The sequence below is a fragment of the Streptomyces sp. YIM S03343 genome, assembly GCF_054729195.1.
The window spans coordinates 511,681-624,635 of the sequence record NZ_JBPUKX010000002.1 but is presented as its reverse complement, the minus strand read 5'-3'; the positions used below and the strand labels follow the sequence as shown (position 1 = coordinate 624,635).

General features: G+C 72.3%; 101 protein-coding genes, 1 pseudogene and 1 riboswitch (2 of these 103 only partly in view). Of the genes and pseudogenes, 62 read left to right on the top strand and 40 right to left on the bottom strand.

Features of this window, described 5'->3' with window-relative positions:
- The 15 genes from ACSYGN_RS38570 to hypE all read left to right on the top strand — a co-directional run.
- A protein-coding gene (locus tag ACSYGN_RS38570) for an enoyl-CoA hydratase-related protein (protein ID WP_460405041.1) crosses the window boundary here: on the top strand, positions 1-236 show its final stretch. 1,528 nt of this gene lie to the left of the window's left edge; only the last 236 of its 1,764 coding nucleotides appear in the window; its start codon lies beyond the left edge, outside the window; the stop codon is at positions 234-236.
- 109 nt (positions 237-345) lie between these two features.
- Positions 346-1,437, top strand: coding sequence for an NADH-quinone oxidoreductase subunit B family protein (locus ACSYGN_RS38565; protein WP_460405039.1), 1,092 nt, complete (start codon positions 346-348; stop codon positions 1,435-1,437).
- Positions 1,438-1,560: 123 nt separating this feature from the next.
- Positions 1,561-3,345, top strand: a complete 1,785-nt coding sequence (locus tag ACSYGN_RS38560) for a nickel-dependent hydrogenase large subunit (protein WP_460405037.1) — start codon at positions 1,561-1,563, stop codon at positions 3,343-3,345.
- Entirely contained in the window at positions 3,342-3,878 is a 537-nt protein-coding gene (locus tag ACSYGN_RS38555; RefSeq protein WP_460405035.1) for a hypothetical protein, read from the top strand. The genes ACSYGN_RS38560 and ACSYGN_RS38555 overlap by 4 nt, the downstream gene beginning before the upstream one ends.
- Positions 3,875-4,537, top strand: a complete 663-nt coding sequence (locus ACSYGN_RS38550) for a DUF5947 family protein (RefSeq protein ID WP_460405033.1) — start codon at positions 3,875-3,877, stop codon at positions 4,535-4,537. Before ACSYGN_RS38555 ends, ACSYGN_RS38550 begins: the two co-directional genes overlap by 4 nt.
- On the top strand, positions 4,534-5,217 hold the full coding sequence (locus tag ACSYGN_RS38545; protein ID WP_460405031.1) for a DUF6084 family protein: 684 nt from the start codon (positions 4,534-4,536) through the stop codon (positions 5,215-5,217). Before ACSYGN_RS38550 ends, ACSYGN_RS38545 begins: the two co-directional genes overlap by 4 nt.
- Positions 5,214-6,635, top strand: coding sequence for a hypothetical protein (locus tag ACSYGN_RS38540; protein ID WP_460405029.1), 1,422 nt, complete (start codon positions 5,214-5,216; stop codon positions 6,633-6,635). The genes ACSYGN_RS38545 and ACSYGN_RS38540 overlap by 4 nt, the downstream gene beginning before the upstream one ends.
- The gene (locus ACSYGN_RS38535) at positions 6,632-7,195 is read left to right on the top strand and encodes a hydrogenase maturation protease (RefSeq protein WP_460405027.1); all 564 of its coding nucleotides are present in this window, start codon (positions 6,632-6,634) and stop codon (positions 7,193-7,195) included. The genes ACSYGN_RS38540 and ACSYGN_RS38535 overlap by 4 nt, the downstream gene beginning before the upstream one ends.
- Positions 7,192-7,293, top strand: a complete 102-nt coding sequence (locus tag ACSYGN_RS38530; RefSeq protein ID WP_460405025.1) for a DUF6893 family small protein — start codon at positions 7,192-7,194, stop codon at positions 7,291-7,293. Before ACSYGN_RS38535 ends, ACSYGN_RS38530 begins: the two co-directional genes overlap by 4 nt.
- Before the next feature lie 191 nt (positions 7,294-7,484).
- Entirely contained in the window at positions 7,485-7,880 is a 396-nt protein-coding gene (locus ACSYGN_RS38525; RefSeq protein ID WP_460405023.1) for a hydrogenase maturation nickel metallochaperone HypA/HybF, read from the top strand.
- Positions 7,881-7,883: 3 nt separating this feature from the next.
- Positions 7,884-8,672, top strand: coding sequence for a hydrogenase nickel incorporation protein HypB (gene hypB / locus ACSYGN_RS38520; protein ID WP_460405021.1), 789 nt, complete (start codon positions 7,884-7,886; stop codon positions 8,670-8,672).
- Entirely contained in the window at positions 8,669-11,038 is a 2,370-nt protein-coding gene (hypF, locus tag ACSYGN_RS38515) for a carbamoyltransferase HypF (RefSeq protein WP_460405019.1), read from the top strand. Before hypB ends, hypF begins: the two co-directional genes overlap by 4 nt.
- A 44-nt stretch (positions 11,039-11,082) precedes the next feature.
- A complete protein-coding gene (locus ACSYGN_RS38510; protein ID WP_460405017.1) occupies positions 11,083-11,451 on the top strand; it encodes a HypC/HybG/HupF family hydrogenase formation chaperone in 369 nt (122 codons plus the stop codon).
- Positions 11,448-12,572, top strand: coding sequence for a hydrogenase formation protein HypD (gene hypD / locus ACSYGN_RS38505; RefSeq protein WP_460405015.1), 1,125 nt, complete (start codon positions 11,448-11,450; stop codon positions 12,570-12,572). The genes ACSYGN_RS38510 and hypD overlap by 4 nt, the downstream gene beginning before the upstream one ends.
- Entirely contained in the window at positions 12,565-13,635 is a 1,071-nt protein-coding gene (hypE, locus tag ACSYGN_RS38500; protein WP_460405013.1) for a hydrogenase expression/formation protein HypE, read from the top strand. The genes hypD and hypE overlap by 8 nt, the downstream gene beginning before the upstream one ends.
- Positions 13,636-13,684: 49 nt before the next feature.
- On the opposite strand, the gene ACSYGN_RS38495 is transcribed toward hypE, so the two are convergent.
- Positions 13,685-14,152: a hypothetical protein gene (locus tag ACSYGN_RS38495; protein WP_460405011.1), complete on the bottom strand. Its 468-nt coding sequence runs from the start codon at positions 14,150-14,152 to the stop codon at positions 13,685-13,687.
- A 492-nt stretch (positions 14,153-14,644) separates the two neighbouring features.
- Between ACSYGN_RS38495 and ACSYGN_RS38490 the strand changes: the two genes are divergently transcribed.
- Positions 14,645-16,930, top strand: coding sequence for an MMPL family transporter (locus ACSYGN_RS38490; RefSeq protein WP_460405009.1), 2,286 nt, complete (start codon positions 14,645-14,647; stop codon positions 16,928-16,930).
- 42 nt (positions 16,931-16,972) lie between these two features.
- Here ACSYGN_RS38490 and ACSYGN_RS38485 read toward each other — a convergent pair whose 3' ends face one another.
- The 3 genes from ACSYGN_RS38485 to tgmA all read right to left on the bottom strand — a co-directional run bounded on the left by ACSYGN_RS38485 (position 16,973) and on the right by tgmA (position 19,293).
- Positions 16,973-17,947 carry a Gfo/Idh/MocA family protein gene (locus tag ACSYGN_RS38485; protein WP_460405007.1) on the bottom strand — a complete coding sequence of 325 codons (975 nt, stop codon included), beginning with the start codon at positions 17,945-17,947 and terminating at the stop codon, positions 16,973-16,975.
- A 147-nt stretch (positions 17,948-18,094) separates the two neighbouring features.
- Positions 18,095-19,087 (bottom strand): ATP-grasp ribosomal peptide maturase, encoded by a 993-nt coding sequence (tgmB, locus tag ACSYGN_RS38480; protein WP_460405005.1) that lies wholly within the window; start codon positions 19,085-19,087, stop codon positions 18,095-18,097.
- Between the two features lie 14 nt (positions 19,088-19,101).
- A complete protein-coding gene (gene tgmA / locus ACSYGN_RS38475) occupies positions 19,102-19,293 on the bottom strand; it encodes a putative ATP-grasp-modified RiPP (protein ID WP_360967108.1) in 192 nt (63 codons plus the stop codon).
- Positions 19,294-19,604: 311 nt separating this feature from the next.
- Here tgmA and tap point away from each other — a divergent pair, with 311 nt between their 5' ends.
- Entirely contained in the window at positions 19,605-21,998 is a 2,394-nt protein-coding gene (gene tap / locus ACSYGN_RS38470) for a telomere-associated protein Tap (protein ID WP_460405002.1), read from the top strand.
- Between the two features lie 9 nt (positions 21,999-22,007).
- Complete coding sequence (gene tpg / locus ACSYGN_RS38465; RefSeq protein WP_460405000.1) at positions 22,008-22,562, top strand: telomere-protecting terminal protein Tpg; 555 nt, start codon at positions 22,008-22,010, stop codon at positions 22,560-22,562.
- A gap of 34 nt (positions 22,563-22,596) precedes the next feature.
- Here tpg and ACSYGN_RS38460 read toward each other — a convergent pair whose 3' ends face one another.
- The 3 genes from ACSYGN_RS38460 to ACSYGN_RS38450 all read right to left on the bottom strand — a co-directional run bounded on the left by ACSYGN_RS38460 (position 22,597) and on the right by ACSYGN_RS38450 (position 25,991).
- Positions 22,597-23,652: an NAD-dependent epimerase/dehydratase family protein gene (locus tag ACSYGN_RS38460; protein WP_460404998.1), complete on the bottom strand. Its 1,056-nt coding sequence runs from the start codon at positions 23,650-23,652 to the stop codon at positions 22,597-22,599.
- 209 nt (positions 23,653-23,861) lie between these two features.
- Positions 23,862-24,338, bottom strand: coding sequence for a hypothetical protein (locus tag ACSYGN_RS38455; RefSeq protein ID WP_460404996.1), 477 nt, complete (start codon positions 24,336-24,338; stop codon positions 23,862-23,864).
- Positions 24,339-24,578: 240 nt separating this feature from the next.
- Complete coding sequence (locus tag ACSYGN_RS38450) at positions 24,579-25,991, bottom strand: C40 family peptidase (protein WP_460404994.1); 1,413 nt, start codon at positions 25,989-25,991, stop codon at positions 24,579-24,581.
- A gap of 56 nt (positions 25,992-26,047) precedes the next feature.
- Positions 26,048-26,208: riboswitch (cyclic di-AMP (ydaO/yuaA leader) on the bottom strand.
- Between the two features lie 327 nt (positions 26,209-26,535).
- Here ACSYGN_RS38450 and ACSYGN_RS38445 point away from each other — a divergent pair.
- On the top strand, positions 26,536-28,047 hold the full coding sequence (locus ACSYGN_RS38445) for a hypothetical protein (protein WP_460404993.1): 1,512 nt from the start codon (positions 26,536-26,538) through the stop codon (positions 28,045-28,047).
- On the opposite strand, the gene ACSYGN_RS38440 is transcribed toward ACSYGN_RS38445, so the two are convergent.
- Together ACSYGN_RS38440 and ACSYGN_RS38435 are read right to left on the bottom strand one after the other, a co-directional pair.
- Positions 28,014-29,627: a glycerol-3-phosphate dehydrogenase/oxidase gene (locus ACSYGN_RS38440; protein ID WP_460404991.1), complete on the bottom strand. Its 1,614-nt coding sequence runs from the start codon at positions 29,625-29,627 to the stop codon at positions 28,014-28,016. The two genes, ACSYGN_RS38445 and ACSYGN_RS38440, sit on opposite strands and share 34 nt — an antisense overlap.
- A complete protein-coding gene (locus ACSYGN_RS38435) occupies positions 29,624-30,232 on the bottom strand; it encodes a TetR/AcrR family transcriptional regulator (protein WP_460404989.1) in 609 nt (202 codons plus the stop codon). The genes ACSYGN_RS38440 and ACSYGN_RS38435 overlap by 4 nt, the downstream gene beginning before the upstream one ends.
- 147 nt (positions 30,233-30,379) lie before the next feature.
- On the opposite strand from ACSYGN_RS38435, the gene ACSYGN_RS38430 reads away from it, so the two are divergent.
- The 5 genes from ACSYGN_RS38430 to ACSYGN_RS38410 all read left to right on the top strand — a co-directional run bounded on the left by ACSYGN_RS38430 (position 30,380) and on the right by ACSYGN_RS38410 (position 35,756).
- Positions 30,380-31,978: an FAD-binding oxidoreductase gene (locus ACSYGN_RS38430; RefSeq protein ID WP_460404987.1), complete on the top strand. Its 1,599-nt coding sequence runs from the start codon at positions 30,380-30,382 to the stop codon at positions 31,976-31,978.
- A 208-nt stretch (positions 31,979-32,186) separates the two neighbouring features.
- The gene (locus ACSYGN_RS38425; RefSeq protein ID WP_460404985.1) at positions 32,187-33,068 is read left to right on the top strand and encodes a YegS/Rv2252/BmrU family lipid kinase; all 882 of its coding nucleotides are present in this window, start codon (positions 32,187-32,189) and stop codon (positions 33,066-33,068) included.
- Positions 33,069-33,226: 158 nt separating this feature from the next.
- Positions 33,227-33,679 carry a flavodoxin family protein gene (locus tag ACSYGN_RS38420; RefSeq protein WP_460404983.1) on the top strand — a complete coding sequence of 151 codons (453 nt, stop codon included), beginning with the start codon at positions 33,227-33,229 and terminating at the stop codon, positions 33,677-33,679.
- A gap of 176 nt (positions 33,680-33,855) precedes the next feature.
- Entirely contained in the window at positions 33,856-34,014 is a 159-nt protein-coding gene (locus tag ACSYGN_RS38415; protein ID WP_460404981.1) for a hypothetical protein, read from the top strand.
- A 416-nt stretch (positions 34,015-34,430) separates the two neighbouring features.
- Positions 34,431-35,756, top strand: a complete 1,326-nt coding sequence (locus tag ACSYGN_RS38410; protein ID WP_460404979.1) for a lipase family protein — start codon at positions 34,431-34,433, stop codon at positions 35,754-35,756.
- A gap of 163 nt (positions 35,757-35,919) precedes the next feature.
- Here the strand turns inward: ACSYGN_RS38410 and ACSYGN_RS38405 are convergent, their stop codons facing one another.
- Together ACSYGN_RS38405 and ACSYGN_RS38400 are read right to left on the bottom strand one after the other, a co-directional pair.
- Positions 35,920-36,696: a chitosanase gene (locus tag ACSYGN_RS38405; RefSeq protein ID WP_460405774.1), complete on the bottom strand. Its 777-nt coding sequence runs from the start codon at positions 36,694-36,696 to the stop codon at positions 35,920-35,922.
- Between the two features lie 223 nt (positions 36,697-36,919).
- On the bottom strand, positions 36,920-37,231 hold the full coding sequence (locus tag ACSYGN_RS38400; RefSeq protein ID WP_460404977.1) for a universal stress protein: 312 nt from the start codon (positions 37,229-37,231) through the stop codon (positions 36,920-36,922).
- Positions 37,232-37,562: 331 nt separating this feature from the next.
- Here ACSYGN_RS38400 and ACSYGN_RS38395 point away from each other — a divergent pair, with 331 nt between their 5' ends.
- Entirely contained in the window at positions 37,563-38,462 is a 900-nt protein-coding gene (locus ACSYGN_RS38395) for a CBS domain-containing protein (protein WP_460404975.1), read from the top strand.
- 301 nt (positions 38,463-38,763) lie between these two features.
- The gene (locus ACSYGN_RS38390; RefSeq protein ID WP_460404973.1) at positions 38,764-40,488 is read left to right on the top strand and encodes a serine/threonine-protein kinase; all 1,725 of its coding nucleotides are present in this window, start codon (positions 38,764-38,766) and stop codon (positions 40,486-40,488) included.
- A gap of 91 nt (positions 40,489-40,579) precedes the next feature.
- On the opposite strand, the gene ACSYGN_RS38385 is transcribed toward ACSYGN_RS38390, so the two are convergent.
- Positions 40,580-41,077 (bottom strand): peptidylprolyl isomerase, encoded by a 498-nt coding sequence (locus ACSYGN_RS38385; protein ID WP_460404971.1) that lies wholly within the window; start codon positions 41,075-41,077, stop codon positions 40,580-40,582.
- A 149-nt stretch (positions 41,078-41,226) separates the two neighbouring features.
- On the opposite strand from ACSYGN_RS38385, the gene ACSYGN_RS38380 reads away from it, so the two are divergent.
- Positions 41,227-41,940 carry a hypothetical protein gene (locus tag ACSYGN_RS38380; RefSeq protein WP_460404969.1) on the top strand — a complete coding sequence of 238 codons (714 nt, stop codon included), beginning with the start codon at positions 41,227-41,229 and terminating at the stop codon, positions 41,938-41,940.
- A gap of 133 nt (positions 41,941-42,073) precedes the next feature.
- Entirely contained in the window at positions 42,074-43,450 is a 1,377-nt protein-coding gene (locus tag ACSYGN_RS38375; RefSeq protein ID WP_460404967.1) for a diacylglycerol/lipid kinase family protein, read from the top strand.
- 27 nt (positions 43,451-43,477) lie between these two features.
- Here ACSYGN_RS38375 and ACSYGN_RS38370 read toward each other — a convergent pair whose 3' ends face one another.
- Positions 43,478-44,152 carry a hypothetical protein gene (locus tag ACSYGN_RS38370; protein ID WP_460404965.1) on the bottom strand — a complete coding sequence of 225 codons (675 nt, stop codon included), beginning with the start codon at positions 44,150-44,152 and terminating at the stop codon, positions 43,478-43,480.
- A 161-nt stretch (positions 44,153-44,313) separates the two neighbouring features.
- Between ACSYGN_RS38370 and ACSYGN_RS38365 the strand changes: the two genes are divergently transcribed.
- On the top strand, positions 44,314-46,524 hold the full coding sequence (locus ACSYGN_RS38365; RefSeq protein ID WP_460404963.1) for a SpoIIE family protein phosphatase: 2,211 nt from the start codon (positions 44,314-44,316) through the stop codon (positions 46,522-46,524).
- 28 nt (positions 46,525-46,552) lie between these two features.
- Here ACSYGN_RS38365 and ACSYGN_RS38360 read toward each other — a convergent pair whose 3' ends face one another.
- On the bottom strand, positions 46,553-46,876 hold the full coding sequence (locus ACSYGN_RS38360) for a putative quinol monooxygenase (protein ID WP_460404961.1): 324 nt from the start codon (positions 46,874-46,876) through the stop codon (positions 46,553-46,555).
- Positions 46,877-47,116: 240 nt separating this feature from the next.
- Here ACSYGN_RS38360 and ACSYGN_RS38355 point away from each other — a divergent pair, with 240 nt between their 5' ends.
- The 4 genes from ACSYGN_RS38355 (at position 47,117) to ACSYGN_RS38340 (ending at position 52,279) form a co-directional block, all read left to right on the top strand.
- Positions 47,117-48,196 carry a GNAT family N-acetyltransferase gene (locus tag ACSYGN_RS38355; protein WP_460404959.1) on the top strand — a complete coding sequence of 360 codons (1,080 nt, stop codon included), beginning with the start codon at positions 47,117-47,119 and terminating at the stop codon, positions 48,194-48,196.
- A gap of 393 nt (positions 48,197-48,589) precedes the next feature.
- Positions 48,590-49,456 (top strand): PP2C family protein-serine/threonine phosphatase, encoded by an 867-nt coding sequence (locus ACSYGN_RS38350; protein ID WP_460404957.1) that lies wholly within the window; start codon positions 48,590-48,592, stop codon positions 49,454-49,456.
- 133 nt (positions 49,457-49,589) lie between these two features.
- The gene (locus tag ACSYGN_RS38345) at positions 49,590-50,609 is read left to right on the top strand and encodes an MASE1 domain-containing protein (RefSeq protein WP_460404955.1); all 1,020 of its coding nucleotides are present in this window, start codon (positions 49,590-49,592) and stop codon (positions 50,607-50,609) included.
- 191 nt (positions 50,610-50,800) lie between these two features.
- Positions 50,801-52,279 carry an MFS transporter gene (locus ACSYGN_RS38340; RefSeq protein ID WP_460405772.1) on the top strand — a complete coding sequence of 493 codons (1,479 nt, stop codon included), beginning with the start codon at positions 50,801-50,803 and terminating at the stop codon, positions 52,277-52,279.
- A 9-nt stretch (positions 52,280-52,288) separates the two neighbouring features.
- Here ACSYGN_RS38340 and ACSYGN_RS38335 read toward each other — a convergent pair whose 3' ends face one another.
- Both ACSYGN_RS38335 and ACSYGN_RS38330 read right to left on the bottom strand, forming a co-directional pair.
- Positions 52,289-54,121 (bottom strand): protein kinase domain-containing protein, encoded by a 1,833-nt coding sequence (locus ACSYGN_RS38335; RefSeq protein ID WP_460404953.1) that lies wholly within the window; start codon positions 54,119-54,121, stop codon positions 52,289-52,291.
- Between the two features lie 96 nt (positions 54,122-54,217).
- Positions 54,218-55,432, bottom strand: coding sequence for a DEAD/DEAH box helicase family protein (locus tag ACSYGN_RS38330; protein WP_460405770.1), 1,215 nt, complete (start codon positions 55,430-55,432; stop codon positions 54,218-54,220).
- 322 nt (positions 55,433-55,754) lie between these two features.
- Here ACSYGN_RS38330 and ACSYGN_RS38325 point away from each other — a divergent pair, with 322 nt between their 5' ends.
- Complete coding sequence (locus tag ACSYGN_RS38325) at positions 55,755-56,660, top strand: hypothetical protein (RefSeq protein ID WP_460404951.1); 906 nt, start codon at positions 55,755-55,757, stop codon at positions 56,658-56,660.
- A gap of 88 nt (positions 56,661-56,748) precedes the next feature.
- Here ACSYGN_RS38325 and ACSYGN_RS38320 read toward each other — a convergent pair whose 3' ends face one another.
- Positions 56,749-57,903 carry an acyltransferase family protein gene (locus ACSYGN_RS38320; protein WP_460404949.1) on the bottom strand — a complete coding sequence of 385 codons (1,155 nt, stop codon included), beginning with the start codon at positions 57,901-57,903 and terminating at the stop codon, positions 56,749-56,751.
- 166 nt (positions 57,904-58,069) lie between these two features.
- The gene (locus ACSYGN_RS38315) at positions 58,070-59,116 is read right to left on the bottom strand and encodes an SGNH/GDSL hydrolase family protein (RefSeq protein WP_460404947.1); all 1,047 of its coding nucleotides are present in this window, start codon (positions 59,114-59,116) and stop codon (positions 58,070-58,072) included.
- Positions 59,117-59,297: 181 nt separating this feature from the next.
- On the opposite strand from ACSYGN_RS38315, the gene ACSYGN_RS38310 reads away from it, so the two are divergent.
- Both ACSYGN_RS38310 and katG read left to right on the top strand, forming a co-directional pair.
- A complete protein-coding gene (locus ACSYGN_RS38310) occupies positions 59,298-59,735 on the top strand; it encodes a Fur family transcriptional regulator (RefSeq protein WP_460404944.1) in 438 nt (145 codons plus the stop codon).
- Positions 59,736-59,946: 211 nt separating this feature from the next.
- Positions 59,947-62,169 carry a catalase/peroxidase HPI gene (gene katG / locus ACSYGN_RS38305; RefSeq protein WP_460404942.1) on the top strand — a complete coding sequence of 741 codons (2,223 nt, stop codon included), beginning with the start codon at positions 59,947-59,949 and terminating at the stop codon, positions 62,167-62,169.
- A 135-nt stretch (positions 62,170-62,304) separates the two neighbouring features.
- On the opposite strand, the gene ACSYGN_RS38300 is transcribed toward katG, so the two are convergent.
- Positions 62,305-63,138, bottom strand: a complete 834-nt coding sequence (locus tag ACSYGN_RS38300; RefSeq protein WP_460404940.1) for an alpha/beta hydrolase — start codon at positions 63,136-63,138, stop codon at positions 62,305-62,307.
- Positions 63,139-63,244: 106 nt separating this feature from the next.
- Here ACSYGN_RS38300 and ACSYGN_RS38295 point away from each other — a divergent pair, with 106 nt between their 5' ends.
- The gene (locus ACSYGN_RS38295; RefSeq protein ID WP_460404938.1) at positions 63,245-63,670 is read left to right on the top strand and encodes a hypothetical protein; all 426 of its coding nucleotides are present in this window, start codon (positions 63,245-63,247) and stop codon (positions 63,668-63,670) included.
- Positions 63,671-63,686: 16 nt separating this feature from the next.
- Here ACSYGN_RS38295 and ACSYGN_RS38290 read toward each other — a convergent pair whose 3' ends face one another.
- Entirely contained in the window at positions 63,687-64,661 is a 975-nt protein-coding gene (locus tag ACSYGN_RS38290; protein WP_460404935.1) for a hypothetical protein, read from the bottom strand.
- A gap of 138 nt (positions 64,662-64,799) precedes the next feature.
- Positions 64,800-65,546, bottom strand: coding sequence for a YqjF family protein (locus tag ACSYGN_RS38285; RefSeq protein ID WP_460404933.1), 747 nt, complete (start codon positions 65,544-65,546; stop codon positions 64,800-64,802).
- An 88-nt stretch (positions 65,547-65,634) separates the two neighbouring features.
- Here ACSYGN_RS38285 and ACSYGN_RS38280 point away from each other — a divergent pair, with 88 nt between their 5' ends.
- Both ACSYGN_RS38280 and ACSYGN_RS38275 read left to right on the top strand, forming a co-directional pair.
- Complete coding sequence (locus ACSYGN_RS38280; RefSeq protein WP_460404931.1) at positions 65,635-66,402, top strand: hypothetical protein; 768 nt, start codon at positions 65,635-65,637, stop codon at positions 66,400-66,402.
- 228 nt (positions 66,403-66,630) lie between these two features.
- The gene (locus tag ACSYGN_RS38275; RefSeq protein WP_460404929.1) at positions 66,631-68,505 is read left to right on the top strand and encodes a M1 family metallopeptidase; all 1,875 of its coding nucleotides are present in this window, start codon (positions 66,631-66,633) and stop codon (positions 68,503-68,505) included.
- Here the strand turns inward: ACSYGN_RS38275 and ACSYGN_RS38270 are convergent.
- Positions 68,388-68,873, bottom strand: a complete 486-nt coding sequence (locus ACSYGN_RS38270) for a WS/DGAT domain-containing protein (protein ID WP_460404927.1) — start codon at positions 68,871-68,873, stop codon at positions 68,388-68,390. The genes ACSYGN_RS38275 and ACSYGN_RS38270 overlap by 118 nt on opposite strands.
- A 411-nt stretch (positions 68,874-69,284) precedes the next feature.
- A complete protein-coding gene (locus ACSYGN_RS38265) occupies positions 69,285-69,866 on the bottom strand; it encodes a TetR/AcrR family transcriptional regulator (RefSeq protein ID WP_460404925.1) in 582 nt (193 codons plus the stop codon).
- A gap of 319 nt (positions 69,867-70,185) precedes the next feature.
- Between ACSYGN_RS38265 and ACSYGN_RS38260 the strand changes: the two genes are divergently transcribed.
- The 5 genes from ACSYGN_RS38260 (at position 70,186) to ACSYGN_RS38240 (ending at position 76,390) form a co-directional block, all read left to right on the top strand.
- Positions 70,186-70,761: a 2Fe-2S iron-sulfur cluster-binding protein gene (locus ACSYGN_RS38260; RefSeq protein ID WP_460404923.1), complete on the top strand. Its 576-nt coding sequence runs from the start codon at positions 70,186-70,188 to the stop codon at positions 70,759-70,761.
- The gene (locus ACSYGN_RS38255) at positions 70,758-71,759 is read left to right on the top strand and encodes an FAD binding domain-containing protein (RefSeq protein WP_460404921.1); all 1,002 of its coding nucleotides are present in this window, start codon (positions 70,758-70,760) and stop codon (positions 71,757-71,759) included. The genes ACSYGN_RS38260 and ACSYGN_RS38255 overlap by 4 nt, the downstream gene beginning before the upstream one ends.
- Entirely contained in the window at positions 71,756-73,879 is a 2,124-nt protein-coding gene (locus ACSYGN_RS38250; RefSeq protein WP_460404919.1) for a xanthine dehydrogenase family protein molybdopterin-binding subunit, read from the top strand. Before ACSYGN_RS38255 ends, ACSYGN_RS38250 begins: the two co-directional genes overlap by 4 nt.
- Positions 73,872-75,038 (top strand): XdhC family protein, encoded by a 1,167-nt coding sequence (locus ACSYGN_RS38245; protein WP_460404917.1) that lies wholly within the window; start codon positions 73,872-73,874, stop codon positions 75,036-75,038. Before ACSYGN_RS38250 ends, ACSYGN_RS38245 begins: the two co-directional genes overlap by 8 nt.
- Before the next feature lie 245 nt (positions 75,039-75,283).
- Positions 75,284-76,390 carry an NAD(P)/FAD-dependent oxidoreductase gene (locus ACSYGN_RS38240; RefSeq protein ID WP_460404915.1) on the top strand — a complete coding sequence of 369 codons (1,107 nt, stop codon included), beginning with the start codon at positions 75,284-75,286 and terminating at the stop codon, positions 76,388-76,390.
- A gap of 36 nt (positions 76,391-76,426) precedes the next feature.
- On the opposite strand, the gene ACSYGN_RS38235 is transcribed toward ACSYGN_RS38240, so the two are convergent.
- Positions 76,427-76,981 (bottom strand): hypothetical protein, encoded by a 555-nt coding sequence (locus ACSYGN_RS38235; protein ID WP_460404913.1) that lies wholly within the window; start codon positions 76,979-76,981, stop codon positions 76,427-76,429.
- An 87-nt stretch (positions 76,982-77,068) separates the two neighbouring features.
- Between ACSYGN_RS38235 and ACSYGN_RS38230 the strand changes: the two genes are divergently transcribed.
- Positions 77,069-79,591 (top strand): SpoIIE family protein phosphatase, encoded by a 2,523-nt coding sequence (locus tag ACSYGN_RS38230; RefSeq protein ID WP_460404911.1) that lies wholly within the window; start codon positions 77,069-77,071, stop codon positions 79,589-79,591.
- A 203-nt stretch (positions 79,592-79,794) separates the two neighbouring features.
- Here the strand turns inward: ACSYGN_RS38230 and ACSYGN_RS38225 are convergent, their stop codons facing one another.
- Together ACSYGN_RS38225 and ACSYGN_RS38220 are read right to left on the bottom strand one after the other, a co-directional pair.
- Positions 79,795-81,765, bottom strand: a complete 1,971-nt coding sequence (locus tag ACSYGN_RS38225; protein ID WP_460404909.1) for a glycoside hydrolase family 5 protein — start codon at positions 81,763-81,765, stop codon at positions 79,795-79,797.
- Positions 81,766-81,908: 143 nt separating this feature from the next.
- Complete coding sequence (locus tag ACSYGN_RS38220; protein ID WP_460404907.1) at positions 81,909-82,367, bottom strand: ATP-binding protein; 459 nt, start codon at positions 82,365-82,367, stop codon at positions 81,909-81,911.
- 240 nt (positions 82,368-82,607) lie between these two features.
- On the opposite strand from ACSYGN_RS38220, the gene ACSYGN_RS38215 reads away from it, so the two are divergent.
- The 3 genes from ACSYGN_RS38215 to ACSYGN_RS38205 all read left to right on the top strand — a co-directional run bounded on the left by ACSYGN_RS38215 (position 82,608) and on the right by ACSYGN_RS38205 (position 84,637).
- Complete coding sequence (locus ACSYGN_RS38215; RefSeq protein ID WP_460404905.1) at positions 82,608-83,480, top strand: helix-turn-helix domain-containing protein; 873 nt, start codon at positions 82,608-82,610, stop codon at positions 83,478-83,480.
- Positions 83,477-83,728 carry a DUF397 domain-containing protein gene (locus ACSYGN_RS38210; RefSeq protein ID WP_460404903.1) on the top strand — a complete coding sequence of 84 codons (252 nt, stop codon included), beginning with the start codon at positions 83,477-83,479 and terminating at the stop codon, positions 83,726-83,728. The genes ACSYGN_RS38215 and ACSYGN_RS38210 overlap by 4 nt, the downstream gene beginning before the upstream one ends.
- Before the next feature lie 87 nt (positions 83,729-83,815).
- On the top strand, positions 83,816-84,637 hold the full coding sequence (locus ACSYGN_RS38205; protein WP_460404901.1) for an SAM-dependent methyltransferase: 822 nt from the start codon (positions 83,816-83,818) through the stop codon (positions 84,635-84,637).
- 98 nt (positions 84,638-84,735) lie between these two features.
- Here ACSYGN_RS38205 and ACSYGN_RS38200 read toward each other — a convergent pair whose 3' ends face one another.
- Entirely contained in the window at positions 84,736-84,951 is a 216-nt protein-coding gene (locus ACSYGN_RS38200) for a DUF4177 domain-containing protein (protein WP_460404899.1), read from the bottom strand.
- A 199-nt stretch (positions 84,952-85,150) separates the two neighbouring features.
- On the opposite strand from ACSYGN_RS38200, the gene ACSYGN_RS38195 reads away from it, so the two are divergent.
- The 7 genes from ACSYGN_RS38195 to ACSYGN_RS38165 all read left to right on the top strand — a co-directional run bounded on the left by ACSYGN_RS38195 (position 85,151) and on the right by ACSYGN_RS38165 (position 93,963).
- Positions 85,151-85,798, top strand: a complete 648-nt coding sequence (locus ACSYGN_RS38195) for a DUF6629 family protein (protein ID WP_460404897.1) — start codon at positions 85,151-85,153, stop codon at positions 85,796-85,798.
- 200 nt (positions 85,799-85,998) lie between these two features.
- Positions 85,999-87,156: a M23 family metallopeptidase gene (locus tag ACSYGN_RS38190; RefSeq protein ID WP_460404895.1), complete on the top strand. Its 1,158-nt coding sequence runs from the start codon at positions 85,999-86,001 to the stop codon at positions 87,154-87,156.
- Positions 87,157-87,347: 191 nt separating this feature from the next.
- Positions 87,348-88,286, top strand: coding sequence for an ABC transporter ATP-binding protein (locus ACSYGN_RS38185; protein ID WP_460404893.1), 939 nt, complete (start codon positions 87,348-87,350; stop codon positions 88,284-88,286).
- Positions 88,283-89,134, top strand: coding sequence for an ABC-2 transporter permease (locus ACSYGN_RS38180; protein WP_460404891.1), 852 nt, complete (start codon positions 88,283-88,285; stop codon positions 89,132-89,134). The genes ACSYGN_RS38185 and ACSYGN_RS38180 overlap by 4 nt, the downstream gene beginning before the upstream one ends.
- A gap of 28 nt (positions 89,135-89,162) precedes the next feature.
- Positions 89,163-90,473, top strand: coding sequence for a sensor histidine kinase (locus ACSYGN_RS38175; protein ID WP_460405768.1), 1,311 nt, complete (start codon positions 89,163-89,165; stop codon positions 90,471-90,473).
- Complete coding sequence (locus ACSYGN_RS38170; RefSeq protein WP_460404889.1) at positions 90,470-91,138, top strand: response regulator; 669 nt, start codon at positions 90,470-90,472, stop codon at positions 91,136-91,138. The genes ACSYGN_RS38175 and ACSYGN_RS38170 overlap by 4 nt, the downstream gene beginning before the upstream one ends.
- Positions 91,139-91,692: 554 nt before the next feature.
- Positions 91,693-93,963 (top strand): M4 family metallopeptidase, encoded by a 2,271-nt coding sequence (locus ACSYGN_RS38165; protein ID WP_460404887.1) that lies wholly within the window; start codon positions 91,693-91,695, stop codon positions 93,961-93,963.
- Here the strand turns inward: ACSYGN_RS38165 and ACSYGN_RS38160 are convergent.
- From ACSYGN_RS38160 to ACSYGN_RS38140, 5 genes are all read right to left on the bottom strand, one after another.
- On the bottom strand, positions 93,933-94,271 hold the full coding sequence (locus ACSYGN_RS38160) for a hypothetical protein (RefSeq protein ID WP_460404885.1): 339 nt from the start codon (positions 94,269-94,271) through the stop codon (positions 93,933-93,935). The genes ACSYGN_RS38165 and ACSYGN_RS38160 overlap by 31 nt on opposite strands.
- A 199-nt stretch (positions 94,272-94,470) precedes the next feature.
- Entirely contained in the window at positions 94,471-95,502 is a 1,032-nt protein-coding gene (locus ACSYGN_RS38155; protein ID WP_460404883.1) for a YihY/virulence factor BrkB family protein, read from the bottom strand.
- 491 nt (positions 95,503-95,993) lie between these two features.
- Positions 95,994-97,373 (bottom strand): hypothetical protein, encoded by a 1,380-nt coding sequence (locus ACSYGN_RS38150; RefSeq protein ID WP_460404881.1) that lies wholly within the window; start codon positions 97,371-97,373, stop codon positions 95,994-95,996.
- A 326-nt stretch (positions 97,374-97,699) separates the two neighbouring features.
- Complete coding sequence (locus ACSYGN_RS38145) at positions 97,700-97,861, bottom strand: hypothetical protein (protein ID WP_460404879.1); 162 nt, start codon at positions 97,859-97,861, stop codon at positions 97,700-97,702.
- Between the two features lie 493 nt (positions 97,862-98,354).
- Positions 98,355-99,893: a CYTH and CHAD domain-containing protein gene (locus tag ACSYGN_RS38140; RefSeq protein ID WP_460404877.1), complete on the bottom strand. Its 1,539-nt coding sequence runs from the start codon at positions 99,891-99,893 to the stop codon at positions 98,355-98,357.
- A 467-nt stretch (positions 99,894-100,360) separates the two neighbouring features.
- Between ACSYGN_RS38140 and ACSYGN_RS38135 the strand changes: the two are divergent.
- Positions 100,361-100,609 (top strand): annotated as a pseudogene (locus tag ACSYGN_RS38135) (helix-turn-helix domain-containing protein); the annotation flags it as partial.
- 15 nt (positions 100,610-100,624) lie between these two features.
- Here ACSYGN_RS38135 and ACSYGN_RS38130 read toward each other — a convergent pair.
- Positions 100,625-101,518, bottom strand: coding sequence for a sulfite exporter TauE/SafE family protein (locus ACSYGN_RS38130; RefSeq protein ID WP_460404875.1), 894 nt, complete (start codon positions 101,516-101,518; stop codon positions 100,625-100,627).
- Between the two features lie 184 nt (positions 101,519-101,702).
- Between ACSYGN_RS38130 and ACSYGN_RS38125 the strand changes: the two genes are divergently transcribed.
- The gene (locus ACSYGN_RS38125) at positions 101,703-102,911 is read left to right on the top strand and encodes a serine hydrolase domain-containing protein (RefSeq protein WP_460405766.1); all 1,209 of its coding nucleotides are present in this window, start codon (positions 101,703-101,705) and stop codon (positions 102,909-102,911) included.
- A 10-nt stretch (positions 102,912-102,921) separates the two neighbouring features.
- On the opposite strand, the gene ACSYGN_RS38120 is transcribed toward ACSYGN_RS38125, so the two are convergent.
- Positions 102,922-103,527, bottom strand: coding sequence for a 3'-5' exonuclease (locus tag ACSYGN_RS38120; protein WP_460404873.1), 606 nt, complete (start codon positions 103,525-103,527; stop codon positions 102,922-102,924).
- 173 nt (positions 103,528-103,700) lie between these two features.
- On the opposite strand from ACSYGN_RS38120, the gene ACSYGN_RS38115 reads away from it, so the two are divergent.
- Together ACSYGN_RS38115 and ACSYGN_RS38110 are read left to right on the top strand one after the other, a co-directional pair.
- The gene (locus tag ACSYGN_RS38115; protein ID WP_460404871.1) at positions 103,701-104,174 is read left to right on the top strand and encodes a carboxymuconolactone decarboxylase family protein; all 474 of its coding nucleotides are present in this window, start codon (positions 103,701-103,703) and stop codon (positions 104,172-104,174) included.
- A 140-nt stretch (positions 104,175-104,314) separates the two neighbouring features.
- Positions 104,315-106,141, top strand: coding sequence for an ABC transporter ATP-binding protein (locus tag ACSYGN_RS38110; protein WP_460405764.1), 1,827 nt, complete (start codon positions 104,315-104,317; stop codon positions 106,139-106,141).
- A 7-nt stretch (positions 106,142-106,148) separates the two neighbouring features.
- Here the strand turns inward: ACSYGN_RS38110 and ACSYGN_RS38105 are convergent, their stop codons facing one another.
- Positions 106,149-106,574: an inorganic diphosphatase gene (locus tag ACSYGN_RS38105; RefSeq protein WP_460405762.1), complete on the bottom strand. Its 426-nt coding sequence runs from the start codon at positions 106,572-106,574 to the stop codon at positions 106,149-106,151.
- A gap of 445 nt (positions 106,575-107,019) precedes the next feature.
- Here ACSYGN_RS38105 and ACSYGN_RS38100 point away from each other — a divergent pair, with 445 nt between their 5' ends.
- Positions 107,020-107,406 (top strand): rhodanese-like domain-containing protein, encoded by a 387-nt coding sequence (locus tag ACSYGN_RS38100; RefSeq protein WP_460404869.1) that lies wholly within the window; start codon positions 107,020-107,022, stop codon positions 107,404-107,406.
- Positions 107,403-108,155 (top strand): sulfite exporter TauE/SafE family protein, encoded by a 753-nt coding sequence (locus ACSYGN_RS38095; protein ID WP_460404867.1) that lies wholly within the window; start codon positions 107,403-107,405, stop codon positions 108,153-108,155. Before ACSYGN_RS38100 ends, ACSYGN_RS38095 begins: the two co-directional genes overlap by 4 nt.
- 196 nt (positions 108,156-108,351) lie before the next feature.
- Here the strand turns inward: ACSYGN_RS38095 and ACSYGN_RS38090 are convergent, their stop codons facing one another.
- Positions 108,352-108,639 carry a metal-sensitive transcriptional regulator gene (locus ACSYGN_RS38090; RefSeq protein ID WP_460404865.1) on the bottom strand — a complete coding sequence of 96 codons (288 nt, stop codon included), beginning with the start codon at positions 108,637-108,639 and terminating at the stop codon, positions 108,352-108,354.
- A gap of 80 nt (positions 108,640-108,719) precedes the next feature.
- On the opposite strand from ACSYGN_RS38090, the gene ACSYGN_RS38085 reads away from it, so the two are divergent.
- Positions 108,720-109,307 (top strand): rhodanese-like domain-containing protein, encoded by a 588-nt coding sequence (locus tag ACSYGN_RS38085; protein ID WP_460404863.1) that lies wholly within the window; start codon positions 108,720-108,722, stop codon positions 109,305-109,307.
- Positions 109,308-109,462: 155 nt separating this feature from the next.
- Here the strand turns inward: ACSYGN_RS38085 and trxA are convergent, their stop codons facing one another.
- The 4 genes from trxA to ACSYGN_RS38065 all read right to left on the bottom strand — a co-directional run.
- Positions 109,463-109,834, bottom strand: coding sequence for a thioredoxin (gene trxA, locus ACSYGN_RS38080; protein WP_460404861.1), 372 nt, complete (start codon positions 109,832-109,834; stop codon positions 109,463-109,465).
- Positions 109,835-109,891: 57 nt separating this feature from the next.
- Positions 109,892-111,607: an aminotransferase class V-fold PLP-dependent enzyme gene (locus ACSYGN_RS38075; RefSeq protein WP_460404859.1), complete on the bottom strand. Its 1,716-nt coding sequence runs from the start codon at positions 111,605-111,607 to the stop codon at positions 109,892-109,894.
- Between the two features lie 129 nt (positions 111,608-111,736).
- Positions 111,737-112,075 carry a hypothetical protein gene (locus ACSYGN_RS38070; RefSeq protein WP_460404857.1) on the bottom strand — a complete coding sequence of 113 codons (339 nt, stop codon included), beginning with the start codon at positions 112,073-112,075 and terminating at the stop codon, positions 111,737-111,739.
- Between the two features lie 160 nt (positions 112,076-112,235).
- A protein-coding gene (locus ACSYGN_RS38065; protein WP_460404855.1) for an MBL fold metallo-hydrolase crosses the window boundary here: on the bottom strand, positions 112,236-112,955 show its 3' portion. Its footprint extends 660 nt past the window's final position; the window shows 720 of its 1,380 coding nt (coding positions 661-1,380); its start codon lies off the right edge, out of view; it ends in the stop codon at positions 112,236-112,238.

The following is a 112,955-nucleotide window of genomic DNA, read 5'->3' as shown; positions in this document are numbered from 1 at the left end:
CGCTCGCCGCGTTCCGGGCGCGGGAGCTGGCCCGGATGCGCCACGCCTTCGACGACCCCGACGCCCCCTACCACGCGCTGCGCCGGGCCTTCGTCCGCAAGACCCGCCCGGAATGCACCCCGCCGCACCTGACCGCAGCCATCGGCCGAGGCCCCCAGGACCGCCTCCAGGACCGCCTCCCGCACCGCGTCACCGCAATGGCCCCCTCCGGCATCCCGCCGCGCCCGGAGCACTGATAACAAGAAGAGCGGTATCCGAAATGATCCATATATCCGTGCCGAGTGCGAAGTGTATGACGCTCGGAGATCCACGCCTTCATCCCTGACCTCCCGAGGAGGCGGTCCCATGACAGCGGCGAACCCCAGCACGGCCGAGGCGCCCGGCACCGGCGAGAGCGGGGGCGCGGACGAGACGCCCACAGTCCACATCCTCTGGATCAACGCCGGGCTGAGCTGCGACGGCGACTCCGTCGCGCTGACCGCCGCCTCGCAGCCGAGCATCGAGCAGATCGCGCTCGGCGAGATCCCGGGCCTGCCGAAGATCGCCGTGCACTGGCCGCTCATCGACTTCGAGTGCGGTCCGGTAGGCGGCGCGGACACGTTCATCGAGTGGTTCTTCAAGGGGGAGCGCGGGGAGATCGACCCCTTCGTGCTGGTCGTGGAGGGCTCCATTCCCAACGAGGCCATCAAACCCGAGGGTTACTGGTGCGGCTTCGGCGACGACCCGGCCACCGGCCAGCCGATCACCACCAGTGAGTGGCTCGACCGCCTCGCCCCCAAGGCCCTCGCCGTCGTCGCCATCGGCACCTGCGCCACATACGGCGGCATCCACGCGATGGCGGGCAACCCGACCGGCGCGATGGGGGTGCCCGACTATCTCGGCTGGGACTGGAAGTCCAAGGCCGGCATTCCGATCGTCTGTGTGCCGGGCTGCCCCGTCCAGCCGGACAACTTCGCCGAGACCCTGACGTATCTGCTCCACCAGGTCGCCGGTGCCGCCCCGATGATCCCCCTCGACGACAAGCTGCGCCCCTCCTGGCTGTTCGGCGCCACCGTGCACCAGGGCTGCGACCGCGCCGGCTACTACGAGGAGGGCGAGTTCGCCAAGGACTACGACTCGCCGAGCTGTCTGGTGAAGATCGGCTGCTGGGGCCCGGTCGTCAAGTGCAACGTGCCCAAGCGGGGCTGGATCAACGGCATCGGCGGCTGCCCCAACGTCGGTGGCATCTGCATCGCCTGCACCATGCCCGGCTTCCCGGACAAGTTCATGCCGTTCATGGACCAGCCGCCCGGCGCCACCATCTCCAGCCGGGCGAGCGGCGCCTACGGCACGCTGATCCGCAGGCTGCGCGAGTTCACGATGTCCACCGCGGACAAGGAGCCCAGGTGGCGCCACACCGGCCGGAAGATCACCACCGGCTACCGGCCCCCTTGGTGAGCCCCGCGTGAGCACCAGCTCCGTCTGACACCCCGCCCGGCCGCGCACCCCGCCCGGCCGCCCCCGATCCGCCCGCGCACCCACCCCGACCGACCCCGTTCCGAGAAGGGCACGACACAGACGATGGCACCGACGACGAAGGCGACAGGCGACGGCAGCGGCCTGGTCGAGATGTCCTGGGACCCGATCACCCGGATCGTGGGCAGCCTGGGCATCCATACGAAGATCGACTTCAAGCAGAAGCGGGTCGCCGAGTGCTACAGCACCTCGTCGGTCTTCCGCGGCTACAGCGTCTTCATGCGCGGCAAGGACCCCCGCGACGCCCACTTCATCACCAGCCGCATCTGCGGCATCTGCGGCGACAACCACGCCACCTGCTCGGTGTACGCGCAGAACATGGCGTACGGAGTGAAGCCCCCGCACCTAGGCGAGTGGGTCATCAACCTCGGCGAGGCGGCCGAGTACATGTTCGACCACAACATCTTCCAGGAGAACCTGGTCGGGGTCGACTACTGCGAGAAGATGGTCAAGGAGACCAACCCCGGTGTCCTCGACCTCGCCGAACGCACCGAGGCCCCGCACGCCGCCGAGCACGGCTACCGCACCATCGCCGACATCATGCGCTCCCTCAACCCCCTCGAAGGCGACTTCTACCGCGAGGCGCTGCAGGTCAGCCGCTACACCCGGGAGATGTTCTGCCTGATGGAGGGCCGCCATGTGCACCCCTCCACGCTCTACCCCGGCGGCACCGGCACCGTCGCCACCGTGCAGCTCTTCACGGACTACCTCAGCCGCCTGATGCGCTACGTGGAGTTCATGAAGCGGGTCGTCCCGCTCCACGACGACCTCTTCGACTTCTTCTACGAGGCCCTGCCCGGCTACGAGGAGGTCGGCCGCCGGCGTGTACTGCTCGGCTGCTGGGGCGCCCTCAACGACCCCGAGCACTGTGACTTCACCTACGCCAACATGACCGACTGGGGACGGAAGATGTTCGTCACCCCCGGCATCGTCGTGGACGGCAAGCTCGTCACCACCGACCTCACCGAGATCAACCTCGGCATCCGCATCCTGCTGGGCAGCTCGTACTACGACGACTGGGAGGGCCGCGAGCAGTTCGTCACCCACGACCCGCTCGGCAACCCGGTCGACCCGCGCCACCCCTGGAACCAGCACACCATCCCCGCCCCGCAGAAGCGGAACTTCGACGACAAGTACAGCTGGGTCATGTCGCCGCGCTGGTTCGACGGCAAGGACCACCTCGCCCTCGACACCGGCGGCGGGCCCCTCGCCCGGATGTGGACCACCGCGCTCGCCGGGCTCGTCGACACCGGAGGTGTCAAGGCCACCGGGCACAGCGTGCTCATCAACCTGCCGCGCACCATGACCCGGCCCGAGGCGAGCTTCGAGTGGAAGATCCCGAAGTGGAGCAACGCCCTCGAACGCAACCGCGCCCGCACCTACTTCCAGGCGTACACCGCCGCCCTCGCCCTGCACTTCGCCGAGCAGGCCCTCACCGAGGTCCGCGCCGGACGCACCAGGACCTGGGAGAAGTTCGAGGTCCCCGAGGAGAGCATCGGCGTCGGCTTCACCGAGGCGGTGCGCGGAGTGCTCTCCCACCACCTCGTCATCCGCGACGGCAAGATCGCCAACTACCACCCCTACCCGCCCACCCCGTGGAACGCCAGCGTCCGCGACTCCTACGGCACACCGGGGCCGTACGAGGACGCCGTGCAGAACACCCCGATCTTCGAGGAGAACCCGCCGGAGAACTTCAAGGGCATCGACATCATGCGCGCCGTACGCAGTTTCGACCCCTGTCTGCCCTGCGGCGTCCACATGTACGTCGGCGGCGGGAAGACCGTCCAGAGCATGCACGTGCCCACCGGCCTGAGCGGACTGGGCGGATGAGCGCCCCCGCAGCCCCCGCAGCCCCCGCCGCTCCGGGCCGCGCCGAGGCGGCCGGACGCCGTATCGACGAGATCCTCACCCGGCTCTCCGAGCAGGGCGACCCGGCCGCCACCGCGGCCGCCGAGGAACTCGTGCGCTCCCTCATGGAGTTCTACGGCGCAGGGCTCGCCCGTATCCTCCACCTGCTGCCCCCGGGCGCCCCGTCGGACGGCCTGCTCGGCGACGAACTCGTCGCGAGCCTCCTCGTCCTGCACGACCTGCACCCCGAGGACCGCGCCACCCGGATCGCCCGTGCGCTCGCAACGGTGCGCGACCACGACCTGACCGCCGCCGGGTACGACGAGACGACCGGCACCCTGCTGCTGCGGGCCGCCCCGCGCACCGGCTGCGGCTGCTCCGGCGGCACCGACGCCGTACGCCGGGCCGCCGAGGAGGCGCTCGCCTGCTTCGCCCCCGAGGTCACCGCCGTCGAGGTACGGCAGGACGAGAACCCCCGCGAGCCCGTCCTCCTCCAGATCGGAACCCGCGGATGACGGCACCCTGCGCCCCGCAGGCCGTGGGCCTGCGCCGCTTCCTCGCCGAGCGCCCGCCGCAGCCCGAACGGTGCGGACTGTGCGCGACGGTGATCGACGCGGCCCGGCACCGCCACCTCGTGGACGTCGCACACCGCGCCCTGGTGTGCGCCTGCCCCGACTGCTTCATGCCCCTGGCCGCGCCGGGCGCCGACACGGGCCGCTTCCGCGCCGTACCCGACCGCTGGCTCACCGATCCGCACCACCGGCTCGACGACCAGGCCTGGGACGCCCTGCGCATCCCTGTCGGCGTCGCCTTCTTCTTCCGCAACACCGAACTCGACCGCCTGGTCGCCCTCTACCCCAGCCCGGCCGGGGCCACCGAGAGCGAACTCGACCCGGACACCTGGACCGCCGCCCTCGGCGGCAGCCGGCTCGCCGCACTCCTCCAGCCCGACGTGGAGGCGCTCCTGCTGCGCCGTACCTCCGACGGCTGCGTCTGCCATCTCGTCCCGATCGACGTCTGCTACGAACTCGTCGGCCGGATGCGCCGGTTGTGGCGGGGCTTCGACGGCGGCGCCGAGGCCCGCGCCGCCCTGGACGCCTTCTTCGCCCGGGTCGCCGAACGGGCACGGCCGCTCCCCGACGAGCACGACGCGCCCCTGGAGGCCGCCGGATGACGGAGTTCACCTTCGCCTGCACGGACGTGCGCGCCGACCGCTACGCCGCCGGACCCACCCTGGTCTTCCGGCTGCGCATCACCGCCTCCGACGACTCCGGCGCCACCCGGGTCCACGCCCTCGCGCTGCGCTGCCAGCTCCGTATCGAGCCCGCCCGGCGCGGCTACGGCGACCACGAGAGCGCCGCGCTCACCGACCTGTTCGGCGAACGCTCCCGCTGGGGCAGCACCCTCCAGCCGGTCCGGTTCGCCGACGTCCCGCTCATGGTCACCGGCTTCACCGGCGAGACCGAGGCCGACCTCGTCGTGCCCTGCACATACGACATGGACATCGCCGCCACCCGCTACCTCGACGCCCTCGACGGCGGCGAGGTGCCCCTGCTGATGCTGTTCTCCGGCACCGCCTTCACCGGCAGCGGCGGCTACCGGGTCGAACCCGTGCCCTGGGACCGCGAGGCGACCTGCCGGATGCCCGTCGCGACCTGGCGGGAGATGGTCGAGCAGCACTTCCCCGGCTGCGGCTGGCTCCGGCTGCCCCGCGCCACCATGGACGCCCTCGTCACCTACCGCTCCCGGCACGCCCTGGCCTCCTGGGAGGCGACCGTGGCCCGGCTGCTGGCGGACGGCGACGACACCTCCGTACTCACCACCGCCCCCACCACCGGAAGGACCGCCCCGTGAGCGCGACCGCGTTCGCCCCGCCCGTCGAGGCGCGCCTCGCCCACGCCCGGGAGGTCGCCGACGCCGTCCTCTTCGAGGGCTACGTCCTCTACCCCTACCGTGCCTCCGCCGCCAAGAACCGGCTGCGCTGGCAGTTCGGCGTGCTCGTGCCGCCCGCCTGGGGAGCCGACCGCGACGAACACTCCTTCCAGCGCACCGAGTGCCTGCTGGAACCACGGGCGGGCGCCACCCTCGCCGTCGAGCTGCGCTTTCTGCGCGCCCGCCGCCGCACCGTCCAACGGGCCTGCGGGGGAGGCGGGTTCGAGACGGTGCCCGAGCTGCGGCTGCCCGACCGGGTGCTGGTCCCCTGGGACGAGGGCGCCGAGGAACACGTCGAGACCGTCGTACCGGTGGACCGACTCCTCGACGGCGAGGTCGTGATCCCCTTCCGGCTGACCGCGGGCGAGGACTGCGAACCCGTCCACGACGAGGCCGGGACCGTCGTGGGCCGGCTGCTGCGCCGCCACGAGGACACCGACGGCGTACTGCGGCTGTCCGCCCGCGAACTCGACGGTCCCTACCGGGTGTTGCGGCTGACCGCCCTCGTCGAGAACACCAGCGCCTGGACCCCGCCCGGCCCGGACGCCGCCGACCGCGACACCGCTCTCGCGCGCTCCCTGGTCGGCGCCCACCTCCTGATGGCGGTGAGCAGCGGGTCGTTCCTGTCCATGACCGACCCGCCCGAGTGGGCCAGGGGCGCCGTCGCCGACTGCCGCAACCAGCACACCTGGCCGGTGCTCGCCGCCGAACCCGGCCGCGCGGACGTCCTGCTGTCCTCACCGATCATCCTGGAGGACCACCCGGCCATCGCCCCCGAGAGCCCCGGCGCCCTCTACGACGCCCTCGAGATCGACGAGATCCTCGCCCTGCGCACCGCCGCTCTCACCGACGAGGAGAAACGCGAGGCACGCGGCACCGACGAACGGGCCGCCGCCGTCATCGACCTCGCCGACTCGCTCCCCGCCGAGGTACTGGAACGCTTGCACGGCGCGGTGCGCGGACTGCGCGAGGTGACCGGGCCGGACCCGGCGGACGGCTTCCCCGACGAGCACGGCGTCGTACGCCCCGACACCCCCTGGTGGGACCCGGCCGCCGACGCCGGATTCGACCCCGCCCGTGACCACGTGACCGTCGACGGCCGCCGCATCGCCGCGGGCAGCCGGGTCGTGCTGCGCCCCGGACTGCGCCGCACCGACGCCCAGGACCTCTTCCTGCACGGGCACACCGCCACCGTCGAGGCCGTCCTGCACGACGTCGACGGCGCCGTGCACCTCGCGGTGACCGTGGACGGCGACCCGGGCGCCGACCTGCGCCGCGAACAGGGCCGTTACCTGTACTTCAGGACCGACGAGATCGCACCGGCGGAGGCCGACGCATGAGCGCCGGCGAACCGACGGTGCCGCCGTCCGGCCGTGTCCTCGTCGCGGGAATCGGCAACATCTTCCTCGGCGACGACGGCTTCGGCGTCGAGACCGTGCGCGCACTGACCGCGCGCCCGCTGCCCGGGCAGGTAGAGACCGCAGACATCGGCGTGCGCGGCGTCCATCTCGCCTATCAGCTCCTCGACGGCTACGACACCGTGATCCTCGTCGACGCCACCGCGCGCGGCGCGGAGCCCGGCACCCTGCACGTGATCGAGCCGGAGGCCACCGGCGCCCCGGCCGCGCCCGACGGCCACCGGATGACCCCCGACGCGGTGCTCGCCCTGCTCGGCACCCTCTGTGCGAGCACCGGTGCCCGGGCGCCGCGCCGCATGCTCGTCGTCGGCTGCGAACCGGCCCGCCTCGACGAGGGGATCGGGCTCAGCCCGGCCGTGTCCGACGCCGTACCGCGCGCGGTACGCCTGATCGAGGAGTTGCTGGCGGCACCGCCCCCGCAGCCCGCACCACCCCGGCCCCTGGCCGGTCAAGCAGCCGCGAGTCGAGGAGACACAGGATGAAGAAGTTCGCCGTCGCCCTGGTGGCCGCCGCCGCGGCCGCGCTGATCATGCAGAGCCTGCCGGACATCCGGCGTTACGTGCGGATGCGCTGTATGTGACCCGCGCCCCCATCAACTCTTGCCGGAGGGTCGGCCGTGCCGTTGCGGCGAACGGCGGACCCTGGCGGGTTCCGGCGGCGTGCCGGTGCGCCGGGTGGCGCGCCCGCGCCTGTAATGGGGGCCCGCGAACGCGCCCCCGCGCCACCCGCCGACCGCTCCCGACCACGACCCGCGCGCCAGGACGGAGATCCATGCACGAGATGTCCATCGCGCTGGAGGTCGTCGAACAGGTGCAGGACGCGGCCCGCCGGGCCGGTGACGTCACCGCCGTACGGACCGTCCGGCTCGAGGTGGGCGAACTCGCCGGTGTCGTACCGGACGCGCTGTCCTTCTGCTTCCAATTGGCCTGCGAAGGAACCCTGCTGGAAGGCGCCGAACTCGTCGCCGAGCCGGTCCCCGGGCGGGCCCGCTGCACGCCGTGCGCCCGGGACTGGGCCGTCGGCATGCCGCCCCTGCTGACCTGCCCGCACTGCGGCGGCGGCGCCACCGAACTGCTGTCCGGCCGGGAACTGCGCATCACCGGGGTGCGCTGGGAGGACGGCGGGCCGCTCGCACCCATCCGCGAACCGATCGCCGAGGAGCACTGAACCATGTGCCGTGCAGTCGAACTGCGTCAGGCCGTCCTCGCCCGCAACGACGAGACCGCGCACACCCTACGCACCCGCCTCGCGGCCCGCGGCACGGCGGTCGTCAATCTGCTCTCCAGCCCCGGCAGCGGCAAGACAGCCCTGCTGGAGCACGAGTTGGTCCTCGCACGCCAACGGTCCCTGCCGGTCGCCGCCCTCACCGCCGATCTCGCCACCGAGAACGACGCTGCCCGGCTGGCGCGTTCCGGGGTCCCCGTCAAGCAGATCCTCACCGACGGGCTGTGCCATCTGGAGGCCGCGATGCTCGCCCGCCATCTGGAGGGCTGGCTCCCCGAGCCCACCCGGCTGCTGTTCGTGGAGAACGTCGGCAATCTCGTCTGCCCGGCCTCCTACGACCTCGGCGAGACCCTGCGTGTCGTCCTGGCCTCGGTCACCGAGGGCGAGGACAAGCCGCTGAAGTACCCCACCGCGTTCGGCCTCGCCCACCTCGTGGTGGTCACCAAGACCGACATCGCCGAGGCCGTCGGCTTCGACGAGACCGCGTTCCGCGCCCATGTGGCCCGGGTCAACCCCGGGGTCGAGGTGCTGCTCACCTCGGCGCGCGCGGGCACCGGCCTCGGCGCCCTGCTCGACCGGGCGGTGGCCGCCGCCGACGGCGGTCCCGTGCACCGTCCGGTCATGGCCCCGCCGCCCGCGCACACGCACGAGCAGCCGGACGAGCCCGCGCGCGAGAGCATGCGGGATCATGAACACCCGCACCCCGCCGTCCCGCTGACTCCGTACCAGCCGTGAGCGTCCCGCCGACCGCCGTCGCAGGCCCGGCGGCCCTGCGGCGCCGGGTCGTGGTGCAGGGCGTGGTGCAGGGCGTCGGCTTCCGGCCGTACGTCCACGCCCTCGCGACCTCCCTCCGGCTCACCGGGCATGTCACCAACACACCGGACGGCGTGCTCGCGGAGGTCGAGGGCGACGCCGGTGACATCGCCCGGTTCTGCGCCCGGATCGCGCCGGACGCACCGCCGCTTGCCCGCGTCGACACCGTCGACCACCACGAGGTGCCCGCCACGGGCGACATCGCGTTCACCATCCTCGCCTCCCACGGCACCGGCCCCGCCCGCACCCTGATCCCGCCCGACACCGCGACCTGCGCCGACTGTCTGCGCGAACTCGCCGACCCGGCCGACCGGCGCCACCGCCATCCCTTCGTCAACTGCACCCACTGCGGACCCCGGTTCACCATCGTCACCGGCCTGCCCTACGACCGCGCCCAGACCACCATGGCCGGCTTCCCGATGTGCGCCGACTGCGCACGCGAGTACGCCGACCCCGCCGACCGGCGCTTCCACGCCCAGCCGGTGGCCTGCCCGGCCTGCGGGCCACGCCTCGGCCTGCTCGTGAGCCGGGCCGACGGTCCGCCCGAGCCGGTCACCGCGGCCGACCCGGTCAGCGAGGCCCGTGCGCTGCTCGCCGCAGGTGCGGTCGTCGCCGTCAAGGGACTCGGCGGCTACCACCTGGCCTGCGACGCCACCGACCCCGGTGCCGTCGGCCTGCTGCGCCGCCGCAAGGCACGGGGCGACAAGCCGTTCGCCGTGATGGCGCGCGGAGCGGAGGACATCGAGCACCTCGTCCGGCTCGGCGCCGAGGAACGCGCCCTGCTGCACGGCCCGAGCCGCCCCATCGTGCTGCTGCGCCGCCGACCGGATCCGCTGCCCGTCGGCCCGCTCCCGGCCGACGCCGTCGCACCCGGCAGCCCCGATCTCGGCGTCATGCTGGCGTACACCCCGCTGCACCATCTGCTGCTCGGTCTGCCCGGCGACCCCGACGGGCCCCGGCTGCTCGTCATGACCAGCGGCAATCTCTCCGGTGAGCCCATCGTCACCGACGACACCGAGGCCCTGGAACGGCTCGCGTCCCTCGCCGACGCCTGGCTCACCCACGACCGGCCCATCCAGGTGCCCTGCGACGACTCGGTGCTGCGCGTCTGCGACGGACAGCCGCTCCTCGTCCGCCGCGCCCGCGGCTACGCCCCCCTGCCCCTGGACCTGCCGGTCCCCGTCCGTCCCGCGCTCGCGGTGGGCGGCGACCTGAAGAACGCCTTCTGCCTCGGCGAGGGCCGCCGGGCCTGGCTGTCGGCCCACATCGGCGACATGGACGACCTCGCCACCCAGCGCGCCTTCGAACGGGCCGTGCAGCACATGCGGTCGATCACCCCGGTCCGGCCCGGACTGCTCGCCGCCGACCGCCACCCCGGCTACCGCTCCGCCCGCTGGGCCGAGCGGGCGGCAGGCGGGCGGCCCGTGGTCCGCGTCCAGCACCATCACGCGCACATCGCCGCCGCGATGGCGGAGCACGGCATGGACGGCAGCCGCCCGGTGATCGGCGTCGCCTTCGACGGCACCGGCTACGGCGACGACGGCGCCGTGTGGGGCGGCGAGGTCCTGCTCGCGGACTACGACGGCTACACGCGGCTCGCCCACCTCGCCTACGTCCCGCTGCCCGGCGGGGACGCCGCGGTGCGGCGGCCGTACCGGATCGCCCTCGCCCATCTCTACGCCGCCGGGCTCGACCGGTCCGCCGGTCTGCCCTGCGTCACCGCCTGCCCGGCCGATGAACTCCCGGTGCTGGAGCGGCAGTTGGAGCGCGGTCTCAACTGTGTCCCCACCTCCAGCATGGGCCGTCTCTTCGACGCCGTGTCCTCGCTGGCGGGCGTGTGCCACCGGGCCGGGTACGAGGCCCAGGCGGCCGTCGAACTGGAGGCCGCCGCGCTGCGCGCCCCCAGCGGGGACGGGACGTCGTACACCTTCGCCCTGCGGGAACCCGGCACCGGCGACGGCCCGGTGCGGGCCGACCCCGGCCCGGTGCTCGCTCAGATCGTCGGCGACCTGCGCGGCGGAGTGCCGGCGGAGACCGTCGCCGCCCGCTTCCACCGGGCCGTCGCCCGGCTCGTCCACCGGCTCTGTCTGCGGGCCCGTGAGCGGCACGGCACGGACACCGTCGCCCTCACCGGCGGAGTGTTCCTCAACTCCGTGCTCTCCTCCGCCTGTTCGGCGGCCCTGACGACGGACGGCTTCACCGTGCTGCGCCACCGGCTGGTCCCGCCCGGCGACGGCGGACTCGCCCTTGGCCAGCTGATGGTGGCCGCCCGCACCGCCACTCCGTGACCGATCCCTGCAACCCCCCACCCCCCCACACCGAGGAGAGGCCCATGTGCCTGGCGGTACCCGGCAGAGTGCTGGACATCAACGACCGTGACGGCACCAGGATGGCCACCGTCGACTTCGGCGGCGTCGTGAAAGAGGTGTGCCTGGAGTACCTGCCCGAACTGAAGGTCGGCGAGTACGCCATCGTGCATGTCGGCTTCGCGCTCCAGCGCCTGGACGAGGAGTCGGCCCGGCACACCCTCGAACTGTTCTCCGAACTCGGCATGCTTCAGGAGGAGTTCGGCGACCCATGGGAAGCGGCCGCACACAGCGGCGCGGGCGCCGGTGACATGGGCGCCGTCGGTGTCGGCGAGCGCGTCGGTGACACCGGCCCGCACCCGGATTCGGCCCCCGGAGAGGAGGCACACAGGTGAAGTACATCGACGAGTTCCAGGACCCGGAGCTGGCGCGCCGGCTCCTCGACGAGATCCATGCCACGGTGACCAGGCCCTGGGCGCTGATGGAGGTGTGCGGCGGCCAGACGCACTCCATCATCCGGCACGGCATCGACCAACTTCTTCCCGAGCAGGTCGAGTTGATCCATGGCCCCGGCTGCCCGGTCTGCGTCACGCCGCTCGAAGTCATCGACAAGGCGCTGGAGATCGCCTCCCGCCCCGAGGTGATCTTCTGCTCCTTCGGCGACATGCTCCGGGTCCCCGGCACCGGACGCGATCTGTTCCAGGTGCGTGGCGCGGGCGGCGACGTACGCGTCGTGTACTCGCCCCTCGACGCGCTGCGGATCGCCCGGCAGAACCCGGACCGCGAGGTGGTGTTCTTCGGCATCGGCTTCGAGACCACCGCCCCGCCCAACGCCATGACGGTCCATCAGGCCCGCAGGCTCGGTATCCGCAACTTCAGCCTGCTGGTCTCGCACGTCAGGGTGCCCCCGGCCATCGCCGCGATCATGAGCTCCCCGAGCTGCCGCGTCCAGGGCTTCCTCGCCGCCGGACATGTGTGCACCGTGATGGGGACCGACGAGTATCCACGGCTGGCCGAGCGCCACCGCGTCCCGATCGTCGTCACCGGCTTCGAGCCGCTGGACATCTTGGAGGGCGTACGCCGCGCCGTCGTCCAGCTGGAACGGGGTGAGCACACCGTCCACAACGCCTACGCCAGAGCCGTACGCCCCGAGGGGAACCCGGCGGCCCGGGCCATGCTGGAGGACGTCTTCGAGGTCACCGACCGCGCCTGGCGCGGTATCGGGGTGATCCCGGACAGCGGCTGGCGGCTGTCGCCCAAGTACCGCGACCACGACGCCGAGTTGCGCTTCAGTGTCGAAGGCATCCGGACCCGCGAACCGGCCGAGTGCCGCAGCGGCGAGGTGCTCCAGGGACTGCTCAAGCCGCACGAGTGCGAGGCGTTCGGCACCCGCTGCACCCCGCGCACCCCGCTCGGCGCCACCATGGTCTCCAGCGAGGGCGCCTGCGCCGCGTACTACCTCTACCGGCGCCTGGAGACCACCCCGACTCCCCGGGAGGCGAGCCCCGTTGGCTGACAACGGCACCGACATCCTCGATGTCACCGGCTGGACCTGCCCGGCCCCGCTGCGCGACCAGCCCCGTGTCGTCATGGGCCACGGCGGCGGCGGGACGCTGTCGGCCGAACTGCTCCAGCACGTCTTCGCCCCCGCCTACGGCGGCCCCGTCCTCGCCCAACTGGGTGACGCCGCCCAGGTGACACTCGGTGGGGTCCGGCTCGCCTTCTCCACCGACTCGTTCGTCGTACGGCCCCTGTTCTTCCCCGGCGGCAGCATCGGCGACCTCGCCGTCAACGGCACCGTCAACGACCTCGCCATGAGCGGGGCGCGGGCCGCCTATCTGTCCTGCGGGTTCATCCTGGAGGAAGGCGTCGAGACCGAGACCGTCTCCCGGGTCGCCGAGGCGCTGGGCGCCGCGGCGCGGACCGCCGGGGTGGAGGTGGCGACCGGCGACACCAAGGTCGTGGAGGCCGGACACGGCGACGGGATCTACCTCAACACCTCCGGCATCGGGCTCGTCCCGCCGGGCGTCGATCTGCGGCCGCAGCGGGTCGTGCCCGGTGATGTGGTGATCGTCAGCGGGGCGGTCGGGGTGCACGGCGTGGCCATCATGAGCGTGCGCGAGGGGCTCGAGTTCGGGGTGGAGATCGAGAGCGACTGCGCCGCGCTCGGCGGTCTGGTCGAGGCGATGCTCGCCGTCACCCCCGATCTGCATGTGCTGCGCGACCCCACCCGCGGCGGTCTCGCGGCCTCGCTCAACGAGATCGCCCAGGCCTCGGGCACCGGTGTCGTGATCACCGAGCGCGCGGTCCCCGTCCCGCCCGCCGTCGCGGGCGCCTGCGCGATGCTCGGGCTCGACCCGTTCTACGTCGCCAACGAGGGCAAGCTGGTGGCGTTCGTCCCGCGCGAGCACGCCGACGCGGTGCTGGAGGCCATGCGGGCGCATCCGCTCGGTGCGCAGGCGCGGATCGTCGGCGAGGCGGTGGCCGACCACCCCGGCATGGTCGTCGCCCGCACCGGTCTCGGCGGCACCCGGGTGGTCGACATGCCGCTGGGGGAGCAGTTGCCGCGGATCTGCTGAGCCCGCCGGGCTCGCGCGGGGTGTCCGTCCGGCGGCCGGACACCCCGCCTCACAGCCCGCAGCGCGGGGCCAGCACCGACAGCGTGCCGTTGGCCTGGCGCAGCGCGAGCTCCAGGGCGGTGGGCGCGTGCAGTTTGCCGGTGCCGTCCGGCGGGATGAGCCACTCCAGGAAGCGGCTCGGCCGGTACGGCGGCGGTACGGCGACCCAGGACCCCTTCCTCGCATGGCGTACCCCGGAGCCGATCCAGTGGCTCGCCGGATCGGGCGGCAGGAAGAAGCCGACCCGCTGCGACTCGGTGTCCACGAGGGTGGGCCCCGGTACCGGCTGGGAGGGCCGCCACAACAGGTCCAGGGTGAGCATGCCCAGCTGGTCGGGCACGCTCAGCAGGTCCCAGAAACGGCCGGCCTGCAGCAGGGCGATGCCGTGGCCCTGGTCCCACTGGCGTTTGCAGGCCCGGGGGTCCGGCGCGGCGGCAGCCAGCCACTCCACGCCCTGCGTCCACATCGTGTTCGTCATGTGCTGCTCCGGTGATCGCCGTGCGTCCGTCCGACGGCACCGGGAAGACATGACGAGACACAGGGTGCGCTCGCACACCAACCCGGCAAAAACATGCGTGTAGATAATTCTATGGACCCGGGTGGGGTGGCGCGGCCTGGCGTTTCGGTCCCGGATGCTCGAACTTCGATCAGGAGTTCCCCTGTTGGGGCCGCCCGGCGTGGGTCGGCGGCCCCGTGCCGTGCCCAGTGCCGCGCCCGGCCCCGTGCCCAGTGCCACGCCCTGCACCGTGCCCGGGCCGCGGCCCGACGCGCCCTGCGCCGTGTCCCGGTCCCGCCCGCTGCCGCCGGGCGACCGTGGCTTCTGGGACCGGTGGGGCCAGAGAAGGCGGAGGGGTTCGAGATGACGGAGGGGCGGCCCTGCTTTCTAATGAACGCGTAGGCACTTTGAACGGGTAAACACTTGAACGGGTAGGCACTGTCGCCTGTCACAGAAGGCCGAGGCTGAGGCTCCATGACACCCAACCGCGGCAGCGCAGAGGACGGGGGGACGCCCGCACCGGGAGTGCTGAGGCGGCTGGGGGAATGGTGCGCACGCCATTTCGTGATCGTCATCGTGGCGTGGCTGGTGGCACTGGTGGCCCTCCAGACGCTCAACCGGGCCTTCGGCGGGGAGTACGAGGACAACTTCTCGCTGTCCCAGGTGCAGTCCCAGAAGGGCCTGACCGTCCTCAAGGAGCACGATCCCGCAGCCGGCGGCTACAGCAGCCAGATCGTGGTGCACGACAAGAGCAAACCGCTCACCCAGCTCAGCGGCCAGATGTCCCAGACCGTCGCCGCGGTCCAGAAACTGCCGCACGTGCTGTCCGCGCAGAATCCGCTCGCCGCCAAGCCTCCGGGATCCACCTCCTCGACCGGGACCACCGGCTCCTCGCCGGACGTCGGCCCCCTGTCGACCGACGGCAAGACGGCGTACATCACCGTCCGTTTCGACCAGCAGCCCTCCACCCTCGGTGACAGCTACCTCAACGGTGTCGACAGCGCCGTACAGCCGCTGCGCTCGGCCGGTGCCGAGGTCGAATACGGCGGTCCGCTCGGCGAACTCGCCAGACCCGCCGCCAACGACCGGGTGAGCGAGCTGATCGGCTTCGCGGTCGCGATCGTCGTTCTGCTCGTCGGCTTCGGCAGCGTCATCGCGGCCGGGATCCCGCTGGTGACCGCGTTGATCAGCGTGATCGGCGGCCTCGCCTGTCTCGGTCTCCTCGCAGCGGCGTTCACCTTCGCGACCGTCTCACCGACCCTCGCCACCATGATCGGCCTCGGTGTCGGCATCGACTACTCGCTCTTCCTGATGACACGGCACCGGCAGAGCCTGATGGACGGCGCCGACCCCGTGCGTGCCGCGGGCAACGCGGCCGCGACCAGCGGACACGCGGTGCTCGTCTCCGGCTGCACGGTGATCATTGCGCTCGCCGGACTGTCCGTCTCCGGCCTGAGCTTCATCGCCCTGCTCGGCGTGGCGGCCGCCGTGACCGTCGTCTCCGCGGTCGTCGGTGCCCTGACCCTCGTACCGGCGCTGCTCGGGCTCATCGGCCGCCGCATCGACCGCTACCACGTGCGCCGGCCCGTCGCCGAGACCGGCGCCGAGCCGGGCGCCGAGGCCCACGGCACCTGGCACCGCTACGCGCAACGCGTCGAGCATGCGCCGTGGGCGTTCCTCAGCGCGGGCGTCGCCGTGATCGCGATCCTGGCGATCCCGGCGTTCACCATCGAGCTCGGCCACATCGGTGACGGCGCCGACCCGACGTCGTTCACCGACCGCAGGGCCTACGACCTGATGACGGACGCCTTCGGCCCGGGCTCCAACGGCCCGCTCACCATCGTCATCGACCAGACCACCGTGCCCTCATCGCAGCGCTCCGCGCTCGCCTCCCAGGCACAGAAGACCCTCGCCGGGGTGTCCGGTGCCGCCGCCGTCACCCAGCTGACCCCCACCTCGGACGGGGACGTCCTGATCGGCACCGTCTATTCCAAGGTCTCCCCGCAGAACCCCGACACCACCGACCTGACCAACCGGCTCGTCGACCACACCCTCCCCGACGCGGTCGCGGGCACCACCGCCAAGGGCTATGTCACCGGCACCACGGCCACACAGGTCGACTTCCGGAACATCGTCGCCGACAAACTGCCGCTCATCATCGCCGTGGTGGTCGCCCTGGCCTTCCTGATCATCCTCGCGGTGTTCCGCGGTCTGCTCGTCGCCGTCAAGGCGGCCGTCCTCAACGTCCTGTCGATCACGGCCTCCTACGGCGTGGTCGTCGCCGTCTTCCAGTGGGGCTGGGGCGGCCCCGCGCTCGGTGTGCACGGCAAGGTGCCCATCGAGTCGTACGTGCCGATGATGATGTTCGCGATCATCTTCGGGCTCAGCATGGACTACGAGATCTTCCTGCTGTCCCGGGTGCACGAGGCATGGCTGCGCACCGGTGACGCCAAGGCCTCCGTCGCCCATGCCCTGGAGATCACCGCCCGTGTCATCACCTGCGCCGCGCTGATCATGGTGAGCGTGTTCGCGGCGTTCATCGTCAGCGACAACATCGTCGTCAAGATGCTCGGCCTCGGACTCGCCGTCAGCGTCCTCATCGACGCGACCGTCGTACGGCTGCTGCTGGTGCCCGCGGTGATGACGCTGCTCGGCGCGCACGCCTGGTGGACGCCGCGCTGGCTCGACCGGATCCTGCCGCACATCAATGCGGAGGGCGACACCGAGAGCGCGGCGGCGCGGTCGGGGTCGAAGGTGTGATGCCGGGCCCGGTGGCGGTTGTGCCGCACCGGGCCCGACCGATCACATGCCTGCCGTGGCCGTGGCCGTGGCCGTGGCCGTGGCCGTGGTCGTGGCGGTGGTGGTGGCTGCGGCCGTCCGTCCGGCGTCCGGTCGGACGAGGACGGGCAACTGGGCCTCGGCCTCCGCCAGCACCTGGGTCACCCGCAGGGCGAACTCCGCGTCGCACGGGTGCGGTTGCCCGGTGCGGGCGGCGTCGAGCAACGCGTCGGCGGCCGCGGTGAACGCGGCCACGCCGCTCTCCGTACCTTCCGGCAGGATGGTCACCCCGGACTCGCCGCGCAGCTCCACCTCCGCCCCCGCCGCCGCGGGCGGGGCGCTGAGGCTGAGTGTCAGGCTGCTCGACGCGCCCCCGGAGTGGTCCAGGACCAGATGGACGGTGTCACGCGGGCCACGCGCGGCGGCCGTCACCCGGCTCACGTCGCCGAGCACCGGAAGGAGCACGGACAGGGCGTGCGGCCCGATGTCCCACAGCGGCCCCTTCTCACGCCGCCAGGGCGAGTTCGCGAAGGGGCTGTCGCCGGTGAAGACGTCCCCCAGCCAGTGGGCCCGCGCGGTGAACCAGCCGCCCGCGGCGGCCTGTTCGGCGATCCACTCCCCGGGCTTCTGCTGGAAGCGGGTGGTGAAGAACACCACGGAGGCGACACCTGCCTCCCGCACCGCCTCGGCGACCGCCTGCCCCGCGGGCACCGTCGTGGCGATCGGCTTGTCCAGCAGCAGATGCCGGCCCGACCGTGCCGCCCGGACCGCGAGGCCGGCCTGGACGTCCGGGGGCAGGGCCACGGCCACCGCGTCCACCTCGGAGATCAGCGCGTCGGCGGAGTCGTACACCGGCACACCGAAGCGTCCGGCCAGCGATCCGGCCGCCTCCGGGCGCCGTCCCCAGACCCCGGCGAACTCCACTCCGGGATGTCCGTCCAGGGCGGGCGCGTGTACCAGTTGCGCCCAGGGGCCCGTTCCCAGCAGTCCGATGCGCATGTCCGTGGTCCTCCTCGGGTGCCGATGCCGATGCCGATACATGTGCGGCTGCGGGTGTGGTTGCCGTTGCCGGTGCCGTTGTCGTGACGCGCGGGTCGTCGGGGTGATCGTGGCACGCCGACCCCTTCCGGGCCAGACCCGGCCGGATCACCCGGGCGTCCGGCAGGAGCCGTTGACGTGGCTGTGCTCGGAGCTGGAGCCCTCCGGCTCCTGGGACAGCCACTCGGCGATACTGCGCGCGATGGGCTGGCCGGTGTCCATCTCGATGAACCCGAACTGGCCCGACTGGTTGCATTCCAGGAACCACCAGATGCCGTCTCCGTCCTCTGCGAAGTCGAGAGCCCCGTAGGCGAGTTCCGCCTTCCGGAGATAGCCGAGCACCGCCGCGCCGACCCGCGGGGGCACATCCACCGGCTGCCATGACTCGGCGGAGACGGCGAAGCGGACGTCCACCACCTCCGGGTCGGCGTCGGCCGCCACCGCCTTGCGGGCTGCCAGCAGACGGTCGCCCACCACGGTGAGCCGGATGTCGGCGCGTTTGGCGACGCGCCGCTGGAGCAGTGTCGGGCCGAAGGCCACGGCCGAGAAGTCCGTGTCCGGGGCGACCCGGCTGGTCGGTACCGCGCGGGGCGGCTCCTGCGGATGCGCTCCGGACACCGGCTTGACCACCAGATCCGGGAAGCGCTGTGCGAACTCCCGCGCCGCCTGCGGGAACGTGGTGATCAGGGTGGCGGGCACGGCGAGTCCGCTGCGCTGCGCCAGCTCCAGCTGCCAGGGCTTGTGACGGGCCCGGCGGGCCGCGTCGGGATGGTTCATCCAGCGTGCGTCGGTGCCGCGCAGCAGCCCGTAGAGCGCCTGCGCGGACTCCTCCGTCAGCCACTCGGACGGCTGGGCCGCCCGTGCCGCCGGTACGCCCGGTCTGCGGACCCAGATGGAGCGCAGGCCGGCCATGCTCACCAGGCGTCCCGCTACGGACAGGTGTCCTCGCGAGGCGCCGTGCACGAACTCGCCCGAGAGGGCGACGCCGTGGGTCAGGTCGGCGGGATCGAGCCGGACGACGGGCACGCCGGTCTCGTGGAGGTGGACGACGACCATGTCGGCCGTCACATCCTCCTCACAGGTCAGGATGAGCACGGTCATGTCGCGGTCCGTGCTCAGTCGTCGAAGTGCGTCTTGGAGCCCGCAGTTGAGGTCGTGGTCCCCCAGGCCCGCAGTGTCGCGTGGTCGGTGGCAGCGAACCGCCCGTCGGGGAGCACGTTCAACTGCAGTCCGGAGTCATAGGAATACGGAGTGGTGGCATCCAACTGTGCTGCTGGGCGCGCGTAGTTGAGTGCGAACGGTTGCATCGTCTCTCCCTGTTCGGTGCTGCCTCGCCAAGCGGACGGTTTGTGTCGTGACGTCATTTCACCCGCCCGAATTCGGCTTCCGTGGACTAATACGATTCGAACGAGTGATTGGTTTCCTTACTCTCCGTAGTCAAGGCCGGGACCTGGACCTTTGCGCAGGATGCAATTCACGCCAGTCACATCAGCCCCATCTGTCACAAGAACCACTCAGATAACGTGGCCTTCCTCGTGTCGCCGTACGGTGCTTCCGTGACCGGTGTCACGCCTCGGACGCGCGCACCGGGGTGTCAGGTAGAAAGACGGTTGTGGAAATGACGGACCAGCCCGACGGACTGTTCGCCGCGGTGGACTCGCTGCTCGCCGCGGTGGACGACGGCACCGTGCTGCCCGCCCCCGCGGAGCGGGTGAGGCTGCGCGAGGCGGCGGGCCTGACCCGGGCGGCGGTCGCGCAGGCGCTCGGGGTGCGCGTCCCGAGCATCGAGGCGTGGGAGGCGGGCCGCGCCGAACCCAAGGGGGAACGGCTCACGGCGTACCGCAGGCTGCTGGAGGGCCTGGCCCGGCGGTGCCCGCCGCCGGAGAGAACGGCGGCGGGCACCCCGGGAACCGGGGGCGCGTCCGCCCCCGGGACCGCTGCTGCCGCTGCGTCTGCACCCGAGCCGGGCTCCGCGTCCGCGCACGCGTCTACGGGTGCCCCCGCACCCGCGGGTGAAGCGTCACCCGGCACGAACGACCCCGCTGCCGGGGCGTCTGCCGCCCTGCCCCCCTCTGCCGGGGCCTCTGTCTCCGGGACCCCCTCAGCCGGTGGCACGGCCGCCGGGCTCTCCGCTGCCAGGGCGTCCGCCGCCGGGCCTCCCGCCATCGGGCCGTCCACTGCCAGGCCTACCGCCCCTGGAACGCGCACCACGCCGGAAGACACCCGCCCCGCCCCGCCCCGCCCTGCCCCCGGCCGGGGCGCCGCCCCCCGCAAGCAGCCCGCCACGTCCCGCCGCCCCGCCGGACGCGGCACACCCGCCCCCGCCGAGGCCCCCGACCCCCGTTTCACCCACGGCCCGCTCGCCGTCGTGGACACCGCCGACGGCGAGACCGTCGCCCACTGCGTCGGCGGCCTCGTCCTCGACGTACCCGCCAAGTCCCTCCCGGCGCTGGTGGAATGGGCGCTCGGCGAGGCACGGCTCGGGCAGCCGCGGCTGCACCGCCACGGCAGGGACGCCGACCCGCTCCTGGTGCTGACGGCCGCCGCCTGCGAACGCTACGGTCTGCCCGCCGCCCTCACCGACGAGGAGCGCCTGGCCGGCCGCATCCCCGAGTCCCACAAGGTCGTCAAGCAGCTCAAGAAGGCCGACTGGCAGCTCACCCGGCGCGGTCTCGGACCCTGGGCACGCATCTACCGGCCCGCCCAGGGCTCCCGCCGCCAGTGCGTACAGCTCTGCCTGCCGTCCTGGCACGCCCTGGACACCCGCCACTGGGGCGACGCCGCAGCCCTGCCCGCGCCCGAACTCGCCCGCGTCCTCGGCCTGTACGCCACCCGCGTCATGACGTTGCGCGGCTCCACCGCCGTCACCGGCCTGGAACTGATGACCGCCCTGCACCCGCCGACCCGCTCGGCCCGCGACGCCGAGGGCCGGTGGGTGTCCGCTCCGAATCCGGGCGCCCTCACCGAGGCGGTCGACTGCGCCCCCTGCGAGGCCCCCGACGGCCATCCGCTCCTCGCCCATCTGCCCCGCTTCCACCAGCGCACCCCGGCGGAGACGCTGTGCGAGGAGGCGTACGACTGGGCCCGGCCGCTGACCGACGAGGAGTGCATGCAGCCGTATCTCGTCGGCATCGACGTCAACATGGCCTTCGCCGCCGCCGCCAACCGCACCGTGGTCGGCCTCGGCGCACCGGAGCACGTCCACAACCCGGCCTTCGACCCGTCGCTGCCCGGCTCCTGGCTGGTGGACCTCTCCCATGTGCGGCACGACCCGCGGCTGCCGAGCCCTTTCACCCCGGACGGCGAGCCGCCCGACGGCGCGGCCTGGTACGCGACGCCGACCGTGGCGTACGCGCTCGAACTCGGCTACGACGTCGCCCCGCTGGAGGCGTACGTACGCCCGGAGCGCGGCTCCTATCTGGACGCCTGGTACACCAGGCTGCGCGACGCCTACGTGGCGACCATGGCCGACCTCGGCGTGGTCACCGGCATGGCGCCGGACGCGTTCCTCACCGCGATGGCCGGGCACAAGGACCGCGACCCGGACCTCGCGCTGGTCCTCGCGGCGATCAAGGCCACGGTGAAGGGCGGCATCGGCAAGCTGCGCGAGCGGGCCCGCACCGGCTGGCGCCCGGGGGAGCGCTGGCCGGCCCTGGAACGGCCCACCTGGCGGCCCGACATCCGCGCGGCCGTCATCTCCACCGCACGCGTCAACATGCACCGCAAGATGCTGAAACTCGCCGAGGCCACCGGGCAGTTCCCGGTCGCGGTCCTCTCGGACTGCGCCGTCTACGCTTCCGGCGGGCCCTCCCCGCTGGACATCCTGCCCCACCGGGACGGCAAGCCGCTGCCCGGTGGGTTCCGGCTCGGGGTGTCACCGGGGATGGTCAAGCACGAGGGCACCCAGAGCGTGCTGTGGGCGGAGGGCCTGCGCGAGGAGCACGGCGACCGCCTCAATCTGGCGCGGTACATCAAGAGCGGCCGTATCGCCGCCCCGGACGAGGAAGAGTAGGCCGACCCCATGGTGAACATCGGGGACAGCATCGACCGGGCCACGGCCCAGCACTTCACCAGGCCGGTGCCCAAGTCGGCGCCCGCGCAGATGCGTTTTCTGGTACGCCAGCTGAAGGGCACCCGGGCGGTGGCCGAACTGCTGGGCGTCTCGCAGCGCACGGTGGAGCGCTATGTGAAGGAGCAGCTGCGCAGACCCCGCCAGGACCTGGCCCGCAAGCTCTCCGGCGAGGTGCGCCGCCGCTGGCAGCCCAGGGTCCGCGACGCGGCGAGGAAGCAGGCGGCGCAGACCGGCGGCATCTTCGTCTCCACCCGCGCCCGCTTCGGCTTCACGGCGGCCCCCGGCAGCACCGACGACCCCCGGGTCCGGTACGTCAACCAGGCCCTGCCGCCCGAGTACGCGGCCCGGCTGTTCACCGCCCAGGAGGGCGGCGCCACCGAACAGCAGCTGGCGGCCATCCTGGCCGAGGGCCTGGGCGAGATGTACTTCCGCGACCGCGGCAACCGGGCCCAGGGCCTGCTGGTGGAGTTCACCGGCATCGAGCAACTCGACCTCGATCTCTGACCCGGCGGCGTACATCGCAGCCCCGGCGCCACTGTCAGTCCGCGGACCGGGACGTCCGGGGCCAGCCGGCTTCGTGCCTGCCTGCCGCCGTCAGCAGGGCCTGCTCGCGCTCGGGCGTGATGCCTGTGGCCTCCCGTCCCGTGCGATTGTCGCCGAACGCCTCGTCGAGACCGCCGGGGCCGAAGAGCCAGGTGGCGGTGGAGTGGAGGGATTCCTCGATGGGGCGGCAGCGCAGGCCTGCGGCGACAGCCTTGGCCGAACTGGGCTTCCAGACCGCGGCTGTCTCCCCTTCCCGCGGGGCCCACAGCGGAAGCTCGGTCCAGACCCTGACCTCATGCTCGGTCAGGATCCGGTCGTCCACCCACTCCAGTTCTGCCTTGCCGCCGGTCTCGGCGACGCAGGCGCCCAGGAACCTCCCCCAGGTTGCGTTCGCGGGAGTGCCGCTGACCAGATACATCCCGGCGTCCTCGGCTTCGATCCGGTCCAGGCCGAAGATCGCGATGTCGCGGGCGTCGATCAGCTGCATCTCACGGTCGGGCGCGCCCGGAGCAGCCATCCGGCCGCCTTGAGCGGCGCGGCGCAGCCACCAGGGGACACGTCGTGTGAGGTCGTGCGGTCCGATGATCAGGCCGGGTTCAAGGATCAGGGTGCGCCCCGGGAAGCCCTGTTCGACGGCCATCTCGCAGCCGGCTTTCAGCGTTCCGTAGTCGCCGTCCTCCGGGCCCGCGTCCTTGCTGCCGTGGTGACGGGGCGAGCTCTCGTCCACGGGCTCGGCGGGCCAGCCGGGGCGGGCGTTGATCGAGGAGATGAACAGATACGTCGACGCGGACTCGGCCAGGGCTTGGACCGAGGCCCCGACGACGCGGGGAACGTAGCCGCACACATCCACGATCGCGTCCCAGGGACCTGCCTCGGCAAGCCGCGCCAGATCCTGGTGGCGCTCCCGGTCGCCGCGCACCACTTCAACGCCGTTCAGGTCGGCGTGGGCCTTGCCTCGGTTGAAGGTGGTCACCTCCCCACCGCGCCGCAGCGCCTCCTGGACGAACGCCCGCCCGAGGAACACTGATCCACCGATCACCAGAAGTCTCATGCCGCCGAGTGTGCGCTCAGAACCTGGTGATCAAACAGGACTATGCCGGAAGCAGACGAGTCGAACCATGGGCGAACCACCGTTACGAGTGTCGTGTCCGGGCTGACCGGCGAGTGTTGGAGCGGGCAGCTCGTCACAAAGGCCGGGCACGTGAACTCACGTGCCCGGCCCCGGTGTTCAGTCGATCGGCCGATCAGCGGCTGGGAGGCTCAGCGGCCCCAGGTGCCCTGGTCGTTCGCGCAGTTCCAGCCCGTGCCCTTCAGGGTGAACTTCACCTTGTAGGAGCTGGTGCTGAGCAGCCGTGTGCGCACGGTGAAGCCGAGCTTCGCCTTGGGCTTGAACGTCTTGGTGTAGACGGCCACCTTCGTTGACGTCCTGGCGGTGAGCGAGCCGCCCTTCGGCGTGGCGGTGCCGAAGCGGATGTTCTTCACGTTGGTGACGGTGAACGTCACCTTCTTGAAGCTGGTCGTGGTGCTCTTGTTCTTGATGCCGAAGTACAGCCCGTTGCCGGTCACCCAGCCGTTGGAGCCGACATAGAAGCTCGACGGGTAGCTGATGCTGATCGGGCAGCCGCTTGCCTGCGCTGTGGCGGGCGCCGCGGACGCGGCCCCGGCGAGCCCCAGCTGGGTGGCGCCGACAAGACCTGCCGTGGCCAGCAGCGCGGCGGTCGTGCGGGTTCGGTTCACTGATGTGTGCCTTTCCCCCTACGGCCCCGAAGGACCTGACTGTTGTGACATGCGACGCCCGCCGGGAAGTGTTTTCCTGTGAGCGACGCCGCTCTGTCTTAGCACGAAGCCTTACGCGAAACAGACACGTCCGGCGCAGGAGGCGACAGCGGTGACACGATCAGAACATTCGTCGCCGAGCGGGCACACTCGGCAGGTCTGTTCGACAGGTCGTTCGGCCCCGCAGGAAACACCGGTGCTTCACGCGGGGCGGATCGCGCCCTGGATGGCCTGCGGTCCGGCGAAGAAGACCGATTCCTCCCTTACGGACGCGCCGGGTCCCGGCGCATGGATCATCAGTCCGTTGCCGGTGACCAGGCCGACATGGCTCGGGCCGTCCTGGAAGAACAGCAGGTCGCCGGGCTGGAGTTCGGTGAGGGGAACCAGGGTGCCTGCGCTCGCCTGCTCCGGCGCGGTGCGCGGCAGGGTGACCCCGGCGGCCCGCCACGCGGCCTGGGTGAGCCCGCCGCAGTCGTACGCCTCGGGTCCGGCGGCACCCCACAGACAGGGGCGGCCGAGCTGGGCCCGCGCGAAGTCCAGCGCGGCGGCTGCCTTGCCAGGGGTGGCCTGAAGCGGCGGCTGGGTGATCGTGGGGAGGGTCGGGGCGGAGGGGACGGTCGGGATGCTGCCCGTGGCCGGGTCCTGGGCCGCCGTGGGGGTGGGGGCCGCGTAGGTCGTGGTGCCGTAGTCATCGGGCTGCTGTGGCAGCCACTGGCCGGTGGGGTCGGGTGCGGTGGGCCAGGTGGGCTGCGTCTGGGGTGCCATGGGGGCCGGAGCCGCCGGTATTGCCGGTGCCTGCGGGGCGAGTTGGGCGGTGCGGCGGGCCAGCAGTTGGTGGGCGGCGGTCAGCTTGAGCCGGTTGCGCTCCTTGGCGGGACCCATCGCGGAGCGGTCCGGATGGGCGGTGGAGGCGGGGCTCGGCCGGGTCGCGGGGGTGGCCGTCGCCCAGGGTGCGGGAGATGCCCCGGGCACTGCGGGCGTCGGGGCGGGGGGCTCGGTGACGGCAGGTCGGGCGGCCGTCGGCTGCGCGGGGATGCCCGGTATCGAGCCGGTCCCGGGTGCCGAGTCCATTGGCGCGGGCGGCAGTTGCGCGGGCGGCCAAGCCGGTTCGGTTGCCGGGGGCAGGAGTTCGGTGGGCGCCGCGGTCAGTTCCGGCAGTGCGGCGGTGCGTTCGGCCGGGGGAAGGGCGGCCGGTGCCGGAGCGGTACCTGCCGTCAGCTCCAGGACGGGGCGGGCGGCGGCCTCCAGTTCGCGGATGGTGGCGCTGTAGTCCGGGCGCTCCGCGGGGGGGCCCGGCAGGGCGGCGGGGGAGCGGCCGGGCAGCAGGTCCCGGGGCAGGGCGGCGGCCACGGTGGGGCCGATCGAGCCCCTCGCCGCGTCGAACCACTGCCGGGTGACGCTGTCGAGGGCGGGATCGGAGCCGCCGCGTGCCCTGCCGGACGCCGGGCGGACGACCGGCGCACCGGCGGACGACGAGGTGCCGAGAGCCATCGCGCGCGTCGCGTTGAACGTCCTGCTGTCGGTCTCGGCCCGGTCGTAGAGGCGGTCGATCCGCCGCTGCACCTCGGCGCGGCTGGGACCGTCACCTCCCCCGAACGGATCGGAGTCACGCATGCCAGGGAGACCGGAGCCTCCGCGACGCTGATTGCGTTCCGGCGCCATGGGGGACGTACTCCTTCCGTACTCCGCCTACCGAGTTAGCTGACGGGTTCGGGCGACGGAACTCGGAAGGTATGCCCTACGGCCCGTGCCCCGGTGGGCAGTCGGGCCGATTCACCCCGGGATTCGGTTGGGTCCCCGGCTCCGGACGACGTGTGGGCCGTACCGGATTAGGCGGAGGCCGCGCGACCCGGCGAGGTTCGCCGGAGGGAGTCGTACGGCCTAGACACCAACTTAACGAACGTGTGTGTCTTCCGTGAAGGTTGAAGCGCGGAATGTCCGATACGTCATCGTGATCTCGCCCCGGTGCGCCGCCTGTTGTGCTCGTGCATTTGTTCTGGTGAGCCGTCCGTGTCGTCCGTACACTGGCAACTCATAGGCTTGTGGCAAGTGTTGACCGGGGGGATCCGCCATGTCCGGAGATACGTACGGTCCGTACGGACCACCGAACGGCGGGTACTACCCTCCGCCGGTCCCGCCCACGCCACCGATTCCGCCCATGCCGTCGGGGCCGCCGCCCGCACCGCCGGACGGCCTGCGCGCCGCGGCGGTGGCCCTGCTCAACCTCAGCGGACTGGGCCTCGGGTACGTGCTGGTACGGCACTGGCTGGGGGCGGCGGCCTGCTGGGCGGCCACCGTGATCCTGCTGTTCGTCGCGCTGCCCGCCGACGCGGACGGCGTCCCGGGCGCCGCGCTCGTCGGCTACGCCCTCGTCCTCGCGGCCGCCGCCGCGCACGGCGCGCTGGTGGGCATGCGCACCCGGCTGACCTGGCCGGGCCGCGCCCCGGTGGCCGCGGTGCTCGGGGTGGTGCTGCTCGCCGTGCCCGTCGGCGGCGGTGTCCTCTACGACCGGGCGCGCGACGAGGCGGTCCAGCAGATGCTCCTGGACCGGCTGGAGAAGGCCGACCGGCTGGTCGCGAAGGCGGGCACCCAGCCGTTCGAGAGCGGGGAGGCCGACTACCGTACGGCGCTGGCCACTTACCGCGACCTCAGCGCCGACCATCCCGGCTCCCGGGCCGCCGACCGGGTCCCCGAGCGGATGCGGACGTACTACACCACCGTCGGCGCGGCCTACGGGCGGCAGCAGTACTGCGCCGCGATCCCGGCCCTGAAGTATCTGCGCACGGTCCCGCGCACCATGCCGAAGGACCAGCTCGGCACGCTCGCCCGCTGGCCCGACGACCGGCTGGCCACCTCGCTGTACGAGTGCGCGGCGGACGGTCTGGCCTCCGGCGGCAACGACTGGGGGGCCAGCTTCGGTGAACTCCTGTCCACGTTCCCGGAGTCGGAGCAGGCCGCGAAGGTGGAACCCGCGGTCGGCTCCGCCGTGGACAAGGCGGCGAAGGACGTGCACGGCGGCGACCCCTGCGCGGCCGTCGACCGGCTGGAGAGCCTCGGCACCGAGATCGGCACGCTGTCCAACGCGAGCGAGGCGAGCGCCGGCCTCGGCAAGGCCGCCGACCGCGCCGACCGGAGCGCCTCGGCGGGCGGCTACCAGTGCGGGCTCGACCAGTACAAGGACGGCGACTTCGACTCGGCGATGACGACGCTGAACAAGTTCGTCGACGACAACAAGAACGACGGCAACAGCGCCCGCGCCAAGAAGATCGTGATCGCCGCCGAGATCGCCAAGTCGGTTCCCGCGGCGGGCAAGAAGGTGCCGACCACGGCGTCCGGCGGCAGCATCTCGGTCACCATCAAGAACGACAGCCCCGACGAGATCACGGTCCTCTACACCGGCCCGGTGACCGGCAGCGTCACCCTCAAGCCGTGCGGGGGCTGCACCGCGTACTCCTGGGGCAGCACGCTGCTGAGCAACTTCAAGCCGTGCAGCAGCGGCAGGAGCTACCCGCAGAAGACGATCAGCCTGCCGCCCGGCACGACGTACTTCCTGCACAAGCCGAAGAGCTCCACCTACTCCAGCTCCGGCTCCGACACCGCGAAACTGCGCTCCGGCTACATCTACACCGAGTGCGCCTACGTCACCTCCGGCCTCGGGACCACCAGCTGACCCCCCGGGGCCTCGGCCAGCGCGGCGGCGGCCCCCGCCAGGGCCGCCGCCCGGTCGGCCGGGACCAGGCCGATGCGGGTACGGCGGTCGAGCAGGTCGGCGGTGTCGAGGGCACCCTCGTGGCGCACCGCCCAGACCAGCTCGGCGCCGGTGACGGGGTGGCCCTCCAGCACGGGCTCGCGAAGGTGCGGGTCGCGCTCGCCGAGGGCGAGGACGGCCGGTGCCTCGGTGCCGTAGCGCTCGATCAGCCGGTGGGGGGCCTCCAGGGCGGCGAGCGCGCGCGGTGAGGCCGCGCCGACGAGCGGGAGCGACGCCGTGCGCGACGGCCCGGCGGGCAGCCGGCGAGCGGCTACGGCGGCGTCCACGGCGTCCTCGGCCATGCGCCGGTACGTGGTGAGCTTGCCGCCGACCACGGTGGTCACCCCGTCCGCCGAGGTGAGCACCGCGTGCCGCCGCGAGATGTCGGCGGTCCGGGCCGGCCGGCCGCCGTCCCCTTCCGGCGTGGTGTCCAGCAGCGGGCGCAGCCCGGCGAAGGCGCCCACCACGTCGGCGCGGTGGAGCGGGGTGTCCAGGGCGGTGCCGAGCACGTCGAGCAGAAAGCCGATGTCGGCCTCGGGGGCCTCCGGGACATTGGGGACGCCGCCCTCGACGGGTTCGTCGGTGAGGCCGACGTAGACCCTGCCGTCGCCCTGCGGCAGGACCAGGACGAAGCGGTTGGTCTCCCCGGGGACCGGGATGTGCAGGCCCGCCGGGAGCGGTCCGAGACACTCGGCGCCGAGCACCAGATGGGTGCCCCGGGAGGGCCGTACCCGGATGCCGTCCACCAGACCGTCCGCCCACACCCCGGTGGCGTTGATCACCGCGCGGGCCCTGATCTCCCCTTCGGCGCCGGTGAGTTCGTCACGGACCCGGGCACCGGAGCCGGTGAGCTCCAGCACCCGCACCCGGGTCAGAACGCGGGCGCCGTGGGCCGCGGCGGTGCGGGCGATCGCGGTGACCAGACGGGCATCGTCGGTGACCTTGCCGTCCCAGGACAGCAATCCGCCGCGCAGCCCGGCGGGGCGCAGCACGGGGGCGAGATGGCGGGTCTCGACCGGCGAGAGGCGGCGCGGCGCGGGCAGGGTGGCGCGGGCCGTACGGGCCGTCAGACGCAGGGTGTCGCCCGCGTGCAGGCCCGCCAGGGCGAGGGCCGCCTGGGAGCGGGAGACCAGCGGGGTCAGCGGCAGCACGAACGGCTGGGCCCGCACCAGATGCGGCGCGGTCCGCTCCATGAGCACGCCCCGCTCCACCGCGCTCTCGTGGGCGACGTCCAACTGCCCGGAGGCGAGATAGCGCAGCCCGCCGTGGATCAGCTTGGAGCTCCAGCGGGAGGTGCCGAAGGCGAGGTCGTGGGCGTCCACGGCGACGGTGCCGAGCCCGCGCGCCGCGGCGTCCAGGGCGACCCCGGCGCCGGTCGCGCCGAGACCGACGACCAGGACGTCCCAGACCGTGCCGTCGACGGCCTCGGCGAGTTCTCGGGAGCGGCGGGCGGCGGACAGGGAGGCACCGGGGCGTTCCGGGGACGGGTCGGTGGGGCTCATGGCGTCAGCGTCCTCTCCAGGATGGTCCGAAGTTCCGTGAGGAAGGCGTCGGTCGAAAGGTCCGCGTCCTCGTCGTCGGCCATGGTGTGCAGCGACAGGGTGAAGGACTGGACGACCAGCAGCAGCGTGCGCGCCTGGAGTCCGGGGTGGACGGCGCGCACCGAGCCGTCGGCGTGGCCCTCCCGCAGCGCGTCGGCGAGCAGTTCGAGCAGGGCGTCCTGGCTGGCGCCGCGCCGGTCGAGGACGTAGGGGAGCAGGAGTTCGGGGTCGACGTCGACGATCTTGCGGAAGAGGGGGTGCGCGCGGAACGCCGCCACCCCGGTCACCAGCCCCTCGACGATCAGCGCGCGGGTCTCGGTACCGGGCCGCCGCTCGGGCATCGCGCGCGTCGCCACGCCCACCCACTCCCGGGTCATCAGATCCCCGACCAGGGTGCGCACATCGGGCCAGCGCCGGTACAGCGTCATCCGGGAGACCCCCGCGCGGCGGGCGACATCGGTGAGCGTGGTGCGCCGGACGCCGACCGCCAGCACACAGTCGCGCACCGCGTCCAGCACCGGATCACTGTCCGAACTGTCCGAACCGTTGTGACGAATAGGCGTCATGTGTCACAGTGTAACGCCCCCTGGGGCGGCCTGTACGGCACACGGGGTCAAGAGACCGACGGCTCCCGCGACTTGAGCACCGCCGCCGCCCCGGGAACCCCGAGAACTACCAGGACACGTGCACCACGACCGGTGAGGACGAGCGCGATGGACATGCTGTGGAGCGGCTGGGGCGACCCCGCGAAGGCGACGCCGCTGCCCGACTCGGTGACCGGACTGCTGCGCGACCTGCTCGGGGTCAGACCCCGCGACCTCCCCCCGGTCGACCTCCCCGCCGTCTCCGTCCCCGAGCCGGACCTGGACCCGGCCGCCCGCGCCGCCCTCCTCGCGGCCGTCGGCGGCGACCCGGACCGGCTGCGCACCGACGCCGAGAGCCGTATCCGCCACACCCGCGGCAAGTCCACCCCCGACCTGCTGCGCATCCGCTCCGGCGACATCAGCGACCTGCCCGCCGCCGTCGTACTCCCGGCGAGCCACGACGAGGTGCTCGCCGTGCTGCGCGCCTGCGCCGGACACGGCCTCGCCGCCGTCCCGTTCGGCGGCGGCACCTCCGTCGTCGGCGGCCTCGCCCCCGACCGCCGCGCCCCCGTCGTGGCGCTCGACCTGCGCCGTATGGACGCCCTGCTCGATCTCGACCCGGTCTCCCGCACCGCCACGTTCCAGCCCGGCCTGCGCGGCCCGCAGGCCGAGGCGCTGCTCGCCGGAATCGGCTTCACCCTCGGCCACTTCCCCCAGTCCTTCGAGTGGGCCACGATCGGCGGCTTCGCCGCGGCGCGCTCCAGCGGGCAGGCGTCCGCGGGGTACGGCCGCTTCGACGAGATGGTCCTCGGCGTCACCCTCGCCACCCCCCGCGGCAGCCTCGACATCGGCCGTGCCCCGCGCTCAGCCGCCGGACCCGACCTGCGCCAGCTGGTGCTGGGCTCCGAGGGCGCGTTCGGGGTGATCACCGCCGTGACGGTACGGATCCGGCCCGTCCCGGCCGTACGCGTCTACGAGGGATGGAGGTTCCCCTCCTTCGCCGAGGGCTCCGCCGCCCTGCGCAGACTCGCCCAGGACGGCCCCCGGCCGACGGTGCTGCGGCTGTCCGACGAGACCGAGACCTTCGTGGGCCTGGCCCACCCCGACGCCATCGGCACCTCGGGCGGCCCCCAGGACACCGGATGCCAGGCGATCGTCGGCTACGAGGGCACCCAGGAGGACACCGGACACCGCCGCGAGCGGGCATCGGCCGTGCTCCGCGCCTGCGGCGGCACCTGGCTCGGCGAGGAGCCCGGGGAGCGCTGGGCGCACGGCCGCTACGCGGCGCCCTATCTGCGCGACGCGCTGCTCGACGCGGGCGCGTTCGCCGAGACCCTGGAGACCGCCGCCTTCTGGTCCGCCCTGCCCGGGCTCTACGACGCCGTGCGCCAGGCCCTCACCGCCACGCTCACCGCGGCCGGCACCCCGCCCCTGGTGATGTGCCACATCTCCCACGTCTACGAGAACGGCGCCTCCCTCTACTTCACCGTGGTCTTCGCCCAGGGCGACGACCCCGTGGCGCACTGGGCCCCGGCCAAGAAGGCGGCTTGTGAGGCGATCCTCGCCGCGGGCGGCACCATCAGCCACCACCACGGTGTCGGCACCGACCACCGTGACGGGTACGTCCGGGAGACGGGCCCCCTCGGCATCGACGCCCTGCGCGCCGTCAAGCGGAGCCTGGACCCGGCGGGGGTTCTCAACCCGGGCGTCCTGCTGCCCCTGGACTGACACGACCCGCACCGACCTGGTATCCCTGCCCGCCAGGACCCGCCCGCGTGTCCCGTGTCCTGACGGCACCCGCCGGGACCATCGACCCGCCCGTGGTCCCGCCCGTACCGTCCCGCCAGGACCACCGGCCCGCCCGCGGTCCGGCCCGTACCGACCAGGACCACCAGCCAGCCCGTACCGACCCGCCGACCGCCCGGAGGCACCACCGATGCGAGACTTCACCGCCGTCGTCAACCCCACCGCAGGGGGCTCGACGGGGGCCGCGGCGCTGCTCACGGTGGCCCGGCTGCTGCGCGAGGCGGGCGCCGCGCTCGACACCGAGTACAGCACCAGCCTCGCCCACGCCCAGGAACTGGCGCTCGACGCCGGGCGGCGGGGCCGGGTGGTGCTCGCCGTCGGCGGCGACGGCATCACCGGTGGCATCGGCGGCGCCCTCAGCGGCACCGGCACCCTGTTCGGCGTCGTCCCGGCGGGCCGCGGCAACGACTTCGCCCGTGCCCTCGGACTGCCCGCCGACCCGGCCGAGCTGGCGGACAGACTGCTGCACGCCGCACCGCGTGCCGTCGACACCGTCGAGGTGGAGTCGGCCGTGCACCACCGCACGGTCGTGCTCGGCAGCGTCTACGCGGGCGTCGACGCGCTGGCCAACCGCCACGCCAACCGTGCCCGGCTGCTGCGCGGCTCCGCCTCCTACTACGCGGGCGGCCTGCGCGCCGTCACCACCTGGCGGCCCGCCGCCTACCGGGTCACCGTCGACGGCGAGACCCACACCCACCGCGGCTACACCGTGGTCGCCGCCAACTCGCCCTACTACGGCTCCGGCCGCATGATCGCCCCCGGGGCCCGCCTCGACGACGGCGAACTGGAGATCGTGCTGATCCGGTACGCGCCACGCCGCCTGTTCTTCGCCCTGATGAACGACCTCGCCTCGGGCACCCATGTCCGGCGGCCCGAGGTGACCGTGCTGCGGGGCAGAGAGGTGCGCATCGAGGCCGACCGCGAGGTGCCCTACGGCGCCGACGGCGAGGTCGAGGCGGTGCTGCCGGTGACGGCGCGGGTGCTGCCGGGGGCGCTGCGGGTGGTGGCGTAGCGGGTCGGCGGCAGCGGGTGGGCGGGGTCGACGGGGCAGCGAGACGGTGGGTGGCTCACGGTTGCCGGGGTTGCCGGGGTTGCCGGGTGGCTCAGGGCGGCGGCCGGGCGGCGCGGCGAAGTTTGCGCCTCGGCGGTGCTGCGGGCAGGGTGCTGGCTGTGCCCACTCTGCTGATCGTCCACCACACCCCCTCCCCGAACTGCCAGGCGATGTTCGAGGCCGTGGTGTCCGGAGCGACCGCGCCCGAGATCGAGGGCGTCCGCGTGGTGCGGCGCGCGGCCCTGTCCGCCACGGCGGCCGATGTGCTCGCGGCCGACGGATATCTGCTCGGCACCACGGCCAACCTGGGCTATATGTCCGGCGCCCTGAAGCACTTCCTCGACCAGATCTACTACCCGTGCCTCGACGAGACCCGCGGCCGTCCCTTCGGCTACTACGTCCACGGCGGCAGCGATGTCACCGGCGCGGTGCGCGCCGTCGAGTCGATCACGACCGGCCTCGGCTGGCGGCGCACGGCAGAGGCCGTGACCGTGACCGGGGAGCCCGGCAAGGGGGACATCGAAGCCTGCTGGGAGCTCGGTGCCACGCTCGCCGCCGGGCTGATGAACTGAGCTTATTTTTACGGCCGTTGGGCGCTTTGGGGGGCGTTCTCGGGGGGCATCCGGAAGTGTCCCGGCTGTCACTTCCCCTACCGCAAGTAACAAGATCATCATTCATGTCTGTAGTGCGCCGCTCGATCCCGTTCCGGCGTCACTCGTATTTTCCATTTCCCGTGCGAGGAACAGGCATGACAACTCAACAGGACAGCCCGGTGCAGCGTGCCCGCGATGTGTACGAAGACCATCTGCGGACGTGCCGGCAGTGCACCGCGGACGGGGCGATGTGCGCGTCCGCCAAGCATCTGATGCGTCTCTACAACAACGCCCGGAGGACGCAGGGGCGTTGAGAACGGTGCGCAGGGGAGGGAATGTGGCGCGACAGGTGCCGTGCGCCTCGCCCCTACGCGCGTAGAACCTGACCGCCGGGCGGCACCGTCCGGGTCGGCCCGGTTCGTCGCCCCGGCCCCTGGCGACGGACCGGGCCTTCGTGATTCCTGGGGCCGGTAGGCCTGACGCCCTGACCGGAATCCTCAGGTCCGACTCGACAGGGCGCCATATTACTGAACCGTAATGTTCCAGGCGCTACCACCGGTAACACCTGTTGTCGTACGGTCCTGGACAACCGCTTCGGAGCGGTGTGCGTGCGCCGGTGGGACGACCGCGCGCCCGTGCCACCTGCCAGGACCATGTACGCCATCGGGTCGCCCACGGCCCGCTGGGTCTGTGCAGGGACGTTCCGCCTCCCCCTCACAGGAGGAATGTCATGTCCATGAATACCCGTCTGCTGGCAGCCGCCGTCACGGCCGCCGTCTGTCTGGGCGCGCAGGCCGTCCCGGCCACCGCGGCGACCGGTACCGACCCGGTCGTCTCCCGCGGTGTCACCATCCCCGCCTTCTACAACCCGCCCGCGAACCTCCCGGCGGCCGACGGCGCCCTCATCCGCAGCGAGCCGCTTCCGCTGGCGCTCGGCCTGCCGAGCATCGACGGCCCCCTGCCGGGCCGCGCCACCCGCATCATGTACCGGACCACCGACTCGGCGGGCCGCCCCGCCGCCGTCACCGGTGCCTACATCGAACCCACGGCCGCCTGGCGGGGCGGCGGCGCCCGCCCGCTCGTCGTGCTCGCCCCCGGCACCATGGGCCAGGGCGACCAGTGCGCCGCCTCCCTCGGCCTGGAACACCCGCTGGTCCTCAACGGCCAGACGGTGTCCGTCGGTTACGAGGATCTCGCGATCTACCGGCTGCTCGCCGAGGGCGTCGCCGTGGTCGTCACCGACTACATCGGCCTCGGTACGACCGACCGGCTGCACACCTACGTCAACCGCGTCGACGAGGCCCATGCCGTGCTGGACGCCGTACGCGCCGCCCGCGCCCTCGACGGGGCGTCGGTCACGTCCGCCTCGCGCGTCGGCCTGTTCGGCTACAGCCAGGGCGGCGGCGCCACGGCAGCGGCTGCCGAGCTCCAGGCCACCTATGCCCCCGACGTGCAGCTCTCCGGCACCTACTCCGGCGCCCCGCCCGCCGATCTGGCCGCCGTCACCGAGGCCATCGACGGCAGCGACCTCGCGGGCGCCCTGGGCTGGTCGGTCAACGGTTTCCTGGAGTCCGACCCGGCCCTCAAGCCGATCGCCGAGGCCCACCTCAACGCCGCCGGGAAGGCGGCGCTGGCCGATCTGTCCACCATGTGCGTCGGCGACGCGCTGCTCGCCTACAACTCCGCGCACAGCACCGCCTGGACGGCGAACGGGGAGTCCCTGGAGGACGTCATCGCGGCCGAACCCGCACTGCGGTCCTTCCTGGCGGCCCAGCGCATCGGCACCCTGAAGCCGGCCGGACCCGTCCGTGTGGCCACCGGCACCAGCGACGACCTCGTACCGCACGCCCAGGCCCGCGACATGGCCGTCTCCTGGTGCCGCAAGGGCGGCGACGTCACCTATGTGCCGGTCGTGCTGCCCAGCGTCGGCAGGGCCCTGCTCAACCACTTCGCCCCGCTGCTCACCGACCAGGGCGCGGCCGTGTCCTGGCTGACCGACCGTCTCTCGGGGTGGCCGACGGTCTCCAACTGCGTGACGATGCCCGTCCAGCCGTAGGCCCGGTGAGTTCCCGCCCGCGGGTGCTGCCCGCGGGTTCCGCTGGACGCCCGCCCGGCCGTGACCCCTCATGCCCACGGCCGGGCGGGACCTCACCGGGGGCCGTCCGTGGACAGGGACGGCCCCCGGCGCCTTGACCCGCGGGCGGTGCCCGCGGCCGGCGTCAGCTGATGTGGTAGCTGTCGCCGTACACCTTCCAGTCGAGCGGCGTGTTCAGGTCGAGGTTGCCCTTGCGCAGGAACACCCGCTGCTCGGTGTCCACCCGGCTGGTGTCGCTGTGCGCCTCCTCCTGCTTCATGGCCCACACCCGGGCGTCGAGGAAGGCGTTGAGGTACGCCGTCTCGTCGCCGCCCTGCGCCGGCGGCTTCGCGGTGCGCAGCGCCCGCTTGCGGATGCCGCCGAAGCTGGTGGAGTCGCTGCCGGGGCCGTGCATCACGATCGCGTCGTAGTAGGCGAACTGGCCCAGCGCGCGCAGACCGTCGGTCTTGCCCTGCTTGACGGCCGGGTTGAAGTACACCCGGTCGCGCTCGTCGTTCTGCGCCTGCTGGAACGCCGCGTCCTGCGCCGCCTTGCGCCAGTCGGCGGGGAAGTTCGGGTCGAGGCCGCTGTGCGAGTCGGACCCGTTGACGTTCCGCAGTGCGGGCAGGTACTTGGCGAGGACGTTGCCGGGCTTGCGGTCGGTGTAGAGCTGGACCAGCTCCAGCATGTCGCCGGTGCCCGAGCAGAAGCCGATGATCCCGGCGGTGTAGCCGCGGCCGTCGCCGATGTCCTCGATGTACTTGTACTGCGCCTTCCAGTCGAGGGACGAGTTCTCGGCGCTGGAGACCAGTTTCATGGCGATCTCCTTCTTCGCCGGGTCGTCCAGGCCGGGTGCGGCGGCGTCGGCGCGCTGGCTCTGCACCAGCGGGACGGCGGCCAGGGACACGCCCGCCACGCCCATGAGGGCGAAGAAGGTACGTCGCGAGGGTGAGGCTGCGTGCGCCGGGTCGGCGGATTTCTGAACCACGGTGACTCCAAGTACTGAATGGGGGGTGGGAGTTGGGTCCCGTTGATCTGATAGGAAGGTTTACTATCAGATGTAGCGGGGCTTGCGCACCCCCCGCGGCTCAAGTTCTTGGATGTGAACAAGAGTCGCGTACCTGGATCTTCACGGCATGCGACTCTCAAGTCACCTTGCATGAGCAGGAGTTGTCCCCGATGCCCGTCACTGCTTCCGGGTGCGGACGATCACCACCGGGCAGCCGGTTGTGCTGCGCGACCCGCCGGCTGACCGAGCCCGGCATCGCCCGCGCGAAACCACCGCACCCCCGGCTGCCCACCACCAGCACCGCCGCGCCCTCGGCGGCCTGGAGCAGCACATCGCCCGGGTTCCCGTGCACCAGCCGGGCGTGCACCTTTGCGGCGTCCTCGTCGCCGAGCGCCTCGTGCAGCTCCTGCCGCTGCCGTTCCCGGGCGCTCGCCAGGTCGAAGGTCACCCCCCATCGACGGCGCGAACCAGCCCGACGGCTGCTCCCACGCCGTCACCGCCTCCACCGTGCCGCCGATCTGCCCGGTGTGCCGGACCGCCCGGCGCGGCGCCTCGCTGCTCCCTTCCACGCTGCGCGATCCCGCACCGGTCCGCCGATCCGCCGGCGCGAAGGGCGGGCGGCACACTCCTGGGACACCGCCCACCTGCCGTTCCCACCCCCTCCGGCGCCGCCATGCAGGGCCGGAGCGCTCCGGGTGCAGGGCCGTTCGGCTCTTGGCGCCCCGGCGTGCCGCGAAAGACTGGGAACGTAGGCAGTCCGACGGGGTCCGGAGGCCGCTGTGAACGATCACGAGAACCTTTCCGCGGGCGGTGAGGCACGCTCCGACAGCACGTCCCGCTCCTGGCGGCCGGGTGAGACGGGACGGCAGGACATGCTCCTGCGCTACCTGGGCGCCGTCGCCGCGGCGTCGGCCAAGCAGGCGGAGGCCAGACAGCGGCCCATCGACACCGGCGCCGCCGCGAACGCGGTGGACGGCGTGCGTTCCCTGCGTCCACCGGAGGCCGAGCAACTGCCACGGGTGCCCGCCGAGTCCCTGGCCCCCCTGCTGGTGCGGGACGTGATGGACGTACCCGCCGCGTCGATGCACGACGACCTTCCCTACCGGCAGATCGCCCGCCTGCTGGCCCGCGAGGGCGTCGGCGCGATCCCGGTGGTCGACGCGCACGACCACGTCGTCGGCGTGGTGTCCGAGTCCGACCTGCTGGCCAAGGTCGCGTTCGAGGCGTCCGGACACCGGCCGGGCCCCATCGGCCGGCTGCGCGAGCGGCGGCTGCACGGCAAGGCCCGGGGCGAGACCGCCGCCGACCTGATGACCGCCCCGGCGATCACCGTGCTGCCGGGCGCCACGGTCGCCGAGGCCGCCTGGCTGGCCGCGCTGTCCCGGCTGAAGCGGCTCCCGGTCGCCGACCACGACGGCCGTCTGGTCGGCATCGTACGGCGGGAGGCACTGCTCCAGGCCCTCATCCGGGACGACGAGGGGATCCAGGACGAGGTCGAGTCGGTGATCGCCTCGGTCTGCTCCCCGGCCGAACGGCAGCACGTCCAGGTGAAGGTGCACGAGGGCGTCGTGGAGCTGACGGGCCGGGTCCCGGCGGCGACGGCGGCCAGGCTGGTCGCCGAGATCGAGGCCGCCGTCGAGGACGTCGTGGAGGTGAACGACCACCTCACCACCGGGTGACCACCCGGAGACGGCAGTTGGACGGCCGCCCCCGGCCGTGCGCTATGCTGATCGCAGACAAGTCGCCGGAACTCCCGGCGGAAGGTCGCGCGTTGGTGGTCCAAGGAAAGACGTCCCGCTTCCTGCGGGGAGATGCAGGTGCAAGGCCTGCCCGGCGCTCAGCACAAGAGCCCCGTCCCGGTCTCCGGGACGGGGCTCTTCGTCTGCCGGACCCGTCGGCGCCGCGGCGGATCGGATGTTTCCGTCCCAGCGACAGGACGGATTGCGCGCTCTGACGGTGGCTGCCTCTATCCTCCTCGGCATGACTGAGGGGGAAAGCCGCAGACGGGTCGTCGACGGGCGTTTCGAACTCGAGGCCCGGCTCGGCGGTGGCGGAATGGGCACCGTGTGGCGGGCCCGCGATCTGCTGCTGCATCGCAGCGTGGCCGTCAAGGAAGTACGGCCCTACGACATCGACCGCGCCGAGTACGACCCGGACGGCGCGCGGACACTGCGCGAACGCGTGCTGCGCGAGGCCCGGGCACTGGCCAGCGTCCAGCATCCGAACGTCGTGACGATCCATCACATCGTCGACGGCGGCGAGGGCAGCTACCCGTGGATCGTGATGGAACTGGTCGACGGCGGCTCGCTCGCCGACCGGCTCGAACGTGGCCCCATGACCCCCGCGGAGGCCGCCCACCTGGGCCGCGAGACACTCGCCGCGCTGCGCGCCGCGCACGACGCGGGCGTCCAGCACCGGGACGTCAAGCCCGCCAACGTCCTGCTGCGCCGCGACGGCCGCCCCGTGCTCACCGACTTCGGTATCGCCGCCGTCCGCGAGGCCACCACCCTCACCGCCACCGGCTCCATCATCGGCACGCCCGACTTCATGGCCCCCGAGCGCATCTCCGGCAAGAAGGGCGGCCCCGGGTCGGACATCTGGTCGCTGGCGATGATGCTGTACGTCGCCGTCGAGGGCCGGCATCCGCTGCGAAGGGACTCGACGCTGGCCACGCTCGCCGCCGTCCTCAACGAGGAGGTGCCGCCGCCCGTGCGGGCCGGTGCGCTGACCCCTGTCCTCAACCGCGTCCTGGTCCGGGACCCGGATGCCCGGCCCGACGCCACCGAGCTCGACCGGCTGCTCAGCGTCGCCGAGCAGGGCGGCACGGCCGAGCCGCAGCCGACCTCCTACCCCCTGACCCCGCCGCCCGCCTCCCACCCGCACACGCCGCACACGTCGTACCCCGTGGCGCCGCCCACGCCGTCCGGTCCCGGCGGGTGGCAGCCGCGGGACGCCGTACCGGCCGCTCCGACGCCGCCCACGGTCCCGCCGCACGTCCTCACCGACGTCACGGCGGGCGCGACGCCGCGGCCCCGGCCGCCGCTCGGCCGCCGTGCGGTGATCGCCCTGTCCGCGGTGAGCGTGGTCCTGGTCGGAGGGGTGGCGGTGTGGGGCATGCTCCCGGACGGGAACTCGGACGCGAAACAGAACGACGCCTCGGCCTCCTCGGGATCCACTTCCGGGGCCCCGGGCGCCTCGGGCGCGCACAGCACGGCCACTGCCACGGAGACGCCCGCGTCGTCCGGATCCGGGACCCTGCTCACCCCGGAGGGCATCCGGACGGCGCTCAGGGCCATCGAGAAGGAGACCGGACGCGATCTCTTCTCGGACTTCACCGTGTACGAGGACCATGTGTCGGCCGAGGTCATGGTCAAGGGCAGCAAGCGCGCGTACGACAGCTACACCTACCGGCGCGACCGCGGTGTGGAGAAGGGCATCATCTCCGGCACGGTGATGCACGGTGACACACCCTCGAAGATCGACAACTACAACTGGGACGCCGTACCGGCCCTGTTGAGCCGGGCCCGCAAGGAACTCAAGGTCCCCGACCCGTCCATGACGTACGTGATGATCCGCAACGCCAACTCCGTCTTCGACGACAAGGCGGGCATCGCGGTCTACCTGACCAACGAGTACACGCAGACCGGCTACCTGGAGGCCGACACCCGGGGCAAGGTGACCGATTTGATGCCGTACAAGGAATGACGAGGACGGCGGACGCCGTCAGGGGAGGTGCCGTGGGGCACGTCCGCGACGGCATCCGCCGTGATCATCCGTGCTGACCGCACGGGTACGGTCAGAGCTGGCCGGAGGCCGAGATGGTGATCTTCGCCGAGGTGCGGCCGCCCTGCGAGCCGAGCGACTCGATCTTCCTCACGAGCTGCATGCTCGCCTCGTCCGCGACCTCGCCGAAGACGACGTGCTTGCCGTCCAGCCAGCCGGTGACGATCGTCGTGATGAAGAACTGCGAGCCGTTGGTGTTCGGCCCGGCGTTCGCCATGGAGAGCAGGCCCGGCCGGTCGTGCCGCAGCTTGAAGTTCTCGTCCTCGAACTTCGTGCCGTAGATGCTCTTGCCGCCGGTGCCGTTCCCGGCGGTGAAGTCACCGCCCTGGAGCATGAAGTCCGGGATGACCCGGTGGAACGAGGAACCGGCGTACCCGAATCCCTTCTCGCCCGTGCACAGGGCGCGGAAGTTCTCCGCCGTCTTCGGGACGACGTCCTCGAAGAGGTTGAACGTGATGCGCCCGGCGGGCTCGTTGTTGATCGTGATGTCGAAGTAGGTCTGAAGTGCCATGGGGGAAATCCTCGCATCCCCGGGGCGATGCCTCACATCCGGCTCGGGCACCCGGTCTGTTGAAACCGCCGATGGCCGAATATCGTCCTTCCACCCGACCCGATCATGTCGCTCGGGTCGGTCACACGACAAACCAGGGGGGACCCGCCATGACACCGACCTTCACCAGCCGCCGCAGACCCACCGCCGCCCGGGCCGCCGTGCTCGGCGTGTGCGCCGCCGCCGTGCTGACGCTCGCCGGGTGCAACGGGAGCAGCGGCGGCTCCGGGGCGTCCGGCGCCACCACGCCCGCCCCGGCGGCCACGGACACCGCACCCGGCAAGACCGGCGCAACCGGAACGCCGGGCGCCACCGGCGGCTCGGGCGGTGCCACCGCGGCGAAGCCCGCCGCGAAGACCTCCGCCGCCACGACCGCTCCCGGCACGTCCGGCGGCACGGCGACCTCCGGCTCCGGCAGCGGGAGCGGCTCCGGTTCCGGCAGTGGCTCGGGCTCCGGCAGCGGTTCGGGCTCCGGCTGTGACCACAAGATGCCGATCTCCCCGGACGAGTTCGCCGTCTACCGCTACACCCCCGAGGGCGGCGCCCTCAGCCTGATCGTCAAGCTCGGCAACTGGGGCTGTGCGCCCGCCGACTCGGACGGCGCGCCCTTCGTGACCGTGGGCAAGGAGATCCCGATGCCCATGGACCAGGCCGCCTACGTCACCGTCACCAACCCGATCGTGGAGAGCAGCGAGAACCAGCACATCGGCGTCCAGGAGTTCCTCGACTGGCTGGAGGCGCACCCGGACTCCGGGCTCGTCTTCAAATACCACGTCGGGGGAGACGGCGCGATCGACCGGCTGGACGAGGTCTTCACCCCCTGAGCCGCGGCGGGGGCCGTGCGCGCCACGGCCCCCGTCCCGTCCCCCGAGCCGGGTCGCGCTCATATGCTGGACGTAGCTTCTTCAGTCCTGTCCCCGCCCGCGGCACAGAGCGGAAGGTCCAAGCGGAAGGCCCATGGGAGCGACAACGGCACCGACACCGGACGTACGGCCGCACCACCGGCAGCGCTGGGCGGCCCGGGCGGCGCTGGCCGCGGCCGTGGCGGCGGCCCTGCTGCCGCTCGCCGAAGGCGGGCTCTTCGGTCTGCTGCTGCTCGCGGTGGCCCTCGCCGGGATCGCCGTCGCCGCGGCCGCCCTCTGGTGGGTGCTCTCCCGCCGGGGCGTCGTCCGCGTCGCCGCGGGAGTCCTCGCGGTCTGCGCGCCCGCAGCCGTCGTAGCCCTGTTCGTCGCCGCGCACCAGCTGTGGGTGATCGTGGTGTCGTTCGCCCTGTGGATCACGGCAGTCTGGTGCGGGCGGTACGCGCTTCGCAGCACGGGAGTGCGTCCGGTACGCGTCAAGGAGCACCGTGCGACTCCGCCCCGGCGCCCCTTCCTGATCCTCAACCCCAGGTCGGGCGGCGGCAAGGTCGAGAAGTTCGGCCTGCGGGACAAGGCCGAACGCCTCGGCGCCCGGATCGTCCTGCTGGACCCCGACCACCACCAGGACGTCACCGCGCTCGCCGAGTCCGCGGTCGACGACGGTGCCGACCTGCTCGGCGTCGGGGGCGGCGACGGCACCCAGGCGCTGGTCGCCGCCGTCGCCGCGGCGCGCGGGGTGCCGTTCCTCGTGATCCCCGCGGGCACCCGTAACCACTTCGCGCTGGACCTCGGGCTCGACCGCACCGACCCCGCGACCGCCCTGGACGCCCTCACCGACGGTGTCGAGCTCCACGTCGACCTCGGGTTCGCCGCCGGGCGACCCTTCGTCAACAACGCCTCCTTCGGCGCGTACGCGGCCGTGGTGCAGAGCCCGGACTACCGGGACGACAAGGTCGGCACCGTGCTCCAGATGCTGCCCGACCTGCTCACCCGGCAGCGCGGCCCGCGGCTGACCGTCCGCGCCGACGACACCGTGCTCACCGCCCCCCAAGCGGCCCTGGTGAGCAACAATCCGTACCGCACCGAGGACCCCTTCGGGATGGGCCGCCGGCAGCGGCTCGACTCCGGGCGGCTGGGCGTCCTCTCCGTCAAGGTCGACAGCGCGGTCCAGGCCGCCGAACTGGTGCTGGACCCCCAGTCGGACTGCCTCGCCGTGCTGACCGCGCACGAGGTGACCGTCAGCGGCGACGGCCCCGACCTGGAGGTCGGCCTCGACGGCGAGGCCCTGGTCCTTCCCTCGCCGGTGAGCTGCCGCATCGCCCGCCACGCGCTGCGGGTCCGGGTGCCCCGCGAGCGCCCCGGTGTCCCGGAACCCCACCCCCGCCTGAACTGGCGCACGCTGCGCAAACTGGCCGCCTCGGTCGGCCGTACGGCCGCGGTGCACCGCCACCACGACTCCCCCCGCCGCGCCTGAGCCGCATGCACGCCCCCCGACACGCCGTCACGACGCCCCGGTCAGCTCCTGGAGCGGGGTCCCCAGCGCCCAGCGCCTCAGCAGCGGCCCGTCGATGAGGTACGTGTCGCCCTGCCGCTCGGCCCAGCGGGCGTCCCGGGCGCTGAACACACCGCGGTGGACCACCAGCCGCAGCGAGCCGCTGTGCTCCCGCCGCCGCCCCGCGCGGTGCGGCGGGACGTCCTCGTCGGGCAGCGGCTCGGCCACCGGGCGGAACGCGACCTCCAGCCGCCGGCCCCCGCGGTCCCGGGCGCGCAGCCGCGGGCGGCCGTGGTCGGGCAGCGCCTGGACCCGCCAGCCGTCCCGCCGCAGGATCCGCGCGACGGCGAGGACCAGGCCCTGGGTGTCCAGCTCGGCGAGTTCCTCGGGGGAGTAGTACCCGAGCCGCCGCCGGGCCAGCGGCCGATGGCGCCGTACGCCCGTCACGGCGGCCACGGCCAGCAGCGCGAGGAAGACGGCCGGAACGGCGACGCCGAGCCGCCGGTAGCCCACGGCCACGCCCGCGACGGCGCCGCACACCACGGTCACCAGCCCGATGAAACCGGGCAGCACCTCACGCAGGCCCGGTCCGTACCGGCCCTGGGCGCGCAGGGCCCGGATCGCTCTTCTCCTCCGTGACCACCCGGTCTCGTACGTCGTCGTCCTGGACCGCCGCCGTGTCACCAGGGCAAGCTCCCCCCACCCCTGGGCCCCGCGTTCGTGCCGTACGGATACCCACCCCGGGCACCCCCGGACACGGGCACCGCACCGCCGCGGACCGGATCCGGCCATGATCCGCGGACCGCCACCTTGGCCGCGTCCGATATCGGGCATACCGTGCAGGTATGTCTGATGCGCGTGCCGTGCCTCGGAACGGAGGGACGCATGGGCCTTGGGCTGGCACGGCCCGCGACGAGCCGGCCGTCACCGGCGGCGGGCCGGGGGAGGCGGGCGGCAGGTCGGTGGACGAGGCCCTGCGGGCGGTGCTGGCCGCCACCGTACGCCGTACCGGAGCGGCCATCGGCGGCCTGTATCTGATCGAGGACCGCGCCCGCGCGCTGCGCCTGGCGGCACTGTGCGGGCTGCCCGTGGAATTCACCACGCCCTGGCAGCGGCTGCCGCTGACCGCGCCCGTCCCGGTCGCCGACGCCATCCGCGAGGACCGGCTGGTGTGGGTCGCCGACCAGGACGACATGACGCGCCGCTACCCCATCACCGCCGCCGTCCTGCCGTACCGCTTCTCGCTCGCCGCGTACCCGCTGACCGGGGTGCGCCGCTGCTGGGGCGGTGTGGTGCTGATGTTCCCCGCCGACCATCCACCGGCGACCACCCCCCGCGAGCGCGGGCACATCACCTCCAGCGCCCGCCGACTGGCCCGGCTGCTCGACGAGTCGCCCCGGCCGCCCTCATTGCCCGAAGAACCGGCCCTCGTCGCCGTCGACCTGCCGAGCCCGCCCGACGCCGGCAGTCGGGACCACGGTGCCGCCGAATGCCTCGCCCGCTTCCCCGGAGGCACCCTCTCCCTGGACCTGGAGGGCCGGATCACCTACGTCGACCCCACCGCCGCCGACCTCCTCGGCCGCACCGTGGACCGGCTGCTCGGCGTGCGCCCCTGGCAGGCCCTGCCCTGGCTGGACGACCCCGTCTACGAGGAGCACTACCGCACCGCCCTGGTCAGCCGGGAGCCCGTCTCCTTCACCGCGCTGCGCCCACCGGACGAGCGGCTCACCTTCCGCCTCCATCCCGACGCCACCGGCATCAGCGTCTGGGCCGGCCGGCACGGGGAAAGGGAGCCGGGCGCCGGGGACCAGGGCACCGGGCAGCGCGTCGCGGTGCGTGCGACCGGCCGCCTCTCCCAGCTGATCCATCTGGCGGCCGCGCTCACGGAGACGGTCACCGTGCGCGACCTCGTCGCACTCGCCGCCGACCAGATCCTGCCCGCATTCGGCGCGCAGGGCATGATCCTGGCAGCCGCCGACGCCGGCCGCCTGAGGATCATCGGCCACCACGGATACCGGGACGACGTCATCGCACGCCTCGACGGCCTGCCCGTCGCCAGCGAAGGGCAGCCCGCCGGGTACGTCCTGGCCACGGGCACGGCCGCGTTCTACGGCAGCCCCGCCGAAATGGTCGCGAGCCACCCGGAGGCGCTGAGGATCAGTGGCAAACAGGCTTGGGCGTTCCTCCCCCTGGTGATCACGGGCCGCCGGGTCGGGATCTGCTGCATCGCCTACGACGCCCCCCACGAGTTCACCGCGGACGAGCGTGCCGTCCTCACCCCGCTCGCCGGTCTGATGGCGCAGGCCCTGGACCGCGCACGCCTCTACGACGCCCAGCACCGCCTCGTCCATGAGATCCAGCGCGCCCTCCTGCCGCGCACCCTGCCGCGGCTGAGGGGCCTCGACGTGGCCGCCCGCTCCCTGCCCGCCGGACACGGTGTGGACGTCGGCGGCGACTTCTACGACCTGCTGCGTCTGGACGACACCACAGCCGCCGCGGTCGTCGGCGACGTGGAGGGCCACAGCATCGCCTCCGCCGCCCTGATGGGGCAGGTCCGCACCGCCATCCACGCCTACGCCACCGCCCGCGCCACCCCGGACGTGGTCCTCTCCTGCACCAACCAGCTCCTCGCCGACCTGGACTCCGACCTGCTGGTCTCCTGCCTCTACGCCCAGATCGACCTGGCCCGCCACGAGGTCGCCTTCGCCAGCGCGGGCCATGTGCCGCCCCTGCTGCGCGATGCCCCGCACCGGGCGCGCGCCCTGCCCACCGACCCCGGACCGCTCCTCGGCATCGACACCGACGCCCGCTACCCGGTCGTCACCGCCCCGCTGCCGCCCGGCGCCGTCCTCGCCCTGCACACCGACGGCCTGGTGGAACTCCCCGGCACCGACGCCGCCCACGCGACCGCCGAACTCATCCACAGGCTCGCCGAGGCCGGGGACACCGGCCTGGAGCGTCTCGTGGACGGCCTGATCCACTGCTCCTGGCCCGGCGGCCAGTACACCGACGACGTGACGGTCCTCCTGCTGGGCACGACCGGAACGGCAGCCTGATCCGGACGCCGCGGAGCCTGCCGCACGCTCACTCCAGCAGACCCACTCCGCCCGGCAGGCCCACCCCGCCCAGCACCGCCAGCGGTGTCTGCTCGGCCACGCTCGAGATCAGCGGCCGGGCCCGGGCCACCAGCTCCGCGACCTCCGGCGGCTCCAGGGACGCGTCGTGCGCGGCGCGGTCCGTCCACACCTCCGTCACCCAGACGGCCTCCGGCTCGGCCGACGTGGCGACGACGTAGTGGACACAGCCCGGGTCGGCCGCCAGCAGCCGCGCCGCCGCCAGCAGAGAGTCGGCCAGGGCGTTGCGCTCGCCGGGCAGTGCGAGGAACTTGGTGACCAGTCCGTACGTCATGCCCGAAGAGTAAAACCGACCACTGGCAACCGCCCGTTGCGGCCACCCCCGCGGCATGTCCGATTGCGGTGGACGGTCTTGACAGGCTGCGTGCGGTTTCGCGACGTTTGAGCCGCGGTGGACGGTTCGGACATCGCGTGGCCGGCCGGGGCCCGGGCGTGTACCCGGCGCGGGTGGGGCAGACGCCCAGTCAGTGGCCGGCGCGGGGTGCGCCGGACGTCGTAGGGGGGACGGTCTTCGATGGACATATCGGTGGTGAGACCCGGAGAGCTGGGCGTGCCGGGGCTGAAGGCCTGGCACGAGGCGATGGACGAGTCGGAGGTGTTCGCGAACCCGTTCCTGGCACCGGAGTTCGCGGTGGGTGTGGGGCTGTTCCGGGGCGGGGCGCGGGTGTCGGTGCTGCGGGAGGACGGCGAGGCCGTAGGGTTCCTGCCCTTCGAGCGGGGTGCTCTCGGGGTGGGGCGGGCGATCGGCATGGGACTGTCCGACTGCCAGGGTCTGGTGCACCGGGCCGGGGTCAGCTGGGACGCCCGGGAGGTACTGCGCGGCTCGGGGCTGTCGATGTTCGAGTTCGATCATCTGGTGGCGGATCAGGAGGCGTTCGGGCCGTATGTGACCGGGACGTTCGCGTCTCCGGTGGTGGATCTGGTGCCGGGCGACGGGGGGTACCCGGGGTGGCTGCGGGTGACCTATCCGGGACTTGCCAAGACTGTCCTGAAGAAGGAACGGCGCCTGGCGCGCGACCTCGGGGACCTACGGTTCGTGTTCGACGAACGGGACCCCGGGGCGCTGCGTCGGCTGATGCGGTGGAAGTCGGCCCAGTACCGGCGCACCGGGCGCATGGACCGGTTCTCGCGGCCGTGGATCGTGGGGCTTGTGGAGCATCTGTTCCAGGTGCGCGAGGAACATTTCTCCGGGGTGCTGTCGGTGCTGTATGCCGGGGACCGGCCGGTTGCGGCGCACTTCGGACCCCGGTCGCGGTCGGTGCTGGCGGCCTGGTTCACGGCGTACGACCCCGAACTGCGCTACTACTCGCCGGGGCTGATGATGCATCTGCGCACCGCCGAGGGCGCGGCCCGGGAGGGGGTGCGGGCGCTGGACCTCGGGCGGGGTGAGAAGGAGTACAAGGACTGGCTGAAGACCCGGGAGCTGCGGGTGGGGGAGGGCTTCGCCTGGCGGGGCCATCCGGTGGCGGTGGCCCACCGGCTGTGGCGCCGCCCCGTGCGGGGGCTGCGCAACACCGTGCTCGCCCACAACCGGCTGCGGACCCCGGCCGACCGGCTGCTGAAGACCGTGGGCAATCTGCGCAGCAGAAGCTGACGCCTGCCACGGCCGCCCCGGTCGCCCCGGCGGTCCCGGTCGCCCCGGCTGCCTCGCCCGCCGGAGTGCTCGCCCGAGAGATCCCGCGGCCGGGGCGCCCGCGGAGTGTCCCGGGCGGGGTCGCTCCCGCTGCTCGGCCGACGCGACACCCGGGCACATCGATATCATCCTCTGAGAGCCCCGAACAAAATGGGCGCCCGGCTCGCGACGCCTGGCACGCACGCTCGCCGCGTTGCCGAAAGGTCCTAGTAGCTCCGCTACGAGGACCTTCCGGCGCCTTGCGATCGCACGCACCAGACGCCGCGAGCTGATCGGACTCCCATTTTGTTCGGGGCTCTAAAGGAAAAATCAGAGGTCTGTCCCGTTGGGGCTGCCACCCCGCCGGAGTGCTGAATGGCCCGCATGCGTTCCACGGACGACGGCGACGAGCTGCTGCACAGACTCAGGTCGCTGACCGCCCAGGCGCGTGAACGGGCGGAGCTCCAGCGTTCCCGGGTGGAACTGGCCATCGCACTCCAGCGCGGCATGCTGCCCCCCGACCTGCCCGTCACCCCCCGCTTCCGCCTCGCCGTCCGCTATGCGCCCGCCTACCACGGCCTCAGCGTCGGCGGCGACTGGTACGACGCCTTCGCGTTGCCCGACGGCCGTATCGGACTGTCCATCGGCGACGTACAGGGCCACAACATCGAGGCGGCCGCCTTCATGGGCCAGGTCAGGGCCGGGCTGCGGGCCCTCGCCACGGTCACCGGCGAGCCCGGCGACGTCCTCGCCCGCACCAACGAGCTGCTGCTCACCCTGGGCAGCGAACTCTTCGCCACCTGCACCTTCCTGCGGCTCGACCCGGAGACCGGGACCGTGGAGAGCGCGCGGGCCGGGCACATCCCCTGTGTCTGGGCGAACGCCGACGGCAGGTCCGGCATAGCCGAGGACGAGGGCGGGCCGCCGCTCGGCATCGAGCGGGGCGTCAAGTACCCGGTGTCGCGCTCCCGGCTCACCACGGGCGGCGTCCTGGTCCTTGTCACGGACGGCGTGGTGGAGGGGCCCAGGCTCAGCCTGGAGGAGGGGCTCGACACCATCGTGCGGCTCTCCGGTATCGCCGCCGTCGCGGGCCTGGACGCCAACTGGCTCGCCGCGGCCGTGATCAAGGGCGCCGAGCGGGTGGGCCACGCGGACGACGCCGCGGTCCTCGTCGTCGGCCACGATGAACCCGGCCCCGAGCCGGCGTGGCGGGCCGGATCACGTCCGCCCCGGGGGGCCTGATCGAGGACCGTCGCGGTGGGCCGCCGCCCGGTCCGGGGACGGGCCCGGAGACGGTCCTGGGGACGGGCCCTGGGACGGTCCTGCCGGGGCCCCGGCGGCGCTCGCCTCGCCGACCCGGCGGCATCGGTGTGTGATGGCATCTGTGGTGGATACCCTGCGACTGCGTCCGCCGATCGGCGATCTCGCGCTGACCGTGGCGGTAGCGGCCGCCTACTTCGGGACGGGGCGGCTGGGGCTGCTGCGGGGGCTGACCGTAGAAGGGGCCGTGGTCACCCCCCTGTGGCCCTCGACCGGTGTCGCGCTGGCGTGTCTGCTGATCTTCGGGATGAGGGCGTGCCTCGGTATCGCGCTCGGGGTGCTGTTCGTCGTCATGACCATCTCGCCGCTCCAGCCCGGCGTGCTCGGCACGATCTTCGGCAACACGGCCGCGCCCGTGGCCGGGTATCTGATGCTGCGCCGCGTGGGCTTCCGCACGGACCTCGGCCGACTGCGCGACGGACTCGCACTGGTGTTCCTCGCGGCGCTGGGCGCCACACTGATCAGCGCCACCTTCGGCGCCGGGCTCCAGGTCCTGAACGGCCAGTTGGCCCCGCACGGCTTCTGGCAGGTGTGGCCGGCGTGGTGGGTCGGCGACGCGATGGGCGTCCTGATCGTCACCCCGCTGCTGCTCGTGCTGATGGAAGCGAGCTGGCCCCCGCGGCTGTCCCGCTGGAAGGAGGGGGTCGCGCTGGCCCTCGCCGCCGCCGCCATCGTGCCGCTCGCCACCCTCAGCCCTGTCAGCCTGCTCTTCCTCGTCTATCCGCTGCTGATCTGGGCGGCCCTGAGCTTCCAGCTCGCCGGGAGCATGCTGTGCGCCCTGGGATCATGCGTGATGGCGACCGTCGCCGCGACGGACCACATCGGGCCGTTCGAGCACATGAACTCCCTGACGACCATGCTCAAGCTCCAGGGGTTCAACGGATCGATGGCCCTGACCGCCCTCCTCCTGTCCGCGCTGATCACCGAACAGCGCAACACCCGGCACTCCGTGGAGCAGGCATGCCTGGAACTGGCAGAGGTGCTGGAGCATCTCACCGCGGGCGAAGCCCCGCCCCCCGGCCCGCCGAAGCCGGTCACCGCCGACCAGGTCACCGACCTGCACGGGCGGAGGTGAAGCGCAGATGAGCCAGGCCCCAGGGGGTGGGCAGGCCCGTCGGAGATCGAGTGGTGACCCCCGGACGGCGGGCGTAGCGTCGGACGGGTACCACTCCCGCCGAAGCCTTGTGACATGCCATGACCAGCAGTTCCCGGCCCACCTCGGCACTGCGGACCACCCCCCGGGACACCGGCGGCGGTGGCAACGTGATGGCGCTGCTCGTCATCGCGTCCTGCCAGCTGATGATCGTTCTGGATATCACGATCGTCAACATCGCCCTGCCGCACATCCAGAGCGCCCTGAACTTCTCCACCACCAGCCTGTCGTGGGTCGTCAACGCCTACACGCTCACCTTCGGCGGACTGCTCCTGCTGGGTGGCCGCACCGGTGACATCCTCGGGCGGCGGCGGGTCTTCGTCTTCGGGGTGCTCCTCTTCGTGGTCGCCTCCCTGCTCGGCGGGCTCTCACAGAGCTCCGGGGAACTGCTGGCCGCGCGGGCCGTGCAGGGGCTGGGCGGGGCCATCGCCTCACCCACGGCACTCGCCCTGATCAGCACCACGTTCCGCGAGGGCCCGGAACGCAACCGGGCCTTCGGGGTGTTCGCCGGGGTCTCGGCGGGCGGCGGCGCGATCGGGCTGCTGGCGGGCGGCATGCTCGTCGAATGGCTGAACTGGCGGTGGGTGTTCTTCGTCAACGTCCCGATCGGACTGCTCATCGTCCTCGCCACCCCCCGCTGGATCAAGGAGTCCGAACGCCACCCCGGACGCTTCGACCTCGCAGGCGCCCTGACGTCCACGGCCGGCATGGTCCTGCTGGTCTACGGCTTCATCCGGGCCGCCCAGGACGGCTGGCGCGACCCCCTCACCCTGGCCTCCTTCGGGGCGGCCGCGCTGTTCCTCGCGGGCTTCGTCCTGGTGGAACGGCACTCCCGGCAGCCCATCACCCCGCTGCGCATGTTCGCCGACCGCAACCGCTCCGGCACCTACGGCATCATGCTGAGCCTCGCCGCCGCGATGTTCGGGATGTTCTTCTTCCTCACCCTCTTCGTCCAGGACGTGCTGGGCTTCAGCCCACTGGCTGCCGGCTTCGCCTTCCTGCCGGTCAGCGCCGTCATCGCGGTCGGAGCGGCACTGGCCTCCCGCTTCCTGCCCCGGTTCGGACCCAAACCCTTCATGGTGACCGGCGCGATCCTGGCGACGGGCGGGCTCGCCTGGCTGACCCAGGTCGACGCTCAGTCCACCTACGCGGGCAGCATCCTCGGGCCGATGCTCGTCTTCAGTCTCGGCATGGGCATGGAGTTCGTGTCCCTGACCCTGATGGCGCTGTCCGACGTCCCGGTCCGGGAGTCCGGCGCCGCCTCCGGAATGCTCAACGCCACCCAGCAGGTCGGCGGTTCGCTGGGTCTGTCCATCCTGGTCACCGTGTTCGGCACGGCGAGCCGCAACGAGGCCCACAGCCAGGTCCCGGCATTCCTGTCGCAGGCATCCCCCGCCGAACGGGCGCGTTTCCAGCACACCGGGAAGCTGCCGCCCCCGTTCTCCGACCAGGTCCTCACCTCGGGTGTCTCGGCCGCCTTCGTCACCGCCGCGATTCTCACCGCCGTCGCCGCCGTGATCGCCGTCCTCGTCATCCAGGTCCGCGCCTCCGACCTCGAACGCCTCCAGGGCAACACCACCGCCGGTACCTGAATCCCGCCGTCACCCGGTGCCGCGCAGCGCGACCCAGGTGGAGCGGCCCACGACCCCGTCCGCGGACAGCCCCTCGGCGCCCTGGAAGGCCCGTACCGCGCTCTCGGTCCCCGTCCCGAAGTCGCCGCTCATCGCCTCACCGCCGAGGCCGTAGCCGCGCTTCGCCAGGATGCACTGCACCTGGAGGACGCGTTTGCCGCTGTCGCCGAGGCGGGTACGGCCGTACCCCGCGTAGTAGGTGCAGTCGGTGATCCACGGCGGTGTGGCGGACCCGGCCGGTGCGCTGGTCGCGCCCGGAGAGGAAGGGGCTGCGGTCGTGGGACCACCCGTCGCTGCCGTCGGGGCCGTGGTGGGCGCGCGCCGGGCGGCGGCGGTGCCGGAGGCCTTCGAGCGCGCGGCCTCGCCGTCGGCGGTGGCCGCGGCGCCCCGCCCGGACGCTCCCTCGACGGCAGTGCCGCCCGCGTCGCGGGACGCCACCGGGAGGGCGGCGTGACCGGGAGCGGCGCCGGTGGCCGTGGTAACCGTCCCGGGCGCGGCGGCGGGGGAGCCGTCCTGCCGCAGTACGACGACCGTGCCCACCGCAGCCGCGCAGACGGCCAGGCCCGCACCGGCGGCCAGCACCCGCTTGCGGCGTGCCCATGGGCGGGCGGGCGCCCCGGGTAAGCGCGGAGGCGGCGGTACGGCGGCGGAGGCGGCGGCCTCCTCGGCCCCGCCCGGTTCCCTGGCACCGGCGGGTTCCCTGGCACCGGCCGGTTCCACAGCCCCGCCCGGTTCCATGCCCGCGCCCGGTTCCATGCCCCCGGCCGGTCCGGCCTCCGGAGGCGGAGTGAGCTTGGGACGCCGGACCGGGGCCTGGAGACGCAGCGCCTGGTCCAGGGGCAGGCCGCCGAGCGCGTCGTACGCCCGCTGCCGTGCCGCCACCCTGGTGCCCAGCGGGCCGGGCCAGTCGGGCCGTCCCGGCGGGCCGGTGCGTCCCTCGGCGGCGTCGGCCAGTTCCCGCGCGGCGGGCCGGTGCCCCGGTTCCTTGGCGAGGCAGGCGGTCAGCAGCGCGCCGAGGTCCGGGTCGGCCGCGGTGACCGCGCCCGTCAGCCTCGGGTCGGGGGCCTCGAAGGCGACCCGGTGCATCACGTCGACCCCCGTGCCGTCGCCGAAGGGGGCACGCCCGGTCGCCGCGTAGACCAGCGTCCCGGCGAGCGAGAACACGTCCGACGGGGGCTCGCACTCCCCGGTCCTCAGATACTCCGGTGACATGTAGGCGGGGGTGCCCACCCGGTTGCCGGTGCCGGTGATGGCGCTCGCGTCGGCGGCCTTCGAGATCCCGAAGTCGATCACATGGGCGCCCCGGGGGGACAGCAGCACATTGGACGGCTTGAGGTCCCGGTGCACGATCGACGCCGCCGCGAGATCGGCGAGGGCCCGCCCCAGATCGGCGGCCAGCCGCCACACGGCACCCGGCGGCAGGGGGCCGCCGCCGCGCACCACGGCCGACAGATCGAGCCCCGGACAGTACTCGGTGGCCATCCACAGCAACTCGTCCCGGAAGCCGGTGCCGCACAGCCGCGGTGCGTACGGCGAGCCGAGCCGCTCGTGCACCGCGGCCTCACGCTCGAACCGGCGCCGGAAACGGGCGTCCTCCGCGTACTCCGGCCTGATCACCTTCACCGCGAAGAGCCCCGGCCCGCCGTCCGCCGCCCGGGCCAGATAGACCCGCCCCATCCCGCCGCTGCCCAGCAGGGCGAGGGCGGCGTAGGGGCCGATGCGCCGCGGATCGGCGGGCCGCAGCGGTGCGGCTCCGGTCTGCCGCAATGCCGCGGCGCCGTCCGCCGCCGGATCCGCCGGCACCGGCCGCTGGTCTCCCACTGAACCCCCGAAGTCGTCTTCCCCGTACGCCAGTTCGCACCCAAGGGAGCACGAGGCTAGCCCAGTCCCGCCGCCCGTTCAGCCGTTCGGCCGCTTCGGGGCCGTATGGTCCGGCAGCGGGGCGGGGCAGACACGGTCACCCGGCGCGCACGCCCTGCCGGTCCGGGGCGAAAACGGCCGGTTCGCGCGGTCGCGTCCCGCGCCGTGGTGCAGGAGATCAAGCGCTACACGTTCCGGTACGAGGCTCCGTGCGATCTTCGCCGAGCCGACGGTCCACGAAGCCCCGGATACCGCCCGGGGTCGTCGGCGCGCAGCCGCTCGGCGACGCCGGGCAGCCCGGCCGCGAACGCCTCCGCCTCCCTGACGACATGGTGGAAGACCAGCGTGCGCCCAGCCCTCCTCGGCCGACGCCTTCACCAGCGCCGTCTGGAGAGCCGCGAGCCGCGCCCCGCGCACCTCATCCGACCGGCCTTCGATGCCCAGGAGCTGCGTGGCCTGGAGCCGGGTGTCGGTGATGTCCACGCACACCACCTGGTACGGCGCGCAGATACCGCGGGCGATGGCCTCCGACAGCGTCAGCGTGTGGCAGCGCGCCCCGAACGGCCCGGCCGGGTCGTCGTCCATCGACGCCACCAGCTCGCCCGGCACCCCCGGCGGCGGCTCCGGCTGTCCCTCGTCCTCCTCCAGCTGCCACAGCCGGGGTGTGGCCGTCATGTACAGCCGCCGCAGTGCGGCGATGCGGCTGTTGTCGTGGACGACCGCCCAGGGCTTGCCGATCCGCCCCGAAGTCCGGTGCGCCTCGTCCACGACGACCAGATCCCAGCCGGGAAGACCGGCCTCGTGCGCCCGCTCCAGCGTGCCGAGCCCGAGCGAGGCGTACGTGGCGAACACCGTCACCTTGTCGAACGGCCGCACCCAGTCGACCAGCTCCTTAACCGCCGTGGTGTTCGGGAAGACCGCCTGATCCCCGCGCAGCGACGACACCCCGATCACCGGCCCCTGCCGCCCCGCCGCCCGCCACGCGGCCTCGGTCTGGGCGAGCAGGTCCAGCGACGGCACCAGCACCAGCACCCGGCCCGCCCGCAGCGCCTCCGCGCTGCGCACCGCCACCAGGGTCTTGCCGGACCCGGTGGCCATGACCACCTGGGTGCGCAGCCCCCGCTCCGGCAGTGGTCCCCGCTCCGGCAGTGGTCCCGGCGCCGGCAGTGGTCCCCGCTCCGGCAGTGGTCCCGGCACCGGCAGGGTGAGGGCGCGCACCACCGCGTCCACGGCTTCTTGCTGATGAGGGCGCATTCTCACAGGAATGACCATAGTTGGGCCTTCACTGCCCTTGTGAACTGGTGCGGAATTGACGGGAGTTGTGAAAGGTGACAAGAATTCAGCTCGCTCCGCCCGGCTCCCGTCGTTTCCGGGGCGGGGCGAAGTGACGCGAGCGACCCGATCGCGGCGCGCCTCGCCGGGAGTGTCCGGCCGTATGCGCCCCGCGGCGGGCGTGCCGGTAGCGGCAGCCGCCGTCCGTACGTCCGTCCCGTGCGGGCCGCTCGTGATCAGCCACCTCCCACAACCTCACCTCACGTTTACAGAGGCAACCTTGTCGCGTTCGCAACAATCCAGAATGCCGGCCGTGCTCGCCGCGGCCCTTCTCGCCGGTGCCGCCGCGCCCCTGCTCGCCGCCGGTACCGCCCAGGCCTCCACGTCCGGTGGCTGTGAGTCCGCCACCGTCCAGTACCGCATCGTCGGTGCCGACGGCAAGGTCGTCGGCGCGGACTGGACCTCGCAGGGCGGGTTCCACCAGTGGGACACCGTCCCCGCCACGGTCGAGGTCCGGCTCGCCGCGGGTCAGACCGTCGGCGACGGCTGCAAGTACCCGGTCTCCCTCGCGCAGTACACCACCGAGGGCCCGAACTGGTTCGTCTCCGGTCACCAGACCATGGTCGCCAAGGACACCGTCTACCTCACGGCGAAGGACGTCGCGGGCTCGGACGACTCGGGGCAGACCTGGCAGAAGCTGTCCGTGCACACGCCGGACTGCTACGGCCAGATCGACCTCTACGGCGACGACGTCAGCTACGACGGCCAGTCGGGCGAGGGCCACGGCCCCCTGCCCTACCAGCCGGACAACGTGGCCACCCCGTACCACCTGATCGCGGCCTGGAACGGCGGCGACAAGGCGTGCGAGTCCGGCGGTTCGACCCCCAGCGCGGACGAGTCCGTCCCGGCCACCCCCGCCTCGCCGGCGACGCCCACGTCCCCCGCGGACAGCACCACCCCGGCCACGGGGACGACCGCGCCGAGCACCACGGCGACGCCGAAGCCGTCCTCGACGCCGACGACCACCTCGCATGTGCCCCCGCTCCAGGCGACCCCGTCGGCCAGTGCCGCGCCGTCGGCCGCCGGTGGCAAGGAGCCGCTGGCCGAGACCGGTGCGGGTGCCCCGCTCGGCATGATCGCCGGTGCCGCCGCCCTGGTGGTCGTCGCCGGTGCGGGTGCGGTGTACGTCTCGCGCAGGCGCCGGGCGTGACGACGGCGCGGGGGGTGGCCCCCGCGCCGTAGCGGAAGCTGGGCCCTGTACGTCACCGGACCGGTGACGTACAGGGCCCAGCTGGTGGTCAACCGGCCGCGGCCGTACGCCTGCCGGGGCGCCGGGAGCGCAGCAGCAGCCGTCGTGCCGGGCGCTCCACGCCTTCGTAGAGCGCCCAGGACAGAGCCAGGGACACGGTGAACGCGGTGGCCGTGACGGCGAGTCCCGTCGGCGCGCCGAAGCGGGGGTACTTGCCTAGGAGGCCGTCGGTGGCGCGCAGCACCAGCAGATGGACCATGTAGAACGCGAACGACAGCTCCCCGAGCCGAACGACCCACCGGTGCCGCCACAGCGAGGGCAGCCCGCGCAGGTCCGCGACGGCCGCCGCGGGGATCAGCAGGGCGAAACCGGCGATGGTGCACGCGGTCGCCGGGTAACCGTGGTCGCCGACCTGCGGGACCAGGAAGTAGCCGACGATCGCCAGGGCGAGCGAGGCCTCCAGACCGGGGCCGCGCCAGCGGTCCAGCACCACCAGCCGGGCGACGGCGGCACCGAGGACGAACTCGGGCAGCCGTGCGAGCGGATGCGTGTACGGCTCGACGCCCAGCAGACCATGCGTGTCGGCCCAGGACAGTGCGAACACCGTCAGCACCGACACCCCGGCCAGCGCGGCCGAGCCCCGGGCGCCGAGCCGGCGCAGCACGGGGGCCAGCAGCGGGAAGGCGGCGTAGAAGAACGCCTCGCAGGCCAGCGACCAGCTGACCGGGTCCAGGGTCTGCCACCACGGGTGCCACCAGGTGTGCAGCAGCAGGACATTGGCGAGCCCCTCGGGCACGGTCGGCACCGGGAGCCGGGCCGTGGTGACGGCCAGCAGCAGCGCGAGGGCCGCGGTGACCAGATGCACCGGGTAGACCCGGGCGAGACGGCGGCGCCAGAAGGCGGGTGCGCGGTCGCCCGGCCGGGCCGACCAGAGCATCACGAAGCCGGACAGCACGAAGAAGAACGACACCCCGCCCGCACCGGCCCGGAACGCCCAGGTCACAAGGTCGCCGCCGGTGCCGCCGAAATAGCGGAAGTTGTGCACGTGCAGTCCGAAGACCAGCAGCGCGGCCATCCAGCGCAGTCCCGTGAGGGACGGCAGCGGGACCGGCGCGGCGGGCGGCGGCGCCTGCGGGGGGCGTTGTCCTCCGAGGGCTGGGGTGGCGGACGGCGTCCCGGTGGTGGTCCTGGTCGCCGTCGTCATCGGCTCACCTGCTGCTGTACGGGTCGGGTTCGGGGCATGAAGGCGAGCATTGCCCCTTCGGTGACGTTCAATCCCGTCCCGTACGAAACATCACCCCCACGGGTGACAAGGCGGTGCCTGCCACCGCCCTGCCGCCCGCCTGGCGTCCCAGTGGGCTCGGCCCGGCTCAGTCCTTGCCGTGCCCCTTGCCGTGCCCCTTGTCCAGCCGCGCCAGCACCGCGCGCGCCATGGCCGCCTCGCCCTTGGCGTTCGGGTGGGCGGGGGCCGCGGGCGACGTCGGCTGGAGCGGCTCGATCCAGCGGTCGGCCGGTGCCTTGCACATGTCGTGGCCGACCGTCGGGCCGTAGGTGTCGACGTACTCCGAGTGGTTCCAGCCCGCCACCAGACGGAGCATGAGGTTCAGCCGTCGCTCCGTGTCGCGCAGATACGGGAAGTCCTTCGCGGCGAACGGCACCGCGGGGAAGCAGCCGACGCCGTCGTCGGGCAGCAGGTCCGGATAGCCGACGACGAGGACGCGCGCGTGCGGGGCGCGGGCGTGCACGGCTCTCAGCACCCGGTCGACCTTCGGGGCGGTCGCCAGGACGTTCAGCGTCAGCTGGTCCGTCCCGGAGGCGCCGTAATGGTCCTTGCACGGGCTGCCCGCGGGGTCCTGGGCGGCGAGCCCCGCGCAGGTCGCGATGATCGTGCCGAAGCCGACGTCGTTGCCGCCTATCTGCACCGTCACCACGTCCGTGCCGCGCTGTAACGCGTCGAGCTGGGGCGGGTTGGTGCCCTGCGCCTTCCACATGTGCTCGGTGGTCCCCCCGGCGCAACTGGCGTCCTCGAACGCGGTCGCCCGGCGCCCGGATGCCACGATCGAGGGATAGTTGTGGTCCGAGCGGGCACAGTTCGCGTCCACCTGGGTGGGGATGCCGGGGCCGGAGGTGTAGGAGTCCCCGAGTGACACGTACCGCGTGCCGCCCCCTTGACCGGGGTGGCCGCCCCGGCCGTCGCCGCTGTGTGCCGCGGCCGGGGCCGTGGCGGCTGCGACCAGGACGCACGCGCCGAGTGCCGCCCCCACCGCGGCCGGCCGGTGGCGGCGCCGTCGCGCCGCTCCCGCCGCCCCCTCCGGCGTCCCGCCGTCCGTCTCCGTCTGTGCGCCGTGTGCCATGAAGTCCTCCCCCTGGAGCCGGGACATCGCGCGGACCGTGCCACGGGCGCGGCCGTCGCGCATCGACCGGGCTTGTATACCGTCCGGTATCTCTTGGTGACCAGAGGCGGGAGCCGGTCACCCCGCACGGTGTGGGCGCCGCGGGGCGCGGGTTCGCCAGGGTGAACGTCGCATGGCGCAACACGAAAGAGTTGTCCGATTCATTTTCTTGAATCGTTCGCCTTTATGTGGGTAGGTTGGGTCCATGACCGCATCCCAGAACCCGACCACCGCGGAGGAACTGCGCGGTGCCGGCCTGCGGGTGACGGCCGCCCGCGTCGCACTGCTCGAGACCGTCCGGCACGGCGATCACCTCGGAGTCGAGGCGATCGCGTCCGGGGTGCGTGATCGCGTGGGCCATGTCTCGCTGCAAGCGGTGTACGAGGCCCTCCACGCGCTCACCGCGGCGGGGCTCATACGCCGTATCGAACCGGCCGGCAGCCCGGCACGGTTCGAGGGACGCGTGGGGGACAACCACCACCATGTCGTGTGCCGTTCCTGCGGCACGGTCGCCGACGTCGACTGCGCCGTGGGCGACGCGCCCTGCCTGACGGCTTCCGACGACCGGGGCTTCGCCATTGACGAGGCCGAGGTCGTGTACTGGGGCCTCTGCGCCGAGTGCTCCACCCCCAGTGGTGCCTGAGCTCGCGGCGCCACCGGGGTGCGACCGGTGCCCCCGGCACCACCGCGGCCGGTGGACCCGCCGGACGTGCCTGCTCCGCCGGTGCCCCCGTCGGCACCACCGGATCCACCAGCCCCACCAGTTGCACCAGCCCCATCAGATCTGCCAGCCCCACCAGATCCACCAGATCCACCTGTTACATCAGATCCAGTCATCTTCCGGAGGGATTTCCATGGCCGAGAACCCTGATGCCATCGTCACCGACGCCAAGACCGAGGAGACGGGCGGCTGCCCCGTGGTCCACGGGCGTGCGGCGCATCCGACACAGGGCGGCGGCAACCGGCAGTGGTGGCCCGAGCGGCTCAACCTGAAGATCCTCGCCAAGAACCCCCCTGTCGCCAACCCGCTCGGCGGGGAGTTCGACTACGCCGCCGCGTTCCAGGCCCTGGACCTCCCGGCCGTGAAGCAGGACATCGCCGAGGTGCTGACCACCTCGCAGGACTGGTGGCCCGCGGACTTCGGCAACTACGGCCCGCTCATCGTCCGCATGGCGTGGCACGCCGCGGGCACCTACCGCATCAGCGACGGCCGCGGCGGTGCCGGCGCCGGACAGCAGCGCTTCGCCCCGCTCAACAGCTGGCCCGACAACGCCAACCTCGACAAGGCGCGCCGGGTGCTGTGGCCGGTGAAGAAGAAGTACGGCAAGAGCCTGTCCTGGGGCGACCTGATGATCCTCGCGGGCAATGTGGCCCTGGAGACCATGGGCTTCGAGACCTTCGGCTTCGGCGGCGGCCGCGAGGACGTCTGGGAGGCCGACGAGGACGTCTACTGGGGCCCCGAGACCACCTGGCTCGACGACCGGCGCTACACCGGCGACCGCGAGCTGGAGAACCCGCTCGCCGCCGTCCAGATGGGCCTCATCTACGTCAACCCCGAGGGCCCCAACGGCAATCCGGACCCGATCGCCGCGGCCCGCGACATCCGTGAGACGTTCCGCCGGATGGCGATGAACGACGAGGAGACCGTCGCCCTCATCGCGGGCGGCCACACCTTCGGCAAGACCCACGGCGCCGGTCCCGCCGACAGTGTGGGCGCCGACCCCGAGGCCGCGTCCCTGGGCGAGATGGGCCTGGGCTGGAAGAGCACCTACGGCACCGGCAAGGGCGGCGACGCCATCACCTCCGGTCTCGAGGTCACCTGGACCTACACGCCCACCCAGTGGGACAACAGCTTCTTCGAGATCCTCTTCGGCTACGAGTGGGAGCTCACCCAGAGCCCCGCGGGCGCCCACCAGTGGAAGCCCAAGGACGGCGGCGGCGAGGGCACCACACCGCACGCCCACGACCCGTCGAAGAAGATCGCCCCGGCGATGCTCACCACCGACCTGTCGCTGCGCTTCGACCCGATCTACGAGCCCATCTCCCGCCGCTTCCTGGAGAACCCCGACCAGTTCGCGGACGCGTTCGCGCGGGCCTGGTACAAGCTGACCCACCGTGACATGGGCCCGAAGTCGCTGCTGCTCGGCCCGGAGGTGCCCGAGGAGACCCTGCTGTGGCAGGACCCGCTGCCGGAGGCGGAGGGCGAGACGATCGGCGCCGCGGACATCGCGGCCCTGAAGGCCAAGCTCCTCGGCTCGGGTCTGAGCGTCGCACAGCTGGTCTCCACCGCGTGGGCCTCTGCGGCCACCTTCCGCGGCAGCGACAAGCGCGGCGGCGCCAACGGCGCCCGCATCCGCCTGGAGCCGCAGCGCAGCTGGGAGGCGAACGACCCCGAGCAGCTCGCCACCGTGCTGCGCGTCCTCGAAGGCATCCAGCGGGAGTTCGACTCCGGCGCCAGGAAGGTCTCGCTGGCCGACCTGATCGTGCTCGGCGGCACGGCCGCCGTGGAGAAGGCCGCCAAGGACGCCGGGTACGACGTCGAGGTGCCGTTCACCCCCGGGCGGGTCGACGCGACCGACGAGCACACCGACGCCGAGTCGTTCGCGGCACTGGAGCCCACCGCCGACGGGTTCCGCAACTACCAGGGCAAAGGCAACCGGCTGCCCGCCGAGTTCCTGCTTCTCGACCGGGCGAACCTGCTCACCCTGAGCGCACCCGAGACGACCGTCCTGGTCGGCGGACTGCGTGTCCTGGGCGCCAACCACCAGCAGTCCTCGCACGGCGTGCTCACCGACGCGCCCGGCACGCTCACCAACGACTTCTTCGTCAACCTGCTCGACATGGGCACGGTGTGGGAGTCGACGTCCGCGGACCAGACCGCGTTCGAGGGCCGGGACGCGGCCACCGGTGAGCTCAAGTGGACCGGCACTCGCGCCGACCTGGTCTTCGGCTCCAACTCCGAGCTGCGCGCCCTCGCGGAGGTCTACGCGAGCGACGACGCGAAGGAGAAGTTCGTGACGGACTTCGTCGCGGCCTGGGTCAAGGTCATGGACCTGGACCGCTTCGACCTCGCCTGACCGGTCCGGCCCCGGGTTCCGGCGCATCGTGCCGGACCCCAGCCCTTCCGCACACGACGTCCAGGCCGGCCCGCACGGACCGGCCTGGACGTCTGTCGCACCCCCTCCCGGTGGGGCCGCCGGTGTCGGCGCCGCTCAGGTGTTGGCGCGCACGAATCTGAGCGCCGTGTCGGCGACTTCCTGCCAGCCGTGGTCGATGGTCAGGGCGTGCCCCCGTTCCTTGATCTCGACGATCTCCGTCACCCCCGGGTTGTGCTGCTGCTTCTTGAAAGAGGCGCTGGCGATGGCCCACGGCACCGTGTGGTCCTTCTCGCCGGAGACGATGAGCAGCGGCCCGCGCTCCGGGTTGCCGGTGTCGACCTTCGCCTCCGTCCACGGGTTGAGGTTGGCGGTCGCGGCCTGGAACAGCGGCGCCCCCGGCGCGGGCACCGCGAACCGCTCGTACAGCTCCTTCGCCTCCTCCTCGCTCACCGCGTTGGCGAAGGCGTAGCGGAACTGCTCGAAGGTGAGCGGGACGGCGCGGTTGCGGTTGGCCGGGTTCCCGAGGACGGGAGCGGAGGCGCGCAGCGCGGACACCGGCAGGGGCAGTACGCCGCGGAAGGGGGCCGGGTCGATGGCCACCGTGGCGCGCGAGAGACCGCGCCCGGCGAGGATCTGCGCGAGCAGCCCGCCGAAGGAGTGGCCGATGACGACGGGCTTCTCGGTGAGCCCGCCGATCAGCCGCTCCAGATGGTCGGCGACCTGCCCGACCGTCTTCCCCGCGAACACCTCGGGATGCTCTTTGGCCTCCTCCACGGTCTCCGGGTCGTCCGGCCAGGACAGCGCCACCGGCGCATAGCCCGCCCGCTCGAAGTGCTCGGCCCACCGGTCCCAGCTGCTGGGCAGGAGCCACAGTCCGTGGACGAACACCACGGGCGTACGGCCGGACTCGTTGGCGTCGTGAATCTGCTGTTCATCATGTGCGGACATACCGAAAGCGTAAGAACGGCGGGCTTGTCGCGCGTCCGTCAACTGACGCATCCGGTGACGTAGAGGTGCTGTGGAGCGTGGCCCTCGGGGCCCGTGGGAGGTGGGGATGGAACAGGTCGTCGTCGAGTCCGTCCGGTACGCCGTTGCGTGCGCGGAGTGCGGGGCGAGGGCGGAGTGCTGTGGTGTGCAGGCGCTCGTGGACGGACGTCTTCGGTGGGACGTCGAGTCGGTGTGCTCCGGCTGCGGGGCGGCGCTGGCCGTGTGCGGGGGTGAGGTGCCGGATGCGCAACGGGAGCTGATGCTGGCAGTGAACGGGCCCGCCGCGCTGCGGCTGAGCGGTTCGGTGGCGTCGCGGGTGGCGGTGCTGCGGGTTCTGCGAGCCGAGTTGGGGGTCGGTCTGGGCGAGGCCCAGGCACTGGCCGGGCATGTGCTGGACGGGACGCATTCCGGGACGCTGCCCGAGATGGAGCTTCTCGCGCGGGCCCTGCGGAGGGCCGGGGTCGGGGCTGTCGCCGTGCGGGAACGGGGATGACGGGTCAGGGGCGGGGTCAGGGGTTCTTCGGAGGTTTCGGGGGTTTCGGGGGTGTCGGGGGTTTCGGGGGGCGTTGGGTCATCTGTTTTCTTGCCGTGCGCCAACGCGAGAGGGTCTGGTCCACGAAGGTGGACCACTCCCGTTGGACCTCGCGCTCCGACGGGCGGAGGCCGGAGCGGATGCGGGCGAGTTCGTCGCCGATCTCGCGGCCCAGGGCTGCCGAGGCGACCAGCACCAGCATGGCTCCGAACAACCCCGAGATCATGGCGAACACCGCGCCCACCGTGCCGTAGCGCGAGGCGTACGTGTCGAAGAGGCGGGGGAGGTACACCGTCGCCGCCACCGAGTAGGCGCCCGACAGGACGGCCGCCGTGACGGCGAAGGGGAGCAGGGCCCGCGCGGAGAGGCGTCTTGCCGACAGCAGCAGGCCTGTCCACAACAGGAAGGCCGTCGTGAGCGGCACTTCGGCCACCGCGGCCCACAGGCCGAACCGGCCGCTGCCCAGCGCGGCGTACACCCAGCCGCCGACGACCGTGTACGCGGCGAGGGAGAGGATCCACGACAGCCCGTTGCGCGTGTTGCGGACACTCAGCGGCGTCAGTTCCCAGGTTTGTTCGAACAGCCGCTGCGACGCCCGCGCGAAACTCAGCGTGGAGATCATCAGGAACACGGCCCCGAAGACACCGATGCTCGTGGTGTTCTCCCCGCTGGTGCCCGGGAGCGCGTCCCTGACCGCCTGCGCGCCGTCGCCCTTCAGGTTGTAGCGGCTGATGATCCGGTCCGCGGCGTCGAACTCCGAGAACGTGCCCAGGGCGACGCCGACCAGCATCGCGAGCGGGATGAGCGCGGTCAGGGCGTTCGACGCCAGCGCCATCGAGCGGTCGAAGCCCACGATCCGCTGGAAGCGGGTGAGCACCCGGAGCGCGAAGGCGGGCCGCAGCCAGAACGTCGCCGTCCGCAGGACGCGTTCACGTCTGCCGCCCGTCGCCATGCCCGCCGCCAACCCCCTTCGTCCAGCCGTCCAGCCGTCCAGCCGTCCAGCCGTTGTCCGTCGTGGTCTCCTTTTGCGGACAAACGGAGGTTAATGGACCTTCTCGGGTGCTCTGTGTGCACGACACGTGCGGGGCGTTCAGGCTCCGAGCACGGACGGACTGCCGAATCTGACCTCCACCCCGGGGGAATACAGCACGCTCACGGGCGGGGCGGACGGCTGCGGCAGGCCCGCCGCTTTGATCAACGTGTCGTCCAGGCACAGGAGTTCGGCCCGGTGCAGCGGCCACGGCTCGTGTTCGTTCGGCAGGTGCACGGTGCGGCCGTGCCAGGCGACGTGCAGGCCCCACCGGGCGGTGAGGAAATGCTCCAGCGGGGAGGGATCGGTGATCCGGGCGCCCGGGCGGACCCGCACCGTGCTGTGCGCGTCCCGGCTCGAGCGGCCTCGGCGGCCCCGGCGGCGGCACTCGTACGTGATGACGTCGCCCTCACGCCGCAACCGCATCCTCGACCAGATGTACGGCAGCCGCACGCCCAGCCTGCCCACCAGTGCCGGTATCAGCCGTGCCGCGTCCAGCGAGCGGAACACCACTCCGCGCCGGCCCCTCTCGTCCACCGAGTACAGCCGCACGTTCGTCTCGCAGAACGTGCCGAGATACGGCAGCCCGGGCCCCGGCCCCAGACCGACCCGGTGCATCAGGAACGGCACCAGACCGACGTAGGTGAGCCCGTCGAGGGTGTCGGGGCGGGTCCCCGGCGGCAGCAGCGGGGCCACCGTTTCCGGGGCTGCCGGCCAGTGCAGAAAGGTGAGTCGGTGCCAGCCCTGGACCAGGGTCGGGCGTCCCACGGGGCGAGGTGTCGTCGGGGTGATCGGCTCTGTCTCCATGACGCGGTGTCGTAGCACGGAGGCGGCCCCGCCGGGGCCCATATCGCAACCCCGGGCGCGCCCTGTGCGTGATGGTGGGGGAGAGGGGGTGGCGGGTGTGCAGTTCATCGAGGTCACCGGACTGGCGGGGGTGCGGTCCGCGGCGATCCGGTTCGTCCGGCCGGACACCGCGTTGCGTTTCATGCTGTATCCGATGATCCACCTGGGCGAGCCCGCGTTCTACCGCGAGGTCACGGCACGGCTGCGCCGCGACTGCGACCTGGTGATCGCCGAGGGTGTCGGCAAGGGGTCCCGCGGCGCGGACGCCCTCGTCGCGTCGTACGCCCGGCTGGAGCGCAGCGAGCGTCTCGGGCTGGTCGTGCAGGACATCGACTACTCGACCCTCGGCGTGCCGGTGATCTGTCCCGACATGGACGGCGCCGAGTTCGAGGACGGCTTCCGGCGGCTGCCGCTCAAGGAACGCGCCGTGCTGGCCACCGTGGTCCCCGTCGTCACCGCCGGGATGCGGCTGCTCGGCACACGCCGCTGGCTGGCCAGGCATCTCGCCACCGAGGATCTGCTGAGCGAGGCCGAGGAGGCCGCGCTCGACGTGCTGCCCGGCCTCGACGATCTGGTGGTACGGCGCCGCGACCAACTCCTCGTCGACGCCCTCACGCGCGCCCACCGCGACCGCCCGCGGCACTCCGGCGCGCCCTTCACCGTCGCCGTCGTCTACGGCGCCGCGCACATGCGCGCCGCGGCCGAGACGCTCACCGGCCTCGGCTACCACGCCTCCGACGCCGAGTGGCTGACCGTCTTCACCGTCGAGCCGCCGGAGGGCGAAGAGGAGCACCGGGCAGGACACCCGCGGTGGTGAACCGCCGTTCAGATGCCGCAGTTTGTTGCCCGATTGTCGTGGCATGACCCGGTCAAATCTGTCAGGCTTCCGTGAGCCGCCTGTCCCTGACCCCATGAGGGCCTGACGGCATCTCACCCGCCTCGCGCGAACGCAGCGCGCGACCCGCGGCCGTCCGAACGGCGCACCCCGGCCGTCCGGGCGGCCACCGAGCAGGCCGAATCCCCGGCCCCTGCAAAGGAGTTACGTGTGAGACCGACCCCCCACAAGGCCCGCGTCGCGTGTGCGCTCGTCGCCGCCGCGCTGGCCGCCGTCTTCCTGCCCGGCACCCAGGCCTTTGCCGCACCGTCCGCCACCGGCTCCGCCTCCCCGGTGGCCGCCGCCTGCACTCCCGCCCAGTCCGTCGTCAACGGAGGCTTCGAGAGCGGCAGTTCGTCCTGGACCCAGTCGGCGTCCACGGTGATCACCAGCCGCACCGGTCAGAGCGCCCACGGCGGCTCCGCCTACGCCTGGCTGGACGGCACCGGCGCCACCCACACCGACACCCTCTCCCAGAGCGTCACGATCCCCTCCGGCTGCGCCAAGGCCACCCTCACCTTCTGGCTGCACATCGACACCGCCGAGACCACGTCGTCCACCGCCTACGACAAACTCACGGCGAAGATCGGCAGCACCACGCTCGCGACGTACTCGAACCTCGACAAGAACACCGGCTACGTCCAGAAGTCCTTCGACGTCTCCGCGTTCACCGGGCAGACCGTGAGCGTCGCCTTCACCGGCACCGAGGACTCCAGCCTCCAGACCAGCTTCGTCCTCGACGACATCGCGCTCGACACCGCCGACGGCACGACCACCCCGCCGGCCGACTCCACCCGGACGCCGTCCGCGCCGTCGTACACGGTGAGCCTCAGCAGCAACACCGCCGGCACCGTATGGACCGGCCACGAGAGCGCCACCTTCACCAACGCCGCCGCCACCGCGCTCAGCGAGGTCTATCTGCGGCTGTGGGACAACTACCACGGCACCTGCTCGGCCCCGCCGATCACCGTCACCAACGTCACCGGCGGCACCGCGGGCGCCCTCTCCGTCGCCTGCACCGCGCTGAAGATCGACCTTCCGACACCGCTGGCGCAGGGCCAGAGCACCACCATCGGCTTCGACCTCGGCATCACCGTGCCCAGCGGCGCGGACCGGTTCGGCTACGACGGCTCGTTCAGCTTCATCGGCAACGCCCTGCCCGTTCTCGCCGTACGGGACGCGGCGGGCTGGCACCTCGACCCGTACACCAACAACGGCGAGTCGTTCTACTCCCTGGCCGCGGACTTCAGCGTCACCCTCGACCACCCCACGAGCCTGCTGGTCCCCGCCACCGGCACCTCCACCGACACCCCCGGCTCCAGCGGACGGACGGTCACCACCGCCACCGCCGCCAAGGTCCGTGACTTCGCCTGGGCCGCGGGCCCGTTCACCAAGATCTCCGGCACCTCCACCGCGGGCACCCCCATCAACATCTACTCCGTCTCGGGCATCAGCTCCTCCAGCGCCCAGTCCATGCTCAGCACCGCCCGCTCCGCCGTCGACGCCCACGCCGCCCGCTTCGGGGCCTACCCCTACGGCGAGCTGGACGCGGTCATCGACAACAACTTCTGGTTCGGCGGCATGGAGTACCCCGGCTTCGTCCTCGACCTGGTCAGCACCACCGCGCTCACCCATGAGATCGGCCACCAGTGGTGGTACGGCATCGTCGGCGACGACGAGTACAACAGCCCCTGGCTCGACGAGGCGTTCACCGACTACGCCACCGATCTCGCCCTGGGCAAGACCGGCAGCGGCTGCTGGAGCAGCGTGTCCTGGGCGTCGTCGGACGAGAAGATCACCAACTCGATGGCCTACTGGGACGCCCACTCCTCCCGGTACTCCACCGTGGTCTACGGCTACGGCAAGTGCGCCCTGCACGACCTGCGGCGCGTGCTCGGCGACACCGCGATGGCCAATCTGCTGAAGAACTACGCCACTTCGCACTGGTACGGCGTCTCGACCACGGCCGAGTTCAAGGCCGCAGCGCAGGCCGCCACCACGACGGACCTGACGTCGTTCTGGACCCAGCACCGCATCGACGGCTGACGGCGAGGCGGGTGATGCGACAGGGGCGGGCCGTGCTCTTCCGGCGGCCCGCCCGGCCGCTCCGCCCCATCCCACCCGGGCCGGACCCGGCGTGCGGCCCGGTCAGGACGGCGGGGGTGCCGAAAGCTGCTCCAGCGCTGCGCCATCCCGGCGGCGAAGACCTCCAGGTCCGGGACGGCATCGGCATCGCCGACCAGAGCGAGGTCGAGCTGTCCCGCGTAGGAGATCACACCGACGCTGAGCGGGACGTTCCCCTGCGCCACGCCCAGTTGGTACAACTCCCGCACGGGGGCACCCGCGATGCTCACGGGCACGGCGGGGCCCGGAAGGTTGCTGGTGAACACATTGACCAGCCGCTGGCGGAACATGGCCCGCACCATCCAGTGAGGGCGAGCGCCGCGACATGCATGGGCATGCCGTGGCGCTCGACGCGCAGATTGCTCATATCGAGCGGACTCAGCCGCTCGATCCGCGCTTCCACGGCTCTGCCGGATATGTCCACCCGCACCACACGGCCTCTCGTCCCGGCCGATACCGTGCCCGTCCCGCTCTCGGACGAGGCCGAAACCGGACGGTTCACCGGCCCTGTCCATTGTCGACCACAGGAGCTGCGACCTGCCGGGTTCCGCTTCGATGGTCGGAAAGAAGCGGCCCAAGCAGGGCGGGCGAAGTCCACTGCGGTGCGGCAACGCCCCAAAGGGGCGCGGGGAACTGCGCGACCAGCCACAACGGTGCCGCAGACGACAGATGACAGACGGCACATCGCAGAGGCGGAGCGCCTAGCGGCCCGGCGCCCCCGCCCGGAGCCCGTCCATGACGAAGTCCAGGAGGCGGGTGGTGCGGCCCTGCCAGTCGGGGCCGCGGGGGTCTATCTGCCAGAGGCCGGCGATGGCCAGCATGAAGTCGTCGGCCGTGACGCCGGGGCGGATCGTGCCCGCCGACTCGTTGGCGCGCAGCAGGAGGCCGACCGCTTCCAGCATCTGTGCGTACCCGGGCTTCGCCGGGCTGGGGGAGGTGCTGATGGCCAGGCGCATCGCATCGGCCAGGCCGGCCTTCGCCATGGCGTACTGGGCGAGCCGGTCCATCCACTCACGCAGGGCCCGGTCCGGCTCCCGCGTCGCGAGCAACTGGGCCGCGCTGTCGGTGACCTGCTGCGTCTCATGGCGGTAGATCTCCAGGACCAGCGCCTCCCGGTTGGGGAAGTTGCGGTAGAACGTGCCTTGTCCGACGCCGGCCTTCTTGGCGATCGCGCTCAGCGGTGTCTCGGCGCAGCAGGTCAGCTCGGCCAGCGCCACCTCCAGGATGCGCTCGCGATTGCGCTGTGCGTCCGAGCGCTGCGGCGCGCTCCGTCTCTCCGCCACGGGTCCTCCTTCCGGGCCCCGTGTCCGGGTCCGGCCCTTCTTCCGGCCCCCGTGTCCGGGTCCGGCCCTTGCTGAGCGGACAGCTGTCCGTTACGCTTCCGGGTAACGGACAGCTGTCCGCTTCGGCTCATCGTACCGGTGAACGTCGTCGGCCGACATGCCCACGTACACCGCGGATGCCCGTGTCCTGCCACCTTCGACACGCATGACCTGCTCAGACGGCTCTGACACACGACCGCGTGCACTGTACGCCTCCTGTTCCTCTGCTTGCCTGCGCGTCCCCGCAGACGCGTACCGCACCTGTGAAAGAAGGCTGACCATGGCTCAAGCGCCCTCGACGGCGTCCAGCGCCATCACCCTGCACATCAACGGCGAGAAGCACACGCTGACCGTCGACCACCGCACCACCCTGCTCGACGCGCTGCGCGAGCGGCTCGATCTGACCGGCACCAAGAAGGGCTGTGACCAGGGGCAGTGCGGTGCCTGCACCGTTCTGGTCGACGGCCGCCGGGCCGTGTCCTGTCTCCAGCTCGCCGTCGCGGCCGAGGGACGGGAGATCACCACCGTCGAAGGACTCACCCAGGGGGACGAACTCCATCCGGTCCAGAAGGCCTTCCTGGAGCTGGACGGCTACCAGTGCGGCTACTGCACCCCCGGCCAGATCTGTTCCGCCGTCGCCGTGATCGAGGAGCACGCGGCGGGCTGGCCGAGCGCCGTCACCGGGGACGTCCGGCCCGAGGCCGGACCGCCGGACCTGACCGCCGAGGAGATCAGGGAGCGGATGAGCGGCAATCTGTGCCGGTGCAGCGCGTATGTGCAGATCGTGGAGGCCGTCTCGCGCGCCGCCGCCAAGACGGCAACCGCCGCCGCCGAGCCCGAGGGGGCGGCCGCGTGAAGGAGTTCGCCTACCAGCGCGCCCACGACGTCTCCGGCGCCCTCGCCCTGCTCGACGCGGACCCCGCGGCCCGCTTCCTGGCGGGCGGCACCAACCTGGTCGACCTGATGAAGACCGGGGTCGAACGACCAGGCCGCCTCGTCGATGTGCGCGAACTGCCCTTAGACCGGGTGGAGCCGACCCCTGACGGCGGCCTGCGCATCGGCGCCACCGTCACCAACAGCGACCTCGCCGTCCACCCCGAGGTCAGGCGCCGCTACCCGGCGCTGACCCAGGCCGTCCTCGCCGGAGCCTCCGGGCAACTGCGCAACATGGCCACCGTCGGCGGCAATCTGCTCCAGCGCACCCGCTGCGCCTACTTCGCCGATGTGACCCGGCCCTGCAACAAGCGTGTCCCCGGCAGCGGTTGCCCCGCCGTCGAGGGGGAGCACCACAACCACGCCGTTCTAGGCGCCTCCGCGCACTGCGTGGCCGTCCACCCCTCCGACATGGGCGTCGCCCTGACCGCCTTCGACGCCGTGGTCCACTACGAGACCGCCGACGGCCCGGGCGACCTGTCGATCGCCGACCTCTATCTGCCCGTGGACGACACCCCGCACCGCGAGACCGCCCTGCCGCCGGGCGCCCTGATCACCGGAGTCACCCTTCCCCCGGCGCCCACGGCGGCCAACTCCCGCTACCGCAAGGTGCGCGAGCGCGCCTCGTACGCCTTCGCCATCGGCTCGGTCGCCGCCGCCCTCGACATCCGGGACGGCGTCGTACGCGACGTACGGCTGGCCTTCGGAGCCGTGGCCTCCCGGCCCTGGCGGGCCCACGCGGCTGAACAGGCCCTGCGGGGAGCGCCCGCCGACGAGGCGAGCTTCCGCGCCGCCGCGGACGCCGAGCTCGCAGCTGCCCGCCCGCTGCCCCACAACCGCTACAAGGTGCCCCTGATGAGCAACCTCGTCGTCGCCGTGCTCACCGAACTCGCCGGGAACACTGCGGAGGCCGCACGATGACCACGACCAGCGAACACCGTGCGGCGAACGCCGTCGGCACCGCGCACATCCGCGTGGAGGGCCGTGACAAGGTCACCGGCGCCGCCCGCTACGCCGGTGAGGTGCCCTTCACCGAACTCGCTTACGGCTGGCTGGTGCTGTCCACGGTAGCCCGGGGCCGCATCCGGGGCATCGACTCGGATCCGGTGCTCGCGATGCCCGGCGTCCTCGCGGTCCTGGACCACCGCACCGCCCCCCACCTGGAGACCGACTACATCTCTCTGCTCGGCACCCGCCCCGACCCGACCTGCGCCCTCTTCCAGCACGACCGGGTGCCGAGCCTCGGCTGGCCGGTCGCCCTGGTCGTCGCCGAGACCTCCGAACAGGCCCGCGAGGCGGCCGAGTCACTCGTCGTGCACTACGAACAGGAGCCGCACGACGTCGTGTTGGACCCCGAGCACCCGGACGCCTACGCGCTGGACGGCCATATGCCCGGCGAGACCGGCAAGGGCGACGTGGAGGCCTCGCTCGCCGCGTCCGCCGTCGTCCTGGACGCCGAGTACACCACCCCCGAAGAGCACCACAACCCGATGGAGCCGCACGCCGCCACCGCCCACTGGGACGGCGGACGGCTCGAGGTGATCGACTCCAACCAGGGCGCCACCTGGGTCGTCGGTGAACTGGCCGCCATGTTCTCCCTCGACCCGGGTGCCGTGCACGTGCGCTCCGAGCACGTCGGCGGCGGCTTCGGCAGCAAGGGCGTACGCGCCCCCCAGATCGCCGCCGTCATGGCCGCGACCGTCCTCCAGCGGCCGGTGCGCGTCGTCCTGACTCGCCGTCAGATGTTCTCGCTGGCCGGATACCGCAGCCCCACCGTGCAGCGGATCAGGCTCGGCGCCGACACCGACGGACGGTTGCGCGCCCTGGAGCACCGCTCCCTCAACGCCACGTCCACCGTCTACGAGTTCGTCGAGCCCGCGGCCGGACCGGCCCGGGTGATGTACGACGCCGACGCCCACCGCACCGCCAACCGGATCGTCAGGCTCGATGTGCCCAGCCCGACCTGGATGCGCGCGCCGGGCGAGGCACCGGGCTCGTTCGCCCTGGAGTCGGCCATGGACGAACTCGCCGAGCGGTGCGGCATCGACCCCATCGAACTGCGGCTGCGCAACGAACCGGAGACCGGCCCGGTCTCCGGACTCCCGTACGCCGGACGCAATCTGCGAGGCTGCTTCACCGAGGGCGCCGCACGATTCGGCTGGGCGGACCGGGACCCGCGCCCGGGACTGCGCAGGGACGGACGCTGGCTGCTGGGCACCGGCACCGCCGCCGCCTCCTTCCCGGCCGGGGCGATGCCGTCCACGGCCGCGGTGACGGCCCGGCCGGACGGCACCTTCACCGTGCGGATCTCCGCCGCCGACATCGGCACCGGCGCCCGCACCGCGCTCACCCTGATCGCCGCCGATGTGCTCGGGGTACCCCCGGAGCGGGTGCATGTGCGCATCGGCGACAGCGATTTCGGCCCCGCGATGATCGCGGGCGGCTCCATGGGCACCCGCTCCTGGGCCTGGGCGGTCACCGAGGCCGGCCGCGAACTGCGCGAACGGCTCGCGCTCGGCGACGGCGTACCGGCCGAGGGCATCACCGTGACGTCGGACACCACCGCGGCCGTCGGCGCCCTTGCTCAGCGCGAACGGCACTCGTTCGGGGCGCAGTTCGCCGAGGTGGCCGTCGACACCGCCACCGGCGAGGTCCGGGTGCGCCGCATGCTGGGCATGTTCGCGGCGGGCCGGATCGTCAATCCCCTCACCGCGCGCAGCCAGTTGGTGGGCGGCATGATCTGGGGCCTGTCGATGGCGCTGCACGAGGAGGCCGTCCGTGACAGCGCGACCGGCGGTCTGGTCGGCGCCGACCTCGCCGGCTATCACGTGGCCACCCACGCCGATGTGCCGCACATCGAGGCGGACTGGGTCGACGCCCCCGACCCGGAGGACCCGGTCGGCATCAGGGGCATCGGCGAGGTCGGCATCGTGGGCGCCGCGGCGGCCGTCGCCAACGCGGTCTGGCACGCCACCGGCGTACGGCACCGCAGCCTGCCGATCCGGCCCGACCGTGTGCTGACGGCGGCCCGCGATGCTTGACATCGCCGCCGATCTGCGGCGCTGGCTCGATGAGGGCCGCGCGTTCGCGCTCGCCACCGTAGTCTCCACGGGCGGCAGCGCGCCGCGCGGCCCCGGCGCCGCACTCGCCGTCGACACGGACGGCACGGTCGTCGGCTCGGTGTCCGGCGGCTGTGTGGAGGGCGCCGTGTACGAGCTGTGCCAGGAGGCGCTCGCCGACGGCAGGACCGTCGTCGAGCGCTTCGGCTACAGCGACGAGGACGCCTTCGCCGTAGGGCTGACCTGCGGTGGAGTCCTCGACATCATGGTTGTGCCGATTGGCGCCGGCTCACCTGTCAGGGCCGTGCTGTGCTCGGCCCTGGAGGAGGCCGCCGAGGGCCGCCCGGTGGCCGTCGCCCGGGTCGTGCGGGGCCCTGCCGGACTGCTCGGCACCGCCCTGCTGGTGCGGCCCGACGGGTCGTACGAAGGCGGCCTCGGCGGTACGGCCGAGGTGGACCGGACGGCGGCGGCCGAGGCCCGTGCCCTGCTGGAGGCGGGCCGCACCGGCACCGTCGGTCTCTCGGAGGACGGCACCCACTGCCCCGGCGGACTCATGCTGCTGGTCGAGTCGAGCCAGCCGCCGCCCCGGATGATCGTCTTCGGTGCGATCGACTTCGCCGCGGCACTGGTGCGGGCGGGCAAGTTCCTCGGCTATCAGGTGACCGTGTGCGACGCCCGCCCCGTCTTCGCCACCCCGGCCCGCTTCCCCGAGGCGGACGAGGTGGTCGTCGACTGGCCGCACCGCTATCTGCGGGGCACGGCGACCGACGCGCGCACCGTGCTGTGCGTCCTCACCCACGACGCCAAGTTCGACGTACCCCTGCTGGCGGTCGCGCTGCGGCTGCCGGTGGCGTTCGTCGGCGCCATGGGCTCCCGCCGCACCCACGCCGACCGGGAACGGCGGCTGCGTGACGTCGGCCTCACGGACCGGGAGCTGGCACGGCTCAGGTCCCCGATCGGGATGGATCTCGGCGCCCGTACCCCGGAGGAGACGGCCGTGTCCATCGCCGCGGAGATCGTCGCCGTACGGCGCGGTGGCACCGGTGTCCCGCTGACCGGCTCCGGGACACCGATCCACCGCGATGCCGGCGACACCGGCGACACCGGCGAGGCACAGCGGACCGGCGCCGCCGCGGCCTGAACACCGCACCCGAAACAGGGCCGGACCCCTGTGTCACTTGCGCCTGGCGCGCATCGCTCACCGGCCCCCCGACCCCGCGTCGGGGGGCCTTCCCGGCTCCCGGCCCAAAGTGCGCACTTCAACCACCCGGGGACCGGGTCCGTGCGCAGGCGCTACGCTCGCCGCCGGGCGAGTGACGACGGCGTCGCACGACGGCCGCGTCACGCCCACCCCCCACATGCCCCCACATGCAATGGAGACTTGGCTTGCACGACGGCGAAGTTGTGGTGATAGGCGGCGGATACGCGGGAGTCCGCCTGGCAAAACGGCTGGACGCGACGACACGCGTCACCCTGGTGGACCGCAAGGAGATCTTCTTCCACCGCATCGCCTCCCTGCGCGCGGGAGTGCGCCCCGCGTGGACGGTGACCCCGCTCATCCCGTACGACCGGCTGCTCCAGAACGGCCGTGTGACCGTCGGCAAGGCCGTCCGGATCGACACGGCGGAACGGGAGGTCGTCCTCGGTACCGGTGAACGGCTGTCCTACGACGTGCTGGTCATCGCCACCGGCGCCGACTACCCCGAACCGGCCCGCTTCGCCGGTACCACCGCCGACGAGGCGGTCGAGAACTTCGCCCAGCACCAGAAGAAGATCGCCGGCGCCGAGCATGTCCTCGTCGTCGGCGGCGGGCCCTCCGGTGTGGAGCTCAGCGCCGAGATCCGCCTGGCAAGACCCGGGATCCCGGTCACGCTCGCCCACTCGGGGACGGAGCTGATGCACTCCACGGGCAGCGCGGCGGCCGGGCGGCGGGCCCGCGCCTGGCTGGAGGCGCACCATGTGACGGTGCGGCTCGACTCCTTCATGTCCCCGGGCAGCGAGTTCGGCACCTACCGGGACGCCCGGGGCAGCGTCGTCGAGGCCGATCTGTCGTTCTGGGCGACCGGCACCACCCCCAACACGTTCTGGCTGCGCATGGCCGGACTCGGCGACTGGCTGACCGCGTCCGGGCACATCAAGGTCGACCGCACCCTGCGGGTCGAGGGCCGCTCGGACGTGTTCGCGATCGGTGACGTCAATGACGCCACCGACGTCAAGATCACCCCCGCCGCGCTGGCCCAGGCGGACCTCGCGGCCCACAACATCCGCGACCATCTCGGGAGTCCGGGCAGGCACCGCAAGGAACTGCGGCTGTACCGGGCGTACCACCGCACCCCGATGATCGTGCCGTTCGGCTCGGCCGACGGAATGACCATGGTGCCCGTGCCCGGCGGCGAGACCGCGATCCTGGGCACCCGCACCTCCACCCTGGCCAAGGCGCGCACCCTGATGACCCCCTACATCAGACGCCAGCTCGGCTACGCCACCGACTGACCGGCACGGCGGCCGGGACACTGGCGCCCCGCGCGCTCACCGTCCCGGCTGCCGCACGGGTGCCCAGTGCTGCCGCAGCAGCGTGTGCGCACGGTGCACGAGGAAGGCCGCCACCGGCAGCTCCACGAACACGGCGAGTGCCGCCGACGCCCACACCGCCGGAGTGCCGAAGTCGAGCGACACGTCGAACCACGCGTCGCACACCAGCAGCACCGCCGTGGCCAGCGCCGCCAGTACGGCTCCCGCGTGCCGTCTGCGGGCCAGTACCGCCGTCGCCCCGGCGGCCGTGAGCAGCAGGATGTCGAAGCCCACCCAGGCGGCGCGCCACTGGTGGACTCGGTAGTCGGAGGGCAGCGTCAGGGCCATCAGCACCGTCCAGGGGATCAGCCCGAGCACCGAGAGCGCCAGCAGCTTCACGGTGCGCCGCCTGCGCCGCTCCTCGCCCGCCGGGCGTGCGGGGGCGTGCATGACGGGGAGGACGGCCACCGGGTCCTCGGTCGTCGGGCTCGTCGGGCTAGTCCGGGTAATCGGGCTCGTCGCCGGCATCGCCGCCACCTCGTTCCAGCCGTCGTCACCTGCGTCACGCGCCACGGCGCTCCTCCGTCAACAACTGGAGGGGGCCTCCTGATAATTCCCGGACGAGCGTGACGGACCATGGTGGTGTAAAGGATGGAATCGATGGATTCTTCGCGAAAAGCCTCCGAAACGCCCGCGGCGGCCCGGCCGGAAGGACCCGGGCCCACCGGCCCGGGCGAGCCCTTCGACGCATCCACCGAGGCCACCGCGGTGCTGGACACGGACGGCACCGTGATCGGCTGGACGCGGGGCGCCGAGGCGCTCCTCGGCCTCCCGGCGGCGCAGGTCGTGGGCCGGTCCGCCGCGCTGCTGCCGGCGGGCGCAGGGGACCCGGCACGGGTGGCGGCCGTCGTCGAGCGGTGCCGCGCCGGAATGGGCTGGAACGGGCTGGTCACGCTGCGGCACCGGGACGGCCACCGGGTCGAAGCCGATCTGCGGGTGTCGGCCTCCTTCCAAATCGCGGGCCCGCCCGAGGGACGGTCCGGGAAGCCGGGCCGCGGCCGGGAGTGCTTTCTCGTCTCGGCGCGCGAGCAGCGCCCGCAGTGGAGCATGGACCAGTCCGTCCTGGACGGCTTCCTCACCCGCTCCCCAGTCGGCATGGCCGTCCTGGACCTGGACCTGCGCTACGTATGGCTCAACGACACCCTCGAACGCTTCGGCGGTGTGCCCAGGAGACAGCGGTTGGGCCGGCGGCTGAGCGACCTGCTGCCGGGCATCCAGGCGGACACCATCGAGGAGCTGATGCGCAAGGTCCTGGCGACCGGCAACCCGGTCACCGACTACGAGTATCTGGGCTGGAGCTGGGCCGACCCGCACCGCAGGCACGCCTACTCCTCGTCGTTCTTCCCGCTGGTCGACGCAGACGGCACCGTCGCCGGGATCTGCTACATGGTCGTCGACGTCACCGAGCGGTGGACCGCCCGCAGACTGCTGACCCTGGTCAACGAGGCGGGCGCCGACATCGGCACCACCCTCGACGTGCTGCGGACCGCGCAGGAACTCGCCGACTTCGCCGTGCCCCGGTTCGCCGACTTCGTCGTCGTCGACCTGCTGGAGCACGTCCTCGACGCGGACGTGCCCGTCGACTGGCCGGACGGGGCGCCGCCCGTGCCCGTACGACCGGTGATGCGGCGCGCCGCGATGAGTTCCGTGTACGAGAACCGGCCGGGGGCGACCGCGGGGATCGGCGAGCGGGCCGACTTCTGGCCCCCTCGGCACGGTGTGGACCTGCTCACCGGCGGCGGGCCGGTCCTCGTCCCGGTGCTCGACCCGGACGACGATCTGTGGAGCGCCCGGCAGCCCGGGAGCGCCGCGCACATCCGCGAACTCGGCCTGCACTCCCTGATCTCCGTGCCGATGCGGGCCCGCAACACCGTGCTCGGCCTCACCACGTTCGCCCGCTCCGCCAACCCCGTGTCCTTCGGGCACGACGACGTCCTGGTCGCCCGGGAGCTGGTCGCGCGGGCCGCGCTGTGCGTGGACAACGCCCGCCGCTACACCCGTGAGCACACGGCCGCCGTCACCCTCCAGCAGAGCCTGCTGCCGCAGGCCCTGGCGGGCGGTACGGCCCTGGAGGTGGCCTCCTCCTATGTGCCGGCCGACGCCACGGGCGGGGTCGGCGGCGACTGGTTCGACGTCATCCCGCTGTCCGGCGCCCGCGTCGGCCTGGTCGTCGGAGACGTCGTCGGCCACGGCATCACCGCGGCGGCCACCATGGGCAGGCTGCGCACCGCCGTACAGACCCTCGCCGACATGGAACTGCCCCCCGACGAACTGCTCGCGCACCTCGACGACCTCGTGCTGCGGCTCAGCGAGGCGGAGACAGGCGTCGACGAGGCCCGGCAGAGCACCGCCGGATTCCTCGGGGCGACCTGCCTCTACGCCGTCTACGACCCCGTCACCCGGCGGTGCGCCATGGCCCGGGCGGGCCACCCGCCCCCGGTCGTCGTCACGCCCGACGGCAATGTCACCTTCCCCGAGCCGCCCGCCGGACCCCCGCTCGGCCTCGGCGGGATGGCCTTCGAGTCCACCGAGATCGAACTCCCGGAGAACAGCCTCCTCGGGCTCTACACCGACGGGCTCATCGAGGGACCCGACGGCGACATCGAGCCCGGCATGACCCGGCTCGCCGAGCTGCTGTCCCGGACCACCACGGACCTCGCGACCCTGTGCAGCACCGCCGTGCAGCAGCTTGTGCCGCTGACCCGCTCCGACGACATCGCCTTCCTGCTGGCCCGCACCCACGCCCTCGGCGCCGACCACGTCGTCTCCTGGGACGTCCCCGAGGACCCGGCCGCCGTGGCCGAGCTGCGCGCCCGCACGACCCGTCAACTGGCGGCCTGGGGACTGCACGACATGGTCATGACGACCGAGCTGATCGTGAGCGAGCTGGTCACCAACGCGATGCGGCACGCCGCCTGGCCCATCCGGCTGCGGCTGCTGCGCGACTCCCGGCTGACCTGCGAGGTCGCCGACGCCAGCAGTACCGCACCCCGGCTCCGGCACGCCCGCAGCACCGACGAGGGCGGCCGGGGTCTGTTCCTCGTCGCCCAGATGGCCCGCCGCTGGGGCGCTCGCTACACGGCGGGCGGGAAGATCATCTGGGCGGAGCAGGACCTGGCGTGAGCCGCTGGTGCTGCGACCGGAAAGGTTCACCGGCCCGCGACGCCCGGCACGGCACCTCGCCCCGTTGTCGCATCACCCGAGTACATCCAGTACGCGGACGATGCTCCGCCTTGCGATGCACCGCACCGGACGCCGCGGGCTTTCCGGCAAACCTTTCCGGTCACAGCACTAGGCCGGCCAGGGCGGTCGGGATGTGCGGCCGGTCAGGACAGGGTGCGGCACAGCAGCGCGTCGGGGCCGGGATAGGCGGCGAAGCGGGTGGTGAAGGCGATGCCCGCCGCGTACTCGTCGTCCCCGCACTGGCCCTTGTAGTCCTGGTAGGCGAAGTCGCCGCCGGACGAGCCCGGGGGCCGGTTGTCGGAGCGGTCGAACCACACCGTGCGCGAGGTGCCGCCGAGCGTGACCCGGGCCGGGACGCACAGCGCCGCCGAGGTCCGCGTCCCGCGGTGGCTGTAGCCGACGAGGAAGTCACCGGCCGGGCACTGGAGCTTGGTGTACCCGGAGGCCCAGTCGCCGCCCGAGGGGACGTAGCGCTCGTCCGTGACGACGACCTGGGCAGTGCCGCCGGCCCGCAGGTCGCCCGCGGTGGCGTCGGTGCACAGGCCCCGGCCCGAGGTGTGGCCGAGCCCGGTCAGCCGCAGTCCGTCGGGGCAGACGGCCTTGGAGGCCCCGGAGTCCCAGTCGCCCTGGGCGCGCACCCGCAGCGACTGGACGTAGTCGCCGTGGTCGGTGTTGAGCATGCGCCACACCGGGGTCGCGGCCACGGAGCCCGTCAGGGCGGGCGCGGTCATGAGGTGGTCCCAGGCGCCCCGGCGCCAGTCGGAGTCGTCGAGGAGCCCGTGCCGCCCGCCCTGCATGTCGTAGCGCAGCAGGGCCCAGTCGTCGTGGCCCTCCCAGCCGACCAGGGGCCAGTAGGCGAAGTCGGTGTCGTGGTCGGCGAAGTAGTCGGTGATGTTGCCGAACCACGTGCGGGCCGCGGCACCGGTCTCCCCGGCGCCGATGCCGAACTCGCTGATCCACACCGGCGCGGTGTAGTGCCTGCCGTTCTCCTCCGCGAAGAACGCCTCGTCGTACAGGGCCTGGTAGAGGTCGGCACGGCTGAGGTCCTGGTAGCGGGCGTCGTGGGTCTCGCCGATCCCGGTGGCGCCGCTGTGGTTCGGGCCGGTGTAGCCGTAGAAGTGGGCGGAGTAGACCAGTTTGCGGCTGTCGACCAGGGCGTGCGACAGCGTGCCCGCGGGGGTGAGCATGGGGCGGCCGTGCGGGAGTCCGTCGACGGGCAGCCCGGTCCAGTTGATGCCCTCGACGACGATCAGGAGGTTCGGGTTCGCCTCGGTGAGGATGCGGTCGGCGGCGAGCTGAGAGGCGGCGAACCAGTCATGGGCGTCGCCCACGCCCCAGTTGGGGTCGTCGAGGACGTCACGGCGGACCTCGTTGTAGAGATCGGCGCCCACCACTCCCGGGTCGTTCGCGTAACGGCGGGCCATGAACACCCAGTCGTCCGCCCACTGCTGGGTGCTCCGGCCGCTGTTCCAGCGTTCGTTGCCGTCCACACCGCAGCACCAACGCGAGGTGTTCGTGTGGTTGTTGAGGATGACGGCGAACCCGGCGTCGGAGAGCGCGGTGACGACCGCGTCGTACACCTGGAGCGGGGTGTCCCCGCGCAGTTGCGGATTGGCGGCCACGGCCGAGTCCGGCACGGCCGCCGTCGCGTGGATCATGGCGTTGGAGAACGGCAACCGGACGCTGTTGACACCGAGTTCACGGAAGTCCGACATGAGCCGGGACAGCGGCGCCCGGTCCAGGCCCAGCGGGATGCCGTGCGAGTTCTGCCCCGCGTGGTGGTTGGCGTCGTCGGACTCGCTGCCGCTGCCCGTCCAGGAGCCCTGTGCACCGTCCCAGTTGGCCGACTTCAGCCGGAACCGGTCGCCGTTCGCGTCGACGATGTAGCGTCCGCGGGTGGACAGCGGGGGCTGCCAGGTCCTGGTGGTGGCGGTGGTGGCGGTGGTGGCGGTGGTGGGGGTGGCGGTCGCGGCGTCGGTCGCGGAGGTCTGTGTGGTCGCCGCGGAGGTCTGCGCGGTGCTCGCGGCGGCGTTCGGCGCCGGCGCGGCCACGGCCGCGGGTGCGGTGGCCCACAGCAGCAGTATCGTCCCGCATGTCAGGTACTTGACAATCATGGATTTTGACATCGTTTTCCTCGGCAGGGGAGGGGGTCTCCCCGCAGTTTCCCGCTCCCGCGCGGCTTCAACCGCGCCCTCGGGCGGCCGGGCGATGTCGGTCCCGGCACGCCAACTCTCTTGCACACAAATGATGTGACGGCTCAGACGCAGGTGCGCAGCGCCGCCCACACCACGTTGCCCGTGGTACGGGTCGAGCGGGTCACTCCCCAGGCGTCGGCGATCTGCTCGACGAGCAGCAGCCCGCGCCCGCTCTCGGCGTGCGGGGCGGGGGAGAGGCGGGGCAGACACGGCTCGCGGTGGTCGCCGTCACCGTACTCGTCGTGCACCTCGACCCTCAGCTCCGATTCCGGCACCAGCTCCACCCCGCACAGCATCCGCCCGCCCCGGGCGTGCAGCACCGCATTGGTGGCCAGCTCCGAGATCAGCAGCACCGCGTCGGTGCACAGATCGCCCGCCTGCCGCCAGACACACAGCTGCTCCCGCACCACATCGCGGGCGATCTTCACGCTCGCGCGGTGCGCGGGAAGGTCGAGCCAATGGGAGCGTCGCGGGCCCGAAGGGGTTAAGAGGCCGTGGGACGAAGCGGTGTGGGGGGTCACAGTGATCGCCTTCCATCGAGCGCGGGGCGCTGGGGCCTGTCGTCCGGATCAAGTCGGTGTGCGGCGTGTGGCACGAGTGACGCGCGCGCTCGGCGGGGTCGCTCACGAAGTCATCATGCTGGTTGGTGAGTTCACGGTGCAACCGACTCCCTGATAATTTCAGCCCGCCGGTATCCGACTGGTGGCATCATCAAGTCGCTGTCAGAATCGCCCTGTTGACGGTCACTCAGGAGGTAGGGCGTGAACGAGGCTCGTTCGGGCGCCGGCTCGAGTGCTCCCACGGTGCTGCGCATGATCCTCGGGCGGCGGCTCCGGGACATACGGCTGAACGCGGGGGCGTCCTTGGAGGACGCCGCCCGTGCCCTGCGGGTGAAGCCCCTCACCATCCGCCGGCTGGAGAAGGCGGAGGTCGCCCTCAAACCCCTCTATGTGGAGAAGCTGCTCCAGACCTACGGGGCCGGGCAGCAGGAGATCGACGAGTTCGTCGCGCTGGCCGAACGGGCCAACGAGCCCGGCTGGTGGCACGCCTACCGCGACGTACTGCCCAACTGGTTCACCGCGTACGTGAGTCTGGAGACGGGCGCCAAGACCTTACGCACCTACGAGCCCCACTACGTCACCGGCCTGCTCCAGACCTACGGGTACGCGCGCGCCGTACTGCGCGGCGGCTTCCCGAACGGCGGCGAGGAGGAGCTGGAGCGGCGGGTGGACGCCCGGCTGCGCCGTCAGGGTCTGCTGGCGAGGGAGAACGCGCCGACGCTGTGGGTGGTCATGGAGGAGGCCGTGCTGCACCGCGTGGTCGGCGGCGCCGAGGTGATGCGGGAGCAGATCGACAAGCTCCTGGAGGTCTCTGAACTCGACCATGTCAGCGTGGACATCGTGCCCTTCACCGCCGGCGCCCATGTCGGGGCCTGTGCCCCGTTCACCTATTTCCGGTTCGAGGAGCCGGAGCTGCCCGACATCGTCTACAGCGAGATCCTGTCCGCCTCCATGTACCTGGACGAACGCGCCGACGTCGTCGCCCATCTGGAGGCTCACAACCGTATGTCGCTGCTGACGTCGGCCGCGGACAGCAAGGCACTCCTTGACCGCATGCGCAAGGAGTACTCATGACCACCACCGACGCCCGGTTCTACAACGGAATGCCTGCCTCGGAACTCGGTGAGCAGGGCTGGGAGTGTCCGTGGAGCGGGCCCAACGGAGGTCAGTGCGTGGAGACCAAGCAGCTCGCCGACGGCCGGGTGGCCCTGCGCCAGTCGACCGACCCGGCGTCACCGGCGCTGATCTACACGCCGGAAGAGATCAGGGCGTTCGTCCTGGGAGTCAAGCAGGGACTGGCCGATCATCTGACGGCCGGCTGAAGCGCGACAGGCCCTAACGGGAAGGACCGTGCCGGCGTCGGCCGCGGCCTGCCCGGCACACCTACGCAGACCAGTCAAGGGGAGACGATGAGCAGCACCAACGCCGCGCGGGACATCGACACCAGCAGGCCGCACTCCGCCCGGATGTACGACTACTTCCTCGGCGGCAAGGACCACTTCGAGGTCGACGCCAAGGCCGCCGCGACGGTCGCCGAGACGTTCCCCGCGGTGTTCCTGGGCGCCCGGGAGAACCGCGCCTTCATGCACCGCGCCACCCGGGTCCTCGCCCAGGAGCACGGCATCCGCCAGTGGCTGGACATCGGCACCGGCATCCCCACCGAGCCGAACCTCCACCAGGTCGCCCAGTCCGTGGCCCCCGAGGTACGCGTGGTCTACGCCGACAACGACCCGCTCGTCCTGAAGTACGCCGAGCGCCTGATGCGCAGCACCCCGCAGGGCCGCACGATGTACATCGAGGCGGACGTGAACGACCCCGAAGCCCTGCTGGAGACGCCCGAACTCGCCGAGGTGCTCGACCTGGACCGGCCCGTGGCGCTGTCCCTGAACGCCCTGATGCACTTCGTCACCGACGCCCAGGACCCGTACGGCATCGTCGGCCGCCTGCTCGCCGCGCTTCCCTCCGGCAGCGCGCTCGCGCTCAGCCACGGCACGGCCGAGTTCGACCCGCCGACCTGGCACAAGATCACCGGCATCTACACCGACGCCGGTACGCCCGTGCAGCTCCGCACGGCGGACGAGGTCGCCCGCTTCTTCGACGGCCTCGACCTGCTGGACCCCGGCGTGACCCTCGGACACCGCTGGCGCCCCGACGCGGAGACCGAGGTCCGGGCGAAGGACCTCACGGACGCCGAGGTCAGCGTGTGGACCGGGGTGGGCATCAAGCCGTAGGCCGGTAAGCGCCGTGGACCCGCAGACGCACAGGGCGGCAGGCCGGTGTGGGGGCGGCCCGCGGACGCCGGCCGTACCGGCGTCCGCGGGGCAGAAGCTCACTGGCGGGGACGCTCGAAGGTCAGCAGCAGGCCCTCGACCGCGCCGGGACCGATACGGCCCTTCACATCGGCGGAGGTGAGGGCCTTGAGGGCCCAGCCGTCCTCCGCGTGCTTGTTGAGGACCTTCTCCAGCTTGTCGCTGTCCAGCGCGTCGCCTATCAGCGACTCCCGGAAGGTGACGACCTTGTACTCGTAGGTGTAGGGGCTGCTCATCGCGGTGGTTCCTCCTGCGGATCGGCCCGTGCGGGCTGTCGGATCGGCCCGTGCGGGCTGTGGTGCGGGTGCGCATGACATGCGCGCGGCCAGCCAATCATCTCCGGCGGCGGAGGTCACGGCGGCCTGTGTGGCGTGGACCGCGTAGCGTGGTGCGGGAGGGATCCGCGTACCACGAGCCGTGACCCCTGGGGGCGTGATGTGCTGGAGCGCGACGGCCGATCTCGTGGCGGGCGCCGGGATATCGGCGGTCGGCGTCGCCTGTGTGGCGCAGGTCCGTGACTTGCGCCAACTCCCGCTGGCCGCACTGCCGTTGCTGCTCGGTGCCCATCAACTCGTGGAAGCGGCGGTGTGGCACGCGGGCGGTGGCAGCGGGCCCGCCACCGTCGCCTGGGCCGTCATCGCGCTGCCCCTGCTCGCCCTGTGGGTCCCGGCGGCCGTGTTCTGCGCCGCCCCGCCCGCCGCCCGGCCGCGGCTCCGCCTCCCGCTCGCCGCGGGCGCCGCGACGGCCGCCGTGCTCGTATACCGGATGGCCACCGGCCCGGTGCGCGCCGAGATCCGCGGCCACACCGTCGGCTACGTCTTCGCCCTGCCACACGGGACGCTGCTCACCGCGGGCTATCTGCTGGCCACGATCGGCTCGCTGCTGGTGTCCGGCGAGCGGCGGCTGGTGACCCTGGGCGTGCTGGTCGCGGTGGGCGCGGCCGTCTGCCGGGCGCTGTGGAGGCTGGAGTTCGTGTCGACGTGGTGCGCGGTCGCGGCGGTGTGCTCGGTGGCGCTGCTGGGCCGGACCCGGGCGGTGCGCCCATCCGAAACGGAGGTACGCCCGGTCGGCAGTCGGCGGTGATCGCTGGCCCGGGCAGGAGGAACAAGACGACCGGCTGACCTGCCCTTGCAGGCAGCGGACTCTGCCCCCAAGCCCGGCGACACCGGGGACGCCCCTCGCTAGCCTCCGTCCGTGAGGAACGACTCCCGCCCCCGCCTGCCCCCGGCACCAGCCGCGGAAAGGCACGCTGCCCCCTCCGGCGACGCGCCGGGCTCCACCCGGTGACCGAAAACCCACGGGCACAGTCCCCCACAGCCGACACCCCGGCCGCCGTTCCCGTCACCCCCGATCCACCCCCGACCACCACCCCCGCCGAGCGCCCCCGGCGCCGTGGGCCCGGGCCGTTCACCCTTCTCGTGCTCCCCTGTCTCATCGCCCTCCCCGGCGTCGCCGGGTTTCTCGCGTTGAACGGTGGTTTTCCGCCGGACTGGGTGCAGGGGACCGGGCAGCAGGACAGCGGTGCCGACTCCATGGCCGAGAGCTATGCGCCGTGGCTGCGCAAGGCGGCCGACCGGTGCAGCGTGGTCACGCCCTCCTTGCTGGCCGCCCAGATCGACCAGCTCTCCGGATGGAAGCAGGAGACCTCGGCGCCGTCGGACGACGAGGGCATCGCCGGGTTCTCGCCCGCCGGATGGAAGACCTGGGGCAAGGACGCCGACAGCGACGGGCACTCCTCGCCCACCGACCCCGCGGACGCCGTCACCGCGCTGGGCCGCGAGGACTGCTCGCTCGCAGCCGAGGTCACCGGCCTCAGGACGGACGGCCGTATCAACGGCGACCTCGTCGATCTCACCCTCGCCGCCTACGCGACCGGCACGGACGACGTGACCGAGGCCGGAGGCGTGCCCGCCGGGGCGCGCACCTACGTCTCCGAGGTGAAGTCGCTCCTGCCGCGCTACGAGGCGTTCGACCGGACCGCCGCAGCCACCGGTGCCGCCGTCCCGGCCGCGCCCGCCGGTGCCGTGCTCACCCCGCCGCTGACCGGCGGCCTCACCGTGACCTCGCCCTTCGGCACCCGCAAGCACCCCCTCACCGGCGTCACCAAGCTGCACACCGGTGCCGACTTCGCCGGGACACAGGGCACTGAGGTCTACGCCGCCCGCGAGGGCCGGGTGGTGTTCGCCGGGCTCACCAAGGCGTACGGCAACCGGATCGTCGTGGACCACGGCACCATCGCGGGCAAGCCGCTGCAGACGACGTACAGCCAGCTGTCCGCCCTCCAGGTCACCGTCGGCCGGAGCGTCCGGGCCGGCACCCTGATCGGGCTGGTCGGCTCGACCGGCCTGTCCACCGGCCCGCACCTCCACTTCGAAGTGATCTACGGCGGTGCCTGCAACGATCCCCTGCCCTGGCTGGGCATCAGGAGCAGTACTCGCTGACGGCCCCGCTTTCCGCTGCTCGGCACCGCACGGACCGGAGCCGTCAGCCGCCCGGACCACGACGTGTAGTACCGCGGTACCACCGCCACCACGCCGGATCAGCCCGGGGTACGACCGGATTCGGCCGATCTGTTGCCTAACGTGGCAGGTGAGGCGTCCGCCGGGCGCTGTAGGCGACGGAAGGCACACGCATGATCGAGGCCAGGCAGCTGACGAAGAGGTACGGGGAGAAGACCGCCGTGGACCGGCTGGACTTCACCGTGCAGCCAGGTACGGTGACCGGCTTCCTCGGGCCCAACGGCGCGGGCAAGTCCACCACGATGCGCATGATCGTCGGTCTGGACGCTCCGACCAGCGGCTCGGTGACGGTCGGCGGCCGCCGCTACGCCGAGCACCGGGCGCCGCTCCAGGAGGTCGGCGCGCTGCTGGAGGCGAAGTCGGTCCACCCGGGCCGCTCGGCGTACCAGCACCTCAAGGCGCTCGCCCTGACGCACGGCATCCCGCTCGCCCGCGTCGACGAGGTCATCGACCTCGCCGGTCTCGGCAGCGTGGCCAAGAAGCGCGCCGGGGCGTTCTCCCTCGGCATGGGCCAGCGGCTCGGCATCGCGGCCGCGCTGCTCGGCGACCCGGCGACGGTGATGCTGGACGAGCCGGTCAACGGGCTCGACCCGGAGGGCGTGCTGTGGATCCGCACGCTGCTCACCTCTCTCGCCGCCGAGGGCCGTACTGTGTTCGTCTCGTCGCATCTGATGAGCGAGATGGCGCTGGTCGCCGATCATCTGATCATCGTCGGACGAGGGCGGCTGCTGGCCGACACCACCGTGCGGGACCTGGTGCGCGAGGCGGGCGCCGACACCGTCACGGTGGCCACCCAGGACCCGGCCCGGCTGCGGGACGTGCTCGCGGGCCCCGGCGTCGGCATCACCGGCCAGGTCGGCTCCGAGGAACTCCAGGTGACCGGGGTGTCCGCCCGCGAGATCGGGCTGAAGGCCGCGGAACACGGCATCGCCCTGTTCGAACTGACGCCGCGCGCCGTGTCGCTGGAGCAGGCGTTCATGGACCTGACCCGGGACGCGGTGGAGTACCACGGCTCCACCACCGGCGCCGAGACCGTCGGGAGCGCGGCATGACCTCACTGACCACCGCCCAGGAGACCCGCCCCGAGCAGGACCGGCCGACACCCGCCCGCCCCGCCTACAAGGTGACCGGACCGCGCGTGCTGCGCTCGGAATGGGCCAAGTTCTGGTCGCTGCGCTCCAGCTGGATCACCCTCGGCCTCGGCCTGCTCTTCCTGGTGGGATTCGGCCTGATCGCCTCCGCCCGCTACAAGTCCGGCTACGACGGCGGCACCCTGCCCCGGGACTTCGCCGCCCAGACGGGCCTCAGCCTCTCCCTCTTCGGCACCAACTTCGCCCAGCTCGCCCTCGGCGTCCTCGGCGTCCTCGTCACAGCCGGGGAGTACTCGACCGGCATGATCCGCTCCACGCTGGCCGCGGTGCCGCGCCGGCTGCCCGTGCTGTGGTCCAAGGCGGCGGTCTTCGGGCTCGTCACGGTCGTGCTGGGGACATTCGGCGCGTTTGTCGCGTTCCTGTTCGCCCACGGCATCGTCTCCGGCACCCCCGCCGCCATGGACTTCTCGCACGCGGGCGTCCTGCGCAGCCTGCTGGGCGCCGGACTCTACCTCGGCCTCGTCGGCGTCATCGGCACGGCGCTGGGCGCGCTGCTGCGCTCGGTGGCGGGCGGCATCTCCGTCCTGGTCGCCTCCCTGATGCTGATCCCCGGTCTGATCTCGCTGCTGCCCACCTCGTGGCAGGACAACATCAGCCCCTACCTGCCCAGCAACGCGGGCGAGGCCATGTTCGCCCTGACCCACGACTCCACCACTCTGTCGCCCGGCGCCGGTCTGCTGACCCTGCTCGCCTGGACGGTCCTCGCGCTCGGCGGCGCGGCGTACCGGCTGATGCGCAGCGACGCCTGAGCACCTGCACCATGGACGCGTGACAACCGTGACCATCGACGACGCAGGCGCCATGGGACCGCTGGTCGCCCGGCTCGGCCGCGGCGGCCGGCGGCTGCGGGACGCCGACCGCGCCCGGCCCTGGGTCCTGGACACCGCCGTGGTCGTCCTGGTCCTGCTGATGTTCGCCCTGCCCGACCTGGTGCACGGGCACCCTGGCTCCGGCGACGGCGAGGAAGGCCACCGGCTGCGGCTCGCGCTGACCGAACTGCCGGTGGCCGGGACGCTGGCGTTCCAGGCAGGCCTCGTCCTGCCGCTGCTGTGGCGGCGCCGCAGGCCCTTCGTGGCCTTCGGCGCCGTCACGGCCGTCTTTCTGCTCCAGTGGTCGCTGGGCGTGGCGCTGCGTGCCGACATCGCCCTGCTGATCGCCCTCTACAGCCTCGCCCTGCACGGGCGGCTGAAGCAACTGCCCTGGGCCTGCGCGGTGATGACGGTCGCCATGGTGCCGGTCGCGCTGCGCGTGTCATCGGTCGTCTCCGTCTGGGACGCGCTGTTCTTCCTGCTCGCCGCCGCGACCGCCGCCCTCGCGGTCGGCCTCACGGTGCGCATCCGGCGCGCCCAGCTGGCCGGGCTGCGGGAGCGGGCCGCCCGGCTGGAGATAGAGCGCGACCAGCGAAGCCGGCTGGCGACCGCGACCGAACGGGCCCGGGTGGCACGCGAGATGCACGACATCGTCGGCCACAACCTGTCCGTCATGATCACCCTCGCCGACGCCGGTGCGTACGCCGCGCAGTCGGCCCCCGCCCGCGGCAAGGAAGCCCTGCTGCTCATCGGCGACACCGGCCGTCAGGCGCTCGGCGAACTGCGCCGGGTGCTCGGCGTGCTGCGGGAGGCGTCGGACGGTGCGGGCGCCGGGCCGCAGCTCAGCCCGCAGCCCGGTCTCGCGGACGTCGAGGCGCTGTGCGGCGGGGTGCGCGCCGCCGGTCTCGAGGTCGTCTACCGCAGCCGCGGGCGCACCGACGCGCTCGACGCGGGCGTGCAGCTCACGGTGTACCGCATCGTGCAGGAAGCCCTCACCAACACCCTCAAGCACGCCGGTGCGGGCAGCCGGGTCACCCTGACGATCGCCGCCGAGGACACCCGTGTCACCGTCCGCGTCCAGGACACCGGCCCGCCGGGCCCGCCCGGCGCGCGGGACAGCGGGACGCCCTCACCGTCGGACGGAGAGGGGCACGGCCTGCTGGGCATGCGCGAACGGGCCGCGCTCTACGGCGGGACCCTCACCGCGGGCCCGGCACCGGGCGGCGGCTGGACCGTGACCGCCACTCTCGACCTCACCCCCAGGGACGGCACCCCATGACCACCGTGCTCGTCGTGGACGACCAGCCGCTCCAGCGGTACGGCTTCCGCCTCCTGCTGGACTCCGTGCCCGAGACCGAGGTCGTCGGCGAGGCCGCGCACGGTGCCGAGGCCGTCCGCAAAGCCGCCGAACTGCGCCCCGACGTGGTGCTGATGGACGTCCGTATGCCCGGCATGGACGGCATCGAGGCGACCCGCCGCATCGTCGGCTCCGGCGGCCGCTCCCGCATCCTGGTGCTCACCACCTTCGACCTCGACGAGTACGTCCACGCCGCCCTGCGCGCCGGGGCCAGCGGATTCCTGCTCAAGGACGCCCGTCCCGAGGAACTCCTCGCCGGCATCCGCGCCGTGGCGGGCGGCGACGCGGTGATTGCGCCCGCGCTGACCCGCCGCCTCCTGGACGAGTACGCCCTCCAGATGACCCGCCCGGCGGGAGATCCGGCCAAGGACCCCCGCGTGAGCGCCCTGACCGAGCGGGAGCGGGAGATCCTGGTCGCCATCGGCAAGGGCTGGACCAACGGCGAGATCGCCGCCCACTTCGTCCTGTCCGAGTCCACGGTGAAGACCCACGTGGGCCGGGTCCTGGCCAAAATAGGAGCCCGGGACCGGATCCAGGCGGTCATCTTCGCCTACGACTTGGGGCTGGCCCGCCCCAACACGGGCTGAACGCGGGGCCGTCGGCCCGCTCAGATCCCATGACCGGCGAGGGCGGCGCCCCGCGGCGGCCGGACGGTGACGTGCGCGCCTGAAACGGTGCCGACGGCCACCGACGCGTGGACGGCCGGGATCGGCCACCGTCCCATGCCCCCCACCCCGCACAGCAGCCCCGCACCCCCGCCCCCGCCGCAGGCCGCGCGGCCCGTCGTCGCGCTCCGGACCGCTGCCCGCCCCCTCCGGCTACCGCCAGTTTGAGCCGAAATCTTGTCGCCACCATGACAAATCTATGAGTCGGATGACACTCTGCTGTTCGCCCTTCACCGGGCGTTCACGAGTCCCCCACCTCGCCCCCCACCCCCACATCCCCCCACCCCACATCCCCCCACCCCACATCCCCCCACCCCACTCCGCACCACCTCGCGCACCGCCGAGCCCGGACCCGACCCTGTGTCCCCTCGTGCCGTGCTCTCCTCACCCGCGCGCGCCGTCGGAAGGCCGACCCCGGCCGATCCGTTGCCCTGCCCTGCCCAGGGCCCGGCCCGACTCACCGAAGGAGACCCCTTTTGTTTCGGTCAGACCGTCGTTCACATCCCCCAGCCCGTACCGCAGCCCTTGCCCTCGCCGCGGTGAGCGCCCTCGTCGCCGCCGGAGTGCAGACCGGCACGGCGGCAGCAGCCCCCACGCCCCGCAGCCACGCGAAGATCCTCGCCACCCCCCGCGCGGCCGCCGCGCCCGCCCGTCTGACCCCCACAGGTCACGCGGCGCTGGTGAAGCGAGCCGCCAAGGAGGCGTCCGGCACCGCCGAGGCACTGCGCCTCGGTGCCAAGGAGAGACTCGTCGTCAAGGACGTCTCCGAGGACGCCGACGGCACCACCCACACCCGCTACGAGCGCACCTACGCCGGACTCCCGGTCCTCGGCGGCGACCTGGTCGTCCACACCAAGGACGGCCGTACCACGGTGACCAAGGCGGCGAAGGCCGCTCTCGCGCTTCCCACCGTCACCCCGAAGGTCACCTCCGCCAAGGCGGCGGACAAGGCGCTCGCGTTCGCCGTCAAGGCGCACGCCAAGAACCCAGAGCCCGATGGCAGTTCACGCCTCGTCGTCTGGGCGGGCGACGCAAAGCCGGTGCTCGCCTGGGAGTCCGTGGTCGGCGGTTTCCAGCACGACGGCACGCCCAGCGAGCTGCATGTCGTCGCCGACGCGGCCTCCGGCAAGACCCTGTTCTCGTACGAGGGCGTGCGCACCGGCACCGGCACCGGCCAGTACAGCGGCACCGTCCCGCTCGGCACCACGCTGTCCGGCCCGACGTACCAGCTCGTCGACGGCGACCGTGCCGGACACCGCACCTACGACCTGAACCAGGGCACCTCGGGCACCGGAACCATCTTCACAGATGACAACGATGTCTGGGGCGACGGGACCGTGAGCAACCGTCAGACCGCCGGTGTGGACGTGGCGTTCGGCGCGGCAGCCACCTGGGACTACTACAAGGACGTTTTCGGCCGCAACGGCATCCGCAACGACGGCGTCGCCGCCTACAGCCGGGCCCACTACGGCAACGGCTACGTCAACGCCTTCTGGTCCGACACCTGCTTCTGCATGACCTACGGCGACGGCGCGAGCAACACCCACCCGCTCACCGCGCTCGACGTCGCCGCGCACGAGATGAGCCACGGCGTCACCGCCGCGACGGCGAACCTCACCTACTCCGGGGAGTCCGGGGGCCTGAACGAGGCCACCTCCGACATCTTCGCGGCGGCCGTGGAGTTCCACGCGAACCTGGCGTCCGACGTTCCGGACTACCTGGTCGGCGAGAAGATCGACATCAACGGCGACGGCACCCCGCTGCGTTACATGGACAAGCCCTCCAAGGACGGCGCGTCCCGCGACTACTGGAGCTCCACGCTCGGCAGCGTGGACGTGCACTACTCCTCCGGCCCGGCGAACCACTTCTTCTACCTGCTGTCCGAGGGCAGCGGCGCCAAGACCGTCAACGGCGTCGCCTACGACAGCCCCACCTCCGACGGCCTCCCGGTCACCGGCATCGGCATCGACAACGCCCAGCGCATCTGGTACCGGGCGCTCACCACGTATATGACCTCGACCACCGACTACGCGGGCGCCCGCACCGCGACGCTCCAGGCCGCGGCCGACCTCTTCGGCGCCTACAGCCCGACCTACCTCGCAGTCGCCAACGCCTGGGCGGGCATCAACGTCGGCCAGCGCATAGCCCTCGGCGTCAACCTGACCGCCCCGGGCGACCAGATCAGCGGGGTCGGACAGAGCGTCAGCCTCCAGGTCGCAGCGTTCACCACCAACACCGGGTCCGGTCTGACGTACCAGGCGAGCGGGCTGCCGGACGGACTGACCCTCAGCGGCACCGGACTGATCTCCGGTGTTCCGACCACCCTGGGCACCAGCACCGTCACCCTGACCGTCACGGACGGCACCGGAGCGGCGTCCACCGTGAGCTTCTCCTGGCGCGTGGCGAACATCTACGCCAGCACCACCCGCGTCGACATCCCCGACAACGCGGGCGCGGTGGAGTCCCCGATCACCGTCACCGGCCGCGTCGGCAACGCCTCGGCCACCACGTCGGTCTACGTCAAGATCGTGCACACCTACCGGGGCGACCTCACCGTCGATCTCGTCGGCCCGAACGGGACCGTGTACTCCCTGCTCAACCGCAGCGGCGGCTCGGCGGACAACGTCGACCAGACGTTCACCGTCGACGCCTCCGCCCAGCCTGTCGCGGGCACCTGGAAGCTGCGCGTCCAGGACCACGCGGCGATCGACGTCGGCTACATCGACCAGTGGCAGCTGACGCCCTGACCCTGTCCGCCCGACTCCTCCGGCCGCCCCGGGAGACTCCGTGTCCCCGGGGCGGCCGGCCCGTTCTCGGCGTCGTGGCGTCGTGGCGTCGTGGCGTCGTGGCGTCGTGGCGTCGTGGCGTCGTGGCGTCGTGGCGTCGTGGCGTCGTGGCGTCGTGGCGTCGTGGCGTCGTAGCTCGTGGCGCCGTGACGTTCGGATCCGTCAGACGGAGGCAGGGCCGCGCGCCACACCCAGCGCCAGCCGAGGGGCGCCACGATGAGGACGAGCCGGACGACCGCGCCCACCTTGGCCAAGGCGAGTTTGAGCATGAGTCATCTTCCGGTCTTCGGGACAGTAGGCGCGTCACGGTGTACAGGTCGGCGGGGACTGGTACGACAGCTTCCCCGTTATCTTCTTCGCGGTCCTGCAAGAGGGCCGCTGGCCTCCGGGCCCGGCATGACTGTTGCCCCCTGTGGGAGGTCGGCCAGCCAGAACCCAAGCTGCCCGTAGTCGTGCCGATCCTCCGTGTCAGGTCCCGAGGCGGCGGTGGTCCTCCTCGTCCCATGTCCGGGTGTCGCGCGGCTCGACGTACGGCTCCTCGTCGGCCGGGTGGCCTGCGGCGACGGCGCGCTGGCGCACCAGTTCCGCGTCGAACTCGAGGCCGAGCAGGATGGCCAGGTTGGTGATCCACAGCCAGACCAGGAAGATGATCACCCCGGCGAGAGCGCCGTAGGTCTTGTTGTACGAGCCGAAGTCGGCCACGTACAGCGCGAACCCGGCCGAGGCGATCATCCAGATCAGCAGGGCCAGGAAGCTGCCCGGCGTGATCCAGCGGAAGCCCCGGACGCGCGCGTTCGGAGTGGCCCAGTACAGGACCGCGATCATCACCGTGACCAGGAGCACCAGCACCGGCCACTTCGCGTACGACCACACGGTCAGCCCGGTGTCGCCGACCCCGAGCGCGGTACCGGCCTGCCGGGCGAGACCCCCGGTGAACACCACGATCAGTGCGCTGATCACCGCCATGACCATCAGTACGACGGTCACGCCGACCCGTACCGGCAGCACCTTCCACACCGGCCGGCCCTCGGGGATGTCGTAGACCGCGTTGGCGCTGCGGATGAACGCGGCGACATAGCCGGACGCCGACCACACCGCGAGCACCAGACCCACGATCGCCATGACCGAACCGAGCCCGCCCCTGCCCTGCATCTGCTGCACGGCGCTGCGCAGGATGTCCTGGGCCGCGCCCGGGGCGAGCTTCTGGATGTTGTCCAGGACCGCCTTTGTGGCGGACTGCCCGACGACCCCCAGCAGCGACACCAGCGCCAGCAGCGCCGGGAACAGTGCCAGGATCGAGTAGTAGGTCAGCGCCGCGGCCCGGTCGGCCAGCTCATCCCTCTTGAACTCCTTCAGGGTGCCCTTCAGCACCGCTGCCCAGGAGCGCTTGGGCAGGTCCGTCGGCTTGTCCGGGGCCTGCCGTTCCACACGCTGGTCCGGCCCGCCGGCGGCCGGGGCGTGCTCGCCGTGGCGTCTGTGCGGCTTCAGTGTTCGTACCATTCCACCCGTGTATCCAGCCCGGTACCACCCATGCGCGAACACGGGGCATGTCGGACTTTTTTTCTCTCGCTTCTCAGCTTCGATGCCGGTGGTCCACCGTCTTCGGCTCAGCCGCAGCCATCGGTGGGCGCGGTGGCGGTGTGGCGGGACGGCGTACAGGAGTCGTGACAGCGGTGAGGCGGGAGCCGCTGGCGTGCAGACGGTCTCACGATGAGATGCGGGAGCGCCTCTTCCGCACGGCCGTCACCGACGCTGCGATGGCTGCCGCGAGGGCCGAGGCTGAGGCTGAGGCGGGTGGCGGGCGAGTGCGGCCTCGAGGGACCGGCTGCGGGATGCGGTGTCGAAGGCGCCGTGGGCGCCGTGGTCCGTGCCTTTCGGCTGGTCGACCGGTTCGAAGAGGTTGCTCTCGCTGCTCGGCGGCTGCTGGTCGGTCTGCTGGGCGTCGAAGCCGGTGCGGGCCAGGTAGCGGTCGAGCAGGGCGGTGTCCTGCGCTACCTGACCAGCGGTGTCGCGGCGGGCAGTGCAGCCTCGGCTCTGTCGCCTCGGCGCCGGCGTTCGGAGTCGTCGCCCGGAGGCAGGCTGGCAGCCGGCTGCAGCGCCGGCGCGCTGCGTAAGCGTTGCTCCGCTTCGTCCGCAGCCGCAAGGACGCTCAAGATCGCCAGGACGACGAGGGCAAGCAGGAGCAGAAGGGCCACGGAGGCGGGTGTGGGGTAGTCCCACAGGAAGAGGGTGAGGCCCCCGGCGCCTATGACGGCACCTGTGGTGAGGGGCCGGTGCGTGCGCAGCCACCGTCCGACAGCGCCCGTCGCCAGCCCCGAACGGGCGAGCACATGTCCTGCGGACTCGGTGCTCCGGGCCGCGGCAGAGCGCACGGCGACGGCACCGCGTCCCTGTCCGTACAGATAGCCCGCGATCACGGTGAGCACGGCCGTGAGGAGTGCTGTGAGGGTCGCCTGCCTGAGGAACCGCACCAGGGTGTCGTAGACAGCCGCAGCGGCATTCTGCGCCTGAGGTACCTGGGACACTGCGTCCAGACAGATCTGGCGCATGACGGTGATTCCGACGAGAAGCCCGCACATCATGATGCTGGTGCCGATGCCACCGGCCATCAGCGCGACCCGGCGGGAAGGCGCCACCCAGATACCCAATCCACCGAGCACGACCACCGTCGGCGGCAGCCAAGGGCCGACGACGGCGAGCCAGCGGGCGCTGTCCCGGGCCTCACCGAGATTCTGGTTCCGGACCAGCACGATCGACTTGTCGGCCCCCGGAATGCTTTCCGCCTTCACAAGAGTCACGCCGACCAATTGCTTCTGCAGTTCTTCGATCACAGTGCCGACGTTCAGTGTGATGGTGTCGCCCTTGATCTCAAGCGGTCCGCCTCCCTCCCCCGTCAGGACGTTCGTCGCGACGGTGTGCGCACCGCGGTTGATGCTTTCCCACGCCTTGGCGAAGGCGTCGCTCGTGACCACCTTCTCGACCACCAGACGCACGCCGGCCGTGAGTCCGCCCTTGAGCTGTTCATCCAGCGATCTGGCTGCATCGACGAGGAAGCGGGGTGCATCGCGGTCGGCCAAGGTGTCGGCGACAGCGTTGGTGATCTTGTGAACGTCAATGTTCTCGACCAGCCCAGCAGTGACACGGTCGATCACCAGATTCTGGACGGCCTGGTTCCTGGCGAGTGGTGAGACGGTCTGCACATACCGATCACCATCGGTGACCTCGGAATTCACCCAAGTGGCAACAACGCTGATGGGTGCGAACAGAACAGCCAGCACAAGAAGGAGAGAAGCACCGCAAAGTCGCAGGCGGCGGTGCGGGGTGCCGGAGTGCCGGAGTCGCTCGTGCTCCACTCGTTCGGTATCGGCCAACGGACCATTCTGCCTACGCAGGCCGTTCTCCTCCGGGCCGGGAGCGGCTGGTCGGTCCACGGCGAACCTCCCTCTGTCGCGTGCCAAGCGCACTACGGCGTTGACGCACGAGCGCAAACTCGGCCGGCGGGCCTTGCCAAGCCACTCGACGAGTCGAGGGACGCGATGCAAACGCCAGCTCCGGGCCGACCACCCCGCGCGATGACGCGATCGCGCGGGTCAGGGGGCCAGAGAGCGTGCGGCCGTCCCGGAGTCGAAGCTGCCTCGCAGACGAACTCGCCCTGTTCATTGCACCGTGGCGGGTCGCCGCGTTGTCAGCACCTGACCTAGCCCTTGATCCTCTCCTTCTCGCCCCGCAGCTTGCCCCGGGCTTCAAGGGCGGCGCCCTTTGCTGCAAGTGTCTCCTTGTGCACCGCGTGGGCCGCCTTCCGCACGGTCTTTCCGACAACCTGTTCGGCCTTTGCCTTGGCTCTCTCTCGGGTACTCATCGTCGTGCCTCCGCGCAAGTCACTTGCCGAGTGCCCTTGGCACACAGGCAAAACCCCTCAGCAGGCAGTGCCCGCACTCATTCCTGATGCCATCAGCCGGCACGCCGGCGCCCAATGGCAGCTGTGTCGCAGCCCTCGTCCGCAGTTGCTCATCGAAGGCCGCATGCGCTCGCCGGGCCCGTCTGCGAGGGAGCACCAGGTCCAGCGGGATGAAGAGACCAGACCATCGGCAGACGGCCCCCGGGGCGGTTCAGGGGTGATCCGCGTACTGATCCGGAGGCACCCCGGCGCCCCTCTTTCCCTTGTCCGTGCCGTGGGCATGTGCAACCTTGGTCTGGATCTGCCGTGCCTTGAGTTCACCGCTGTCCTGCAGCGTTGCAGCGCCTGCGAGCGCGTCGGGCGCGCGCCAATTTGCCGAGCGACATCTCGGTCCGGACGGGACCTGGGCCGCTTGATGCGGCATGTCCCGCCATGGGGGGAAGCGGGGAAGGCGTCAACGGGCGAGCGCCTTGCGCAGACCGGGCTTCGACGCCGCGGCCCACACGGTCGGCAGTTCGCGCTCGCGCTCGGCGGCCACGGACTGTTCCTGGCCGTACAGCAGGCCCCAGGTGAAACCGGGTTCCCCCGCCGAGTGCGCCGCTACGGCAAGGTTCCGCAGGGTGTCCCGGGCGACGACGCTGTCCTGATGGTCCCCGAGCACCTTCTGTACCGCCTTCACCCGCCTGCCGAGCCGCTTCGGGGGCTTGCCGAGCGAGGCCCGCGCCGGTTCAGTGGCGTAGCGCGTCTTCTTGGCCGCCTTGCGGGCCTGGTGGAGGGCCACGTCCTTGTCCGTCCCGGGGGAGAGCTCCAGCGCGTGTACCGCCCGGCGGGCCAGCTGGTCGTACTCCTTGAGGATCCCCTTGACCATCACCTTCTCCGGCTTGCGGGCAGCCTTGCGGCGCAGCGGGGGCTGTCGGGTGAGCATGGCCAGGGAGTCCAGAAGGGCTGTGTAGCGGGGTGTGTGCAGGGCGTCGAGGGTGCGCCGGTGTGCTGCCGCGGTGGTGGCGGTGTTCCAGATCTGGATCCGGGCGGTGACGGGTCCGAGGACGAGTTCGCGGGGTGCGGCCTTGATGCGCGAACTGAGCCGCTCCATCATGACCTCCTGATCGCGTTCCGCGCCCATCTCGCCGGCCAGCCACTTGAGGTCCTTGCGGATCGGGTCGGTGACCTCACGGGCCAGCACCGAGCGGTAGGAACGCAGGATGCTGCGCAGTCGACGGCAGGTGACACGCATCCTGTGCACCGAGTCGGGCCGGTCTCGCCGTACCGCCGGATCAAGGTCCACCAGCGTGCGCACCTGCTCGTCCACGTATCCGAGGACCTCTTCGCCGACAGAGCCGGCCGCGACGGTCTCGGCACGGGGGTCGGGCAGGCGCGGACCGCTCAGTCCCGTCTGGGCCAGGGCGCGGGCCAGCTTCGACGGGTTGTCCGCACGCTCGATGCCGTTCTCGTGCAGGGTCTTGTCCACCATGTCCAACAGCGAGGGATCGGCGTCCTCGGCCAGTTCGACCTCCATCTCGGTCCATGCGGCCAGCGTGCGCATGCCGCGCAGAGACTCGGCGTGAACGCTGTCGACAGCCAGCTCGGCCAGTACCGCGCTGTCGGAATCGACGAGCTGCCGTGTGCTGCGGGTGGACCGGATACGGACAGCCGGCGTCAGTTCTGCCTCCCGAGTACGGGAAGAGGCCAGATCGCGCAGGTCGTCCGGCACCGTGTCGGACAACGGGGCCTGCACCTCCTCCCGGCTGTCCCCGGGCAGGGGCAGCTTCAGGTGCCAGCCGGCATCGGCCCCGCCCGTCCTCCGCCGCAGCACGGCCGACCCGTCGGCCAGACGCAGGTCCGCCGTGTCGTAGTACACAGCGTCCAACGCGTCGACACCCCGTTCCACAACCGACTCGATACCGCCCACGCCGGTGAAGTCCGGGAGCCAAGAAGTGTCATCGGCCGACGGAGCATCGTACTTTCGCTCTGTCTCACGCTTCGACTGGGTCATACCCTTCCGCGTACACGCAGCAGCGCAGCTCAAACACATCTGAGGCCATATTCCAGCGGACAGGTGCGCACGGTGGTGCGCACCTGTCCGATAAGACAGCCCGGCACCCGGATGTCAGGAAGTCTGTTCGGCCGAGCCGGCTCGTTTCGCCTGGCGCACAGCCTCGCGCTCGGGGCACGGGGCGAGCTCGGGGCTGAACGGCCCGCAGGCCCGCGTGGCCCGCCAGGAGTCTGCTGGTGCGGGCCGGTCCGGGCGGCAGCCGCGTGAACATGGCCGTGAGCGGGGAGTTCTGCCTCGACGACAACCAGCGCTTGCGCCACGCACTACGCAATGCCCTCACGAGGTCGGCCGAGGGAGTGGACCTGGATCTCGGCGAGCCCTAGATGTTCTGTCCCGGGAGGTTGTGGACGAGTGATGCAGGTCTCGGCTGAGGGATCTTGAACGGGTGAGGGCCTTCCGGGTTCGGTGTGGATTGCGACGTCTACACCGACCGAAAGGCCCTCGTACCCCACCGTAATGCACCCCTGACCGAGACCGGACGCCTGCGCCTGGCCCGCTGCGTGGTCGAGGACGGCTGGCCCCTGCGCAGGGCCGCCGAGCGCTTCCAGGTCTCACCGACGACGGCCAAGCGGTGGGCCGACCGCTACCGCGAGCTGGGCGAGGCGGGCATGAGCGACCGCTCCAGCCGCCCGCATCACAGCCCGCACCGCAAACCTCACGGGTCAGTACACCTAGACGCCCGCCTCCTCGGCCGGTACCGCCGGGCGCCGCCCGCGTGCGGAGCTGAACACGGCCACCGCCGCCATGGTGAGGCAGCCGAGCAGGACGAGGGTGGACGACGCCTTCAGCATCGACAGCCCGGACCCGGTCAGCAGCACCACCAGGGCCCACCGCACCGCGGAGCCGGAGATCCGGGTGGAGGCGAACGCACCGGCGACGACACCCGGGATCGCACCGATCAGCAGGGTGGCCGCGAGGCCCAGATCTGCGTCCCCGACGAGTACATGGCCCAGTGCCGCCGCCGCGACCATCGGGATGGCCTGCACCAGGTCGGTGCCCACCAGATGGTTCGCCTTGAGCCGGGGGTGGGCCAGCATCAGCATCACGATGATCAGCGACCCCGAGCCGACCGAGGTCATCCCCACCACAACCCCGCCCACCAGACCGATCAGCAGCGTCGCCACGGGCCGTACGGCCACCTCGGCGTCCTCTGTGTCCTCGGCGGACTCCAGGCCCCGGCGCCGGTCGAGCCAGATACGGCTGAGCATCCCGGTGACGGCGAGCAGCAGGGCGCCGCCGACGATGTACTTCACCCGCTGCTGGAGCACGTCCCCGTCGCCGAGCGCCTGCAGCAGGAAGACCCCGGCGAACGCGGCCGGAACGGCGGTCGGCAGCAGCCAGCGCACGATGTCCCAGCGGACCGTCCCGGCCCGCTGGTGCACCATGGCGCCGAACGGCTTCATGAACACCGATGCGGCGAGGTCGCTGCCGATGGCCGCCGTCGGGTTCACGCCGAACACCAAGACCATGATCGGGGTCATGAGGGCGCCGCCGCCCATGCCGGTGAGTCCTACGGCGAAGCCCACCAGGGCTCCCGCGATGACGATGGGGCCAGAGAAGTCCATGCCCGGGACCGTAGGGATCTTTCCTATGGGAAAGGTATGGAAACGGGGGCCGGTGTTCACAGGTTGCCGAGGATTGCGGCGAGGGCGGCGCCCGTTGGGCCGTATGCAGCAATCCGATCGGCTGCCCGCCCCCGCCCCGGCAGAAGCTGAACGGGTCGAGCCCGCACAGCCCCGGGAGAACCCCATGCCGTACCGCCGCCCCTCCGTCCGCCTGCGCCGCAGCGGCCCGGGACCCTGCTCGGGCGTGATCGCCCTGGCCCTGGCCGCCTGCCTGACGGCACTCACCCCGGCCGCCGTGAGTGCCGCCCCCGCCCCGGACCCGTACACCCGAAGCGCGCTGCAGGCGGAACTCGACGAGCTGGTCCACGCCCCCGGCGGCCCGCCCGGCGTGATCGCCGTCCTGCGTGAGGGAAATTCCCGCCGGGTGGTCCGGGCGGGTGTCGCCGACCTCACCACCGGACGCCCGCCCGCCACCGACGACCACATGCGCATCGCCAGCACCGCCAAGGCGTTCAGCGGCGCGGTCGCGCTCACCCTCGTCGACCGCCGCCTCCTGAGTCTCGACGACACCATCGGAGAGCGTCTGCCCGACCTCCCGAAGGCCTGGGCGGCGGTGACCCTGCGCCAGCTCCTCGCCCACACCAGCGGTCTGCCCGACTACAGCCAGGCTCCTGAGTTCGTGAAGATCGTCATCGCAGACCCCCACCACCACTTCGACTCCCGCCGGCTGCTCGACTACGTCGCCGACCAGCCGCTCGCCTTCCCGCCCGGCAGTCGCTACCAGTACTCCAACTCGGACAACATCGCCGTCGCCCTGATGGCGGAAGCGGTGACCGGCACCCCGTACGAGACCCTGCTCAGCCGGTTTGTGTACCGCCCGCTCGGCCTGCGCGACACCACGCTCCCGCAGGGCTACCGCATGCCGCAGCCGTATCTGCACGGCTACGACACCGCCACCACGCCCCCGCAGGACGTCAGCGAACTGCTCAGCGCCTCCGGCGTGTGGGCCTCGGGCGGCATCATCTCCACCCCGTCCGACATGACCCGTTTCATCAGCGGCTACGCCCCCGGCACCCCGCTCTACGGTCCCGCCGTCGTCCGCGAACAGCGCCGCTGGATCCCCGGCGGCGCCTCCGAGCCCGCCGGACCCGGACGCAACGACGCGGGCCTCGCGATCTTCCGCTACACCACCCGCTGCGGAGTGGTCCTCGGTCACACCGGCAACTTCCCCGGCTACACCCAGCTCATCGCGGCCACCCCCGACGGCCGCCGCTCGCTGACCTTCTCCGCCACCACCCAGATCAACAAGACCCTGACCCCCGTGCTGCTGGAGCGGTTGCGCGCCGTCCAGGAGGACTTCGTCTGCGCGCTGCTGCGCGGCCGCACCCCCTGACACCCGCCGCTCACCCGGCCGGTGACGGCAGGGGCCAGGCGTCGCGCGCCACGAGGTCCAGCACCAGCGCCGCGATGTTCCAGGCGTCATCCTCGCCCCGGTGATGCCGGCCCTCCAAGGGCAGCCCGGCGTGCCGCAGCGCCTGCGCCATGCCGGGCCTCTTCCGCAGGCCATGGGCCTCGGTGAAGACGGCCTTGGCGTTGGTGTGCGTCCGTTCGGCGGGATACCCGAAGGGGTAGGCGACGCCGTCCGCCCGGCACTGCCGGACGAACTGGTTGCGGTCGTAGTCGCCCCAGCTCGCCCACGGCCGCACCCCGGCGCCGTGCTCCTCGGCCAGCGACCGGCACGCCTCGCCGAAGCCGACCCCGCGATCCACCTCGTCCTGGGTCAGCCCGGTCAGCTCCGTGCAGAACGCGCTCACCGCCGAGCGGACGGGCCGTACGAGGATCCGGTGTCGGGCCAGGCGCTCACGGGCCCGCAGGTTCACCACGGTCAGCCCGATCTCGATGATCTCGCTCACCGCACCGGGCGGCGGCTGCCCCTCCCAGCAAGTCGCTTCGAGGTCGATGACGTTCAGCAGGCCGTCGGGTCGGTGCGTGGTGTTGCGGATGTCCATGACGCCACGGTAGGGACGCCGCGCCGGGCGCTCACTCCAATATCCGGGCGCTCACTCCGATATTCCGGGCATCCCGCACCCTGAGTGACCCACGTCACAGCCGGGTGTGTCACACCTTGCCGCGCTGCCCCGTCAGAGAGGTACAACCCAAGACAACGACACCGGAGTTCATCATGGACGCTCGCTTGAACATGTTCGCCGTACCCGTCGCGGGCAAGTTCGGGAGGTACCTCAACTCGGCGGGCAGGGCGGTGGCGGAGTCGTCGCTGCCGCCCGCCACGCAGGAACTGGTGAAGCTGCGCGCCAGCCAGATCAACGGCTGCGGCTACTGCACCGACATGCACAGCAAGGACGCCGCACACGCCGGGGAGACCCAGCAGCGCCTCAACCTCGTCGCCGCCTGGCGCGAGGCCACCGTGTTCACCGAGGCCGAGCGCGCCGCGCTGGAGCTGGCGGAGCAGGGCACCCGGATCGCTGACGCGGCGGGCGGCGTCACCGACGAGGCCTGGGAGAACGCCGCCAGGCACTACGACGAGGACCAACTCGCCGCCCTGGTCTGCCTGATCGCCGTCATCAACGCCTACAACCGGCTCAACGTGGTGGTCCGCCAGCCCGCCGGGGACTACCAGGTCGGCCAGTTCGCCTGACGCGCATCACCGACCCCGTTGTGGGGACGCCTCGGCGTGGTCCGCGCGATGGACGCGAAAACGCGTGGACCGCGCGGGCTGCGGCGCGGGACACTGCGGTTCCTGCACCGAGAGCTTCCACACGACTACACAGGGTTGGGATCGACTTGCCTGAATCGCGTGAGGGCCCGCCGAGCAAGGGTTCGGTACTTCTCGCACTGCGTTACTACGGACGGGAGTTGAAGAAGCTGCGGCGCATCACGGTGCCCGGGATGCTGCTGCCCGCACTCGGCAACATCGGCATCAGCTATGTGGCGCCGCTGGTCGTCGCGAAACTCGTCGGCCGGATCGCCGGGGGATCTGCGGTCGACGCCCGTGCGACATGGCCGTACGTCGTGGCCTTCGGGAGCGTGCTGCTGGTCGCGGAGGCGCTGTGGCGCCTCGGACTGCACTGCCTCAACCGGCTCGACGCACTCGGCATCGAGCATCTCTACGTCATCGGCATGGACGAACTCTTCGCCAAGGACGCCGCGTTCTTCCACGACAACTTCGCCGGCTCCCTGACCAAGCGGGTGCTGAGCTTCGCCTCCCGCTTCGAGGAGTTCGTCGACACCCTGACCTTCCAGGTGGTGGGCAGCCTGGTGCCGCTGCTGTTCGGCTCGGTGGTGCTGTGGCGCTACGAACCGCTTCTCGTCGTGGGCCTGTTGGTGATGATCGCGGTCACCGGAGGATGCGTGGTACCGCTGATCCGGCGGCGCCAGCGGCTCGTCGACGCGCGGGAGCAGGCCATCTCGCGGGTGTCGGGCCATGTCGCCGACAGCCTCATGAACATGGACACCGTACGGGCGTTCGCGGCCGAGGAGCGCGAGGCCGCCGAACACCGTTCCCGTGTCGCCGAGTCACGGCGGCTCACCCTGCGGGCCTGGGACTACGGCAATCTGCGCATCGACACCCTGGTCGCGCCGCTGTCCGTGCTGACCAACGCGCTGGGGCTGCTGCTCGCCGTCGTGCTGGACTCCGGGGCGCACGGCGTCGAGGGGGTCGTGGTCGCCTTCACCTACTACAGCAACGCCACCCGGATCATGTTCGACTTCAACCAGATCTACCGGCGCATGGAGCGGTCGATGACGGAGGCGGCGCAGTTCACCGAGCTGCTGCTGGACCCGCCGACCGTGGTCGACCCGGTCGACCCGGAGCCGCTGCGGCCCGTGCCGCACCGGGCCACCGACGTCCGCTTCGAGAAGGTGACCTTCGCCCACGTGGGCGCTGAGCGCCTGTTCGAGGGCCTCGACCTGGTGGTGCCCGGCGGGACGAAGATCGGCCTGGTCGGCCGGTCGGGCGGCGGCAAGACCACGCTCACCCGGCTGCTGCTGCGGATGACCGACATCGACGCCGGACGGATCCTGGTCGGCGGCCAGGACATCGGCAGACTGCGCCAGGCCGATCTGCGCAGTCTGATGGCGTACGTGCCGCAGGACCCGGCGATGTTCCACCGCACCCTGCGCGACAACATCGCCTTCGCCCGCCCGGGCGCCACCGACGCCGAGATCCGCCGTGCCGCCGAGGCGGCCCACGTCACGGAGTTCGCCGACACGCTGCCGGACGGCTTCGAGACCATGGTCGGCGAGCGGGGTGTCAAGCTCTCCGGCGGCCAGCGCCAGCGCGTCGCGCTCGCCCGCGCCATCCTGCGCGACGCCCCGATCCTGCTGCTCGACGAGGCGACCAGCGCACTGGACTCCGAGAGCGAGATCCTCGTCCAGGAGGCGCTGTGGCGGCTGATGGAGGGCCGTACGGCGCTGGTGGTGGCGCACCGGCTGAGCACCGTCGCCGGCATGGACCAGCTCGTCGTGCTCGACCGCGGCCGCATCGTCGAGCAGGGCACGCACCAGGAACTGCTCACCCGGGACGGCACCTACGCCCGGCTGTGGCAGCACCAGTCGGGCGGCTTCCTCGACGAGGGCCCGGAGCCCGCCGCCGAACCGGCCTGACGCTTCGTCAACTGACCGTGCGGGCCCGGGAGGCGGCGATCTCCGCGTACGTGGCTTCCCGGCCCTCCCAGTGCGAGCCCTCCACGGACTTGCCGGGTTCGAGGTCCTTGTAGACCTCGAAGAAGTGGGTGATCTCCAGACGGTCGTACTCGGGGATGTCCTCGATGTCCCGCACATCGGCGTAGCGCGGGTCGTGCGCCGGGACGCACAGCACCTTCTCGTCCGCGCCGTGCTCGTCCTTCATACAGAACATGCCGACGGCCCGGCACTCGATCGCACAGCCGGGGAAGGTCGGGTCGCCGACGAGGACCAGCGCGTCGAGCGGATCCCCGTCGCCGCCGAGGGTGCCGTCGATGTAGCCGTAGTCGGCCGGGTACTGCGTGGAGGTGAACAGCATCCGGTCCAGCCGGATACGGCCGAGGGCGTGGTCCATCTCGTACTTGTTGCGCGAGCCCTGCGGGATTTCCACGATCACGTCGAAGACAGCGGTGTCCACAACGACCTCCTCGTCCGGTGGTGCCGGTCAATGCCCGGGGTCCTGGACCCGGCCGGGCATGGCTTGCGCCTGGCGGCGAAGCGGCTGCCGTCCATTCCAGGCGAGCCGCGCACCGCTGTCTTGGGCCGGTCGGGGCAGCGGCTCGGCCCGGTTGGCGCACGGTAACCCATCAGAGCCCCCGGCGCCCGTCGGGACGGGACCTGGGGTTTGCCAGGCCTGGTCATACCCCCTGGGGTACTCGTGTTAGGGTCGATGGCATACCCCCAGGGGTAATTTGACCGGAAGGGGACGACCGGGCAGGCCGGACGCACCGCCTGAGCCGCGCACCCCGCCGACAGCCGGAACAGACCACCCACCCACCGAAGCCGAGGAGCCCACAGCAGTGCTGAACCTGTTCCGACGAGGACGCCGTGGCCCGGCCCGGGTGAGCGTCCAGGAGGCGGCCGCCCGCACCGGTCACACCGACGGCAGGCCTGACGGTGCCGTCCTGCTCGACGTCCGCGAACCCCACGAATGGCAGGCGGGGCACGCCCCCAAGGCCGTGCATCTGTCCCTCTCGGCGCTCGCCGCCGGGGCAGCCCTGCCGCCGCGCGCCCGGAACCACCCGCTGATGGTGATCTGCCGCTCGGGCAACCGCTCGCGGCGGGCCGCCGGGCTGCTCGCCGCCCGCGGCACCGACGCCGTCGACGTGATGGGCGGGATGCGGGAGTGGGCACGGGCCGGGCTGCCCGTGGTGGCCCGTAAGGGCCAGAGCGGCATCGTCGCGTGAGCGTACTCATACTCGCCCTGGCCGCCGGTGCCGTGATCGGCCTGGCGCTCGGTGCGCTCGGGGGCGGTGGCAGCGTGCTCGCCGTCCCCGCGCTGATCTACCTGCTGGGCTTCACCCCGGTCGCGGCCACCACCGCGAGCCTGGTCATCGTCTCGGTGACCTCCGCCACCGCGCTCACCGCGCACGCCCGCGACGGCCAGGTGCGCCTGCGGACGGGGCTGCTGTTCGCGGCGGCGGGCATCGTGCCCGCGATGCTCGGCGGACTGCTCGCCGCACATCTGCCGGGCGCGGTCCTCACCATGGCCTTCGCCGCGGTGGCGGCCGTGGCGGCGCTGCGCATGCTGCGGCCACGCCCGGCCGAGCCGGTGACCACGGTCCAGCCCGGCAGGGCGGCGGCGGCCGGGGCCGGACTCGGCGCGGTCACCGGCGTCCTCGGTGTCGGCGGGGGCTTCCTCGCCGTACCGGCGCTGGTGGGCGTGCTCGGGATGCGGATGCGGGCGGCGGTCGGCACCAGCCTGCTGGTGATCACCGTCAACTCGCTGGCCGCGCTGGCCGCGCTGGCCATGCGCGCCGGTACGGCCGACGGCCTGGACTGGGGCCTGATAGCCCCGTTCGCCGCGACCGCCGTGCTCGGCGCCTGGGACGGCAAACGCCTGGCCGCCAAGGTGTCCGGGGGCGCGCTCCAGCGGATCTTCGCGCTGGTGCTGCTCACGGTCGCCGCCCTGATGCTGGTCGACGCGGTGCTGTGACACCCGTTTCGGCACCCGCACCCGGGCACCGGGCTGGTGCGGCCGAGGAGCCACCCGTGCCGGGTGCGGCCGGCACACCTCGCACCACGACGATGTGGAGCGAGGCCCACCCAGACCGACAGACCGACAGACCGACGACGAGAGGAGAAGCCGAGTCACACGGGCGTACGGAGCAGGGCGCGACGAAGAGCCCCCTTCACGCCAGTGACAGGAAGAGCTTCTCCAGCCGGTTGCGGATCTCCTGGCCGTCCTCGCCGTTCCGGCGGCCCGACTCGATGTCCGCCATGCACTGCTGGAGACCGGTCGCGATGATCGCGAACCCGGCCCGGTCGAGGGCACGGGACGCAGCGGCGAGCTGGGTGACGACCTCCTCGCAGTCGCGCCCCTCCTCGATCATCCGGATCACCCCCGAGATCTGGCCCTGCGCCCGGCGCAGCCGGTTCAGCACGGCCTTCAGCTCGTCACCCGCAAGCTCCAGTTCCACTGTCTCTCCTCGAACAACCCCGTAGGGGTACCGAGCGTCCCGTCCCGGGACGCTGTCGAACACTAAGGATCACATCTGTCATGAGCGCCCCCGTCATCCCCGTCACCCTGGGCACCGAGCAGGCCCGCTCCCGTCTGCACGAGTTCACCGTGATCGACGTGCGCACCCCCGCCGAGTACGCCTCCGGCCATCTGCCCGGCGCGATCAACATCCCCCTGGACAACCTCAAGAAGGCCCTGCCGGAGATCCGGCACGCCGCGCAGCAGGGCAAGCTGCTCGTCGTGTGCGCCTCCGGGTCCCGCTCCGAGAACGCCTGCAAGCAGCTGGCCGAGGAGGGCATCGCCACCGCGACCCTGTCCGGCGGCACCGGCGCCTGGGCCTCGCAGGGCAACGAACTCCAGCGCCCGGCGGCCTGCGAGACCCGCTCCACCTGGAGCATGGAACGCCAGGTCCGCTTCAGCGCGGGCTCGCTGGTGCTGCTCGGCGTGATCCTGGGCTACCTCGTCCACCCGGCCCTGCTGCTGATCGCGGCGGGCGTGGCGGGCGGACTGGTGTTCTCCGCGGTGACGAACACGTGCGCCATGGCGGTCATGCTGGGCAAGCTGCCGCACAACCGCCCGCGGACGATGGACCTGGAGGCGGCCCTCGCCGAGCTGCGCGGCCGCTGACACGGCGAGAGCCGGTTCGCGCGGCACGAGAGCCGGTTCGTACAACGCGGGAACCGGCTCGTACGGGATCTTGTACGGAATCAGGGCTCCGGGGCGCGTGCAGGACGCGCGCCCCGGAGCCCTGCACCGTCTCCTCATCCGGTCAGCTCATCCCGTCAGCCGCGGTCCGTCGGCTGTGCGGTCGCCTTGCTCCGGACCTCGTCCATGTCGGCCTCGCGGACCTTGGTGATCAGCTCGTTCAGGGACTGCGGCGGCAGGGCGCCCGGCTCCGAGTAGAGCACCGTACGGTCGCGGACGGCCATCAGCGTGGGGATGGACGAGATACGGAAGGCGGCGGCCAGCTCCGGCTGCGCCTCGGTGTCGACCTTGCCGAACACGATGTCGGGGTTACGGGCCGAGGCCGTGTCGAAGACGGGCGCGAACATCCGGCACGGCCCGCACCAGGCGGCCCAGAAGTCGATCAGAACGATCTCATTGCCGGTGATCGTCTCCTCGAAGTTGTCCTTGGTCAGTTCGATGGTCGACATGGGGGACGCTGCTCCTTTCCTGTACGCACTGGTCCTATACCCACTGGGGTATATGGTTCAACGGGTCTGGGGCCGCGTTTGTTCCAGGCAGCCGGGCGGAAGCGGGAACCACCGCATCCGCTCGAAGTCCTCGGGCAGTCCGGTCGGACCCTCGTCGAGACGGCCGGGCCGCGCGACGAGCAGCGCGCGGGCGTCGGCGAGCTGACCGGCCAGCGCTTCCTCACCCAGCGTGCGCCGCCGCGCGCCGGGTGCCGCCGGCGGTCCTTCGGCGCCGTAGCGCACGTCGGTCAGGCGCAGCGGCGGGTCCACGGGCCCGGCGTGATGGCGCCACTGCCCGGTGCGCGGGTCGAAACGGTAGTCCGGCAGCAGCCGGTGGCCGTGCTCGGCGATCAGCTCGACGGCGTCCACGAGATAGTCGCGGACGGTGTCGCTGATGAAGTAGTTGAAGTTCAGCCGGACCCAGCCGGGTTTGATGCCGTCACAGCCGTGCTCCACCTCGTCCAGCAGGGCGTGCGAGGTGGCGGCGTCGATGGCCAGCAGCCGGTGCCCGTAGGGCCCCGCGCAGGAACAGCCGCCCCGGGACTGCACCCCGAACAGGTCGTTGAGCAGCGCCACCACGTAGTTGTGGTGCAGATAGGCGTGCTCGCCGTGGCGGACGCGGAACGACACGATGGACAGCCGCCGCGCGTGGTGGTTGCCGAGGATCTCGATACCGGGCACCCGGTCCCAGCGGGCCAGCGCGTACCGCCAGTGCCGCTCCTCCGCTGTCTGGATGGCGTCGGTGCCCACCGCCTGCTTCAGCGCGAAGACCAGCCCGGCACGGACCGACTCGACGATCGCCGGGGTGCCGCCCTCCTCCCGCGCCACCGGGTCGTCGAGATAACGGTGGCGGTGCGGGTCGACGTACAGCACCGTGCCTCCGCCGGGCGCGGTCGGCACCGGATTGCGCACCAGCTCACGGCGCACGGCGAGCACCCCGGGCGTCTGCGGGCCGCCCACGAACTTGTGCGGGGAGACGAACAGCGCGTCCTTGTGATCGCCCGCGCCCGGCGTGCTCGCGGCCATCCGGATCGGCACGTACGGTGCCGCGGCCGCGTAGTCCCAGAAGGACAGGGCGCCGTGCGCGTGCAGCAGCCGGGCGATGCGGTCGGTGTCGGTGAGGATGCCGGTGACGTTGGACGCGGCGGAGAAGCTCCCGATGCGCAGCGGCCGGTCCGCGTACCGCCGCAGCGCGGCCTCCAGATCCGCGAGGTCGACATGGCCGTCCGGGTCCTCGTCGATGACGACGACGTCGGCCACCGACTCGCGCCAGGGCAGTTCGTTGGAGTGGTGCTCGTACGGCCCCACGAACACCACCGGGCGCTCTGCCTCGGGGAGTTGAGGGCCGCGCAGTCCGAGGATGCCGATCAGCTTGTTCACCGCGGCGGTGGCGCCGGAGCCGCAGAAGATCACGAGGTCGTCCTCGGTGCCGCCGAGGGCGTCGCGGACGATACGGCGGGCGTCCTCCCGCAGCCGGGTGGTCTGCAGGCCGGTGCTGGAGCTCTCGGTGTGGGTGTTGCCGTAGCGCGGCAGGACCTGCTCGCGCACGAAGTCCTCGATGAAGTCCAGGGAGCGGCCGGAGGCTGTGTAGTCGGCGTAGACGATGCGTTTGGGACCGTAGGGGCCGTCGGGCACCTCGTCGTCGCCGATCAGACCGTGGCGGATACGGGCGAGGAGGGGGGACGCGTCGGGCGCCGGGGGGATGCTCACGGTCCGTGGTGCTGTGTCTGTCATGTACCGGCCCTCCCTGGGTGGCGCACGCCGCCGCTGGTCTCCAGTGCATCGCGCCCGGCCCGACCGGGCGAGGGGGCCGACCGAACTCGCCCCGGGCCGTTCGGCCCCGTGGAGGCCGGTCGGGGCGGGTCAGACCGCCTGCGCCGGTGTCCGCGCCTGATCCTGCGCCTGATCCCGCGCCGGGACGGGGCCCTGGGCTGGGGCAGTATCGTTCTGGCCCGTGTCGTGCTGGGCCGTCTCCGCGTGGTCGAGGAGCAGCCGGGCGAGCAGGCGGGCCTCGTCGGGGGTGAGCGCTGCCCACATGCCCGGTTCGCCGCTCTGGTCCTGGCCCACGGCGAGGGCGACCCGGCCGATGGTGTGACCCGGCGCCACGAACCGCAGGCAGTGCACTTCGACGCGGCGCCCGCAACTGGTCACGAGGGGCGGATCGTCCGTGGTGCGGGACGGGTCGCGTCCTGTCGTGGTCATTGCTCTCACGCCCTTTCACGAGGTGCGGGACGCCTGCCGCCCGCGGTTCCCTCATACCCTGCGGGGTATGGCCTGGTATCAGGGACAGCGCCCGGCGGGCGGGGTTTGTTCCCGCCCGCCGGGTGAGAGCCAGGGCCTTCCCGGCCCGCCGGGCGACGGGCTACGCCTCCACCGTCGCGGGCTGCGCGAGCCAGGCGCCGTAGCCGCCGAGGAGGTCGGAGACGTCGGTACGGCCCTGGTGGCGCAGCAGGCTGGCCGCTATGGAGGAGCGGTGCCCGCCCGCGCAGTGCACGACCAGCGGACGGTCCGCCGGGATCTCGTCGGCGCGGCGGGTGAGTTCGGCGAGCGGGATGTGCAACGAGCCCTCGACGGCGCCCTCTTCGCGCTCGGAGGTGTTGCGTACGTCGAGGATCAGCGGCGGCTCGTCACCGGCCAGCGCCTGCCTCAGCTCCTCCACGGTGATACGGCTCGCCCGGGTCATCCGGTCGGCCAGGGCGGGGAAGGCGCCCTCGGGCTCGCGCAGATAGCCGCCCACCTTGTCGATACGGGCGAGCCGGGTGACGATCTCCTCCTCGCGGTCCTGCGGGGCGACGACGATCACCTCCTGGTCCGCGGCGACGACCATGCCGGACTGCTCGGCGAACCGGCCGTCGGCGGGCACGTTCACCGCGCCGCGTAGATGACCGGCGGCGAAGTCCTGCGGTGACCGGGCGTCGAGGACGACCGCGCCGCCTGCGCGCCGCTCCATGAACTCCGCGGCGGACAGCGGCCGGGGGACGGACCCCGAGTCGAACAGCCCGTGCTCCTTGCGGTTGAGGATGGCGTCGTAGACGAAGTAGGCGGGCGCGGACGGCTGTCCGGCCGTCACCAGCCTGACGAA

What these genes read in the sequence shown, in the direction of transcription:
- ACSYGN_RS38565 (WP_460405039.1), top strand. Translation starts at nt 346, where the DNA reads ATGACAGCGGCGAACCCCAGCACGGCCGAGGCGCCCGGCACCGGCGAG.
- ACSYGN_RS38560 (WP_460405037.1), top strand. Translation starts at nt 1,561, where the DNA reads ATGGCACCGACGACGAAGGCGACAGGCGACGGCAGCGGCCTGGTCGAG.
- ACSYGN_RS38555 (WP_460405035.1), top strand. Translation starts at nt 3,342, where the DNA reads ATGAGCGCCCCCGCAGCCCCCGCAGCCCCCGCCGCTCCGGGCCGCGCC.
- ACSYGN_RS38550 (WP_460405033.1), top strand. Translation starts at nt 3,875, where the DNA reads ATGACGGCACCCTGCGCCCCGCAGGCCGTGGGCCTGCGCCGCTTCCTC.
- ACSYGN_RS38545 (WP_460405031.1), top strand. Translation starts at nt 4,534, where the DNA reads ATGACGGAGTTCACCTTCGCCTGCACGGACGTGCGCGCCGACCGCTAC.
- ACSYGN_RS38535 (WP_460405027.1), top strand. Translation starts at nt 6,632, where the DNA reads ATGAGCGCCGGCGAACCGACGGTGCCGCCGTCCGGCCGTGTCCTCGTC.
- ACSYGN_RS38530 (WP_460405025.1), top strand. Translation starts at nt 7,192, where the DNA reads ATGAAGAAGTTCGCCGTCGCCCTGGTGGCCGCCGCCGCGGCCGCGCTG.
- ACSYGN_RS38525 (WP_460405023.1), top strand. Translation starts at nt 7,485, where the DNA reads ATGCACGAGATGTCCATCGCGCTGGAGGTCGTCGAACAGGTGCAGGAC.
- hypB (WP_460405021.1), top strand. Translation starts at nt 7,884, where the DNA reads ATGTGCCGTGCAGTCGAACTGCGTCAGGCCGTCCTCGCCCGCAACGAC.
- ACSYGN_RS38510 (WP_460405017.1), top strand. Translation starts at nt 11,083, where the DNA reads ATGTGCCTGGCGGTACCCGGCAGAGTGCTGGACATCAACGACCGTGAC.
- ACSYGN_RS38495 (WP_460405011.1), bottom strand. Translation starts at nt 14,152, where the DNA reads ATGACGAACACGATGTGGACGCAGGGCGTGGAGTGGCTGGCTGCCGCC.
- ACSYGN_RS38490 (WP_460405009.1), top strand. Translation starts at nt 14,645, where the DNA reads ATGACACCCAACCGCGGCAGCGCAGAGGACGGGGGGACGCCCGCACCG.
- ACSYGN_RS38485 (WP_460405007.1), bottom strand. Translation starts at nt 17,947, where the DNA reads ATGCGCATCGGACTGCTGGGAACGGGCCCCTGGGCGCAACTGGTACAC.
- tgmB (WP_460405005.1), bottom strand. Translation starts at nt 19,087, where the DNA reads ATGACCGTGCTCATCCTGACCTGTGAGGAGGATGTGACGGCCGACATG.
- tgmA (WP_360967108.1), bottom strand. Translation starts at nt 19,293, where the DNA reads ATGCAACCGTTCGCACTCAACTACGCGCGCCCAGCAGCACAGTTGGAT.
- tap (WP_460405002.1), top strand. Translation starts at nt 19,605, where the DNA reads ATGACGGACCAGCCCGACGGACTGTTCGCCGCGGTGGACTCGCTGCTC.
- tpg (WP_460405000.1), top strand. Translation starts at nt 22,008, where the DNA reads ATGGTGAACATCGGGGACAGCATCGACCGGGCCACGGCCCAGCACTTC.
- ACSYGN_RS38460 (WP_460404998.1), bottom strand. Translation starts at nt 23,652, where the DNA reads ATGAGACTTCTGGTGATCGGTGGATCAGTGTTCCTCGGGCGGGCGTTC.
- ACSYGN_RS38450 (WP_460404994.1), bottom strand. Translation starts at nt 25,991, where the DNA reads ATGCGTGACTCCGATCCGTTCGGGGGAGGTGACGGTCCCAGCCGCGCC.
- ACSYGN_RS38445 (WP_460404993.1), top strand. Translation starts at nt 26,536, where the DNA reads ATGCCGTCGGGGCCGCCGCCCGCACCGCCGGACGGCCTGCGCGCCGCG.
- ACSYGN_RS38440 (WP_460404991.1), bottom strand. Translation starts at nt 29,627, where the DNA reads ATGAGCCCCACCGACCCGTCCCCGGAACGCCCCGGTGCCTCCCTGTCC.
- ACSYGN_RS38435 (WP_460404989.1), bottom strand. Translation starts at nt 30,232, where the DNA reads ATGACGCCTATTCGTCACAACGGTTCGGACAGTTCGGACAGTGATCCG.
- ACSYGN_RS38430 (WP_460404987.1), top strand. Translation starts at nt 30,380, where the DNA reads ATGGACATGCTGTGGAGCGGCTGGGGCGACCCCGCGAAGGCGACGCCG.
- ACSYGN_RS38425 (WP_460404985.1), top strand. Translation starts at nt 32,187, where the DNA reads ATGCGAGACTTCACCGCCGTCGTCAACCCCACCGCAGGGGGCTCGACG.
- ACSYGN_RS38415 (WP_460404981.1), top strand. Translation starts at nt 33,856, where the DNA reads ATGACAACTCAACAGGACAGCCCGGTGCAGCGTGCCCGCGATGTGTAC.
- ACSYGN_RS38410 (WP_460404979.1), top strand. Translation starts at nt 34,431, where the DNA reads ATGTCCATGAATACCCGTCTGCTGGCAGCCGCCGTCACGGCCGCCGTC.
- ACSYGN_RS38405 (WP_460405774.1), bottom strand. Translation starts at nt 36,696, where the DNA reads ATGGGCGTGGCGGGCGTGTCCCTGGCCGCCGTCCCGCTGGTGCAGAGC.
- ACSYGN_RS38390 (WP_460404973.1), top strand. Translation starts at nt 38,764, where the DNA reads ATGACTGAGGGGGAAAGCCGCAGACGGGTCGTCGACGGGCGTTTCGAA.
- ACSYGN_RS38385 (WP_460404971.1), bottom strand. Translation starts at nt 41,077, where the DNA reads ATGGCACTTCAGACCTACTTCGACATCACGATCAACAACGAGCCCGCC.
- ACSYGN_RS38380 (WP_460404969.1), top strand. Translation starts at nt 41,227, where the DNA reads ATGACACCGACCTTCACCAGCCGCCGCAGACCCACCGCCGCCCGGGCC.
- ACSYGN_RS38375 (WP_460404967.1), top strand. Translation starts at nt 42,074, where the DNA reads ATGGGAGCGACAACGGCACCGACACCGGACGTACGGCCGCACCACCGG.
- ACSYGN_RS38365 (WP_460404963.1), top strand. Translation starts at nt 44,314, where the DNA reads ATGTCTGATGCGCGTGCCGTGCCTCGGAACGGAGGGACGCATGGGCCT.
- ACSYGN_RS38360 (WP_460404961.1), bottom strand. Translation starts at nt 46,876, where the DNA reads ATGACGTACGGACTGGTCACCAAGTTCCTCGCACTGCCCGGCGAGCGC.
- ACSYGN_RS38355 (WP_460404959.1), top strand. Translation starts at nt 47,117, where the DNA reads ATGGACATATCGGTGGTGAGACCCGGAGAGCTGGGCGTGCCGGGGCTG.
- ACSYGN_RS38350 (WP_460404957.1), top strand. Translation starts at nt 48,590, where the DNA reads ATGGCCCGCATGCGTTCCACGGACGACGGCGACGAGCTGCTGCACAGA.
- ACSYGN_RS38345 (WP_460404955.1), top strand. Translation starts at nt 49,590, where the DNA reads ATGGCATCTGTGGTGGATACCCTGCGACTGCGTCCGCCGATCGGCGAT.
- ACSYGN_RS38340 (WP_460405772.1), top strand. Translation starts at nt 50,801, where the DNA reads ATGGCGCTGCTCGTCATCGCGTCCTGCCAGCTGATGATCGTTCTGGAT.
- ACSYGN_RS38330 (WP_460405770.1), bottom strand. Translation starts at nt 55,432, where the DNA reads ATGCGCCCTCATCAGCAAGAAGCCGTGGACGCGGTGGTGCGCGCCCTC.
- ACSYGN_RS38325 (WP_460404951.1), top strand. Translation starts at nt 55,755, where the DNA reads ATGCCGGCCGTGCTCGCCGCGGCCCTTCTCGCCGGTGCCGCCGCGCCC.
- ACSYGN_RS38320 (WP_460404949.1), bottom strand. Translation starts at nt 57,903, where the DNA reads ATGACGACGGCGACCAGGACCACCACCGGGACGCCGTCCGCCACCCCA.
- ACSYGN_RS38315 (WP_460404947.1), bottom strand. Translation starts at nt 59,116, where the DNA reads ATGCGCGACGGCCGCGCCCGTGGCACGGTCCGCGCGATGTCCCGGCTC.
- ACSYGN_RS38310 (WP_460404944.1), top strand. Translation starts at nt 59,298, where the DNA reads ATGACCGCATCCCAGAACCCGACCACCGCGGAGGAACTGCGCGGTGCC.
- katG (WP_460404942.1), top strand. Translation starts at nt 59,947, where the DNA reads ATGGCCGAGAACCCTGATGCCATCGTCACCGACGCCAAGACCGAGGAG.
- ACSYGN_RS38300 (WP_460404940.1), bottom strand. Translation starts at nt 63,138, where the DNA reads ATGTCCGCACATGATGAACAGCAGATTCACGACGCCAACGAGTCCGGC.
- ACSYGN_RS38295 (WP_460404938.1), top strand. Translation starts at nt 63,245, where the DNA reads ATGGAACAGGTCGTCGTCGAGTCCGTCCGGTACGCCGTTGCGTGCGCG.
- ACSYGN_RS38290 (WP_460404935.1), bottom strand. Translation starts at nt 64,661, where the DNA reads ATGGCGACGGGCGGCAGACGTGAACGCGTCCTGCGGACGGCGACGTTC.
- ACSYGN_RS38285 (WP_460404933.1), bottom strand. Translation starts at nt 65,546, where the DNA reads ATGGAGACAGAGCCGATCACCCCGACGACACCTCGCCCCGTGGGACGC.
- ACSYGN_RS38270 (WP_460404927.1), bottom strand. Translation starts at nt 68,873, where the DNA reads ATGTTCCGCCAGCGGCTGGTCAATGTGTTCACCAGCAACCTTCCGGGC.
- ACSYGN_RS38260 (WP_460404923.1), top strand. Translation starts at nt 70,186, where the DNA reads ATGGCTCAAGCGCCCTCGACGGCGTCCAGCGCCATCACCCTGCACATC.
- ACSYGN_RS38250 (WP_460404919.1), top strand. Translation starts at nt 71,756, where the DNA reads ATGACCACGACCAGCGAACACCGTGCGGCGAACGCCGTCGGCACCGCG.
- ACSYGN_RS38245 (WP_460404917.1), top strand. Translation starts at nt 73,872, where the DNA reads ATGCTTGACATCGCCGCCGATCTGCGGCGCTGGCTCGATGAGGGCCGC.
- ACSYGN_RS38230 (WP_460404911.1), top strand. Translation starts at nt 77,069, where the DNA reads ATGGATTCTTCGCGAAAAGCCTCCGAAACGCCCGCGGCGGCCCGGCCG.
- ACSYGN_RS38225 (WP_460404909.1), bottom strand. Translation starts at nt 81,765, where the DNA reads ATGATTGTCAAGTACCTGACATGCGGGACGATACTGCTGCTGTGGGCC.
- ACSYGN_RS38210 (WP_460404903.1), top strand. Translation starts at nt 83,477, where the DNA reads ATGACCACCACCGACGCCCGGTTCTACAACGGAATGCCTGCCTCGGAA.
- ACSYGN_RS38205 (WP_460404901.1), top strand. Translation starts at nt 83,816, where the DNA reads ATGAGCAGCACCAACGCCGCGCGGGACATCGACACCAGCAGGCCGCAC.
- ACSYGN_RS38200 (WP_460404899.1), bottom strand. Translation starts at nt 84,951, where the DNA reads ATGAGCAGCCCCTACACCTACGAGTACAAGGTCGTCACCTTCCGGGAG.
- ACSYGN_RS38195 (WP_460404897.1), top strand. Translation starts at nt 85,151, where the DNA reads ATGTGCTGGAGCGCGACGGCCGATCTCGTGGCGGGCGCCGGGATATCG.
- ACSYGN_RS38185 (WP_460404893.1), top strand. Translation starts at nt 87,348, where the DNA reads ATGATCGAGGCCAGGCAGCTGACGAAGAGGTACGGGGAGAAGACCGCC.
- ACSYGN_RS38180 (WP_460404891.1), top strand. Translation starts at nt 88,283, where the DNA reads ATGACCTCACTGACCACCGCCCAGGAGACCCGCCCCGAGCAGGACCGG.
- ACSYGN_RS38170 (WP_460404889.1), top strand. Translation starts at nt 90,470, where the DNA reads ATGACCACCGTGCTCGTCGTGGACGACCAGCCGCTCCAGCGGTACGGC.
- ACSYGN_RS38160 (WP_460404885.1), bottom strand. Translation starts at nt 94,271, where the DNA reads ATGCTCAAACTCGCCTTGGCCAAGGTGGGCGCGGTCGTCCGGCTCGTC.
- ACSYGN_RS38155 (WP_460404883.1), bottom strand. Translation starts at nt 95,502, where the DNA reads ATGGTACGAACACTGAAGCCGCACAGACGCCACGGCGAGCACGCCCCG.
- ACSYGN_RS38145 (WP_460404879.1), bottom strand. Translation starts at nt 97,861, where the DNA reads ATGAGTACCCGAGAGAGAGCCAAGGCAAAGGCCGAACAGGTTGTCGGA.
- ACSYGN_RS38140 (WP_460404877.1), bottom strand. Translation starts at nt 99,893, where the DNA reads ATGACCCAGTCGAAGCGTGAGACAGAGCGAAAGTACGATGCTCCGTCG.
- ACSYGN_RS38130 (WP_460404875.1), bottom strand. Translation starts at nt 101,518, where the DNA reads ATGGACTTCTCTGGCCCCATCGTCATCGCGGGAGCCCTGGTGGGCTTC.
- ACSYGN_RS38125 (WP_460405766.1), top strand. Translation starts at nt 101,703, where the DNA reads ATGCCGTACCGCCGCCCCTCCGTCCGCCTGCGCCGCAGCGGCCCGGGA.
- ACSYGN_RS38120 (WP_460404873.1), bottom strand. Translation starts at nt 103,527, where the DNA reads ATGGACATCCGCAACACCACGCACCGACCCGACGGCCTGCTGAACGTC.
- ACSYGN_RS38115 (WP_460404871.1), top strand. Translation starts at nt 103,701, where the DNA reads ATGGACGCTCGCTTGAACATGTTCGCCGTACCCGTCGCGGGCAAGTTC.
- ACSYGN_RS38105 (WP_460405762.1), bottom strand. Translation starts at nt 106,574, where the DNA reads ATGGACCACGCCCTCGGCCGTATCCGGCTGGACCGGATGCTGTTCACC.
- ACSYGN_RS38085 (WP_460404863.1), top strand. Translation starts at nt 108,720, where the DNA reads ATGAGCGCCCCCGTCATCCCCGTCACCCTGGGCACCGAGCAGGCCCGC.
- trxA (WP_460404861.1), bottom strand. Translation starts at nt 109,834, where the DNA reads ATGTCGACCATCGAACTGACCAAGGACAACTTCGAGGAGACGATCACC.
- ACSYGN_RS38075 (WP_460404859.1), bottom strand. Translation starts at nt 111,607, where the DNA reads ATGACAGACACAGCACCACGGACCGTGAGCATCCCCCCGGCGCCCGAC.
- ACSYGN_RS38070 (WP_460404857.1), bottom strand. Translation starts at nt 112,075, where the DNA reads ATGACCACGACAGGACGCGACCCGTCCCGCACCACGGACGATCCGCCC.